This is a genomic window from Novosphingobium sp. NFX11 (genome assembly GCF_057376415.1).
Genome location: NZ_CP080386.1, coordinates 57,672 through 170,999 on the forward strand (window position 1 = coordinate 57,672; position 113,328 = coordinate 170,999).

The 113,328-nt window shown below is 62.2% G+C and carries 102 protein-coding genes and 20 pseudogenes (2 of these 122 running past the window's edge); 52 read left to right on the top strand and 70 right to left on the bottom strand.

The features are described 5' to 3' along the window. Positions 1-127, top strand: the 3' end of a protein-coding gene (locus KZO24_RS26735; RefSeq protein WP_486488128.1) for a hypothetical protein. The gene continues 155 nt to the left of window position 1, outside the view; only the last 127 of its 282 coding nucleotides appear in the window; its start codon lies beyond the left edge, outside the window; its stop codon occupies positions 125-127. 5 nt (positions 128-132) lie between these two features. Here KZO24_RS26735 and KZO24_RS26740 read toward each other — a convergent pair whose 3' ends face one another. Continuing rightward, positions 133-864, bottom strand: a complete 732-nt coding sequence (locus KZO24_RS26740; RefSeq protein ID WP_486488129.1) for a Crp/Fnr family transcriptional regulator — start codon at positions 862-864, stop codon at positions 133-135. Between the two features lie 240 nt (positions 865-1,104). Between KZO24_RS26740 and KZO24_RS26745 the strand changes: the two genes are divergently transcribed. Both KZO24_RS26745 and KZO24_RS26750 read left to right on the top strand, forming a co-directional pair. Then, the gene (locus KZO24_RS26745; protein ID WP_486488130.1) at positions 1,105-1,413 is read left to right on the top strand and encodes a hypothetical protein; all 309 of its coding nucleotides are present in this window, start codon (positions 1,105-1,107) and stop codon (positions 1,411-1,413) included. A gap of 183 nt (positions 1,414-1,596) precedes the next feature. Further along, on the top strand, positions 1,597-2,385 hold the full coding sequence (locus KZO24_RS26750) for a Crp/Fnr family transcriptional regulator (protein WP_486488131.1): 789 nt from the start codon (positions 1,597-1,599) through the stop codon (positions 2,383-2,385). A 138-nt stretch (positions 2,386-2,523) separates the two neighbouring features. On the opposite strand, the gene KZO24_RS26755 is transcribed toward KZO24_RS26750, so the two are convergent. Then, positions 2,524-2,652 carry a hypothetical protein gene (locus KZO24_RS26755; RefSeq protein ID WP_486488132.1) on the bottom strand — a complete coding sequence of 43 codons (129 nt, stop codon included), beginning with the start codon at positions 2,650-2,652 and terminating at the stop codon, positions 2,524-2,526. 110 nt (positions 2,653-2,762) lie between these two features. Between KZO24_RS26755 and KZO24_RS26760 the strand changes: the two genes are divergently transcribed. After that, positions 2,763-3,242 (top strand): Crp/Fnr family transcriptional regulator, encoded by a 480-nt coding sequence (locus KZO24_RS26760; protein ID WP_486488133.1) that lies wholly within the window; start codon positions 2,763-2,765, stop codon positions 3,240-3,242. 103 nt (positions 3,243-3,345) lie between these two features. Here the strand turns inward: KZO24_RS26760 and KZO24_RS26765 are convergent, their stop codons facing one another. Both KZO24_RS26765 and KZO24_RS26770 read right to left on the bottom strand, forming a co-directional pair. Next, positions 3,346-3,567, bottom strand: a complete 222-nt coding sequence (locus KZO24_RS26765) for a hypothetical protein (protein WP_486488134.1) — start codon at positions 3,565-3,567, stop codon at positions 3,346-3,348. A gap of 64 nt (positions 3,568-3,631) precedes the next feature. Continuing rightward, on the bottom strand, positions 3,632-4,063 hold the full coding sequence (locus KZO24_RS26770; RefSeq protein WP_486488135.1) for a DUF6894 family protein: 432 nt from the start codon (positions 4,061-4,063) through the stop codon (positions 3,632-3,634). Positions 4,064-4,216: 153 nt separating this feature from the next. Here KZO24_RS26770 and KZO24_RS26775 point away from each other — a divergent pair. From KZO24_RS26775 to KZO24_RS26790, 4 genes and pseudogenes are all read left to right on the top strand, one after another. Beyond that, a pseudogene (locus KZO24_RS26775) lies at positions 4,217-4,393 on the top strand (chemotaxis protein CheB); the annotation flags it as partial. 109 nt (positions 4,394-4,502) lie between these two features. Further along, positions 4,503-5,966 carry a CheR family methyltransferase gene (locus tag KZO24_RS26780; RefSeq protein WP_486488136.1) on the top strand — a complete coding sequence of 488 codons (1,464 nt, stop codon included), beginning with the start codon at positions 4,503-4,505 and terminating at the stop codon, positions 5,964-5,966. A 173-nt stretch (positions 5,967-6,139) separates the two neighbouring features. After that, positions 6,140-6,760, top strand: a pseudogene (locus tag KZO24_RS26785) (PAS domain-containing protein); the annotation flags it as partial. A 470-nt stretch (positions 6,761-7,230) separates the two neighbouring features. Then, positions 7,231-7,791 (top strand): annotated as a pseudogene (locus KZO24_RS26790) (sensor histidine kinase); the annotation flags it as partial. A 7-nt stretch (positions 7,792-7,798) separates the two neighbouring features. Here KZO24_RS26790 and KZO24_RS26795 read toward each other — a convergent pair. Then, positions 7,799-9,016, bottom strand: a complete 1,218-nt coding sequence (locus tag KZO24_RS26795) for an IS256 family transposase (protein ID WP_486488137.1) — start codon at positions 9,014-9,016, stop codon at positions 7,799-7,801. 519 nt (positions 9,017-9,535) lie between these two features. On the opposite strand from KZO24_RS26795, the gene KZO24_RS26800 reads away from it, so the two are divergent. Then, positions 9,536-9,754 carry a response regulator transcription factor gene (locus tag KZO24_RS26800; RefSeq protein ID WP_486488138.1) on the top strand — a complete coding sequence of 73 codons (219 nt, stop codon included), beginning with the start codon at positions 9,536-9,538 and terminating at the stop codon, positions 9,752-9,754. 434 nt (positions 9,755-10,188) lie between these two features. Here KZO24_RS26800 and KZO24_RS26805 read toward each other — a convergent pair whose 3' ends face one another. From KZO24_RS26805 to KZO24_RS26820, 4 genes are all read right to left on the bottom strand, one after another. Then, positions 10,189-10,950, bottom strand: coding sequence for a Crp/Fnr family transcriptional regulator (locus KZO24_RS26805; RefSeq protein ID WP_486488085.1), 762 nt, complete (start codon positions 10,948-10,950; stop codon positions 10,189-10,191). 92 nt (positions 10,951-11,042) lie between these two features. Beyond that, positions 11,043-11,988 (bottom strand): IS630 family transposase gene (locus KZO24_RS26810; protein WP_486488139.1). Its coding sequence is split into 2 segments (ribosomal slippage): positions 11,043-11,649 and positions 11,648-11,988, totalling 948 coding nucleotides; the frame shifts between segments, so codons are not numbered across the junction. A 162-nt stretch (positions 11,989-12,150) separates the two neighbouring features. Next, positions 12,151-12,390: a DUF6894 family protein gene (locus KZO24_RS26815; protein ID WP_486488140.1), complete on the bottom strand. Its 240-nt coding sequence runs from the start codon at positions 12,388-12,390 to the stop codon at positions 12,151-12,153. Between the two features lie 488 nt (positions 12,391-12,878). After that, positions 12,879-13,862: a Ros/MucR family transcriptional regulator gene (locus KZO24_RS26820; RefSeq protein WP_486488141.1), complete on the bottom strand. Its 984-nt coding sequence runs from the start codon at positions 13,860-13,862 to the stop codon at positions 12,879-12,881. 283 nt (positions 13,863-14,145) lie between these two features. Here KZO24_RS26820 and KZO24_RS26825 point away from each other — a divergent pair, with 283 nt between their 5' ends. The 5 genes and pseudogenes from KZO24_RS26825 to KZO24_RS26845 all read left to right on the top strand — a co-directional run bounded on the left by KZO24_RS26825 (position 14,146) and on the right by KZO24_RS26845 (position 17,854). Further along, positions 14,146-14,397 (top strand): hypothetical protein, encoded by a 252-nt coding sequence (locus tag KZO24_RS26825; protein WP_486488142.1) that lies wholly within the window; start codon positions 14,146-14,148, stop codon positions 14,395-14,397. A 184-nt stretch (positions 14,398-14,581) separates the two neighbouring features. After that, positions 14,582-15,851, top strand: a pseudogene (locus KZO24_RS26830) (cation:proton antiporter); the annotation flags it as partial. Between the two features lie 355 nt (positions 15,852-16,206). Then, positions 16,207-16,377: a hypothetical protein gene (locus KZO24_RS26835; RefSeq protein ID WP_205316206.1), complete on the top strand. Its 171-nt coding sequence runs from the start codon at positions 16,207-16,209 to the stop codon at positions 16,375-16,377. A 98-nt stretch (positions 16,378-16,475) separates the two neighbouring features. Beyond that, entirely contained in the window at positions 16,476-16,760 is a 285-nt protein-coding gene (locus KZO24_RS26840) for a hypothetical protein (protein WP_486488143.1), read from the top strand. 233 nt (positions 16,761-16,993) lie between these two features. Continuing rightward, on the top strand, positions 16,994-17,854 hold the full coding sequence (locus KZO24_RS26845) for a transglutaminase family protein (protein ID WP_486488144.1): 861 nt from the start codon (positions 16,994-16,996) through the stop codon (positions 17,852-17,854). A gap of 279 nt (positions 17,855-18,133) precedes the next feature. Here the strand turns inward: KZO24_RS26845 and istB are convergent, their stop codons facing one another. The 11 genes and pseudogenes from istB to KZO24_RS26900 form a co-directional block, all read right to left on the bottom strand. Further along, a complete protein-coding gene (istB, locus tag KZO24_RS26850) occupies positions 18,134-18,877 on the bottom strand; it encodes an IS21-like element helper ATPase IstB (RefSeq protein ID WP_486488145.1) in 744 nt (247 codons plus the stop codon). A 13-nt stretch (positions 18,878-18,890) separates the two neighbouring features. Beyond that, positions 18,891-20,437 (bottom strand): annotated as a pseudogene (gene istA, locus KZO24_RS26855) (IS21 family transposase). A 370-nt stretch (positions 20,438-20,807) separates the two neighbouring features. Continuing rightward, positions 20,808-21,593 (bottom strand): hypothetical protein, encoded by a 786-nt coding sequence (locus KZO24_RS26860; RefSeq protein WP_486488146.1) that lies wholly within the window; start codon positions 21,591-21,593, stop codon positions 20,808-20,810. Further along, positions 21,590-22,921 carry a hypothetical protein gene (locus KZO24_RS26865; protein WP_486488147.1) on the bottom strand — a complete coding sequence of 444 codons (1,332 nt, stop codon included), beginning with the start codon at positions 22,919-22,921 and terminating at the stop codon, positions 21,590-21,592. Before KZO24_RS26865 ends, KZO24_RS26860 begins: the two co-directional genes overlap by 4 nt. Then, the gene (locus tag KZO24_RS26870) at positions 22,902-23,357 is read right to left on the bottom strand and encodes a hypothetical protein (protein WP_486488148.1); all 456 of its coding nucleotides are present in this window, start codon (positions 23,355-23,357) and stop codon (positions 22,902-22,904) included. Before KZO24_RS26870 ends, KZO24_RS26865 begins: the two co-directional genes overlap by 20 nt. Continuing rightward, positions 23,350-23,877: a hypothetical protein gene (locus tag KZO24_RS26875; RefSeq protein ID WP_486488460.1), complete on the bottom strand. Its 528-nt coding sequence runs from the start codon at positions 23,875-23,877 to the stop codon at positions 23,350-23,352. Before KZO24_RS26875 ends, KZO24_RS26870 begins: the two co-directional genes overlap by 8 nt. Next, positions 23,766-24,311 (bottom strand): DUF6361 family protein, encoded by a 546-nt coding sequence (locus KZO24_RS26880; RefSeq protein ID WP_486488149.1) that lies wholly within the window; start codon positions 24,309-24,311, stop codon positions 23,766-23,768. Before KZO24_RS26880 ends, KZO24_RS26875 begins: the two co-directional genes overlap by 112 nt. A gap of 42 nt (positions 24,312-24,353) precedes the next feature. After that, entirely contained in the window at positions 24,354-25,268 is a 915-nt protein-coding gene (locus tag KZO24_RS26885) for an antitoxin (RefSeq protein ID WP_486488150.1), read from the bottom strand. Next, entirely contained in the window at positions 25,268-25,849 is a 582-nt protein-coding gene (locus KZO24_RS26890) for a hypothetical protein (RefSeq protein ID WP_486488151.1), read from the bottom strand. Before KZO24_RS26890 ends, KZO24_RS26885 begins: the two co-directional genes overlap by 1 nt. Further along, positions 25,764-26,351 carry a hypothetical protein gene (locus KZO24_RS26895; RefSeq protein ID WP_486488152.1) on the bottom strand — a complete coding sequence of 196 codons (588 nt, stop codon included), beginning with the start codon at positions 26,349-26,351 and terminating at the stop codon, positions 25,764-25,766. Before KZO24_RS26895 ends, KZO24_RS26890 begins: the two co-directional genes overlap by 86 nt. A 97-nt stretch (positions 26,352-26,448) precedes the next feature. Further along, positions 26,449-27,068 (bottom strand): annotated as a pseudogene (locus KZO24_RS26900) (hypothetical protein). A 230-nt stretch (positions 27,069-27,298) separates the two neighbouring features. On the opposite strand from KZO24_RS26900, the gene KZO24_RS26905 reads away from it, so the two are divergent. The 4 genes from KZO24_RS26905 to KZO24_RS26920 all read left to right on the top strand — a co-directional run bounded on the left by KZO24_RS26905 (position 27,299) and on the right by KZO24_RS26920 (position 30,524). Further along, positions 27,299-27,721, top strand: a complete 423-nt coding sequence (locus KZO24_RS26905; RefSeq protein WP_486488153.1) for an IS4/Tn5 family transposase DNA-binding protein — start codon at positions 27,299-27,301, stop codon at positions 27,719-27,721. Between the two features lie 28 nt (positions 27,722-27,749). Then, a complete protein-coding gene (locus KZO24_RS26910; RefSeq protein ID WP_486488154.1) occupies positions 27,750-28,931 on the top strand; it encodes an IS256 family transposase in 1,182 nt (393 codons plus the stop codon). A gap of 54 nt (positions 28,932-28,985) precedes the next feature. Next, complete coding sequence (locus tag KZO24_RS26915; RefSeq protein ID WP_486488155.1) at positions 28,986-29,990, top strand: IS4 family transposase; 1,005 nt, start codon at positions 28,986-28,988, stop codon at positions 29,988-29,990. A gap of 162 nt (positions 29,991-30,152) precedes the next feature. After that, positions 30,153-30,524, top strand: a complete 372-nt coding sequence (locus tag KZO24_RS26920; RefSeq protein WP_486488156.1) for a transposase — start codon at positions 30,153-30,155, stop codon at positions 30,522-30,524. A 23-nt stretch (positions 30,525-30,547) separates the two neighbouring features. Here KZO24_RS26920 and KZO24_RS26925 read toward each other — a convergent pair whose 3' ends face one another. From KZO24_RS26925 to KZO24_RS26955, 7 genes are all read right to left on the bottom strand, one after another. Continuing rightward, on the bottom strand, positions 30,548-32,170 hold the full coding sequence (locus KZO24_RS26925) for an integrase catalytic domain-containing protein (RefSeq protein ID WP_486488157.1): 1,623 nt from the start codon (positions 32,168-32,170) through the stop codon (positions 30,548-30,550). Between the two features lie 355 nt (positions 32,171-32,525). Further along, positions 32,526-33,083 (bottom strand): DUF305 domain-containing protein, encoded by a 558-nt coding sequence (locus KZO24_RS26930; protein ID WP_486488411.1) that lies wholly within the window; start codon positions 33,081-33,083, stop codon positions 32,526-32,528. A 243-nt stretch (positions 33,084-33,326) separates the two neighbouring features. After that, positions 33,327-33,794, bottom strand: coding sequence for an FMN-dependent NADH-azoreductase (locus tag KZO24_RS26935; protein ID WP_486488158.1), 468 nt, complete (start codon positions 33,792-33,794; stop codon positions 33,327-33,329). Continuing rightward, complete coding sequence (locus tag KZO24_RS26940) at positions 33,704-33,955, bottom strand: NAD(P)H-dependent oxidoreductase (RefSeq protein ID WP_486488159.1); 252 nt, start codon at positions 33,953-33,955, stop codon at positions 33,704-33,706. Before KZO24_RS26940 ends, KZO24_RS26935 begins: the two co-directional genes overlap by 91 nt. A gap of 81 nt (positions 33,956-34,036) precedes the next feature. Beyond that, positions 34,037-34,450 carry a nuclear transport factor 2 family protein gene (locus KZO24_RS26945; RefSeq protein ID WP_486488160.1) on the bottom strand — a complete coding sequence of 138 codons (414 nt, stop codon included), beginning with the start codon at positions 34,448-34,450 and terminating at the stop codon, positions 34,037-34,039. Positions 34,451-34,498: 48 nt separating this feature from the next. After that, the gene (locus KZO24_RS26950) at positions 34,499-35,089 is read right to left on the bottom strand and encodes an NADPH-dependent F420 reductase (protein WP_486488412.1); all 591 of its coding nucleotides are present in this window, start codon (positions 35,087-35,089) and stop codon (positions 34,499-34,501) included. 101 nt (positions 35,090-35,190) lie between these two features. Further along, entirely contained in the window at positions 35,191-35,856 is a 666-nt protein-coding gene (locus tag KZO24_RS26955; protein WP_486488413.1) for an SDR family NAD(P)-dependent oxidoreductase, read from the bottom strand. 278 nt (positions 35,857-36,134) lie between these two features. Between KZO24_RS26955 and KZO24_RS26960 the strand changes: the two genes are divergently transcribed. The 3 genes and pseudogenes from KZO24_RS26960 to KZO24_RS26970 form a co-directional block, all read left to right on the top strand. After that, positions 36,135-37,028 (top strand): LysR family transcriptional regulator, encoded by an 894-nt coding sequence (locus tag KZO24_RS26960; RefSeq protein ID WP_486488161.1) that lies wholly within the window; start codon positions 36,135-36,137, stop codon positions 37,026-37,028. 185 nt (positions 37,029-37,213) lie between these two features. Next, positions 37,214-37,855 (top strand): DUF998 domain-containing protein, encoded by a 642-nt coding sequence (locus KZO24_RS26965; protein ID WP_486488162.1) that lies wholly within the window; start codon positions 37,214-37,216, stop codon positions 37,853-37,855. Positions 37,856-38,083: 228 nt separating this feature from the next. Beyond that, positions 38,084-38,501, top strand: a pseudogene (locus tag KZO24_RS26970) (phage integrase central domain-containing protein); the annotation flags it as partial. Positions 38,502-38,942: 441 nt separating this feature from the next. Here KZO24_RS26970 and KZO24_RS26975 read toward each other — a convergent pair. Beyond that, on the bottom strand, positions 38,943-40,286 hold the full coding sequence (locus tag KZO24_RS26975) for a sensor histidine kinase (protein WP_486488163.1): 1,344 nt from the start codon (positions 40,284-40,286) through the stop codon (positions 38,943-38,945). Between the two features lie 3 nt (positions 40,287-40,289). Further along, the gene (locus KZO24_RS26980; RefSeq protein ID WP_486488164.1) at positions 40,290-41,015 is read right to left on the bottom strand and encodes a winged helix-turn-helix domain-containing protein; all 726 of its coding nucleotides are present in this window, start codon (positions 41,013-41,015) and stop codon (positions 40,290-40,292) included. A gap of 141 nt (positions 41,016-41,156) precedes the next feature. Here KZO24_RS26980 and KZO24_RS26985 point away from each other — a divergent pair, with 141 nt between their 5' ends. The 8 genes and pseudogenes from KZO24_RS26985 to KZO24_RS27020 all read left to right on the top strand — a co-directional run bounded on the left by KZO24_RS26985 (position 41,157) and on the right by KZO24_RS27020 (position 45,222). Next, entirely contained in the window at positions 41,157-41,726 is a 570-nt protein-coding gene (locus KZO24_RS26985) for a hypothetical protein (RefSeq protein ID WP_486488165.1), read from the top strand. 75 nt (positions 41,727-41,801) lie between these two features. Beyond that, a complete protein-coding gene (locus tag KZO24_RS26990) occupies positions 41,802-42,230 on the top strand; it encodes an EF-hand domain-containing protein (protein ID WP_486488166.1) in 429 nt (142 codons plus the stop codon). Between the two features lie 14 nt (positions 42,231-42,244). Next, positions 42,245-42,616: pseudogene (locus tag KZO24_RS26995) on the top strand (sterol desaturase family protein); the annotation flags it as partial. A gap of 76 nt (positions 42,617-42,692) precedes the next feature. Then, entirely contained in the window at positions 42,693-43,046 is a 354-nt protein-coding gene (locus tag KZO24_RS27000; protein WP_486488414.1) for a sterol desaturase family protein, read from the top strand. A gap of 11 nt (positions 43,047-43,057) precedes the next feature. Continuing rightward, the gene (locus KZO24_RS27005) at positions 43,058-43,543 is read left to right on the top strand and encodes an alpha/beta hydrolase family protein (RefSeq protein WP_486488461.1); all 486 of its coding nucleotides are present in this window, start codon (positions 43,058-43,060) and stop codon (positions 43,541-43,543) included. Between the two features lie 26 nt (positions 43,544-43,569). Further along, a complete protein-coding gene (locus KZO24_RS27010; protein ID WP_486488167.1) occupies positions 43,570-44,067 on the top strand; it encodes an alpha/beta hydrolase family protein in 498 nt (165 codons plus the stop codon). Positions 44,068-44,153: 86 nt separating this feature from the next. After that, positions 44,154-45,023: a serine hydrolase domain-containing protein gene (locus KZO24_RS27015; RefSeq protein WP_486488415.1), complete on the top strand. Its 870-nt coding sequence runs from the start codon at positions 44,154-44,156 to the stop codon at positions 45,021-45,023. Then, a complete protein-coding gene (locus tag KZO24_RS27020; RefSeq protein ID WP_486488168.1) occupies positions 45,007-45,222 on the top strand; it encodes a hypothetical protein in 216 nt (71 codons plus the stop codon). Before KZO24_RS27015 ends, KZO24_RS27020 begins: the two co-directional genes overlap by 17 nt. Positions 45,223-45,226: 4 nt before the next feature. On the opposite strand, the gene KZO24_RS27025 is transcribed toward KZO24_RS27020, so the two are convergent. From KZO24_RS27025 to KZO24_RS27055, 7 genes and pseudogenes are all read right to left on the bottom strand, one after another. Beyond that, on the bottom strand, positions 45,227-45,826 hold the full coding sequence (locus tag KZO24_RS27025) for a hypothetical protein (protein ID WP_486488169.1): 600 nt from the start codon (positions 45,824-45,826) through the stop codon (positions 45,227-45,229). After that, entirely contained in the window at positions 45,826-45,993 is a 168-nt protein-coding gene (locus KZO24_RS27030) for a hypothetical protein (protein WP_486488170.1), read from the bottom strand. The genes KZO24_RS27025 and KZO24_RS27030 overlap by 1 nt, the downstream gene beginning before the upstream one ends. Continuing rightward, the gene (locus KZO24_RS27035; protein WP_486488171.1) at positions 45,990-46,922 is read right to left on the bottom strand and encodes an alpha/beta hydrolase family protein; all 933 of its coding nucleotides are present in this window, start codon (positions 46,920-46,922) and stop codon (positions 45,990-45,992) included. Before KZO24_RS27035 ends, KZO24_RS27030 begins: the two co-directional genes overlap by 4 nt. 337 nt (positions 46,923-47,259) lie before the next feature. Continuing rightward, complete coding sequence (locus tag KZO24_RS27040) at positions 47,260-47,580, bottom strand: MerR family DNA-binding protein (RefSeq protein ID WP_486488416.1); 321 nt, start codon at positions 47,578-47,580, stop codon at positions 47,260-47,262. Positions 47,581-47,654: 74 nt separating this feature from the next. Next, a pseudogene (locus KZO24_RS27045) lies at positions 47,655-48,988 on the bottom strand (IS5 family transposase). A 189-nt stretch (positions 48,989-49,177) separates the two neighbouring features. After that, a pseudogene (locus tag KZO24_RS27050) lies at positions 49,178-49,261 on the bottom strand (MerR family DNA-binding transcriptional regulator); the annotation flags it as partial. After that, positions 49,258-51,624, bottom strand: a complete 2,367-nt coding sequence (locus tag KZO24_RS27055) for a heavy metal translocating P-type ATPase (protein WP_486488172.1) — start codon at positions 51,622-51,624, stop codon at positions 49,258-49,260. The gene KZO24_RS27055 and the pseudogene KZO24_RS27050, both read right to left, overlap by 4 nt. Positions 51,625-52,085: 461 nt before the next feature. Here KZO24_RS27055 and KZO24_RS27060 point away from each other — a divergent pair. From KZO24_RS27060 to KZO24_RS27080, 5 genes and pseudogenes are all read left to right on the top strand, one after another. Next, a pseudogene (locus KZO24_RS27060) lies at positions 52,086-54,394 on the top strand (FdhF/YdeP family oxidoreductase). 29 nt (positions 54,395-54,423) lie between these two features. Beyond that, on the top strand, positions 54,424-55,296 hold the full coding sequence (locus KZO24_RS27065; RefSeq protein WP_486488173.1) for a cytochrome ubiquinol oxidase subunit II family protein: 873 nt from the start codon (positions 54,424-54,426) through the stop codon (positions 55,294-55,296). Beyond that, on the top strand, positions 55,247-57,331 hold the full coding sequence (locus KZO24_RS27070; RefSeq protein WP_486488174.1) for a cbb3-type cytochrome c oxidase subunit I: 2,085 nt from the start codon (positions 55,247-55,249) through the stop codon (positions 57,329-57,331). Before KZO24_RS27065 ends, KZO24_RS27070 begins: the two co-directional genes overlap by 50 nt. Beyond that, entirely contained in the window at positions 57,328-57,954 is a 627-nt protein-coding gene (locus KZO24_RS27075; RefSeq protein ID WP_486488175.1) for a cytochrome c oxidase subunit 3, read from the top strand. Before KZO24_RS27070 ends, KZO24_RS27075 begins: the two co-directional genes overlap by 4 nt. Then, positions 57,951-58,265, top strand: coding sequence for a cytochrome o ubiquinol oxidase subunit IV (locus tag KZO24_RS27080; protein ID WP_486488176.1), 315 nt, complete (start codon positions 57,951-57,953; stop codon positions 58,263-58,265). Before KZO24_RS27075 ends, KZO24_RS27080 begins: the two co-directional genes overlap by 4 nt. 19 nt (positions 58,266-58,284) lie before the next feature. Here the strand turns inward: KZO24_RS27080 and KZO24_RS27085 are convergent, their stop codons facing one another. Then, entirely contained in the window at positions 58,285-58,983 is a 699-nt protein-coding gene (locus tag KZO24_RS27085) for a DUF4396 domain-containing protein (RefSeq protein ID WP_486488177.1), read from the bottom strand. A 146-nt stretch (positions 58,984-59,129) separates the two neighbouring features. On the opposite strand from KZO24_RS27085, the gene KZO24_RS27090 reads away from it, so the two are divergent. Further along, positions 59,130-60,314 (top strand): cation:proton antiporter, encoded by a 1,185-nt coding sequence (locus KZO24_RS27090; protein WP_486488178.1) that lies wholly within the window; start codon positions 59,130-59,132, stop codon positions 60,312-60,314. 275 nt (positions 60,315-60,589) lie between these two features. Next, the gene (locus KZO24_RS27095) at positions 60,590-62,947 is read left to right on the top strand and encodes a membrane-bound PQQ-dependent dehydrogenase, glucose/quinate/shikimate family (protein ID WP_486488417.1); all 2,358 of its coding nucleotides are present in this window, start codon (positions 60,590-60,592) and stop codon (positions 62,945-62,947) included. Between the two features lie 60 nt (positions 62,948-63,007). On the opposite strand, the pseudogene KZO24_RS27100 reads toward KZO24_RS27095, so the two are convergent. The 4 genes and pseudogenes from KZO24_RS27100 to KZO24_RS27115 all read right to left on the bottom strand — a co-directional run bounded on the left by KZO24_RS27100 (position 63,008) and on the right by KZO24_RS27115 (position 66,521). After that, positions 63,008-64,086, bottom strand: a pseudogene (locus tag KZO24_RS27100) (IS630 family transposase). A gap of 54 nt (positions 64,087-64,140) precedes the next feature. Further along, positions 64,141-65,334 carry an AlbA family DNA-binding domain-containing protein gene (locus KZO24_RS27105; protein WP_486488179.1) on the bottom strand — a complete coding sequence of 398 codons (1,194 nt, stop codon included), beginning with the start codon at positions 65,332-65,334 and terminating at the stop codon, positions 64,141-64,143. 69 nt (positions 65,335-65,403) lie between these two features. Continuing rightward, complete coding sequence (locus KZO24_RS27110; RefSeq protein WP_486488180.1) at positions 65,404-65,982, bottom strand: hypothetical protein; 579 nt, start codon at positions 65,980-65,982, stop codon at positions 65,404-65,406. Beyond that, a complete protein-coding gene (locus tag KZO24_RS27115) occupies positions 65,979-66,521 on the bottom strand; it encodes a hypothetical protein (protein ID WP_486488181.1) in 543 nt (180 codons plus the stop codon). Before KZO24_RS27115 ends, KZO24_RS27110 begins: the two co-directional genes overlap by 4 nt. Before the next feature lie 220 nt (positions 66,522-66,741). Between KZO24_RS27115 and KZO24_RS27120 the strand changes: the two are divergent. The 3 genes and pseudogenes from KZO24_RS27120 to KZO24_RS27130 all read left to right on the top strand — a co-directional run. Next, a pseudogene (locus KZO24_RS27120) lies at positions 66,742-67,750 on the top strand (Tn3 family transposase); the annotation flags it as partial. A 212-nt stretch (positions 67,751-67,962) separates the two neighbouring features. Then, positions 67,963-68,532, top strand: a complete 570-nt coding sequence (locus tag KZO24_RS27125; protein WP_486488182.1) for a recombinase family protein — start codon at positions 67,963-67,965, stop codon at positions 68,530-68,532. Further along, positions 68,533-69,906 (top strand): DUF7986 domain-containing protein, encoded by a 1,374-nt coding sequence (locus tag KZO24_RS27130; protein WP_486488183.1) that lies wholly within the window; start codon positions 68,533-68,535, stop codon positions 69,904-69,906. Positions 69,907-70,196: 290 nt separating this feature from the next. Here KZO24_RS27130 and KZO24_RS27135 read toward each other — a convergent pair whose 3' ends face one another. The 6 genes from KZO24_RS27135 to KZO24_RS27160 all read right to left on the bottom strand — a co-directional run bounded on the left by KZO24_RS27135 (position 70,197) and on the right by KZO24_RS27160 (position 74,643). Then, the gene (locus tag KZO24_RS27135) at positions 70,197-70,568 is read right to left on the bottom strand and encodes a response regulator (RefSeq protein WP_486488184.1); all 372 of its coding nucleotides are present in this window, start codon (positions 70,566-70,568) and stop codon (positions 70,197-70,199) included. Positions 70,569-70,603: 35 nt separating this feature from the next. After that, a complete protein-coding gene (locus tag KZO24_RS27140; protein ID WP_486488185.1) occupies positions 70,604-72,037 on the bottom strand; it encodes an RAD55 family ATPase in 1,434 nt (477 codons plus the stop codon). Positions 72,038-72,228: 191 nt separating this feature from the next. Then, positions 72,229-72,513: a hypothetical protein gene (locus tag KZO24_RS27145; RefSeq protein WP_486488186.1), complete on the bottom strand. Its 285-nt coding sequence runs from the start codon at positions 72,511-72,513 to the stop codon at positions 72,229-72,231. Between the two features lie 560 nt (positions 72,514-73,073). Further along, positions 73,074-73,355 carry a hypothetical protein gene (locus KZO24_RS27150; RefSeq protein WP_486488187.1) on the bottom strand — a complete coding sequence of 94 codons (282 nt, stop codon included), beginning with the start codon at positions 73,353-73,355 and terminating at the stop codon, positions 73,074-73,076. Positions 73,356-73,849: 494 nt separating this feature from the next. Further along, the gene (locus KZO24_RS27155) at positions 73,850-74,302 is read right to left on the bottom strand and encodes a DoxX family protein (RefSeq protein ID WP_486488188.1); all 453 of its coding nucleotides are present in this window, start codon (positions 74,300-74,302) and stop codon (positions 73,850-73,852) included. A gap of 74 nt (positions 74,303-74,376) precedes the next feature. Further along, positions 74,377-74,643, bottom strand: a complete 267-nt coding sequence (locus KZO24_RS27160) for a BufA1 family periplasmic bufferin-type metallophore (protein ID WP_486488189.1) — start codon at positions 74,641-74,643, stop codon at positions 74,377-74,379. Between the two features lie 208 nt (positions 74,644-74,851). Here KZO24_RS27160 and KZO24_RS27165 point away from each other — a divergent pair, with 208 nt between their 5' ends. From KZO24_RS27165 to KZO24_RS27185, 5 genes and pseudogenes are all read left to right on the top strand, one after another. Then, the gene (locus KZO24_RS27165) at positions 74,852-75,391 is read left to right on the top strand and encodes a sigma-70 family RNA polymerase sigma factor (RefSeq protein ID WP_486488190.1); all 540 of its coding nucleotides are present in this window, start codon (positions 74,852-74,854) and stop codon (positions 75,389-75,391) included. After that, a pseudogene (locus KZO24_RS27170) lies at positions 75,388-76,027 on the top strand (DUF1109 domain-containing protein). Before KZO24_RS27165 ends, KZO24_RS27170 begins: the two are co-directional and overlap by 4 nt. A gap of 84 nt (positions 76,028-76,111) precedes the next feature. After that, positions 76,112-76,372 (top strand): BufA2 family periplasmic bufferin-type metallophore, encoded by a 261-nt coding sequence (gene bufA2, locus KZO24_RS27175; RefSeq protein WP_486488191.1) that lies wholly within the window; start codon positions 76,112-76,114, stop codon positions 76,370-76,372. 56 nt (positions 76,373-76,428) lie between these two features. Next, complete coding sequence (bufB, locus tag KZO24_RS27180; protein WP_486488192.1) at positions 76,429-77,268, top strand: MNIO family bufferin maturase; 840 nt, start codon at positions 76,429-76,431, stop codon at positions 77,266-77,268. Further along, positions 77,265-78,035 carry an HvfC/BufC family peptide modification chaperone gene (locus KZO24_RS27185; protein WP_486488193.1) on the top strand — a complete coding sequence of 257 codons (771 nt, stop codon included), beginning with the start codon at positions 77,265-77,267 and terminating at the stop codon, positions 78,033-78,035. The genes bufB and KZO24_RS27185 overlap by 4 nt, the downstream gene beginning before the upstream one ends. Positions 78,036-78,042: 7 nt before the next feature. Here the strand turns inward: KZO24_RS27185 and KZO24_RS27190 are convergent, their stop codons facing one another. Next, complete coding sequence (locus tag KZO24_RS27190) at positions 78,043-78,660, bottom strand: DUF1993 domain-containing protein (RefSeq protein WP_486488194.1); 618 nt, start codon at positions 78,658-78,660, stop codon at positions 78,043-78,045. Positions 78,661-79,148: 488 nt separating this feature from the next. On the opposite strand from KZO24_RS27190, the pseudogene KZO24_RS27195 reads away from it, so the two are divergent. Further along, positions 79,149-80,455: pseudogene (locus KZO24_RS27195) on the top strand (chloride channel protein). Between the two features lie 96 nt (positions 80,456-80,551). Here KZO24_RS27195 and msrB read toward each other — a convergent pair. From msrB to ectA, 11 genes and pseudogenes are all read right to left on the bottom strand, one after another. Beyond that, a pseudogene (gene msrB / locus KZO24_RS27200) lies at positions 80,552-80,987 on the bottom strand (peptide-methionine (R)-S-oxide reductase MsrB). 46 nt (positions 80,988-81,033) lie between these two features. After that, a complete protein-coding gene (locus KZO24_RS27205) occupies positions 81,034-82,563 on the bottom strand; it encodes a DUF389 domain-containing protein (protein ID WP_486488195.1) in 1,530 nt (509 codons plus the stop codon). 135 nt (positions 82,564-82,698) lie between these two features. Continuing rightward, positions 82,699-83,526: a hypothetical protein gene (locus KZO24_RS27210; protein ID WP_486488196.1), complete on the bottom strand. Its 828-nt coding sequence runs from the start codon at positions 83,524-83,526 to the stop codon at positions 82,699-82,701. A gap of 59 nt (positions 83,527-83,585) precedes the next feature. Continuing rightward, positions 83,586-84,845 carry a mechanosensitive ion channel family protein gene (locus KZO24_RS27215; protein WP_486488418.1) on the bottom strand — a complete coding sequence of 420 codons (1,260 nt, stop codon included), beginning with the start codon at positions 84,843-84,845 and terminating at the stop codon, positions 83,586-83,588. Between the two features lie 62 nt (positions 84,846-84,907). Then, a complete protein-coding gene (locus KZO24_RS27220; protein ID WP_486488197.1) occupies positions 84,908-86,236 on the bottom strand; it encodes an MFS transporter in 1,329 nt (442 codons plus the stop codon). Next, on the bottom strand, positions 86,233-87,489 hold the full coding sequence (locus tag KZO24_RS27225; protein WP_486488198.1) for an MFS transporter: 1,257 nt from the start codon (positions 87,487-87,489) through the stop codon (positions 86,233-86,235). Before KZO24_RS27225 ends, KZO24_RS27220 begins: the two co-directional genes overlap by 4 nt. 25 nt (positions 87,490-87,514) lie before the next feature. Then, entirely contained in the window at positions 87,515-88,954 is a 1,440-nt protein-coding gene (locus tag KZO24_RS27230; protein WP_486488199.1) for an aspartate kinase, read from the bottom strand. Beyond that, the gene (gene thpD / locus KZO24_RS27235) at positions 88,951-89,877 is read right to left on the bottom strand and encodes an ectoine hydroxylase (RefSeq protein ID WP_486488200.1); all 927 of its coding nucleotides are present in this window, start codon (positions 89,875-89,877) and stop codon (positions 88,951-88,953) included. The genes KZO24_RS27230 and thpD overlap by 4 nt, the downstream gene beginning before the upstream one ends. 18 nt (positions 89,878-89,895) lie before the next feature. Beyond that, positions 89,896-90,312, bottom strand: a complete 417-nt coding sequence (locus tag KZO24_RS27240; RefSeq protein WP_486488201.1) for an ectoine synthase — start codon at positions 90,310-90,312, stop codon at positions 89,896-89,898. 34 nt (positions 90,313-90,346) lie between these two features. Continuing rightward, a complete protein-coding gene (gene ectB / locus KZO24_RS27245; protein ID WP_486488202.1) occupies positions 90,347-91,663 on the bottom strand; it encodes a diaminobutyrate--2-oxoglutarate transaminase in 1,317 nt (438 codons plus the stop codon). A gap of 19 nt (positions 91,664-91,682) precedes the next feature. After that, positions 91,683-92,169, bottom strand: a pseudogene (gene ectA / locus KZO24_RS27250) (diaminobutyrate acetyltransferase). A gap of 282 nt (positions 92,170-92,451) precedes the next feature. On the opposite strand from ectA, the gene KZO24_RS27255 reads away from it, so the two are divergent. Together KZO24_RS27255 and KZO24_RS27260 are read left to right on the top strand one after the other, a co-directional pair. Beyond that, positions 92,452-92,925: a MarR family winged helix-turn-helix transcriptional regulator gene (locus tag KZO24_RS27255; protein WP_486488203.1), complete on the top strand. Its 474-nt coding sequence runs from the start codon at positions 92,452-92,454 to the stop codon at positions 92,923-92,925. Between the two features lie 171 nt (positions 92,926-93,096). Then, positions 93,097-93,696 carry a DUF305 domain-containing protein gene (locus KZO24_RS27260; RefSeq protein ID WP_486488204.1) on the top strand — a complete coding sequence of 200 codons (600 nt, stop codon included), beginning with the start codon at positions 93,097-93,099 and terminating at the stop codon, positions 93,694-93,696. On the opposite strand, the gene KZO24_RS27265 is transcribed toward KZO24_RS27260, so the two are convergent. The 4 genes and pseudogenes from KZO24_RS27265 to KZO24_RS27280 all read right to left on the bottom strand — a co-directional run bounded on the left by KZO24_RS27265 (position 93,688) and on the right by KZO24_RS27280 (position 99,698). After that, positions 93,688-94,968, bottom strand: coding sequence for a DUF2254 domain-containing protein (locus KZO24_RS27265; RefSeq protein WP_486488205.1), 1,281 nt, complete (start codon positions 94,966-94,968; stop codon positions 93,688-93,690). The genes KZO24_RS27260 and KZO24_RS27265 overlap by 9 nt on opposite strands. A gap of 92 nt (positions 94,969-95,060) precedes the next feature. Beyond that, complete coding sequence (locus KZO24_RS27270) at positions 95,061-96,866, bottom strand: SLC13 family permease (RefSeq protein ID WP_486488206.1); 1,806 nt, start codon at positions 96,864-96,866, stop codon at positions 95,061-95,063. A 62-nt stretch (positions 96,867-96,928) separates the two neighbouring features. Next, positions 96,929-98,121 (bottom strand): annotated as a pseudogene (gene nhaA, locus KZO24_RS27275) (Na+/H+ antiporter NhaA). Between the two features lie 437 nt (positions 98,122-98,558). Further along, positions 98,559-99,698 carry a tyrosine-type recombinase/integrase gene (locus KZO24_RS27280; protein ID WP_486488207.1) on the bottom strand — a complete coding sequence of 380 codons (1,140 nt, stop codon included), beginning with the start codon at positions 99,696-99,698 and terminating at the stop codon, positions 98,559-98,561. A gap of 304 nt (positions 99,699-100,002) precedes the next feature. Here KZO24_RS27280 and KZO24_RS27285 point away from each other — a divergent pair, with 304 nt between their 5' ends. Then, entirely contained in the window at positions 100,003-100,140 is a 138-nt protein-coding gene (locus tag KZO24_RS27285; RefSeq protein ID WP_486488208.1) for a hypothetical protein, read from the top strand. A 605-nt stretch (positions 100,141-100,745) separates the two neighbouring features. Here KZO24_RS27285 and KZO24_RS27290 read toward each other — a convergent pair. Then, positions 100,746-100,997, bottom strand: a pseudogene (locus tag KZO24_RS27290) (IS5/IS1182 family transposase); the annotation flags it as partial. A gap of 54 nt (positions 100,998-101,051) precedes the next feature. Beyond that, complete coding sequence (locus tag KZO24_RS27295; RefSeq protein WP_486488209.1) at positions 101,052-102,467, bottom strand: aldehyde dehydrogenase family protein; 1,416 nt, start codon at positions 102,465-102,467, stop codon at positions 101,052-101,054. Positions 102,468-102,560: 93 nt separating this feature from the next. On the opposite strand from KZO24_RS27295, the gene KZO24_RS27300 reads away from it, so the two are divergent. From KZO24_RS27300 to KZO24_RS27315, 4 genes and pseudogenes are all read left to right on the top strand, one after another. Then, a complete protein-coding gene (locus tag KZO24_RS27300) occupies positions 102,561-103,457 on the top strand; it encodes a LysR family transcriptional regulator (protein ID WP_486488210.1) in 897 nt (298 codons plus the stop codon). Positions 103,458-103,737: 280 nt separating this feature from the next. Then, a pseudogene (locus KZO24_RS27305) lies at positions 103,738-105,143 on the top strand (NAD-dependent succinate-semialdehyde dehydrogenase). Between the two features lie 563 nt (positions 105,144-105,706). Then, entirely contained in the window at positions 105,707-106,612 is a 906-nt protein-coding gene (locus tag KZO24_RS27310) for an alpha/beta fold hydrolase (RefSeq protein ID WP_486488211.1), read from the top strand. Between the two features lie 501 nt (positions 106,613-107,113). Then, positions 107,114-107,998, top strand: coding sequence for an N-acyl homoserine lactonase family protein (locus KZO24_RS27315; RefSeq protein ID WP_486488212.1), 885 nt, complete (start codon positions 107,114-107,116; stop codon positions 107,996-107,998). A 949-nt stretch (positions 107,999-108,947) separates the two neighbouring features. Here KZO24_RS27315 and KZO24_RS27320 read toward each other — a convergent pair. From KZO24_RS27320 to KZO24_RS27340, 5 genes are all read right to left on the bottom strand, one after another. Further along, complete coding sequence (locus tag KZO24_RS27320; protein ID WP_486488213.1) at positions 108,948-109,187, bottom strand: hypothetical protein; 240 nt, start codon at positions 109,185-109,187, stop codon at positions 108,948-108,950. Between the two features lie 5 nt (positions 109,188-109,192). Then, the gene (locus tag KZO24_RS27325; protein ID WP_486488214.1) at positions 109,193-110,641 is read right to left on the bottom strand and encodes a cation:proton antiporter domain-containing protein; all 1,449 of its coding nucleotides are present in this window, start codon (positions 110,639-110,641) and stop codon (positions 109,193-109,195) included. 8 nt (positions 110,642-110,649) lie between these two features. Then, positions 110,650-111,369, bottom strand: a complete 720-nt coding sequence (locus KZO24_RS27330; RefSeq protein WP_486488215.1) for a hypothetical protein — start codon at positions 111,367-111,369, stop codon at positions 110,650-110,652. Positions 111,370-111,557: 188 nt separating this feature from the next. Beyond that, positions 111,558-112,916, bottom strand: coding sequence for an NAD(P)/FAD-dependent oxidoreductase (locus KZO24_RS27335; RefSeq protein ID WP_486488216.1), 1,359 nt, complete (start codon positions 112,914-112,916; stop codon positions 111,558-111,560). A gap of 169 nt (positions 112,917-113,085) precedes the next feature. Continuing rightward, positions 113,086-113,328, bottom strand: partial view of a DUF2255 family protein gene (locus tag KZO24_RS27340; protein ID WP_486488217.1) — the 3' portion only. It continues 129 nt past the right edge of the window; the window shows 243 of its 372 coding nt (coding positions 130-372); its start codon lies beyond the right edge, outside the window; the stop codon is at positions 113,086-113,088.

Consider the following 113,328-nt stretch of genomic DNA (forward strand, 5'->3'; position numbering starts at 1 on the left):
AGAGATCGAGTGGGAGGAATTCTTCCGGATCTTCAATGCCAACGGCTTGGCCTTCGTGCATCAGGACGAAACCGCCGATGGCAAACCCAGCCGTTTCGCCAAGTTCGTGTCCGGTGACGAGGACTGACGCCGTCAGTCCCGGCTTCGAGGCATCGGGGCGATGAGGCGATCATATTCCTCCTCCGCCTTGCCATAGGATTCGCCGGCCAGTCGCTTCAGCCCCGGCCGATCGAGAATGGTCACGCTGCCGCGCTTGCAACGGATCAGGCCTTCGCCTTCCAGCATGTGCAGCGTGAGGGTGACGCCGGAGCGCTGGGCCGCGATCATCACTGCCATGAATTCGTGAGTGAGGCCGATTTCGTGCGTGCCCATGCGATCGTGGCACATCAGCAGCCAGCGGGCGAGCCGGCTTTCCAGCGTATGATGAGCGTTCGCCATCGCACTGAAGCTCACTTGTACCATGAAGCTGTGGCAGAACCGCAGCAGCAGGCTGCGAAGACTGACGCTGGCGGCGAACGCATCGCGCACATGCTCCGTGGGCACGCGCAACGCGGTCCCTTCTGCAACCTGGGTGAACACCTCCATCGGCGTGCTGTCCGAGCCCATCAGGACCGGCACGCCCGACATCCCCTCACGCCCGAAGATGCCCACCTCGGTTTTGGCGCCCTTGTCGTTAGTCGCCACCACCGAAACGATGCCGCCTTCGGGAAAGAACATATGCTCTATCGGCCGGCCGGCCCAGACCAGGCTCTGTCCGCGTTCTTGCTCCACGCGGATCACATGGGGCGCCAGACGCGCCCGGTCCTCGTCGTCCATCATCTGCACGAGCAGGTTGGCGCTTTGATCCATTACCGAGGATGACATGCGCCGCTCCTTGCCCGATCGCACTCAAGCATGACGCCGCAGCTTGGTAAAGCTAATGCCTGAAAACGGTGCAAAGCTTCCTCGTTTGCACAGGGCGAACAGGTTGGCCTCTCGCCCCGCCGCGATGGCTGCACGCTACGGCGCGCGATCGGCGCACACCGGAAACTGCGCCATTGTCGCTCAGGTTATGGGAAGCGTCGTCGTCGCTGTGAGGCAACGCGCGAACCAAGGAGAAAGGTGATGCCCGGCGGAGGAGAATACGAACCCCAGGATTCCCGCAAGGTCACCGGCACCGCCGGCGACAAGGACAAGTCCTGGCGCGAACAGGAGGATGCCCGCGCCGGCCGCGGCGAATACGAACCGCGGGACGTGCGCAACGTAACCGGTCAGCCCGCGAGCGAAACGGATCGCTGGCGCAAGGATGAAGCCGAGCCTCCCAAGGCTGGCGGAGAGCCCGCCGAAGGATCGCGCGAAGCCGTCGAAAGGGCCGCGAAATCAAGGCCAAAAGCTGCGCAAGGTTCTACCGACGCGCGGCAATCGGTGGATTGAGGGGCCGCCATTTTGTTCGATAACGGACAAAAGGACTTAGTGATCTTCCCTTGAAACCCTGCAGCTATATACTGGTAATTACAGGATGCAGGGCAGGAGACCGATGGCTTTATTCGCGCCGAAGTCGTGGAAAATGTGGGGGAATGGTCCGACAGTCCTGATCTTGGCCGCGAGTCCGTTGAAGTGAGCAGTTCTTCCGTCTCCTTAAACCGATTTTCCGCATCGCTGCGGGCGATCGACCGCAAAACTTCCAGGTCGGCAAATGCAGCGCCCGGCATGTCGGGGCGGCTACGGGACCTGTTTTCGCACATCACGCCGAGGCTGAAGGAATTCGACGCAGGCGACTTTTTGCTTCCCGAGCGGCATGTGTGCACCGCCCTGCTGTTCCTTGAAGACGGGTGGGCCTGTCGGTTCGTGACGACGCGCGATGGTAAGCGACATTCAGCGGCGGCCATCGTACCGGGGGACTGCGTGAACCTCGAAGCGATCGTGGCCGACGAGATGGACTGCGGCGTGCAGATGCTGACGCCGGGTAAGCTCCACTCGATCCCGCTTGCAGCCGTGCGTGACGCTTACGGCCATGTAAACGAAGTCGCCCAGCTCGCCTCCTCTCTGGCAATGATGGAAAAGGCGATCCTGGCGCAACATACCTTACGCCTGGGCAGGATGGCGGCGCGCGAACGGCTGATGCATCTGTTGTGCGAATTGGTCTATCGCACTGGTCACGGTGGCCACGGCAGGCCAGGCGATCCGATGGAGGTCCCGCTGACGCAGGAATGGCTTGCGGATTTGCTGGGCTTGACCACAGTTCACGTCAACCGCACCCTCCAGCAGTTGCGCAGCGAAGGCCTGCTCGAATCCCGGTCACACCGTGTAGTGGTTCCCGACGTGGAAGCCCTGCGGCTACTGTGCGATTTCGATCCCCGTTATCTTGCGGCGCACGGGCCGTCGCCGGGGTCGTATCAACGCTGATTCGCTAATAAAACCTCGATCTGTTCGGTATCGAACACAGCGGCTTGGACGCCTCGCAAGCGGGACAAAGAGGTTCTATCGCAGCGCCGGAAAGACCGGGTGATGGCATGGGCCTCCGCGTTCGGTAATTGGGCGATATCAATGCGTAAGCGCGAACTGGACGTCACCGAGAACCGCTTGCTGCGCACCCTGACGTCGACGGACCTCGCCCTTCTCGCTGGCCATCTCGAGCCTGTCCGCCTGCGGCGTGGCACGGTCCTGGTCCATCTCACGAACCGATCGAATCCGCATGGTTCCTGACCTCCGGCCTGAGTTCGATCGTGGCGCCGTGTCCCAACACCTCCGGGGTCGAAGTCGGCATGACCGGGCGGGACGGGATGATCGGCATTTCGCTTCTCCTGGACAGCGACCGCTCGCCGCACAGTGCCTCGATGCAAGCGGACGGCGCCGGCTTTCGGATCGACGCGCCTGTGCTGGCGCGCACGCTTGCCGGCAGCGCTTCCATCCAGCGACATCTGCTGCGCTACGTCCATGCCTTCTGCGTGCAGCAGGGGCATACCGCGCTGTCCAACGCGATCCACTCCGTCGAGCAGCGCCTGGCCCGTTGGCTGTTGATGGCACACGACCGACAGGACGGCGACGGCATCGCCATGACCCACGAATTCATGGCGCTGGCCCTGGGCGTGCGGCGCCCCAGCGTGACGATCGCGCTGCACTCGCTCGAAGGCATAGGACTGCTCAAGGCGACGCGAGGCCTTGTGCTCATTCGTGACCGGCAAGGGATGGAGACATTCGCCCGAACGGCTTACGGCACGCCCGAAGCGGAGTACAATCGGCTGATCGGGCCGAGTCGGTAGCGACCCGATCCCCGAACGGAGACCGCCAGCGGCGAGAGTGCCGCGGCCCACTGCGATGTCTGCGACGACTTGCGCTGCGTCGACGAGAGCCGTTCCTAGGCGGTTATTCGTAGTCCTCTTCCTCGTCGACGACCTCCTCGAGGGACTCGTCGTCATCTTCGGGATCTACATAGTCGAGCGGGTTGAGGCCCAGGTCCGCCGCGATTTCTAGTTCGGACGCGACGACGACGATCTCCTCGCCGTCCTCGAGCTCGATCACCGTGGTTTCTTCTTCCTTGCCGGGCTTGAGGTGGACGACATCGTCGCCTCCTTCGCCGTTCGGCACCTGTCTGACGAACGTGACGGCGCGGGTTCGCGTTCCCGTGCGAAAGGCAATCCTGGAGCCGCGCCTACCAACGGTGGCGCCGGCGTCCGCTGTTCTGGATTACGCTGAGCCTGGAGAGCAGCACGTTCGCCTCCGTCAGCGACGTGCGCACTTGCGCGAGCGAGGTCGCCAGCTCCGCACGCGCAGCGCTGGCCCGCCGATGCGTGTCCGCCAGCGCGGCAAGCAGGACTTGCGGCGGCTGCCTGACCGCGTTGGCAGGGCGGCAATTGTCCAGCAGTTCTGAGAACTCCAGGCGATTGATGATCAGACCCGCACTGTTGGCGATCTCGAAAGCGCAACCAGAAGGGTCGGTCCGACCGTTCAGCAGATCCCCCCACATGGCCGTCGCCGCAGAGAAGGCTTCGAGATAGGCATGATCGGCCGAGGGAAGATCGACCCCCTGTTCGTCGTCAAAATGAACGTTTCCGTCGAAAAAGTGAAAGAAGAACCGAGCCATGCAGTACCCTCTGCGCCTTTCAGGCTTGTCTCTGGATTATCGGGCGGCTGCTACCTATGCCTGATGCAAAGCATGATTGACCGCACGTCGATCCGGCGCAACCTGTGCGGTCACCGACCGCGCCGTCTGGAATAATGAACGCGAGAACTGACGATGACAAGCGTGATTGAAGACGTGGCGGGCATAACCGACGCACTGACGCCGGTCTGCGCGATCGGAGCCTCAGCAGGCGGCATCAAGGCGCTGCAGACGTTCTTCGGCACCATCGAACCCGACCTCGGGCTTGCCTACGTCGTCATCGTGCACCTGGCACCCGACTATCCCAGCCAGCTCGCCGAAATCCTGCGCGCTGCCACCTCGATGTCCGTCAACCAAGTGGAGGATCTCGCCCGAACTGAAGCCCAACTGTGTCTACGTCATCCCGCCCGATCGCGAACTCGTGATCGAGGGCAACCAGATCAAGGCCCGCAACTTCGTGGAACCGCGCGGCAGGCGTGCGCCCATCGACATGTTCTTCCGCTCTATCGCCGATGCGCGCGGCGATGGCTTCGCGGTGGTGCTGACCGGAGCCGGCGCGGACGGCGCGGTGGGTGTGCGGCAAGTCAAGGAAGCGGGCGGCCTGATCCTCGTTCAGGACCCTCGCGACGCGGAATTCCCGATGATGCCGCGCAGTGCAATCGCCACCGGCGTCGCCGATTTCGTCGAGCCGATCCGCGAACTGGTGGTGCGCATCGCCGAAACCACCCGCAGTAAACAGGCCCTCATCGACAACGAGAACGAGGACGCGGAAAACCACATCGCCCGGATCATCACGTTCCTGCGGGTCCGCACCGGGCACGATTTCTCCAGCTACAAGTCCGCCACCGTGCGTCGCCGGATCGGCCGGCGTATGCAGGTGACACGCCAGACCAGCGTGGCGGACTATGCCCGCTATATGACCCAGACTCCGGAAGAAGCGCAGGAACTGTTCGGCGACCTGCTGATCTCGGTTACCTCGTTCTTCCGCGACCGCGCCGCGTTCCTCAACCTTACCCAGACCGTGATCCCGGCGATCTTCGATGCCCATGGCCTGGACGAGACCATCCGCGTCTGGTCAGTCGGCTGCGCCACCGGCGAGGAGCCCTACAGCCTTGCCATGCTCATGCTGGAGGAGGCCGAGCGCCGCGAAGTGCGCCCGCACATCCAGATCTTCGCCAGCGACCTTGACGAAGGCGCTCTCGCGACCGCGCGCGAGGGGCGCTATCCCCGCGCCATCGAGGCAGACATGAGCGAGGAGCGGCTCAACCGCTTCTTCGTCGCCGAAGTAGAGCATTACCGCATCCGCAAGGACGTGCGCGATCTGGTGCTGTTCGCCCATCACAGCGCGCTCAAGGATCCGCCGTTTATGCGGCTCGACCTGGTGATGTGCCGCAACCTGCTGATCTATCTGGAGCGTGACCTGCAGCGCCAGCTCCTCGCTCTATTCCACTACGCGCTGCGACCCGGCGGCCACCTTTTCCTGGGCTCGGCGGAAACCGCGGACGTGCGCCCCGAACTGTTCGCGACTCACAACCGCGATTCACGCATCTACGCGGCCAAGCCGCGCAACACGAATTCGATAGAGCTGCTCAACCAGCTTCCGCGCGATCATCGCCGCGACATACCCGCTCTGCGCGATCCGCCCAGCCACCGCGACCGATCGCCGGGTCTCGCCCATCACGGCGCGCTCGAGAAGACATCGCCGCCCAGCGTCCTGGTCGACGAGGAACACCGCATCATCAACCTGTCGCAGACGGCGGGACGTTTCATCATGCCCCCGAAGGTCCGCTCAGCACCGAGCTGCCCGACATCGTCCGCCCGGAGCTGCGCGCAGAACTGCGCAGCGCCCTGCACCGCGCTTTCACCGCGAATGAAGCAAGCGTGACCCTTCCGCTTAACGTGGCGTTCAATGGCACGTTCCACCGGGTAGCGATATACGTCGCTCCGTCGCCGGAGGAGCCGCAGAGCGCGCCCATGGCGCTGGTCGTCTTCCTCGACGCGGGCGCGATCGACAGCGAGATCACACCGGACGATCTGATCGACGAGGTTGTCGGCGCCCAGGAAATCCGCCGTCTGCGCGAAGAGCTGCGCGGCGCGCAGGAACGCCTGAGCGCAAGCCGCCGCGAACATGAAAGCGCGATCCAGGAACTGCGCATCGCCAACGAGGAACTGCAGTCCGTCAACGAGGAATACCGCTCCACCGCAGAGGAGCTGGAGACCAGCAAGGAGGAACTGCAGTCGATCAACGAGGAACTGCAGACCGTCAACTTCGAGCTGAGGAGCAAGCTCGACAACATCGCCAACGCGCACAGCGACCTGCAGAACCTCATCAACTCGACGGAGATCGGCACGCTTTTCCTTGATGCGGACTTGCGCATCAAGATGCTCACCCCGGCGGTGGAACAGCTGTTCAGCGTCACTGATTCTGACGTCGGCCGGCCGATCACGGATTTCACCCACAAACTGGTGTACGAAGGCGTCGAGGCCGACGCGCGCCATGTCCTGCGCAGCCTCTCCTCGATGGAGGACGAGGTCCAGACCCGCGACGGACGGTGGCTCATGATGCGCCTTCGCCCTTATCGCACTGTTGAAGACCGCATCGAAGGCATCGTCCTGAGCTTCGTCGACATTACCCAGCGGCGAACCGCCGAAGATGCCTTGCGCGAAAGCGAAGAACGCTACCGTTCGATGTTTGAACAGACGGGGGCGCAGGCAAACGAAGACAAGCGGGTGCGCGAACTGCTCGAACAGCAATGCGCACGTCTTACAAATAGGCGCGGCTCCGAATAAAACGAGCTTGCAGCGTAAGAAGGCAGGTACGTCGGCGTTGCCGGACGAGCCGTTTCGAAACACAGGATGCTTTGTCTGGCTCGACTCGTCGCTTTTGCGCATTGCACAATCACATGTGTTAATGCGCCAGTATCGGAAATGCTGTGTCTGGGTTTCACGTTCTCGTCGGGCGGGATTGAGGATGGAGCATTATCTGCTCTTGATGACAGTCTATTATTGCCCGGCATCTGCATCGAGGGAAAGTGCCCGCTGAGCCACCGTTAATTCGTTTCAGGCATTCGGGCCCTTCGTCGATGATGGCGGGAAGGCCGAAAGAAACGTTGCCACACGGCAGCGTGCGGCAATCGAGGAGCAGGTCGATGAGCCATGTGGATTCTGCGGCGCCATCGGAAACCACTCAATTGCTGCTGCGCGAAACCAACCATCGCTGCGCGAACGATCTGCAGTTGGTGGTCAGCCTGCTCGCTTTGCAAAGCCGCCGGGTATCCAGCGATGAGGCGCGTGCTGCCCTTCACGATGCGATGGACCGGGTCGCTGTCCTGGCCCAAGCCCGGGCCGCCATGCTGCACCCGGCAGATGGAAACCTCGAGGCAGCCCTTCGCCAGACGTGTGAAGCCCTCAGCGCCCAAGCCGAACCGCGATCAATCCTCCTGGCTGCGTCTTTCGGCCATTGCCCCGACCGCCTCTCAGCAGACCAGATCACCGCGATCGCCCTGGCGGTGAATGAATTGGCCACCAATGCGATCAAACACGCCTTTCAACAGCGAGAGCAGGGCAAGATCACCATCTCGGTGGACAGCGATGGCGAAAGCATAGTCGTGACCGTCGATGATGACGGTCTTCCCTTGCCCGAACCTGCGGCTTGGCATACAACCGGGCTGGGCCTTGGCCTCGTCGAGCGTCTGCTGGCTTCGATCGGCGGACACCTCAAGCATCCGCAGGCAGAGTCGAAGAGCTTTCGTATCGAAGTGCCCGCGAAAGAAACGACGAGGCCTTCGATTTCTCGTCCGCCCGATCGCGAGCCGGTGGCGCCCCGGTTACACGCACCCTTCCAGGTACTCGATGATTAGCCACCAGTCTCGCCTGGAGGTCAGCAGCCCAGGCCAGTTCCTGCTGGACGGCGCGCTCGATCGGGTTTGAGGTGCGCAGGCGCCGGCGGTGGTGCTCAGGCAGGGCGAAGACAGCCAGGCCTTCGGGGATGGCGTTTTCGAGCCAGTCGGCGAGCTTGGGCGCGGTTTTGCAGTAGCCCGCGACGAGCTCGTCGAGCGCGGCCTGTGCCTTAGCCAGCGAGCCGGCGTTCCAGACGCTGCGCAGTTCTGAGCCGATGCGAGCGCGGATGGCGACGTTGGGGGCGTGATGGATAGCATTGGCGGCGAGGTGGAACTGGGAGCGCTGCCAGGTGGCCGACCCGAGTACCGCCCGGCGAGCGGCGCGCAGGCCTGCATGATCATCCGACACGATGAATTCGACGCCTCGCATGCCGCGGGCGACCAGATCATCGAGGAAGCCGCGCCAGTGGACCTCAGCCTCCGACAGGGCGACGCTGACACCGAGCACCCGGCGGCGCTCGTCAGATCCGATCCCGATCGCAGAGAATACCGCAGCATCGCGCACAACGCCGCCCTGGCGCATTTTCTCGTACCGCGCGTCGAGGATGAGGTAACGGATCTCGCCCAGTGGGCGGGTCCGCCACGCCTCCAGCTCCTCGTCAAGCAGGGCCGCAGCGCGGCTGACCTGCGAAGAGGACATTCCCTCGATGCCAAATTCGCGCAGCACCGCCTCGGTCTGTCGGGTGGAAACACCCTTCACGTACATCTCCGCCACCGCCAGCATGACCGCGCGCACGGAGCGGCACCCACGCTCCAGCGATTGCGGGTAGAAAGGCTGCCCGTCATGACCGGCGGTCTTGGGGACTGCCACATGCACTGTGCCCGCTGGCGTATCGATCCGCTTGGGCTTGTAGCCGTTCGCATAGCCACGCCGGTCGGGCGTTCGCTCATAGCGCTGCGCGCCCAGAAAGCGTTCACGCTCGATCCGCATCGCCATCTCGAAGGTGCGCGCGAACACAGCCGCAATCCCTTCGGGGCCGTGTTCGATCAACTGTTCCAGAACTGCCTCGATCGCTGTATCGTCGCGTTTGTCCATTCGTCTGCTCCATGGTTGGGTAGTGACTCCATGGAATGCTGAAGATGGGCAGCCGGTGCCGGGGCATGCCCCGGCACCGGCTTAACGGTCCCGACCCGAATGAATTTCCATACCTCTGGTTATACAACCCAAAAAAAGCACATTGCCGACCCAGTGTGCGTTTGAAACCCAGTTTAATGCGGCTCGCTACTTCGAAAATCACTGTGGCGACCGGGAGAAAAGGGGTTGCCATATGACATCCGATATTGATCATTGCGAAGAGATGATAGCCCAAGAGGAGCAACTAGCATCGGCGGCGCCCTCTTCCGAAGCGGCGGAGAGCCACCGCCAACTGGCGATGCTATACCGCATCCAATGCAAAGTTCTCCGAAACAAGCTCACCGATCCATCATCGCAGAGGCCGAGCATCGGCATGGCATTCTGGTGGCCGCTTTCGGATTAAGCTTGGATATATAACATACTTTAAGGCGCGTCTCCAGGAAACGCCCATACTGTTCTTCTCAGAAAGCAGGGGATAGTATGTCAGATCATGCAGCGAATTTCAGGTCCATTTATCTGACGTCGCGAGAACGCGAAGTTCTGAAACTCGTCTCATCAGGACATTCTGCTAAAGAGGCTGCTCGCATGTTGGGCATCGCGGCCAGCACCGTGGAGCGTCACGTCGATAACGTTCGACTTAAGACTCGGTCGCGGAATAGAGCGCATATGATTGCGCAAGCCATGGTTCAAAAACTCTAGCCTTTCTGCACGGTGGTATCGTCTCGACTGGGGGCCACTTCCCGCCAATGAAATCGGCCGTTTAACAAAGGGGCGTCCCGTCTGGAAGCGGCCATGTCCGATATCGGCGTTCACTGCGAAAACCAGTCATGCCCTCAGAGCCGCCGTGCTAGTTGTGCCCCTCATCGCGTTTGATGATGACTGATGGTCTGCCGCTACCGTTAGCGCTATGCCTGGTTTCTCCAACATTGCAGATCAACTGCATCGACGCGTCAATCACCAGCTTGGACCTCTCGATACTGTCGTCGGCGATGTTGATCTTTGGCTCACCTTCAAGCTTTGGATCGGACCGATTTCTCAGTAGCATGGCACGGAGGCCTTCGAGGTAGCGATGGGCAGCCGGCACCATAATTCGACACCACGTCGCCGCAAAGAGCTGCTGTTGGCTCGAGGCATCAGGTTCGCACCTTCCGCCATGACGCATTTGCAGACGATGTCTGCTCTAGATGAAGGTAGCGCGGGTCGAAGCCGCCGGCCTCAGCCAGAGCCGCCATGTTAAGGGGCTCGACGTGACGCTGGTCTTTTATCAGCCTTTCTGACCTCATCGACTGGAGGACACGGTTCACATGGACCGTGGTCAAACCGACGGCATCTGCAAGCTGCACCTGGGTGAGCGGCAGTTTCAATCCTTGGGGATTTAGAAATCCAGCAGCTTTCACGCGGGACCAGATTTCACAGACGAGGTGTGCGATCCGAGCACGGGCGTCTCGGCGCGCGACATTGACCACCCATTCGCGGTATATCGACGAGTCGACCAGTGCCTCGATCCACATGGCCCTTGCCACCGCAGGGAACTGCAACACCAATTGTTGTAGGGCAGTCCGTTCGATCCCAATCACCTTCAAACTTGTCAGTGCCTCAACATTATGGTCGGCAGTGTTCAGGAACAAATGTTGAAGGTCGATGAAGTCGCCGCTAAAATGAATGGAGACGATCTGCCGGGAGCCATCCACAGTCATCTTTTGTCGAAAAGCGATGCCATCCAGAATGAAGTCGCAATGTTGGCGTGGCGGCTCTCCATCTCTAATGACATAATCGGTGGCGCTATATGTTCTTAAAACATGAGGAAGGGCGAAAATAGCCTGCCGATCATCCGGAGATAAGCCGACCCTTGTTTCAAGTTTACGCACAACCAGTTCGAGAGCAGAATCAAACATGCTTCCTCCTGCGGGCGGGAGCACACTTAACTCACGGTCGCAAATGCCAAACGTAAGGATGTCGCATTTTGGCACATTAGAGCGTTTTCCGATCACGCTGGATCGTAGCCGCAGGAGCTAAAGTAATTGGCGCACTCGTCGGGCTGGAAGATATCGACGAGTTTGCCGATGAGATCCCACAGGCCTGAGACGGTGCGTTCGGATGCTTTGCGCAGCATGGCCTTGAGGCGTGAGAAGGCCTTTTCGATCGGGTTGAAGTCGGGGCTGTAGGGCGGGAGGAAGCGCAACGCTGCTCCGGCGGCCTCAATTCTCTCGCGGACGGCCACTCGCTTGTGGCTCGAGAGATTGTCCATGATGACCACGTCGCCTGGCTTGAGCTCTGGCACGAGTACCTGGGCGACGTAGGCTTCGAACCAGTCGCCGTTGATCGGCCCGTCCAGCACCATCGGGGCGATCATCCCGGTCATGCGCAGCCCCGCGACGAACGTGGTCGTCTTGCGATGACCATGCGGGAAGCCCATCCGCAGGCGCTCGCCCTTGGGGCAGCGGCCATGGCTGCGGGCCATGTTGGTTGCGGTCCACGTCTCGTCGATGAAGATCAGGCGCTCGGGCTCCAGATCCAGTTGGTAGTCGAACCACGCCCGTCGTTGCTTCAGGACGTCCGGACGATCTTGCTCGATCGCATGACCCGACTTTTTTGCGCGTGATCCTGTGCCGGTCGAAGAAGCGCCACAGCGTACCGATCCCAACGTGGACACCGCGCGCGGCAAGACCCGAGCGGATCTCTTCGAGGGTAATGTCCCCGTTCTCCTCGAGCATGGTCATGATGAGATCGGCATGTGCGTCGGTCTTCGATGATCGCTGATCGCCACCAGGCTTGCCGGCAACGGCTCGTCCATGCGCCAGCGCGATTTGCCGCCAGCGGATCGCCGTCGCTACGCCAACCCCGAAACGCGCCGCCGCTGCCCGGCAGCTCAGGCCTCCTTCGACTGCGGCAACAACACGATCACGCAAATCCTGCGACAATGCTCTGGCCATCCATGCCGGCCTCCATACCCAGCAAGGATTCTGAATCAGAATTTTCAAGCGGAGGGAATCTTTCGCGATTCAGGCGCTGTGGAAAACGCTCTAACATAAGCTATTTTTGCGCCATTTCGACCAACGCGGCCCAAGCGTGTTGGAACCGAGGTCGATTGACAGTCATTCTCGGACTGCGAACGAGTCTTTCAACGGCAATGAGTAAATGACAGTTCCGGCTTCATCTTCCACTTCGATACGGTACCGTAGATCGAGGAAGCCTCCCTTCATTTCCTGACTAAGGGTATCACGAGCCGCTTCCAGCGCCACACGCTCGGCCGCCTGCAGGTCGGGAAGCTCTTGGCCTTCGGGATCGATAACGGAATCAGTGTGATCCCGGAGGTGAAAATAGAATCGGGGCATTGCGCGGCTCCAGCGGGGGGGAGCACGGCGAATCTCTCAGCCACTGGAACCCTAGAATCTCTGCCAGCGGTAACGCGATCATAGAGCAAAACGGGTGGGATTAGCTAGCACCCAATTATGATTGCTGCGCTCAGCCGGACGATTGTCCGCTTCCACCCCTCATAATGGGCGTTCCGGAAGGCAAACTAGCCGTCTGTTCACATAGCCAGGAATGGGCTGTCGAACGGCGGCTATCGGCGACATCAGTCCTTCCGCAAGCCCGTGGGGAACGGCAAATTTGTCCCAACGTCGGACCGTGCCGCTGGTTCTGACCGACATGAATGAACGGCGGCTCAGCCGATATCGGCGCCTGATAGGAGACTTTCCGGAACGTCCCCAGGGCCGGTCATTCCGGATGCACTGCGCATGGCCCCCGATCCCGCGAGTTTACGCAGCGGGACCGTCGCCCGCCACCCCGCCCCTAAGCGACAGGGTGGCTGATGCTTCGATTACTTGGCCTTCGCGGCGGGACGCTGCCACCGCGTCTTGGTGCCAGGAACTGGGGCTGGCGTCTCGGTTCCAGCGCTTGTGTCGGCGGTCTCGTTTCCAAACAGACCCAACTTGCCGCGGCGCTTCGGCTTTTCTGCGGGTGCCGGCGCATCGGTGGTTTCTGCGGGCGAGCTTTCTTCCGACACCGAGGCAGGCGCTTCGGTCTTTGGCGCAGCATTCGGGGTCCGCGCCATGCGCTTCGTGGGTTGCTTCTTGGGCGCTGCGCCGCGAGCCGGAACCTTCACAGCAGTCTTGGTCGCAGTCAGCACCGCGCCGGGAGTTTCGACGGCCTGCGCGGCGACCTGCGGCTCAACTGGGCTGTCCGCTAATTCTGCAACCGGCCCCGTCACCGTTTCCGCTGAAGTGGCGGTGGGTTTCGTGGTCGCTTTCGCTTTGCGAGCAGGCGCCTTGGCGGCCTTTACCGCAGACGTCTTGGGAGCCTGCTTCTTCGGTTTGGCGGCGACGGAGGCAGCAACGTCGGTCGCTTCCGCAGCATCCGCGCCTGCAACTGCATCTGCAGGTATGGCCGGGTCCGTCGCCTTCTTGTTACCAAGTCCGATCCGTTCCGCGATTTCCCGGCGCTTGGCTGCGAAGGACGGGGCCACCATCGGATAGCTTGCCGGAAGGTTGTAGCGCTCCCGATAGGATTCCGGCGTGAGCCCGTTGGCCGAAAGGTGGCGCTTGAGCGTCTTGTACGGCTTGCCGTCGATCATGCTGACGATGTGCTCGGCGGAAGCCAGGCTTTTGCGCGCCGAGACGGCCGGAGTGAAAGTCGGCTTCTCTGCTTCAGGCGCCGCCGGAGCTGCGTCCTGCGTCAGGGCAGCCCTCGTGGACTGAATAAGACCTGCGAGATCCGCCGACGGCACCGCGTTGTTGGCAAGGTACGCACTCAGCAGTTCAACAGTGAGCGAGGCGATGTCAGACTGCTTTTCGTTTTCGGCCATTCTTGTCCGCTTCCCTATCTTCCACGACGCGCCGCGAGTTTCGGCGGTCCGAAGGTTTTTTTGCAGTTCGAGACATTCCGACTGCACATTCCTGAAGCAAATAAACCAGCTAACGATGTTTTCATAGTCTTCGCTGGTTCAACATCCATTCGAATGCACCGCGAGTGCAAAGCAGCACCGCTCGCGGGGCATATTCGATTACCAGTCAGCGGCTTTGACAAAGGTATTCGGGCCGAGGAACGGGGCGACCTAGCAGACCGTTACCTCGTAAAGGAGAGCAATCATGGACGAAATTTCAATAGGCACCGAAGCGAACAACGATCAGCCCGTGCAGCACGGCGTCGATGCCCAATCCGAAACGGAACGCGATACTGAACACGGCCTTGCCGGGGCGGAAGCCAAGCCATTTTCCGAGCCGGCGAAAACAAAGATCTCGGATACGGCGGCGCGGGCTTCTGAAGGTGCTGAAGAGAATTCGTCAGCCGAAGCTCAAGACAGCCTGATCTCCGGCAGGCGAAATTCCGGCCGGGAATAGGACGGCTTGGTGGGCGCGTCGGGCGCGCGACGCGCCTAACATATTCCGTAATAGGGCCCACCGGCGTAATCTCATTCGCGGTGATGACCCTTTGGCAAAGCCCCAGCCAAACACAGCCGTGCGACGCCTCGCCGCGGCCACGGGTTTCAAATGCGTCTTTTTTGGTCTGACACGTTCGCCTGACATGCCTTCATTCGCATCGCCCGAGCCCTACATCGTCATCATGACCGGCGTCGGCGTGCTCATCGCCCTGGTCGCCTGGCTGCCACTTGCGTTGAAACAGTTGCCCCTGTCACTGCCGATCGTCTGCATCGGTATCGGAGCGGCCGTCTTCCTGCTCCCGGCGGTCTCACTGCGGCCTCTTCCGATGCTTCACCCTCACATCACCGAGCGTTTTGCCGAATTTGTCGTCATCATCGCCCTGATGGGCGCCGGCCTGAAAATTGACCGGGTGTTTGGTTGGCGGCGCTGGGCTATTACCTGGCGGCTGCTCGGGATCACGATGCCGCTCGGCATTCTGCTGATCACTGTCATGGCGACCGTGGCGTTGGACGTGTCGTGGGCAGTCGCCCTGCTGCTGGCGGCAAGTCTCGCGCCGACCGACCCGGTTCTGGCCGCTGATGTCCAGGTGGGTCCGCCCAAGACCGGTGACGAGGACGAGGTGCGCTTCGGCCTCACATCGGAGGCCGGACTGAACGATGGCGCGGCCTTTCCGTTTGTGCATCTCGCCATCCTGCTCGCCGCCGCGCTGCCCGCCCGCCAGCCATGGCTCGGAGAATGGATCGGCTACCACGTGCTGTGGGAGGTCGGCGGCGGCATCGTGGGTGGATGGCTGGTTGGGCGCCTGTTCGGGTGGCTCACATTCCGCATCCCCGCTGAGACCAAGCTCGCCAAGACAGGCGATGGCCTCATCGCCCTGTCTGCGACTTTCGTATCCTATGGACTGACGGAGATGGTGCATGTCTATGGCTTCCTGTCGGTTTTCGTGACGGCGCTTACCTTCCGGCATGCTCACCGCGATCACGACTTCCAAAGCGAAATGCACGCCCTCACCGAGCAGATCGAACGGATAGCGATGATGGTGCTGCTCATCCTTTTCGGAGGCGCTTTGGTCAGCGGTCTGCTCGCCCATGTTGGCTGGGCCGACGCGGGCGTTGCCGCGGCAATCTTGCTGGTGATCTCGCCCCCTCACCGGGTGGCTGGGGCTTTGGGGGTATCCGGCTGGTGCCGGCGAGAAAATGACCCTTGCCTTCTTTGGCATCCGCGGTGTGGGTTCGATCTACTATCTCGCATTCGGCATCAACCATATGCCTGTGCCGCAAGCGGAGAGGCTGTGGGGTATCGTCGGGCTCGTCGTGCTGTTCTCGATCCTGCTTCACGGTTTGACAGTGACGCCGATCATGCGGTCGCTGGATCGGCGCCGCGGTGTCGACCCCGAGGCGCAGCAGCTTCCTCCCCGGGGCTGCGAGGCGGGAGCTGAGTACACAGCGAAGCCAAACGAAACACCTGCTCCCCGCTGGAATAGGTCCCCGACAGTACGGCAAGCAACGTCAAGAAGTGCGGCGCGAGCCTGAGGCTCCATACCTTGCGCCTCTCGCTGATTGCACCTGCTGCATCGCAGCGCGCGCTACGCGCACTTGTGCTGCGCCGCAGCATACGACATACAGGTCACGCCTTTCAGGCATCCTCTCCCAAAACTTCCAAAGCCGGCCCATGTGGCCGGCTTTTTTGTCGTCGGCCGTACCTATTTGGAAGATGGGCTTCGTGGCGTATTCGGCGCGCGGCAACATAAAAGAGGGGGCGATAGGAATGAAGGAAACGCTGACCACAACTGTCCTGCAGGTGATCGAGCGGACGCCGCAATGGGTACGCCATGATTTGGAATCCAAAGAGCCGGCAGTCCGCATCCGCGCAGAAGAAACGCTCGCCGCGATGATCGCCGCCGCACTCCACGAGGTTAGTGCGCTCCCGGTAAACTGATCGTCACCCCTTTCACCGAGCAAAGCGAAGCACGCCGCACAGGGAGCTCTTCCAAGCAGTCCGAGTTTCGGTGCGAAGTAGCCTCGAAGGAGACCGCTATGCCCAGAACCCTCAGCGAGCGGGTGGCAGATCTTGAAACCGCCGCCCTCAAGTCAGAAGGCGCGCAGTTCGAAGTGCATGATCTGGTTGCGCGAATGCTCGCCCGGCTGCCCGATGTAAGCAAAATGATCGAAGATCTGATCAAGCATGCAGATGAGCTGGATGGGCAGCTCGGCGCGGACCGTCTGGTCGGTTACAAGGACGAGATGCGTTCCATCAGCGAAGAAATCGAGCACGCCCGGCAACTGCCAAAGGGCGTCTTCGCTCGCCTCCTGCGGGCATAAGCCAAGGTCCGACCAGGCCGGCCTATCCACATCCGGCTTCTTTGAAGCGTCCACTGGGACCGTGCTCCAAGGCCGGATTGCGATTGTCCGTGAGCGGCATACGCGCAACCGCGCTTCCCTGTGCGATCCGCGTTCCCGCAATACGGAAAGCTCTCAACGACGACTTCAGGTGAGCATCTCGATCAACGCAATCTATCGGTTTCCTTCTGGTGCGAAGCGAGGGACAAGCCTCTATGCGCCTCACCATCGAACATCGCACACGCTACCGGTATAGCCGCGAGGTCATGCTGCAACCCCACAAGCTGATTGTCACTCCCCGCGACAGCGGCGGACTGACGACAGTGGAACGATCGCTGGAATGTTCCCCGCCCGCTGAGATCTCTTGGACGATAGACGTTTTTGGAAATCTGGTCGGGACCGCCAGTTTTTTCGAGCCGGCCCGGGAGTTGATGATCGTGGGCAAGGCAGTTGTCGATCACGTCGCCCCTGAATGGCCAATCTACTCGATATCGCCCGAAGCTCACAGCTACCCTTTCACCTATTCCCTGGACGACGTCATCGATCTTGGCGCCCTGGCGCAGCCAGACTGGCTCACGCCGGGCGGGGAGCGTGTCGGCGCATGGGCGCGTGCGTTTGTCATGGGGCTCCAGACCGACAGCCTGTCCCTGCTCAAAGATCTGAATGCAGGCGTTCTTGGCGATATTCATTACCGGGTCCGCGACGAGGAAGGCACGCAGTCGCCAGCGGGCACATTGGAGCTGGGCAGCGGATCGTGCCGCGATATTGCAGCCCTGTTTATTGAAGCTGCGCGGCATCTCGGGTTCGGGGCGCGAGCCGTATCCGGGTATCTGTTCGATCCTGATCAAACAGACGACGATGCCGGCGCCACCCATGCCTGGGCCGAGGTGTACATGCCCGGCGCGGGTTGGATCGCCTTCGACCCGTCTCATCGCCGTATGGGCAACAGCCAGCTCATCCCCGTGGCGTTTGCCCGGTCGAACCGACAGATTATGCCGGTGACCGGCGAGTATATCGGTGCCGCCAAAGATTTCGAAAGTCTGGACGTCACCGTCCATGTACGGCTCGATCCCTGACAGCCAGTATCGGTTTGGCGCCGCCGATTTTTACAACGCTCACTGGGTTGGCCCCGCATTTTCGGCAGGTCGGCAAAACATTCCAGAAGCGGTGAGAACTCGAGCCGCCCAGCACGGCGCAATGCGCTCGATGCGTATTCCGACGAAGCCGGCCACTTATTCCGACACGAAGCCGGCCACCGCACCGATTTGAAGGCGGCCATCATTCCGATCTGATGTCGGCCATTTGGGCAGCTCGTGCGGATCGTTTTTATTGATGTCTTAATCGGTCTTGCGAGGTCAAGCCTCGAGTGAGGAAGCGCGCCTTTTTCGGAGGCTCTCCCCGGTCAGATCGATGCGATAAGCATTGTGAACGACGCGATCCAGGATGGCATCGGCGAGGGTGGGATTTCCGATTATTTCATACCAGCGGTCCACGGGGACTTGGCTTGTAATGAGGATAGATCCGCGATCGTAGCGGTCCTCGACGATTTCGAGCAGGTCCCGGCGGCGGTCGGCACTGAGGGCTTCAGGGCCCCAGTCATCTAAAATGAGCAAAGATGTGCGCGACAGCGCGCGTAGCATCTTGGCGTAGCGGCCGTCGCTCCTGCCAAACGCCAGCATGTCGAACAGTTGGGACGCGCGGTGGTAGGCCACAGGTAAGTCTTCCCGGCATGCCTTCTGGCCAAGGGCACAGGCGAGGTAACTTTTGCCCACACCACACGGCCCTGTGATCAGAAGATTGCGTTTAGAGCGGATCCAGTCGCACGATCCCAGCTTGAGGAACAGGCTGCGGTCCAGACTGCGGGGTGCTTGGTAATCGACGTCCTCGAGACTGGCGTCGTGGCGCAGGCGAGCAGTCTTGGCCCGGCTTTCGAAGCGCTTCTGGCGCCGCACGCTGACCTCTTGGTCGAGCAACAGGCCAAGCCATTCGGCATGGCCGAGGCCGCGGGCTTCGGGTTGGGCATCCAGGTTCTGGAAGCTCTTGGCCATGCCGGTCAGGCCGAGTTCGTTGAGAAGATTGAGCGTAGGGTGAAGCAGCATATTCGATGTCCTTTCAATGGAAGTAGAGCGGACCGCGCACATTGGCGTGGCTATCGATGCTCGCGCCCTCCTCCGCGGGCGCGGCGAGATCGAGGTTGTGGGTCAGAATGGAAGCGACACTTTTTGAGTTCAGCGCGCCGATCGCGAGGGCATAGGCCGACACGCTTTCGGCACGGCTTTTCTCAAGGCCTTTGTAGAGCCTCAGCACGCCCATACAGGTGCGGAAGCCTTGCTCAGGGTGCGGGCGTCGGGCCAGAATGGCGATAATCAGCCCCTTGGTATTCGGGCCGATCTGGGCGGCCCAGCGCTCAAAGCGTTCGGGCGACCACTCGGCATAATGCCGATGGGCTGCTGGCATATGTTCAACCTTGGTCCCGTGGCGCCGGGCCCCACCATATCGCCGTTGATGTGCAGCGATCCGTTGCCCTTTGTGGAAGAGCTCGACCGTGCTCGAGGTGATGCGGGCATCGACCTGCTGGCGGATCAGCGCATGGGGAACGGAGTAGTAGAAGCCTTCGACCTCGACATGATAATCGAGCCCGACGCGGACGAGTTTCCACTCGGCATATTCATAATCTGTCGGCGGTAAGGGTTTGAGCGCAGGCCGATCCAGGGTCTCGAGCAGTTCCGCGCGACTGACGCCGAGCTTGCGCATCGGCCGCGTGTTCATCTGTGTCATCACAATGGCGACCGCCGCGTTCGCTTCGTCCAGGGAGAAGAAGGTCTGATTGCGCAGGCGGCCCAGAATATAAGTCTGGGCAAAGCGCACACCGGCTTCCACGGCCGCCTTGTCGCGGGGCTTTTTCGGCCGCGCCGGGAGTACGCCTACGTCGTAATGCGCCGTCATCCGCCCGTAGCTGCGGTTGATCTCCGGGTCGTAGAAGGAGGCCTTCTTCACCCCGCTTTTGAGATTGTCGGGCACAAGAAGCCGGGGCACGCCCTTGAGGTGAGCAAACAGCCGGATGTGCGAACCGATCCAGTCCGGCAAGGTTTGCGACCAGGTCGCCTCGGCAAAGGTGTAATTCGACGCCCCCAAAACCGCGACGAAGATCTCTGCCATCTGGATTTCGCCGGTCACCGGATCAGTGATCCCCAACCGCTTGCCTGAATAGTCGACGAACAGTTTGTCGCCGGCAACATGATGTTGCCGCATCACCGGCGACAAGCGCTGCTGGAAAGCCCTGAGCAACTCACAGAAGCGCGAATAGCCATACCCGCCCGGAAAGATTTGACGATATTCTTCCCATAAGATCATCATCGTGACCGCCGGTCGCCTCAACTCCCGGACCAACTGCCCCCAGTCAGGCTCGGGCCGCTTGCGTACCCCGCGCCAGCCCCGCCACCTGGGCGTGCGAACAGCCGCGCCTCCAGCACCTCGTCTGTCAGATCATCGGGCAGCGGCCAGAATAGTTGCGCCGCCGCCGCGCGCTTCAGCGCGTCCTGGACCGTACTGCGCGCCGCTCCAACCGCGCGCACAATCTCGCGTGCCGACGCGCCCTCGTGATGCAAGCGCATGATGCGCCTTAACTGTCGCATGGTCAGCATTCTCCTGGCTGGCATCAAGCCTCCTGTCCTCGTTCAAAGGACCAGGCTCATGCCTCAGTTGCTGACCCGCTCGACTGCCCTTTTGCGCCAACCACGGTGGCCGACTTCCCGTTGGAACGGTGGCCGGCTTCGCGTCGGAATCCATGGCCGGCTTCAATTGGAATTCGCACGCTCGAGGCTAGCGTTGAGGGGTTCAGGGGCTGTATGTCGGCGAAGCGCCGTGCCTGCGAACGCAGAATGCGTCATCGGAGCATTCAACGATGGATCAGATCTCGATGCCATAACTGCCGCAACCTCGTCGCCAGCTATGACGCGATCAGCTTCGGTTCGATTCTGCACAAGTGACCTTTCTCTCTTGGCTCAACCGCCGAGCAACTGGATCTTGTTAAGGGAGGCTCGCATATTCTGATGTCCCCGCGATCCACGTCGCCGGCGGCGCGTTAGGCCCTGAAATGTAATTGCTGATGGCCATTTTGAGTGAGGCCGTGGCCATCCCGGCAATCTTACCTTTCGCGATGATCCCATCGAGATATGGGGAGGTGGCGTGCACCCAGTCAATCATGGTCATGCGGTCATCATCTCGCGATACCCGTCGCGGGAATGAAGCTGCGACCCGGGCAGCGTCGCACGTCGCGATCGTCAGAACACCGCCCTTCGTGCGGTTACGGCTATCGAGCTTGTTCGCGTTGATAAGCGCGGTGCCCATCACCGGGAGCAGCGTCATGATTCCGCTACCCAGGCGGGCAACGTCATCGGACTGAAGGTCCGCGAGTTCTTCTCGGATCTCCTTCGGCCAACAACCGGAGTAGTCCGCAAAATCGCCTTCGGCGATGGCGGCCCGTGCGATGCAGCCAGATGTGGTTACGTGGCGCATCAGTGCGACAGCGATCGCGGTGCAGCGATCGAGTGCGGCTTCATGGAAGTCGCCAACGATCACAAAGCCATCACCGAACTGGTGAGCGAACAGGCGATCGCCATCACCCGCATAGACCTTCGTGCCGATCGCGAAGATCCTGCTCATCAGCGTGCGCAGGCCAGCCATCGCGAGATTGCCCTTGCCCCACAGCGTGCTGAACCCCTCGATGTCGATCCAGATCGACCAGCGCGGACCTGCCTCGACATCGATCAAAGTGCCCTCACTGCTATCACTCAAATCCGCCTCGCTACTCATTGTGGGTTCGCCTGCACGATGTTCCAAAGCTCATTGAATGCGGCCACATTGACCAGACCCGGGTCGGCCGCCCTCGCGCGGACCAAAATGGCTCCTAGATCGCCAACGCCCATCGCCAGAAACTGACGGTCAGCCAAGACGTCGATTAAGCGCACGACCGCGCGAGGATGCTGGTCAGGATGTGTTGAGCCAGCGAGGAGATGGAGCTCATAATATGCGTTGGTTCGCACGATGTACGGCGCAATAGCCTCTACCGCATCGGGAAAGGCCGCGTGCGTCGCGATAGCGATCTGCGCGAACTGCTCAGATGTCGCAGTCGATCGAAGAGCTGGCTCAACGGGCCAGACCTGTTGCAGCCAAACAGACACCTTCTCGGTCCAGATCGAATCTGCGGTTCGCGAAGGCGGTTTTCCTGCTGCGTCATCCTCGGGTTCATCAGGCTGAGCGAGGAATGTTGGAATCCAGGACAGAGCCGACGAGCGCAAGCGGTCGGTCATCGCGCGAATGGCATTGCGCACGTCTGCGGTAGCCAGACCGTTGCGATCGATATCGACGCCGATCACGATCAAAAGCTGAGCTAGCGATTTCGCCATGTCGCCGATCCGATTGAGACGATCAGCCTCGAAGCTCGCAAGGAAGTAGGGGCGAAGCGCGGGCCATAGCTTCTCGTCGATGCGCGGCTGCCACGCATAGCCTTGCCACGCAGCTGCAGCCTCACCTTCACTCAAGACCCAATCGAAACTCGGGATTAGGTTCGCTTGCGTCCAGTCCGGATCAACAGCGAAAAGATAGGATAGCCGCGATGCGGCGATAACACGCGCTGGTCGATGCGATTCTAAACCCGGGGAGATCAACCTGTCGGCGCGGGCGCGGAGGTCGCTCGGGATTTTGGAGGACACCTTCAATGCGCGACCGAACAAGAGCGCGAAGAATGCCTGAGCCAGGCGACCTAAAGCGTTGTTGATGGCATGACTAACAGCATCGTGTTCTTCCGGCCCCTGAACATTGTCGAGGTCATCCGCGATCGCTGCAAGCGTGCGGTCGAACAGCGCCCAGATTGCGGGCTCGAACGTCGGCGACGGTCGGCTTGAAGCCGCTGCATCGAGAAAATCGGCACATGCCCGAGACACATCTGGCTCGTCGATCAGCGCGTCTGGAATATGCTCCAGCGCCGCCAGTATCCGCGTCCGGCGCTCGGGCCGTTTTGCGCTCTCACGGAGCCCCCATAGGCCATATTCCCAGATGTCCCCCGGCCCAGAATTGGCCTTCTGGGCGAGCTCCTCAAGCACGCCAATCGCCATCTCAGGATCAGGCGTCCAAGAGGCCATCTCGCCGCTCCTCGGTGCCCTGCAGCGTCGCTACAAGTTCGTCCTGCGGGAGCGTGGCAAGATCATCGACACCGAAATCCGTCTCAGGCCCGTGTCGGTACTCGGACCAAGTCGCGAACGTCGCGCGCTCGCCTTCAGGCGCGTTCCAACTGGGATAGGCAGCCTCAATGCGGTCCAGCTCTGCGCGCAACCTGGCGTCGATCGGCGGTTGGCCAATCCGCTCGATCACCTTCAGTCGATCGAAGATGCGGCGATCCCTCGAACTTTCCCGCTTGTTCTCCTCGACCCGTGTCAGCAGGTCGTCAGGCGGACCCTCAAGAAGAGCTTGGACGATGGGTTCGCGCGCTTCCTCGGAGCCGGATGCCCACATCGTGCCCAGCAGGGCCATCGCTTCCTTGCGCGCTCCGGAAGCCCAGATCATCGGAGTTTCAGCCATTGAGCAAGACCTCCGCCTTCTCGGCGTCGCTAAAATGCGCGCTCCGGTTCACTGCTGCAGCGACGAGCCGTCGGAACGACAGATAAGGTAGAGTGCGCCATCGCGCGACGATCGCTCGACTGCGGCTTCCGTCGTTCGCATCGATACACGCCCAACCCCGCCAGATGAGGTCGAAGAGCAGGGTCCACTGGCGATGGTGGTAATTCTGAGCGTGCGGTTCGACCGACGGGCGCTGCAAGGCACTCGGATCATTGTCTGCATCCGCTTCGTCCGCCACCGCGAAGAGGTGCAGCGCCTGAACCAGAAGGCTGATGAGATCGTCATTGAGAGACGCCCAGAATTCCTCGGCGCCTGGCCTGCCATCGACGGTTTCAATCAGGCCTCTGACATGGTTCCGATCCGTCAACTCTACCTCGGCGTCGGCAAGCTCCGAGATCCTGTCGCCAATGGGATCGCCAGCCTGCTCCGGATGCAGGGCGTCGCGGTAGCCTCGGTAGCTCGAAGTGGTAAACTCAAGCATCGGTCGCAGTCCAGCCAGGATCTCCTGCCGGATCCATTCGTGATCGACACCAACGGTGTAAGCACCTTGCGCGGTCCACAGGGATCCGGCTCTTCCTGCCCCGGCTGATTTCGCAGCCGGCCAGCCAAAACCCGTTCCCTCTCCCGCAAGGCCCGCTGCGCCGCTGGACCTGCCGCTGGCGCCAGGTCTTCGAACAACCACGGAACGAAGAGCAGATAGCGGGCCCGCGTGTGCAGCACCGACGTCCCGGGGAAGAAGCGATCTGCATAGCCTTGGTGGATCGTGAGGAAGCCGATCTCGTCGCGAACCCCCATGGACTCCTCATCCATCTGCGCCTTGGCGCGCGCGAGGGCATCGCGGGACAAGTAGGTCCAACCGAGTGCCGGTTCGACAGAGGGGACAGCACGCGATCGTGCCTTGGTCGCGGATGCCATGGGATCAGGCTATCCGTGGGCGTGAAGGGAGGCTGGCTCGTCTCACCCGCCTGACGCCAGTGCGCCGAGAAACTTGCCCATCAGATCCGCGACCCGCCGTTGGCGCAGGATACGCAGATCCCGCACCTCCTCGTTGTCGCCAGCATCCGCATCGTTATCCTCGAAGCGTGCGACAGCGACCGGCCCATCGCGGCGGTATGATTGATCGGGATCGTCATGAACGAAGCGCGTCTTCAACTTCGCGAGCGCCTCCTGCACCGCATCGGCATGCGGCCCCGCCAAGGCTACCTTGAAGGCGTCGATCGCCCCATCGAGCATGCCCGGATGATGCTCGAGGCAATAGACGAGGTCGTGCGCGTCCTTGCGCGCATTGCGGTGATCGAAGGCAAAGGCCTTGAGGCAGGTGAAGCTGACGATGTTCGCATAGCGCACCGTCTCGGTGGCCAGCCCGCCCTCGCCCAGCAATTCGGCAGTGAGCTCGGTTTTGTCGTGCAGGTCGAACACCATTGACGCATGCGGAATGTTGAGCGCGGAAACGTTGCCCTCGGTCGGGAGCACTTTGACCTTGCCGCCGCCAAGTTCGGGATGCTCGGCGAGGAATTCGAGGATCATGGTCGCGCCCGTCTCCAGGCGCGCCTCCCAGCGCCAGGAGACCTTCACGCCCTTGTCGTTGGTCCCGCGCTCGAACCCCATCGCATGAAGGTTCTCCTCCAGCGTGCTATAGGCTTCGGTGTCGGTCAGGATTGCCACGTCGACGACGACATCCACGTCGCCGGTGCCGGCATGCTGGGGCACCTCCGGTGGCCGCGCGGCAACAAGGTAGCGCGGTGTCAGGCCGCCCACGAGGAAGACGGTGTCCTTCCAGGGCCCGAAGCCCCGAAGGAGTGTGACGAGCACGCGCTCTGCCGCTTCGGTGACGCCGCTGTCGTAGGCGGCAAAGGTATTGGGTTTCGTCATTATCCTGCCAGTCGCTGGGCGCGGAGGTGGTCGGCCATTTCCCTGGCGCGACCGGACCCCTGCAAGAGATCGAGATAGACCTGAACCGGTGGCGCATAGGCAACGCCGTCTATCCGCTCGCCCACAGCAATGTCGCGCTTGCCGGCCTCCTCGATCACGCCGAGGTTCCAACCCTCAGACACGGGCCGGGCATCGAGATGCGAGATGACCTCGCTGTGAAGGCGTCCGCCCTGGATCCGGCACCGGAGCTGGGAGATCGCAGAGAGATAGGGCGCATAGGCCTGCGCGGCCGCCTCAGCCGTTACCGCATATTGGGCACCAACGTCGTGGCATACCGCGTCGAGCCGGCGCGCAATCTCGCCGGCATCTCCGCCGGGGACATAGTAGCGCTCAATCCGGGGCGGCTTCTGATCGCCGATCAGGCGAGCCCACTCATCGAGAACGGGACCTCGCTCGCACAGGCGGCGCATCTTGGCAGGCCCCGCCCCATCCACCTCAAGCCAATCCCGCCGCTCCATCTCGGTCAGGGTCTCCGACGCGGTTGCCGGCGACACGCCGGTCTCCTCCGCCAGATCCTTCACGCTGACCCAATTGGGCGCGGCCTCGACGACCGCCTGGACGATGCGTGCGCGCTGTCCCTGAAAGATCGAACCGAGGGCGCGGCCCGCCTTTTGGGCGGGGGCGGTCGATCAGCACATAGGCACCCGACGACGGGACGAAGAGCGAACCTCCAGGGTCGAAATAACCGACGCCCTCCTGCTGGAGAATATCGCGCGCGCCTTTTGAGATCGCGCCAGCGATCAGCATCGGGACCTTTTCGCCTGATCCGCCCATGTGGTCGAGATAGGCGCGCAGCTGCCAGATCTGCTGCCGAACATCGCGGGGGAAAAGCTCTCGCTTCGCTTCAACCACGAGTTCGAAGCGATGGTGATTGAGGCGCACATCAAGCAGGCCATCCGGGGCATATCGGCCACCGGATCGCTCTTCACAGGGGCGCTCCTGCACCGATGCGCCGGGCAGTGCCGAGACTGCACGGCTCAGCGCGTCGAGCAGCTCGCCTTCTTCAATCTCGAAATTTCTCATATTCGACCACCAGTGAATAACACCCCATTATCGAATATTCGACGAAAAAGCAATATTTGCTGTGCAGCAAATTTGGTCGTAGGATCGTATGAGCCGCTTAGCTGGCCTTGCCAAGGGCTATGTGGACCGAGGGGATGATCGTATAGACGGCCTCGCGCTGGGCACCCCGATTGCGATGGTCTACACAATAGCCCTGGTAATGGCGCTGGAGCAGTCCCGCGCGCACGAGGTCCGATACTGCGCGGCTCACGTTGGTCCGGCCAGAATGCAGCAGCCGCGCACGAACTTCGTCGGCCACGATTTGCTCAGCAGCAGCATAATCGGACGGCAAGCCCCCTTGCACTCGAGATCGCGCCGAACCTGAGCAATTACGGCGCGCCGCCTGCCATCGCGATGCGCCATCGGCAGAAGAGCATCGCTCAGCCAATCCCGGACCGGAACCGCGCGGCCATTGTCCTCGACATAAGGACCGGCACTCGCGGAACGACCGGCAGCCCGCGCGATAAGGTTCAGCACCATGAACGTGTAACGCGGCCAGGAAGACATGCGCGACAGCCGTTCCAGGACGGCCGGGAGATCGAGGTTCTCGTCATTGGCCGGCACGCCCGCAGGCACCGCATCAACCCGTTCGCTGCCGGCGCAAAGCGTGACAATGTCCGCTGCGAGATCGGCTCCCTCAGCTACCGCATCGTTCGTGAAGAGGTCCGGCTGGAACATGGTAGATTCCAAGCACATAGAGAACGAAAAGTGAATCCCCTTTCTTGAGGCAATCGCGCTTTAGTCATCAGTGACACTTGTAAGGTAAGCGTCCGGCCTTCCTTGCTCTTACCCACAAGTGGTCGCGCGCTTGATTCCGCCTGCCGCGCGCCCATTGCCTGGCGGGAATCACCCATGATTCATTCTCCGGCACCTTCGGATAGTGAGGTGCCGGGATGGAACATAGCTGGGTGGACAAGGAAACGGCCGAGACCAATTTGGGTGACGCGCGGCTGAACCGACGACTTGGAGCGATGCTTGAAGCACTTGAAGAGCGCCCCGGGCAATCCCTGCCAACGGCTTTTCAGGACTGGTCAAATACTAAGGCGGCCTACCGCTTCTTCTCGAACGAGAACGTGAGCGAAGACAAAATCCTGGAGGGGCATTTTGCAGCATCCGCCTTGCGCATCCAGGCAACCGAAGGTCCCATTCTCATCTTGCAGGATACCACCGAATTCAATTTCAAGCGCGCGGATCCGGATAAGATCGGATTTACGAAGAGTTCGACTGGTCGGTTGTGTAACGAGAGGTATGGAAATTCATTCGGGTCGGGAGCGTTAAGCCGGTGCCGGGGCATGCCCCGGCACCGGCTGCCCATCTTCAGCATTCCATGAAGTCACTACACAACCATGGAGCAGACGAATGGACAAACGCGACGATACAGCGATCGAAGCGGTTCTGGAACAGCTGATCGAACATGGCCCCGAAGGGATTGCGGCCGTGTTCGCGCGCACCTTCGAGATGGCGATGCGCATCGAGCGTGAACGCTTCCTGGGCGCGCAGCGCTATGAGCGAACGCCCGACCGGCGTGGCTATGCGAACGGCTACAAGCCCAAGCGGATCGATACGCCAGCAGGCACGGTACACGTGGCAGTCCCCAAGACCGCCGGCCATGACGGGCAGCCCTTCTATCCGCAGTCGCTGGAGCGAGGGCGCCGCTCCGTGCGCGCGGTCATGCTGGCGGTCGCCGAGATGTACGTGAAGGGTGTTTCCACCCGTCAGACCGAGGCGGTGCTGCGCGAATTTGGCATCGAAGGCATGTCCTCCTCGCAGGTCAGCCGGGCTGCGGCCCTGCTTGACGAGGAACTGGAGGCGTGGCGGACCCGCCCACTGGGCGAGATCCGTTACCTCATCCTCGACGCGCGGTACGAGAAAATGCGTCAGGGCGGCGTTGTGCGCGATGCTGCGGTGTTCTCTGCAATCGGGATCGGAACTGACGAGCGCCGCCGGGTGCTCGGTGTCAGTGTCGCCCTGTCGGAGGCTGAGGTCCACTGGCGCGGCTTCCCCGATGACCTGGTCGCCCGCGGCATGCGAGGCGTCGAATTCATCGTGTCGGATGATCATGCAGGCCTGCGCGCCGCTCGCCGGGCGGTACTCGGGTCGGCCACCTGGCAGCGCTGCCAGTTCCACCTTGCCGCTAATGCCATCCATCATGCTCCCAACGTCGCCATCCGGGCCCGCATCAGTTCCGAACTGCGCAGCGTCTGGAATGCCAGCTCGCTGGCAAAGGCACAGACCGCGCTCGAAGAGCTCGTCTCTGGCTATAGCGAAACCGCGCCCAAGCTCGCCGCGTGGCTCGAAAACGCCATTCCCGAAGGCCTGGCTGTCTTCACCCTGCCTGAGCCCCATCGCCGGCGACTGCGCACCTCTAACCCGATCGAGCGCGCTCTCCAGCAGGAGCTCAAGCGCCGTACCGTCAAGGTCAGGGTCTTCCCCAACGAACAGGCGCTCCTACGCCTCGTCTCCGCCGTTCTCGTCGAAATCGACGAAACATGGGCCTGCCACGACAAGGCCTATATCAAATGGGAATGCCGGGATGCGTGATCCCCACCCAAAGCAATTTCCATACATGAGGTTGCTCAATCGACTGGTCGCAAGTTGAAGGATGGTCGGTTCCAGAAGTTCACGATCTGCGGGCTTTTGATGCATGTCAGCCTTGCGATTACGCCCGAGGGACTGCCGTTGGGTCTCACAGCCGCGAAATTCTGGTCACGTTCCAAGTTCAAGGGAACAGCAGAGCTCAAGCGCAGGGTCAATTTGACTCGAATTCCCATCGATCAAAAGGAAAGTATCCGTTGGCTTGATAATTTGCGCCGGTCTACCGAATTGGCTGGAGAGGCGGGGCGCTGTGTACATATCGGAGACCGGGAAAGCGATATTTACGAGCTTTATTGCTTGGCTGAAGAGCTCGGTACCAAATTCCTCGTGCGCAGCTGCGTTGACCGCCTGGCGCAAGATGGCAAGACGACCATCGCCCAAGTTATGGAAAGGACGCCGTGCAGCGGGACCCACGAAATCCAATTCCGCAATGCTAAAGGCAAGGAGCAGCGGGCAGTGCTATCGATACGATATGCGACAATGACGGTCCGGCCTCCAATCGGAAAACAGAAGAAATACATAAACCAAGAGCTTCAGGTCATCCATGCCCAAGAAATCAATCCGCCGGAAGATCGCGAACGGATTAACTGGAAGCTTATTACAAATTTACCTGTCAAAAACCACGCCGATGCCGTGCATAAGCTTGGCTGGTACTCCAAGCGCTGGAAGATCGAGACATTCTTCCGAACCCTGAAAACCGGGTGCCGGATCGAAGAACTTCGCCTGACAACGGTCAACCGCTTGGCCAATTGTATCGCCTTGTGCTGCGTCGTTGCCTGGCGCGTGTCGTGGCTGACGATGCTGGCTCGTGAGGCTCCAGAGGCCACGCCTGCTGCCGTCTTCACCGAAACAGAGCGCAACGTTCTCGATAGCTCGACGCCAAAGTTGAGACGCGCGCCAGCCCGCAACCTCGCCTTCTATGTCAGAGCCGTCGCAAGGCTCGGAGGCTACCTTGACCGCGCGTCTGCCCCCCACCCGGCACGACCGTCATATGGAGAGGAATGACGCGACTCGCCGATCTCGTCGAGGGAGCTCGAATCTCGAGGCCCCCAGCAGGCACTTGTGGGTAAGAGCAAGCCGGCCTTCGGCGTGTTGTGTCGTTCGGCCTGGTTGGCGAGGGAGTGATCGATAGGAGTCTCCTTCTGGACTCCATAAGGAGATCAGGAGATGGGCCGGATCGAGGTCATCACCCGCATGGAACGCCGCCGTAAATATTCTCCCGCCGAGCGGGATGCCATCATGCGGGAGGCTGATGCGCCGGATGTCACAGTGCGCGAGGTGGCGAAGCGGCACGATATAGCCGAGAGCCTGATCTATAGCTGGCGGACAGCACGGCGGCAGGCAGAGAAGATCGCCAGCGAGCCGCTGACCTTCATTTCATATGGAGCCGTTCCACAGGGTGCCATCGCCACTGTTCCTGCTGCACAGCCGCCGGTACGTCCCGATCCTGTTCCGACAATGCCGGTGATGGAAGATGTTGCGCGGCGTTCTGGACGAGAAACGTGTTGCCTCATGAAGCGATGTTCCCGAGCGGCATAGCCATTGCCTCACGTAAATGCTCCCTACAGGACATCGCGCTCACTGACTATTCCTTGCGCGACTGGGTGCCGCGCAGTGGAGCCGGAGGCGACGCGGAGCGGTACCCAGTCGCGCGGCAACGAAGAGACGGTCTCTGCCCCCGAGGGCCTGCCAGCGGGCCCAGCTGCCGGGTTCAATACCAAGGCACGCGCCTTTTCTGATCGCCACACCTTCAACCGGCGCTGCACAGTCCGCAGCAGACCATCCGGATAATCGCCAGGTTGCTCAACCTGTAGCTTCTCGAGCAACTCCCGACCGGTGCGCCATGGCTCCTCCTCGAACCACGCCTTCAACTGTTCGGTCACCGTGACAAGCGGATCAGGACGGCGGCGCCAACGCTTCTGCGGGGCCTTTGCGGTTGCAGTGGGCCTCGCCTCGCCTTCGTGCCACAAGGTTCGCAGGCTCGTCATGAACGCATCCAGGGTTGGCGGCGAGGGTTCCGATCGGTTCATTACGGCTGCCCCGTCGGCCAGTCGCACCAACTTTTCTTGCGCCGTCCGGATGTCCCGCAACAGCTGGACCGGATCGAGATCGGCGAACGCCTCGCGGAGGCTCCGGCGCGTCTCCTCAGAGGTCCGTGGGTCGGCCAGCAACCGCTGGAACGGCGTCGCGGGAGCATGGTATCGTTTGTAAACCTTGGCGCCCTCACGTTGCTTCTCGGCAAGCTTGAACGATGGCTGGAAGAAGTTCACAAACAGGCGGGCCGCCGTGTACAATTCGGCTAACGCTCCCGTGGCCTCCAGCCCTTCGAACCGGCGATAGCCCGTCAGGCGCCGAACGACGGAACCGTTCTTCTGCTCAACCCAGGCCTGATCATTCTTGCGATAAGGACGGCAGCGGGTGAACGCGATCCCATGAGCCACGCAATAATCGCGCACCGTCTCGTTGATAAATACGCTGTCATTGTCAGAGTCGAATCCCAACAAGGTGAAGGGCATCAGCCTGCGCAGTTCGGTAAGCACAGCCACCAGCAGCGTCTGTTCGCGCACCAGTAACGGTGCGCATTCAGTCCAGCCTGTCGCGATGTCGGTCAAAGTGAACGTCCAGGCCCAGCTACCTTTCGCTGCCGGTCCGCTGTGCGAGACCAGATCGACCTCCATGTGCCCCGGCGCCGGATCACCCCAGTCGTCGAATGTGCGGATCGGTACGCTGCGCCGGAGCTCGGTTCCAGATACGCCACGCCGCCGCTTCTTCGTCTGGCCTGCCTCCCGTATGGCGCGCAGTGAACGGTCGATAGTCGCCGGGCTCATCTGGAACAGACTGGCCTTGACCTGCGGTGCCAGATCGAGGTGGCCATGACCCTCCATCGCTTCGACAAGGATCGGAATCAGCGGCCTTAGCCGCTTGCCGCATAAACGGTCGCTCGCCTCCCACAACACCACTAGCGCAGTGCGCACAGCCTCATCGTAGATCCTGCGCCCGACACGCCCAGGAGTTCGGTCCAATGCTTCCTGCCGGAGAACCCTCATCGCATGTTTGCGATGGAACCCCGTGACCGCAACGAACTCATCGAGCACCTTGCCCTTACTCGACCGATCGCATGCCCGGTATCGCGCGCCGACCGCCTCGATCAATTCTTTCCGCGTTGCCATGCTCATCTTCCTCATCGTTCCCTCCCGACCGTTGCCGGGAGCATTCTAGATGAGGCAACGGCCTGTCACTCAGGAGCAAAAAGGGTGAGGCAATGCGCACTTTGATATGATTGCCGGCGTCGATAGCCAAGGAGAGCGGCGCACACTGGCGTTGTCGGACACCTTCTCAATCCGCCAGTGATTCTCGGACAGTCCCGGGGGCAAGATGCCCGTGCAACGCCGTGCGCAACGCGATCACCGTGCAAATGCGCTATGACTGGCTGATATTCATGTGATTGGCGCGTTCTTGCAGCGGATGGCGGGTCCTGCCCTTTATCAATCGTCCCGTAAGAACTCACACTATTGTTGGCCATTTCGGATTTGATCTCGTTCAATGGATGGGCGCGACCGTATTTATTCTAGCGTCAGCGTCGGTTTCGGGCGGAGGTGGCGCAACTTGGCGATCACGGTAGGACGGCAGATCAGGTGCATTGCCGCCAATTGGCTTGGCCTCAAGGCGAGCGATCTGCCCCTTCATTTCTGCTATTTCGCGCACCTGCGCATCGATGATGCGGTCAGCCAGAATGCGTACCTCGCGATCCTTGATGTGGGCACGCTCACTGGTCATGATCGCGATGGAATGGTGCGGGATCATTGCCTTCATGTAAGAGACGTCGTCCACCGTCTCCTGACTGCGCACGAGCCACAGCGCCCCGGCGAAAACAATCACCGCAGCCACTACGATGCCGATGTTGGTCCGGCGGTTCGGATACATACCCCACATAAAGCCAATCATGATCAGCGCCATGGTTGCGCCCATCACCACAGCCATCCATGTTCGCGTCTGACTATATTCGACATGCCCGAGCGCATACGTGTTCAGATACATCAGCCCGAACATGATCACGGTAGACGTGACGATCATGGCGGCGAACCTGCCGTAGCTCATGCCGCCGCCGCTATGATGCTCTGCGATCTTGCTGTCCCGGTCCATCTTGCCGTCCTGCTCTATCCGACGTCAACGCGCAGGTGCGGGTGCATTGCATCCCGAAATGCGCAACTGAGTAACGCGAACCTAGCTGTTCGGCTCCCATCCGTTACGAAATCTATGTTCCACAGCAGGTCGTATCTTTGACTGAGATGCCATGGCGGATGCGAGGCTAACTATCACGACGCACGCCAGTGCTTCGTTCTAAGCCGGGATTGAGTGGAAGATCTCACGCGAAGCGGCGGCGCGCACGGTTTCGCCGAGCTGCTCCACAGCCGTCTCACCATAGTCGCCAGCGACCGCACGCGCGGCGAGAGTGATATTGACATCCGTGATCCCGATCCAGGCGAGGAGCTGGCGGAGGTAGCCGCTGGGATGATTATAGCGCTCGATCGGAGAGCCTGGCGAAAAGTCGCCGCCGCTGGCGAGAATGATATCGGCGGATTTGCCTGTCAGGAGACCTTCGTTGTCGGCGCTCACGGTGACGCCGACGCGGACGATGTGGTCGATATATGCCTTGAGAATGGCGGGAATGGTGAAGTTGTACATCGGCGTGCCAATGACGATCCGGTCGGCTGCCTTCAGTTCGGCGATGAGATCGTCGGAGACCTTGATGGCCGCTGCGCTTTCGGGGAATGCGTCTCCGGCGCTGTGAACGCGCCGCCGATCCACGGCAGATCGACGAAGGGAAGGTTCGTTTTCACCAAATCCCTGACGATCACCGATCCATAGGGGTTGTCGGCTTTCCATCTCTCGACGAAGATCGCAGTCAGCTTGCGCGACGTCGAATAATCAAAACGCGGGCTGACTTCGATTACGAGCAATGTGGGCATATTGGGCCTCAGGGATATTTGATTTGAGGAAATGGGGCGTGCCTGAAATCGCGGATGACGCCACGGGCATCATCGTGACGCTCAAACCGCGGGGCTCGAAACGACCTCGGATGCGCGCGCCAGCGCCTGCGTGTCGATATATTCCCGGATGTGCGCCAGCTTGCCGTCTCGGACCGTGATGGCGAAGATGAAATGGTCCTCGAACGGCCGGTTCGTGGCTTTGATCGTTCCCTTGGCGAAGCCGATGACCAGAACCCGATCACCTTGCGCTATGAACTCGCGAGGCTCCGTGGACATTTCTATCGACCTGGCTGCCGTCTCAAGCAGATCGGCCAGACCCGCATGTCCGCGGCGCGTTCCGGCCAGCGGCCAGTCCTCGCCTGGAATAATCCACTCGATGTCGTCGGCGACCAGCGCCAGCAGACCGTCCTTGTCGCCGCGGCTGATCGCGGCGAAGAAGTCCTTCACGGTCTGAATGTTCTTTTCGGTGCTCATGAGAAGCCTCCATTTGGCTTGGCCCTGATAGCGGGCGCCACGTCCGCGTCAGTCGAACTTGACCAGGTCCTTGAAGATGAGCTGACCCCAGCTATTTCCGCGCGCCTGGACCAGCAAGCCGCCCTCAGCGAGCCCACCAAGCTTGATCGGCGCGAAACCGAGCTTTTCGGCAAGCGCTCCAATATCCGCTGCCGCATCTTCATCGTCGCTGGCCAGGAACACGACGCGCCTGCCCCCATGCGTGGCGGGATCCTGCTCGAGGACACCGGCGACCAAATGATTGAAGCCCTTGACGAGCTTGGCGCCAGCGAACGCCTGCTCGACGACCTTGGCGGAGGACTGGCCTCCCAGGTCCACGCCGTAGGCATTGGTCACATCGACGATCGTCTTTCCATGCCAGCTGGAAAGCGCCTTTGCGATATCCGGGTGCGACTCGAAGCGGACAGCCAGAAAGAGGATGTCCGCCTTGACCGCATCCGCCAGCGTCTTTGCGATGACCTTGGGGCCGATCGCGGCCGCTTCGGACGCAAAGCTTTCGGGGTCGCGCGTCGATGCGACGGAAACTTCGATGCCCTTGCGGGCAAACGCCTTGGCGAGGGCCTTGCCGATATTGCCAAAGCCGATGATTGCATAGCTCATAGATTTTCTCCTTGAAGGCGCCCTCTGCGAGGCTCCTGCTAGTGATCGATTGAAGCGCCCGGCGTCGCGCAATGCGCATGCGGCCCATCGGGCGCGGTGGGTCAGATTTGGGCGAGGCCCCCATCGACGGCGACTTCGCTGCCGGTCATGAAGCTGCTGTCCGATGACGCGAGAAATGCCGCCGCCGCGCCCAGCTCCATCGGGTCACCCATGCGCTGGAACCCGGTCATCGAGCCGTAGGCCTTCAAGCCCTCCTCGCCGAGCGCTTCCGCGGCGAGTTCAGTCGCGATCGCACCGGGTGACAGGATGTTCACACGGATGCCGGTGCCCTTCAGGTCCTCCACCCAGGTCCGGGCAAGATTGCGCACGGCCGCCTTGCTGGCGCTGTAGACGGTCATCGCCGGGGCGCCTGTGGTGCCGGCGCTCGATCCGGTCAGGATGACCGAACCACCTTCGCCCATCAGCGGCAGCGCCTTCTGGACCGTGAAGATCGTACCCTTCACATTGGTGTCAAACGTTTCAGCGATGTGCTCGGCGGTGATTTCGCCGAGCTTCAGCATGCTTCCCGTGCCCGCGTTGGCGAGAACGATATCGAGGGTTCCGCGTTCGGCCTTTACTATCGCATAGAGCTGGTCGAGGTCGGCCTCATTGGCCACCGAGCCCTTCACGGCACGGGCATTGGGTCCGAGCTTGGCAAGGGCGGCATCGAGCGCGTCCTGCCGGCGGCCGAAGATGAAAACGAAGGCGCCTTCCTCGATGAAGCGCATTGCTGCGGCAAGGCCGATGCCGGTCGCGCCGCCGGTGATCACGTCTTGTCATGCCGACTATCCTTTGTTTGCCATCGGGCGCTTTTGCTTTCGAGGCAATCTCCTCGAGAGCCGCCAAGATGGGTTTGCTGAAGGCGGTCGGTGAGTGCGGAATTGCGCACATCGGTGGTGCAGAAACGATCCAGTTAGGCGGTTGCGCGCCATGATAGGCGCGCAGAATGCAGCGCAGCGTGATATGATCTCCCAAAGGCCCGCATAATGCGGCGCGGGAATGCACCATGATCGACTGGGATGACGTTCGCTACTTTCTGGCCGCCGCGCGCGGAGGTTCAGTGCGGACGGCTGCCAAGCGCCTCGGAGTGAATCACGCGACCGTGCTGCGCCGCATCGCCCAACTCGAGGAACGCCTCGGGGCGCAGATGTTCGAGAAGTTGCCTTCAGGCTACCGCCTGACGGCAGCAGGCGAAGAGGTTCTTGAGCTTGCGGAACAGATGGAAGCGTCGTCGCTCCAGCTGGAAACGCGCGTCTTGGGCCGTGACCAGAGCGTGCGCGGGCTTCTGCGAGTGACGCTGCCGCCGCCCCTCGCAGCACATCTTCTCATGCCGGATTTCGCCGATTTCGCGCGTCTGCATCCGGAGATCGAATTGGAAATCCTGTCGTCCGGCGAGTTGGCAAATCTGACCAATCGGGAGGCCGACGTGGCGATCCGCGTCGTCTACGACCGCGAAACCCTGCCGCTCAATCTTCACGGCCTGAAGGGGCCGGAGCTGTTCGGCGGCTTTTACATATCTCGCGATCGGCTAGCCGAGTGGCGGGCGGGTCCGCCGGATCCCAGGTGGATCGCCGTAAGTGGCCCTGGAGTACCCGACTGGGCTCGGGAGGGAGAGGTTCGCACGACGGGGGCTCAGTTCATGACGATGGATTTCGAGACACAGATCGCAGCGCTACGGCAAGGTATCGGCATCACGGCGCTACCCTGCTTCGTCGGTGATGCCGATCCCCTGTTGGAGAGAGTGCCGGACACTGGCCTGCATCTGTACGGTCCGGCCTGGCTTCTTACTCAGGGCGAGACACGCAAGACGAAGCGCGTGCGGCTCTTCACCGAGTTCGTATCGCGCAGACTGGTCGCCTACGCTCCACTTCTAGCGGGATTGTCCATACTGCGCGACTGACGCCCCTCGATGATTCAGTCGATATCGACATTTTTTGCGAAATCTCGAATGCCAACAACATGTTTGGCGTCAGATTGGCAGAGGTGCCCGTCTGCAGGAGCCGCCGACGTCGTTGGCCATTCTCGATTGCAGACATTCGTTCGTCATCTAAGCTGGCGGTGAGGCGACATCACAAGGGGCTGACCATGGCAGCGTTGAGACACGATCTGCAACAGCATCGCTCCACGCTGCTACCTACGGGAGCGGCAGGATTCTTCTGCTATTTTGTGGCGGCTCTTTTGCTGATGCATGTGGTCCGGCCCGATTATACGGTCGTCGATCACATGATCAGCGATTACGCGGTGGGGAAGTCCGGTTGGATAATGACGACCGCGTTCTTCTCGCTGTCCCTGGGCTGTCTGTCGCTAGCGATCGGGCTGTTCCGGGCCGGGCCTCCTTCATCGCTGTGCCGGGTCGGCGCGGCGTTGCTGATCGTGGCGTTCGCGGGGCTCATCGTCACCGCTATCTTTCCGACTGATCTCGAAACTGCTCCGACCACGCCAACGGGTAATATTCACACGCTAAGCTTTCTGGTGAACGTCGTCAGCATCCTGGTTTCGACGATCTGTCTGGCATTGAGCTATGGCGGCGACCACCGCTGGCGCCATCGCAGAATTCCCGCATTGATATTTGCCGGGCTCTTGATCGCGGCGTTCGTCGCACAATTCCTGACCCTGCAGCGAGGCGCGCCCTACGGGATCACCAACCGGCTATTTGTTGCGGTTCTGATGGCGTGGCTCATCTCGAACAGCCTTTGGCTCAGTTCGGTCTTGAAACAAAAGGCATGAGATCGAAATTCATCGTCTCAAGGCGCGGATCTGCAATTCCTGCCTAGAAGTTACCCGACCGAGGGCCGTCCAGCTCGTCATTCCCGGTATCTATGCCCGGCAAATAGGCCGTTCCGCCGCCCGCCATGTGATTTCCGTCTGTATTACGGCGAGGGGGCGTACACTCAATGACCTGTCGCCCGGCGGTCCCTCGGTCATGACGAGAGTCTTGCGGTTGAATATTCCGGCAAGGGCGCAGACAAGCCTTCATGGAGCGAAGCGAAGAAGGGGCTCAAGAAGATCGCGGACACGCTGGGTGGAAACCGCCTCGCCCGGGACATCACGCCCCAGGATGTGTCGGCCGTCATTCGTCCAATCTACGATCGTGGCTCTCGCTCGATGGCTGATCATGTCCGCAGCTACATTCGCTCGGCATATTCATGGGGCCTGAAATCGGAGCATGATTATCGCTCCACATCTCCGCGCCGGTTCAGGCTGGCCGCAAACCCCGCTGCCGACATTCCAACGGAACGAAAGGTCGTCGGCACCCGCTGGTTGGGCGAAGAGGAGTTCCTCCAGTGATACAGGTGGCTCAGAATCCCCCGACACTCCGGTGCATCCGCCTTACCTCCGCGCCGTTCAATTTCTGCTGTTACCGGCCAGGCGCAAGCTGCCGAGCTTGGTCGCCCTGCCGCACGAAAGCACACCGGCACGCGATTGGTGGATGCGTTGGCGGGATCGCCGCTTCAGCAGCTTGACCTTGAGCGACCCCGATTTCGGGGCCCGAGCGAGCCGTCATCCTCTGACCCGCCTCGCTTGGAGCGATCGAAAAAATCCTTCCAAGGCTGGTTGGTGCCTTGGGCAGGCGCACGTCATACACGATGCCCCACATTGAGGCGCAATGCGCCGAAGGCTACCGCCATTTCAGCGACCGCGCATCCTTCGATCGCGCGATGCGCCGCAGGGCCGTGATTGCATAGCTGCCAGCGCCACGCTCTGGAGGCCTGCTGGCGCTGCTCGACGCGCTGTAGGCAAAAAGCTGCGGTCTACCACCTGGCAAGCTCGACATTTTTTCTCCATGGTGCGGCATCGGGTGAGCCACCAAATTTCAAGGCACGACCCCTGCTGCCGTCAAGATCACTTCCACTCGGAGGCCTCGCCCAGGATCGGACTGAAACGTCACAGTGCCGCGCATCGCTTCGGCGAGCGCGCGAACGATCGCGAGACCCAGTCCCGAACCACCGGTGTTGCGGTCGCGCGAGGGATCGAGCCTTGCATAAGCGGTTCCGAGATGCCGCAGGTCGGAGGGTGCAACGCCCGGTCCATCATCGTCGAACGTCCAAATGACCTTGTCGTGCCGGCGCACTATCCGGATAGTCATACTGGCCCCATGCCGCAGCCCGTTATCGACCAGATTGCCGAATATGCGCGCCAGCCCCGCCGAATCCGCGAGAACGTGACACTGCGTTCGCACTTCAAGTTGGATGCGCGCTTCATCGGGGCGCAGCTCGTGCAGTTCGTGGGTAAGCCGACATAGGTCCACCGGTTCGAGGTCCCTGACGCCTTTCTGGCCGAGGCTGGCGAACAGCAGGCTGTCGTCGAGCAGTGCAGACATCTGCTCGAGATCGCGAACCGCCCGCTTGCGCTGCTCTTCATCGGCGATGAAATCGGAGCGCAGGTGAAGCCGGGTCAGATAGGTACGCATGTCGTGGGCGATACCGGCCAGGATGAAGGTTCGCTCCTCGACCAGCGCTGCAATGCGGTGCTTCATGTCGTTGAACGCTTCGGCCAGCGTGCGGACCTCCGGGCTGCCCTCGGGACGGACATCGTCGGCGTCGAGCCCATTGCCCAGGGCTCTGACGCCCCGCGTGAGCCGCTGCAGCGGCTTCGTGGCTTGCCGAAGAGCGAACCACAGGACCAGAAGGAGCGCTGCTCCGCCCAGCAGCCCGATCATGCTGCGTTGCGCGAGATAGGCGCGCAGCCCATTGGCCGGGCGACCGGTCAGCACCAGCACGTCGCCATCGCGTAGCCAAACTGTCAGCCGGATAGGGACGAGGAACCGCATGGGCCGTGCGCGGTCTCCCAGCAGCCCGTTCAAACGACCCGGTCCGCCATCGACGACAACATTGTGTTCGGGAAGAGCCTGGCGATAAGCCCTGGCGAGCGGCTCCATGCTCGTGGGCACTTCGCGAAAGTCGGCGGGAGGGGCGCGGCGGATTTCGACCATGAACAACGATCCGTCGAAGTTCTCGATGAGCCGCCGGCTTCCATCCGGTCCAGCCATCTCCACCGAGCGTATGAGCTCGGCCAGCGCAGGCGGCGACGGCAGCCCATAATAGCCCCGATCATCGACGCGACCGGGCAGTTGGAGTGCGATCACGAGCAGGAACTGCAACAGGACGAACCCGATAAGCAGAATCGCGCCAATCCGGAAAGAAAGCGTTCCGCGCATCGCTCAGCTTTTCCGCACCGGTGCCACGAACACATAACCGCCGCCGCGTACCGTCTTGATCAGTCCCTCGCTCTGGGGATGGACGCCAAGCTTGCGGCGCAGGCGCCCCAACTGGACATCGATGGTGCGATCGAACGGTGCCGCCTCGCGCCCGCGTGTCCAGTCGAGCAACTGCTCGCGCGACAGCACCCGCTGCGGATGGGTGACGAGGCAATGAAGCAGGTCGTGCTCGCCGCCGGTCAGCTCCACTGCGGTGCCATCGGGACTGACGAGATTGCGGGCATCGGCATCCCATGCCCAGCCCGCGAAGCTGTACCGATTCCCGCTCGGGCTAGCGATCAAGCTGTCGCTCCCACGCGATCGCCGCAGCAGCGCGCGTACGCGCGCCACCAGTTCCCGCGGGTTGAATGGCTTAGGGAGATAGTCGTCGGCGCCGATCTCGAGGCCGATGATCCGATCGACGTCGTCGCTGCGCGCCGAAACGATCAGCATGAGCAGATCTCCGACCGCGCGCATTCGCCGGCATAGCGACAGGCCGTCCTCGCCAGGCAGCATGATGTCGATGATCGCCAGATCGACCGGCCGGTGAAGGAGCAATGCGTCGAACTCGGCGGTCGTGCGACAAGGGTGGACCGTCATGCCCTCGCGCGACAGCAAGCCGAGCACGAGGTCGCGAATCTCGTCATCATCCTCAATAAGGGCGACGTGCGGGCTGTCGGGCGAGTCCATCGAGCGATCATGCCGATACCCAGCGCGCCCGCAACCGCTGTTACACTTCGTTACTCTTTGATTCCGGCGGTTCTTCGACGCCTTACCTTCGCATTCTACTCCAGATTGCGAGGGGCATGTTTCGAGCCAAGGAGAATGACGATGCAGAAAATCTTGACCGCGGCCGTGATGGGCCTTGCCCTCACCGCAGGCACGTTCGCCATACCCAGCGATGCCGACGCTCGCACCCGGGCACGCAGCGTCAGCGTACAGGGCGCCTATGGCCGTGGGTATGTGAGCCAAGGCAGCGTGACCCGGCAGGCGGGGTATCGCTCCGCCAGCCGCAGCGTGCAGGCAAACAACGGACGGGGCTACAACGCAAACAGCAGCTACAGCCGCGCCGGCGGCGACGTCGCGGCGAACCGCTCGGTCCAGACTAACAGCGGTCGCGGCTACAGCGCCAGCCGCTCGGTCGATCGCGAACCCGGCCAGGTATCGGCCGACCGCAGCGTCCAGACCAATGACGGGCGCGGCGTGACCTCCAGCCGCGATGCGAACTGGGGTGGCGGCAGCTATTCGGGCGGCGCCACCCATACCACCAACAACGGCGCCAGCTTCGGGCGCAGCACCAGCGTCACCAACAATGGCGATGGCAGTTACAGCGGTTCGGTCGTGCGCACCCACGCCGACGGTTCGACGTCGAGCCGGTCGAAGACCGTCGCCCGCGACTGATCCTCACCAGTTCCGATACCCCCGTCCGAGCCGCTGCATCGCGCAGCGGCTCGGTTCAACCGAAGGAAGAGCGCCATGCGCAACATCCCAATCTTCTTCGCGGTGCTGGCCGGCGTTGCCACACCGGCGCTCGCCCGGCGAGGCGGCGGCGAGTGGTTCGCCGCAGCCGACGCCAATAGCGATGGCGCGGTCACCAGGGCAGAGTTCGCCAGCTATCGCGACGCCAATTTCGGCAAGCTCGACCGCAATAGTGATGGTCTCGTCAGCCCTGCCGATTTTCCCCGCCTCGCCAAACGTAAGCCGGAGGTGCTTGCCCGTCTGACGGAAGTGCTGGGCAATGCGGACAGCAATGGAGACGGCGCGATTTCGCGGAGCGAACTGGCGCAGGCCCCGCCAGTCATGTTCGACCGCTCGGACACGAACCGTGATGGCCGGGTGACCAAGCCCGAATATGACGCCGCCCGCGCCAAGATGCGGGCCGCTATCCAGCAGAAGCGGAACTGAGGCGCGCCATGAACATGGTCCACGCTCCGCTGCTGCTTTCGATCGCCCTTATCGCGATCCTTGGAGAACTGGTCTGGCGGCTGCGCACCGGGCGCGGCTATGATCGACGAGCGGCGCTGACCACGCTCGGGATCATCGCCGGCAACGTGATCGGTGCGGTGCCGCGTTCGGTGGTCCTGGGCGGTGTTTATGGCTCGGTATGGGCGCTGGTCCCGCATCGGTTTTCGATCGACGCCTGGCAGAGCTGGGTTATCGGCTTCGTCGCTGTCGAGTTCGCTTACTACTGGTTCCATCGTCTCAGCCACGAGATCCGGTGGCTATGGGCGAGCCACAGCGTCCATCACAGCGCCGAGGAGCTGACGTTTCTGGCGTCGCTGCGGCTGGGCTGGACCAATATCCTGTCGCTCGGCTGGCTGGTCTATCTGCCGCTGATCCTCATCGGATCTCGATCCCCGGCTCGTCGTGACGCTGCTGGCGATCAACCTCAATTACCAGTTCTTCCTGCACAGCGAAGGGGTGCCGCGTCTGGGTCCGCTCGAATGGGTGGCGAACACGCCGCACCATCATCGCGCGCATCATGCCCGCAACACAGAATTTCTCGACCGCAACTATGGCGGGATGCTGATCGTCTGGGACCGGCTCTTCGGCACGATCGCGCCGGAAAGCAATGCGCCCAAGCTCTATGGCGTCGTCGGCAAGGGCCGGGAAAGCAACCCCATCCGCCTCGCCTTCCGCGAATGGGCCGCGATGCTCAGCGATTTCACCGCCGCGCGCGGATGGCGCGCGAAGGCCCGCGCCCTGATCCAGGTTCGATAGGAGATCATCGCATGACATTGCGTAATCGTTTATTCCTCATGACGGCACTGCTCGGGGCCGTCACGCCCGGAGCCGCGATGGCGGCAGGGCCGGTATGCGACGCGGTCTGGCACGATAACGTGCGCAACCGCGACGTTCCGGTCCGCATCCGCATGCCGGATGGCGGAGCCAAGGTGCCGCTCATCCTGTTCAGCCACGGCCTTGGCGGTTCGCTCGACGGCGGTACGCTCTGGGCGCAGGCCTGGGCCGACGCCGGGTTCGTCGTCATCCACCTCCAGCATCCCGGCAGCGACCGCAGCGTACTGCAATCCGGCAGCGGGGGTGGCGGCAAGTTGCGAATGCTTCGGCGCATGCGCAGCGGAGCCGGCGGCGGCGGAGATCTCGGCGGTGCGCTGCGCGCCGCCATGACCCCAGAGCAGCTCGAAGCCCGGGTCGCGGACGTAAAGTTCGTCCTCGATCAGATTCCGGCGCGGGGACCGAAGGACGCTGCGCGCTAAGGCGCATCGACCTCGCCCATATCGGCATGTCCGGCCACAGCTTCGGCGCCCATACCACCCAGGCACTGGCCGGACAAAGCTTTGCCAAGACCATAGCGGCCACCGCCGAGCCAAGAATTAGCGCGTCGATCGCGTTCAGCCCGTCGCCGCCCAGCATGGGTTCCGACGCACAGGCCACAGCGAGGATGGCCAAGCCCTTCTTCACGATCACGGGAACGCAGGACACGACGCCTGTCGCTTCGGCCGTTAGCGCCGCCGACCGCGAGCGCCCGTTCCGCGCGATGCCGCCCGGCGACAAATATCTGCTGGTGCTGAACGGCGCCAACCACGCCGACTTCAGTGGCAATGCCGGTGGCTTCAGGCGGGAGGGACCCAACGAGCACGTCCGGACCGCCGTGATCGATATGTCGATCGCCTTCTGGCGATGGGCGCTAATGGGCGACCGTGCCGCCAAGACAGCGCTCGACGATCCAAAGGCGCTCGAATCACGGCTGGCTCCCGGCGACCGGCTGGAACGCAAATGAATATTGCCCAGCAGACCCGAACCCATAGTCCGGAGAGACGATTCATGTCCCGACGCATGAATATTATCGCGCTTCTGTTGGCGAGTGTGACCCTGTCGGCTTGCGGAGGCGATGATTCCGCAACGACTCAGCCCAGTCCGACACCGATTCCCGCCCCGACGCCGACTCCTTCGCCAACTCCCACGCCAACGCCTGCGCCGAACTTCACCGCCATTCAGGCTGCGATCGACGCGTCTCCAGTCGCCAACGTCTACGTCGCGATCGGAACGCCGAGCGGTACAATCTACCGCTACCAGAAGGGCGGCTTCTCACCGACCGCAGTGACGCCGATCGCGTCGGCGACCAAGATGCTGTCGGGCGTGACCATCATGCGCCTCGTCGAGGCGGGGCGGATGAGCCTGTCGGACAATCCGCAGAAATATCTCAGCTACTGGACCAGCGATCCCGCCGACCCGCGCAGCCGCGTGACGCTCCAGCAATTGCTCAGTTTCACGTCCGGCTTCAATGCGGGCGAGGACGATCGCGATACCTGCATCTTCGACGGCGACACGACGATCGCCGCCTGTGCGCGGTCCTATTACGATGCCGGCCTCCAGTCGGCGCCGGGGAGTGCATTCAGCTATGGTCCGGCGCACGTCCAGATCGCTGGCGCGATGGCCGAGGCGGCGACGGGGCTGTCGTTCCCGCAGATCTTCCGCCAGCAGATCGGTGATGTCGTCGGGATGAGCCGGACGAACTATGTGTTGGCAAGCACGACCAATCCCCGGCTCAGCGGTGGGGCGACCTCGACCGTCGACGACTATGCCGCGTTCCTCGGAGCGATGCTGAACGGCCGCCTGCTTACCGATACGACCACCTATATCGCCGACCGGACCTGCCGGCTTGCCGGTGCTCTATGCGCCCGACGCGGTCATCACCGCGGGCCAATGGCATTATGCGATGTCGTCCTGGCGTGAATGCGACACGCCGACCTTCACCAGCCAATGCGCCGCGCAACGGCTCGTCTCCAGCCCCGGCGCGTTCGGCTGGACCCCATGGATCGATTATGATCGCGGCTATTGGGCGGTGATCGGTATGCTGGACGAGGCCTCGAACGGCGTCACGCTCGAACAGCAGCTACAACCCCTCATCAACACCCATCTGGGGCAGCCGTGACCGGTCAGGGCACAGGCACGCGCCCGTAGCGCGTTGCGGTAAGCCGCGCGGACACGGAACAGGACTTGCTGTCCCGAAATCCACGCGCGCGAAGCCGGGACCGGATCTCACCATCGCTAAAGGCCACCCCGGCCCCCTTCGGATGCACGGCCCAGATCGGAATTGTCGGATTGGCGGCATGAACCGCCAGCGCGGCATCGAGATCGGCTGGGCCGGCAAGGCAGGCGATTATCACGTCCGCATCCGCTCTCGTATCGACCAGCGTGCCCGCTATCGCCTCGTCGAGTGCGGCGTCCTCGAACTGACCGACGCGATATGCCCTCGCGCCACCGGCCAAGCCGAGCTTGGCGCGCAGGCTGGGCGGCGGCGTGGCGATCGCCCTCGCCCATGCCTCCGCGACACCAACACCCAGATGCAGCGCTACGGTTTCGCCGTCGCAGATGAAGCGAAGAACCTCACCGTTCACGCGGACATCGACGATCCGGTCGCGCGGGAGGCGGCGGCGGATGTCACCGCGCAGAATGAGTTCCGTGCTTTCGAGGAGGGCGCGGACATCGGCTGCTTCACCGCCGATCTCCACCCGGGCCATCGCTTCGCGTCCCATTATGTCCCCTCCAGTTGTGCGACGGCGTCGGTCACATCCGGCAGCACGCCGGCGTCGGCGCGATAGAGCCAGAAACGGCCTTGTTTGCTCAGGATCGCCAGCGACAGGTCCGACAACTCGGCCGAGATGTTTAGCAAGGGACGTATCACGCGATCGCTGAGTGTCATCGGCGTTCCGCGCCGCCGGGTACGACAACGGGCCTCACCGCCTCGCAATTCCGATCGAGGAAGGCAAGCACATCAGCCTTCCAGATGTTCACGCCGCGATAGGGAAAAGCGTGGCCATCGCGTGTGGACGTACCGAAAGCGGGATATATGCGGATCTCCGCCGGACGCCCCAGCGCCTTGCGGGCCGCGAACAGTTCATGGCTGGGCGCAGTCGTCACGTCATTCTCGGCCTGAAAGAAGAAGATCGGTCGCAGCGCTTCTCGCGCTGCCCCCATCATCACGTCGCGCAACGCTGGCACCTCTTCCCAGCTTTCCGCGCCACCGGCGGCATCGACCGCGGCGCAATATGCGCCATTCTGTGCGCCGAGGACGGTCTCGATCCCGCCGAAGGAATTGCCCATCGCCGCGATGGCATTCGATCGAATGAACGGCTGCTGTTTCAGCCAGGCCAGCGCGGCACGCTGATCGTTCAGATGATCCGTCGTCAGCAACCGCACCAGGGTTTCCGCCGCAGCGTCTTTGCCGCCGCTGGCGCGGGCCGCCCCGATCTCGTCCATGATATAGGAGCCAGCATCGGCACTCAGGCCCTGCCCACGTCGGTAGGGTGCGAAGAATGCCCAGCCATGTGCCACGAACATCGGTGCTATCGCGTCGAACGCCTGGGTATTGAGATCACCCGACGCGCTGCCGTGATTGTAGAGCATGGTCGGAAAAGGGCCAGGACCGGCGGGCTTGTAGAGATAGCCGTGCAGAATCTTGTCTCCGCTGGGGAAAGCGATCACTTCGGCTTTTCGGGCGTTTTCGTGGGCATTGCTGCAGGACGATAGCAAGACCCCGAGCATCAAAAACAACATCTGAATGGCCAGCATCCCGGATGCAGCTCGGGAACCGCTGAAGTGCTTATCGATGTCCATGTCGAGATCGTGCATAACCCGTATCCAAATTGCTGCTCCTGCGCTCGGAGGATCAATTCTAGATCGGAGAGGTAACCCGCCTGTGTCCGATCGTAATCTTAGCGCAACAAATTGTAACGATGATTTTTCCGTTCGACGTCGAACGACACGACAATTCAACGGAATATCGCAGCCATCACCTTTGGTGTGCTGGCGGGATCGCTTGTCTCCGGGCTGCTCGGCTATGCCATTCTCTTCCATGCCCGGCGCGATCGGATCGCGTCCACTTGAGCGCATTTGTGCACGGGAGCCGGGACCGATCGGCGGCATTGACGGCCCCTCCCGACGATGGGACTGCGGCTACGCTGTCGCGCTACGATAGCCGATCGATGATAGGGCAGTCCGGCCGCTCGTCGCCGTGGCATGCCTCGGCAAGGCCGAGCAAGGTGGCGCGCATCGCTTCGAGCAAAGCGGCCTTGCGTCCGAGCTCGGCGCCACGGGACAGCGCCAGCGCCTTCACATCTCTGCTGGCCCGGCTGCGATCCTGCCAGAGGCTGAGAAGCGAGCGGATTTCCTCGATCGGGAAGCCGAGATCGCGGGCGTTCGCCACAAACTTCAGGCGATGTACGTCGGCGTCTGAATAGTCCCGATAGCCGCTGTCCCGCCGTGCCGGCGCTGGTCGGCCGTGAACAATGCGATGTTCGTTTCGGCAACGGGTAGATTGCGTCCGATGTGCCGTGAGGGATTTATCGAACTGGCACGCTGCTTTCAGGCAGCGCCGATTTTGGGTAGGGCTAGGGATAGCCAGTCGGCGATGAGGGCGCGCAAAAGCGCAGTCAGCCATGCGACGAGCAACCTCAGATTGTGCCCCGCGGCCACCAGGATGGCGTTGATGGCATCGCCGGTGGCGCCAGCAAGGTGGTTACGTTCCAGCAGGCCATCGGACTTGGTGTGACCGATGATCGGTTCGATGGCATTTCGTCGCCTGAGCTCGCGCTTGATCGTGGGTGAGGTGATCCCGCGGGTGTGGGCGATATAGACCCTGGCCTTCCCGCCATGCTTATGGCCCTTGTATCCGCGATCGACATAGGCGCGCTCAACGGCGATACCGGTCAGGCGCTCGACCTGCTCGATTTGCCCGGACAGGGTGTGGCCGTCGTAAGGGTTGCCGGGCAATGCTTGCATGCCAACGATGAACTGGCCGCCGGCGGTGCGGGCGTTGGTCACTGCGATCGAGGTCTTGACGCCGAACTCGTAGCGGGTCCGCGCCTTGCCCTTGGCGACGCATTCCACCTCGGGCGCGTGCAAGGCATAAAGCTTGTCCGTGCCGCCAACCTTTGGGTGAGGATCTTCTCCACCCGCTCGCGAGCGACGGCAAAGGCCGCCTCGAGTTTCTCATTTCCAGCGATCTTGCGGCCAATGTCGCGGTCGAGCCGGCCTAGCCAGGTGCGAAGTTTGCGCACCCAGCGCATTGCCTGCTTGTGTCCGCGGCCATGGATCAGCCGGGAGACATCGCGCCGGGCCTGGCGGCCAACGCGAAGGAAGGACTGGCGCAGCTTGATGCCGTGCTTACGGGCAATCCGGTTCAGCCACTCGATGCCGCGCATCAGCAGGTGGCTGTCAGTGGGATGGGCGATCGCCTTGGTCTGTACAGTCGTGTCCACCGTCACCCGCTCGCAGGCCTGCGGCGGCATTGCTCTGGTTTCCATCGCCACGCGCAACGTCTCGGCGAGCAGCAACTCCAGCTTGTCAGGCCCGATCCGGTTCCGCCAGCGCGTCATGGATGAACGATCCAGTGGCAGCTTGTGGCGGAAGTACTGCTCGCCGCAGAAGAACTGGAAATACGGGTTCTCGACCCAGCGGGCGCAGACCGCCTCGTCCGACAAGCCCTCCATGTGTTTGAGCAAATGCAGCCCCGCCATCAACCGGGTCGACAGGCCAGGCCGACCCTTCTCGTGATAGAACCGGCCGTAGGCCGCATCAAACTGTGACCAGTCCATCAGTCCCGCCAATTTTACCAGCGCGTGTTCCATGTTGATCATGTTGTCGAGCTGGCTGCGGAACAACTCGTCACTGCGCGGCGCGGGCTTCTTCGGCGGCATCGGCAAACCTCATCGTGTCGACCCGAACACTGAATCACGACCCGACTTACGACGAAAGCCCCTACGTGCGCAGGCCCGCGCAATCGCAAGCTTTTCGCGCGATTTCCCCAAAACCTTGCAAATCCGAATACTTAAAATCCGACAAAACCCTCACTCTTCTGCGGGCTTCAGCGTTTTTCACGGCCGACGCGCTGGGATCAGCCCGATCTTTTCATAATGCCGGATCATCCGCTGCGAGACACCGCTCCGATCCGCTGCCTGACCGATGTTCATGTCGTGCGCGCCTCCAGTCGTACGGCGTTCAGACGCAGCGCATTCGCCACCACGGTAAAGGAGGACAGCGCCATCGCCGCGCCGGCGAACATCGGCGAGAGGAGAATGCCGGTAACCGGATACAGCACGCCGGCGGCGATCGGTATTCCGACGCCGTTGAACAGGAAGGAGAAGAACAGGTTCTGACGGATGTTGGCCATCGTAGCGCGGGCGAGACGCCGCGCGCGGACCATCGCGGACAGATCGCCTTTGGTGAGCGTCAGCCCCGCGCTCTCGATCGCGACGTCGGTGCCGGTCCCCATCGCTACCCCGACATCTGCTGCCGCAAGCGCCGGAGCGTCGTTGATGCCGTCGCCCGCCATCGCCACCACCAATCCCGCCGCCTTAAGCTCGCCGACGATCCTGGCCTTGTCCTCCGGCCTGAGATCGGCATGGACCTCGTCGATTCCGCCGATCAGCCTTGCCACAGCCTCGGCCGTGCTGCGGCTGTCGCCGGTGAGCATGACGATACGCAGCCCCTCGGCATGGAGCGACGCGATAGCGTCGCGTGCCGACGCCTTGATCGGATCGGCCACCGCGATCAGCCCTGCGGCGACGCCGTCGATCGCGACGAGCATCACACCGCCGCCATCGGCCCGATATCGCCCCGCTAGCGCTTCCAGCGCGCCGGAATCTGCCCCGATGCGGCGCATCTGCGCGGCGTTGCCGACGACGACGTTGCGGCCGTCGACACGGCCGGTGATGCCCATCCCGGTCTGTGACTGGAAGTCCTCCACCGGTGCGATCGCGAGCCCGCGCTCTCTGGCGCCGGTGATGATCGCGACCGCCAGCGGGTGCTCGGATCGTGCCTCGACTGCGGCTGCCGATGCGAGGACGTGATCTGCGTCGAAGGCGCCCTGCGGCTGGACCGCGACCAGCCTGGGCTTGCCCTCAGTCAGCGTACCCGTCTTGTCGATCACCAGCGTGTCGACCTTGTCGAGGGCCTGGAGCGCCTCGGCGTTCTTGACCAGCACGCCGGCCCGGGCGCCGCGACCGGTGCCGACCATGATCGACATCGGCGTAGCGAGCCCCAGCGCGCAGGGACAGGCGATGATGAGGACGGCGATGGCGTTGAGCAGGGCATGGCCGAAGCGCGGTTCCGGGCCGACAAGGTTCCAGACGATGAACGTCGCAAGCGCGATCAGCACGACCAGGGGCACGAACCAGCCCGAGATGCGGTCCGCCACCGCCTGGATCGGCGCGCGGCTGCGCTGCGCTTCGGCCACCATCGACACGATCCGCGCCAGCATCGTTTCGGCGCCGACCGCCTGCGCCTGCATGACGAGGCTGCCGGTGCCGTTGACGGTCCCGCCGGTGAGCGCCGCTCCGGGCGTTTTCAGCACCGGCGCCGGCTCGCCGGTCAGCATCGATCCGTCGACCGACGAGCGTCCATCCAGCACGGTTCCGTCCACCGGAACGGCTTCGCCGGGACGCACGCGCAGGCGATCGCCCTTCACGACCTCGTCCAGTCCGATCTCACGGTCTTCGCCGTCGGTGCCGATCCGCCATGCCACCTTAGGCGCGAGGTTCAGCAGCGCGCGGATCGCGCGGCCGGTCGCGGCACGCGCGCGCAGCTCCAGAATCTGACCGAGCAGCACCAGCGCAACCACGACCCCGGCCGCCTCGTAATAGACCGGGACCATGGCGCCATGCTCGCGCAAGGTGGCGGGGAATATGCTTGGTGCGACCGTCGCCACCACGCTGTAGAAGAAGGCCGCGCCGACCCCGATCGCGATCAGGGTGAACATGTTGTAGTGGCGGCTCTTGAGCGACGCCCAGCCGCGCTCGAAGAACGGCCAGCCTGCCCACAGCACGATCGGCGCCGTCAGCACGAGTTGCACCCACGGCGACCAGCGCATCGGCACGAGATGCAGGCCCAGCATCTCTCCGCCCATCGAGAGCAGCAGCAGCGGCACGGCCAGCACAACACTCACCCAGAGGCGGCGGGTAAAATCCGTCAATTCTGGATTAGGACCGTCCTCGGCCGCTGGTTCGACCGGCTCCAGCGCCATGCCGCAGATCGGGCAGCTGCCGGGTTCGCTGCGCCGGATCTCCGGATGCATGGGACAGGTCCATGTCGACGCCGAAGACGGCAGCGCGGCGGTTGCCACCGGGGCCTCTCCAGCGGTGAACCTGGCGGGGTCGGCAACGAACCTCGCGCGGCAACCTGCGCTGCAGAAGTGATAGGCCGTGCCGCCATGTTCCGCATGGTGCGCGGTCGCCGCCGGGTCGACCAGCATGCCACAGACAGGGTCCTTCACAGCGGCAGGGGTGGCACTCTTCCCCGAACAACAATGGGCGCCATGGGCCTCGGGATGGTTCATCGCGGTGCTCCTTTGCAACCCAGATAAGGTCTGACACCATGTCAGGGTCAAGGCCTTTGATTGAGATCGCCATCACAGCGGAAGTATCGCCTGACCCTGACACAGCATCATAGCACTGATGCCGGCCCAGCCCTGTAACCACTACTACGCTGGCGTAGTCGCTGCACTTCTTGAGAGAAGATGGCGGCCCACGACGGTGCATGTCGGGGCACACCCGATGATGATGATGATGCTGAGCACTATATCTGCGCTGTAGCGCTACGATAAGACAGGTAACGCTCATTTGTGAATTTAGAGTGTGGGCGGCGCAGGACCGATCGTTTCGATGCAGCCGACAAGTCGGCAACGCACCTTGTTTCCTCCTTGAGCGATGCGATGGACGATACCGAGCATGTGGTTCTGTTTGCAAGTTGTGACATAATCACTCAAAATCGGCGTGGGGGCAAGCGGAGTGACTTGCCATGGCGCATGACGACGACACAGTGCATTACGATGGCCCCTCTGGTGGCTTCGGTTCGCTCAAAGGCGTGGCGCGAATCTTCGGTAGGGAATGGGCGACGCCCATGGCGCTCGAGACGTTGCGCCGTCAAAACAAGCCCCGCGGCTTCATGTGTGTTTCGTGCGCCTGGACCAAGCCTGAGCACCCTCATCCGGCCGAATTTTGTGAGAATGGTGCGAAGGCGACGCTATGGGAACTGACGACGCGCACCTGCGAGCCGTCATTCTTCGCGAACCACACTGTCAGCGAACTCAAAGACTGGAAGGACTATGATCTCGAACAGACCGGGCGACTGACCCACCCGATGCGCTATGACCGGGCGAGCGACAGGTATGTCCCGGTGAGCTGGGAAGAGGCCTTTATCGCGATTGGCGCGGAGCTGAAGGCGCTCGATCCCAAATCAACCGTCTTCTACGCGTCGGGTCGCGCCAGCTTGGAAACGTCGTATCTCTATGCGCTATTCGCGCGACTCTACGGGCACAACAACCTGCCCGACAGTTCGAACATGTGCCACGAGACGACCTCGGTTGGGCTGAAGAAGGTGACGGGATCGCCGGTCGGCACCTGCCAGCTCAGGGATTTCTCCTTGTGCGACGCGATCTTCTTTTTGGCCAAAACACCGGCGCCAACAGCCCGCGCTTCCTTCACACACTCAAGGATGCAGTCGAACGCGGGTGCAAGATTGTTACCTTTAACCCGGTGCGCGAGAAGGGTTTGGTCGAGTTCGTCGATCCGCAAAACCCGTTGCAGATGATCACCCAGAAGCCGACCGAGATCTCGTGCCTCTATTACCAGGTCAGGCCCGGCGGCGACATCGCGGCTATCATGGGGATGATCAAGCACGTCCTGGCAGTCGAGGAGCGGCAATGGGCCGAAACCGAGCATCACCTGCTCGACGTCGATTTCATTGCCCAGCACACGCACGGCTTCGACGAGATGGTCGCCAAGGTGAGGGCGACCTCGTGGGAGGAGATCGAGGCGGAGTCGGGACTCTCCCGCGCCGATCTGGAGGCCGCAGGCCAAGTCTATTGCGACGCGGGCAAGGTCATCGGCATCTATGGCATGGGACTGACGCAGCACGTCCATGGTTCTCAGACGATCGGCATGCTGGTCAACATGCTGCTGCTGCGCGGCAATATCGGCGTCGAGGGTGCCGGCATTTCGCCGGTGCGCGGCCATTCCAACGTGCAAGGACAGCGAACTGTCGGCATCTCCGAGAAGCCCGAACTTGTGCCGTACGACTATCTCAAACGGATTTTCGATTTCGACCCGCCGCCCGAAAAAGGCGTGAACACGGTCGAGGCCTGCGAGGGCATCGCCAACGGCACCATTCGGGCCTTCATCGGCTTGGGTGGTAACTTCGTCCGGGCGATCCCCGAGCGTGAGAAGATGGAGGAGGCCTGGACGCGCATGCGCCTCACCGTCCAGATCGCCACCAAGCTCAATCGCAGCCACCTGATCAATGGTGAAATAGCCTATCTGCTTCCCTGCCTCGGTCGATCGGAAGAGGACGTCCAGGAAAGTGGCCCCCAGAGCGTCACCATGGAGGATTCGCTGTCAATGATCCACGGATCGGTCGGCAAGCGGAAGCCCGCCAGCGAACATCTACTGTCCGAACTGGCGATCGTCGCCAGCATCGCCAAGGCCACGCTGCCACCCAAGCCGACGATCAAGTGGGACGAATGGGTCGGCGACTACGGCAAGGTCCGCGACCTGATCGAGGCGACTTATCCGGACAAGTTCAAGGATTTCAATGCGCGGATGTTTACGCCCGGCGGCTTTTTCAAAGGCAATCAGGCGCGCGAGCGGATCTGGAGGACCGAGAGCGGAAAGGCGGAGTTCACCACACCGACGACGCTGAGCGCGATAGGCGTGCCCGACAAACGGGGACGCTACCGTCTGATCACGATGCGCTCCAACGACCAGTTCAACACGACGATTTATGGCTATTCGGATCGCTTGCGCGGGATCGAGGGTACGCGCGACGTGCTGCTCATGAGCCCTAAGGAAATAGCCGCGGCCGGGCTACAGGAAGGACAGGTCGTCAGTCTCGCTAGCGACGCCGACGACGATGTGCATCGACAGGTGGATGGGCTGACGATTACGCCGTTCGACCTTCCGGATGGTTGCCTTGGCGCATACTACCCGGAGATGAACCCGCTGGTGCCGCTCTGGTATCACGATAAATTGTCGAAGACCCCAGCGGCGAAGGGGGTTCCGGTGCGGATCGTGGCGGAGGTGAGCGTCGGCGGGCCGGCGGGACGGTCGTAGGGCCGATGCCAGGACATCGTCTAATCGCATTGGCGCTCAGTCTGCCTCTGCTGCTCGGCGGTTGCGCCGCACTTCAGCTCGGCGTGGTGAACCACGCCGGGCCGGTCGCGGCAGAGCAGTGGCACTTGTACCTCGTCGTCGGCGCCGTGCTGGTCTTCGTCGCAGGGCCAGTGCTGCTACTTGTGCCGCTGATCGCCTGGCACTACCGGCGATCGAACAAGGGCGATGCCTATCGACCCGATTGGGGCTTCTCCTGGCCGCTGGAGATCCTCGTCTGGGTCCCGCCGATCGGCATCGTCATCGGACTTGCTTTCCTGCTGTGGAGCGCGACCCACCGGCTCGATCCCTATCGCCCGCTCGCAAACCCCCAGCGCCCTCTCGAGGTACAGGTCGTGGCTCTAGATTGGAAATGGCTGTTCATCTACCCCGAAGCAGGAGTCGCGACCGTGAATCGGCTCGTTATACCGGTCGGTCGGCCGGTCCACCTCAGCCTGACGAGCGGAACCGTGATGCAGTCGCTCCTCATTCCGCAACTCGCCGGACAGATTTACGCCATGGCCGGCATGACTACTCACCTCAACTTCGCCGCCAGCCGCCCCGGCGTGTTCCGTGGCGAGAACACGCAGTTCAACGGCCGCGGCTTCCAGGACCAAAAATTCAACGTGGTGGCGACCGATCCCGCCGCTTATGATCGATGGGTCGCCCGCGTGCGGGCTGGCGGGCGACCGCTTGACAGGGCAGCCTTGACGCGGATCACGGCGCGGTCGGTGATGCCGACGCCGCAGCTCTTCTCGCGCGTTCCCCGGGCTTGTTCCGGTCGATCATGGCCACCAGCACGCAGGAGAGCCCCCGTTGAGCACACCCGTTTGGCCAGCGGTCCTGGGCCGCTTCGAATGGCATGACTTGCCCCTCGTGCGGGCCTGGCAGGAGCCGACGATCAACGAACTGATCGGCGCGAGCGCCGGGGCGATGGTGGTGATCGGCGCGCTCGCGGTCGCGGTGCTGCTGACGGTGACGGGACGCTGGCGCTGGCTGTGGTCCGAATGGCTCACCAGCCTCGATCACAAGAAGATCGGCATCATGTACGTCGTGATCGCTTTTGTAATGCTGTCGCGCGCGTTGATCGAGGCCAATCTGATGCGGCTGCAGCAGGCGAGCGCGATCCAGGCGCCCGGGATCGTCGCGCCCGAACATTTCGCCGAACTATTCAGCACGCACGGCTCGATCATGATCTTCTTCATGGCGATGCCGTTCCTGACCGGAGTGATGAACTATCTCGTGCCACTACAGATCGGCGCGCGCGACGTCGCCTTCCCGCTGCTCAACGCGATCGGGCTGTGGCTGACCGGAGCGGGTGCCGCGCTGATGATGATCAGTCTGGTGATCGGTCGCTTTTCGACTGGCGGGTGGAGCGGGTATCCGCCGTACACCGAGACCGGCTTCAATCCCGGCGTCGGACCCGATTACTGGATCTGGGCGGTTACGCTCGGTTCGATCGCCTCGACCATCGCCGGAATCAACATTGCCGCCACCATCTACAAAATGCGGTGCCCCGGCATGCGCCTGATGCGGATGCAGATGTTCTGCTGGACGAGCCTGTGCACAGCGATCCTGATGGTGTTCGCGATGCCGCCGCTAACCGTCGCTACCGCGCTCCTCGCGCTCGATCGCTATTTGGGCTTCCACTTCTTCACCAATGCGCTCGGCGGTAACATGATGAACTATGTTAACCTTTTTTGGATGTTCGGCCATCCGGAGGTGTATATCGTCATCCTGCCCGCGTTCGGGATCTGGTCGGAGGTCGTATCGACCTTTTCCTCCAAAGAGCTGTACGGCTATGTCTCGCTCGTGATCGCCACCATGGCGATCGCGGTGCTGTCGTTCACGGTATGGCTGCACCATTTCTTTACCATGGGGCAAAGCCCCAGCATCAACGCCGCCTTCGGAATCGCGACGATGATGATTGGCGTGCCGACCGGCGTGAAAATCTACAACTGGATCTGGACGATGTTCCGCGGGGAGGTGCGCTTCACCGTGCCGATGCTTTACGCGCTTGCTTTCATGATGACCTTCGTCCTGGGCGGCCTCACCGGCATTATTCTGGCCTTTCCGCCGCTCGACTATCTGGTCCATAATACGACTTTTCTTGTCGCTCACTTTCATAATATGCTGGTCCCCGGCACGCTCTACGGCCTGATCGCGGCATATACTTTCTGGTTCCCCAAGGCGTTCGGATTTCGGTTGGACGAGCGCTGGGGGCGCGTTGCATGCGGGTGCTGGGTCGTCGGTTTCTATCTCGCCTTTATGCCGCTTTACGTGCTCGGCGCGGCGGGTCTGGCGCGGCGCACGCAAGCGGTGATGGAGCCTTCCTATCGCCCGTGGCTCTACGCCGCCGAATTAGGGGCGGTCATCCTGTTCTGCGGCATGATCGCGCTGGTGGTGCAGCTGTGGGTGAGCATCCGCGACCGCGCTGCCAATCGGGTGGCCGTGGGCGACCCGTGGGACGGGCGCGGGCTAGAATGGTCTATCCCAGCGCCGCCCCCGGAGTATAATTTCGCGCATGTGCCGCACGTCGAGCAGCGCTACGCTTTTTACGACGACAAGCGCAAGCATGCCCCCTATGCGCGGCCGCCGCACTATCATGCGATCACGATGCCGAAGAACAGCGCGGTCGCACCGATCCTCGGCGTCGCCGGCACCGCCACGGGTTTCGCGCTCGTCTGGTACATGTGGTGGCTGGCGATCCTCGGGTTCTTGATCGTCGTCGCCACGGTCATCGCGCGCAGCTTCGCCCGCAACACTGAGCGCCTGATCCCCGCGGACGAGGTTGCACGTATGAACGAAGCCTGGCTCGGGGCGATTGCGCGGGCACGTCCAGTCCTGCGCGAACTCGAGACCAGTCCCGCGAACCAGGGGCTCGCCAAGGTGCGTGCATGAGCGCCAGCGATGCCGTCCATGCCGGGCTCAACCTCGGCGATACCGATCGCGAGACGCACGCGTCCGCAGGCACCGACCTGTTCGGATTCTGGATGTTCCTCATGAGTGACGCGGTGGTCTTCGCGCTGCTCTTCGCAACCTACGGCGTCATGCTGCCCGCAACCGCTGGCGGCCCGACGCCGGCCAGCGTGTACAAGATGGGGCCTACCTTCCTCGAGACGCTGCTCTTGCTCACCAGCAGCCTGACCTATGGGATGGCGTCCGTGGCGATGAAGTATGGCGCATCGAAGGTGCGTATCGGCGCTTGGCTAGCGGCAACGCTAGTCCTGGGGTTAATGTTCCTCGGCCTCGAAATGCACGATTTCGCCGACATGTTCGCGCACGGCGCCTATCCAGCGCGTAGCGGCTATCTCTCCGCCTTGTTCGGTCTTGTCCCGCTACACGGCCTACACGTGTTGACGGGCAGCCTTTGGCTGGCGGTAATGATGGCGCAACTGCTCATCTTCGGCGTCGATGCTCGAGTGAAAATCAACCTGCTTCGCCTCGGGCTCTTCTGGCACTTCCTCGATGTCGTCTGGATCGCAATCTTCTCGACGGTCTACCTGCCGGGGCTGACCCGATGAGCACGCGCCACGATGAGCGGCGACGTGAGGTCCGCACCTATCTGGTCGGTTACGCTGCCGCGCTGGGGCTGACTGGGGCCGCTTTCGCCGCTGTGCACTGGCGGGTAGCGGAAGCGCCGAAAGTGATCGCGCTTGTTCTGGCGCTGGGACTGCTGCAGATAGTGGTGCAATTCCGCTGCTTCCTCCACATCAGCCTAGCCCGTTCGTCGCGGGACGACCTTCAGCTCATTCTGTTCTCGGCGCTGATCGTTGCACTGATGGTCGGCGGCACGGTCGTGATCCTGTTCAACCTGCACGGCAGGATGATGTGACCTCGCGTTTGAACCGAAATCACATTCGTTCCTTGATCCTGCTGCGCACCAGCCACCAGTTCACCGGAAAGCTGGTGGCGAAGCCAGCGATCATTGCAACCTGCATCACGAACCAGAAGACGACGCTGTCGACCGGCGCGAGCCCGCCGTAGCCCGGCCGTAACCAGGCGAACTGGGCGAGCGCCATCGCGCCATACATGCCGACCTGCCACGCTGAGATCGAGAGCACGTCGGCCTTGGTCGCTTGCAGGATGCCTTCTCGCACCGACAAATCGCGCATCGGCTTGATCGTGAAATACTGGAACGCGATCCCCAGCAGGAAGGCGAGGATATAGTCGAAGAGCCAGACCGCGAAGGTCTTCTCGGCGAACAGGCTGCCCCAGCCGAACAGCGCCGCTACCGAAGGTATTGCGAAGGCGAGCCACTCGGCAATGAGGTCGCCGATCGTGCAGCCTGCGCCGCAATGACTTGCCCCTTTCGCGACGCTCACCGCCATCGGTGGCTGGTGGCCTTCGCGACCAGCGCGCCCGTAGCGACGGTAGAACCAGAGCCACACGAGGCTGCCGAACAACATGGTCACGGGCCAGACCAAGTTCATGATCCACATCTTCTGCGGGCGTCGCAGCACGTCGACCGCGACGATTAGGCAGCAGGCCGCGCCGACCAGCAGCGAGACGCTCGCGAGTGATGTCAGCCAAGTCGGAAAGGAAGCGGTCACGGCAACCTCCTTTTGTGCGTTGGTCGTCATCGCTGTAATGGACAAGCCATTGCCGACGACGAAGTTTCATGTCGCGAGTCGAATTCGTTAGGAAGCGGCTCCGGTGGCGCGCTGCGCCGATCTGGTCGAGCACATGGAGAGATAAGATGCTCGAGACGAACCTCGCCAGTCTGGGACTGCTGTTGATCGTCGCGTCGCTGGTCGCGATGGTGTCCCGCCGGATCGGCCTGCCCTATACCGCAGGTCTCGTACTTGCCGGCGTGGCGTTAGCCTATCTGCCGATCGGCAACGAACTGCCGCTTTCCCGCGAGTTGATCTTCAACATCTTTCTGCCACCTCTCATTTTCGAGGCCGCGCTGCAGTTGAGATGGACACAATTTCGTGAGCAGATGCCGTTGACGATCACCCTGGCGTTCCTGGGCGTCGCCATCGCCGCCACGTTGGTCGCTGCCGGCATGCATTGGCTGTTGGGCTGGAGCTGGCTCGGGGCGAGTTTCTTCGGCGTACTGATCGCTGCAACCGATCCGGTTTCGGTGATCGCAGCGTTCAAGGAAATGAAGGCGGAGCCCCGGCTGGGCATTGTGGTAGAGGCTGAGAGCCTGCTCAACGACGGGGTCGCCGCGGTTGGGTTCGGCATTCTGATGGGGCTGGCGGGAGGCGAACCGTTCGCGCCAGCGCAGGCGCTCGGGACGCTGGCCTGGACCGTCATTGGCGGCGTCGCCATCGGCGCGGTAATCGGCTTGGCAGTCCTGCGTGTCGCGGGGCGTACCAGTGATCATTTGGTCGAAATCACGCTGACCACGGTCATCGCGTGGGGCGGCTTCCTGGTCGCCGAAGAGCTGCATGCCTCAGGTGTGTTCGCCGCGCTTGCCGCCGGCCTGATCGTGGGTGGATATGGATGGTGCCGGGCGATCTCGGAGGATGGGCAGTCGCATGTTCTGGGCTTTTGGGAATATGCGGCCTTCCTCGCGAACTCCTGTTTGTTCCTGCTCATCGGCAGTCACGAGGCGCACCAACCAATCACGTTCTTTTCCGGAGCGCTGGTGGTGGCGATCGCGCTGACGTTGCTGGGGCGCATGGCCGCCGTCTATCCACTCGCCGTCTTATTTGCGCGTACATCCTTGAAATTGCCAGAGACTTATCAGCACGTGCTCGTCTGGGGCGGCCTGCGCGGCGCGGTCGGCCTGGCACTTGCCCTTTCCGTACCGGAGGCGGTCGCGGAACAGCAGGAAATCGTCGTACTGACGTTCGGAGTTGTCGCTTTTTCGATCTTCGTGCAGGGACTCACGATGCCCCCGCTGCTCCGACGTTGGAAATTGACCGAAGGTTGATCATTCCGCCGACGATCGGACGATCCATGACCGGTGCTTGCCGCCGGCTTGGTATGGCGTCTTTCGCGTCCGTGAATCCAATTGATCAATTAACTGGCATCCCTCGAATGGGCTAACATAAGATGGTTCAATCTTTTTTCCTGAACCAACAAGCCGGCGTCGGGTTATTACACGACGACACATTCGAGCGGAGACGGCGATTGGCCTCCACCACCGAGAACGGCAATAGCGCTGATACGTCAAGGCCGGGGCGATCCTCCCACAGTGTCGCCGCCATGATCGTCGGCGGCGTGACCGCGCTGCTCGGGCTGGTGCTGACGATCGGCGGCGGATGGTTGATAGCGGTCGGCGGGTCGCCTTACTACCTCGTCACCGGCGTTGCCATGGTCGCCTCGGGCTGGCTGATAATTCGGCAGCGCCTGCTCGGCGTCTGGCTCTATGCTGCGATCGTCGCGGTGACGATCGTTTGGGCGTTCTGGGAGGTCGGTACGAATGGTTGGGCGCTCGTGCCCCGGGTCGTCGCGCCGCTCGTACTGCTGATGGCGGTGTTGTTGGTGGCGCCGCTACTGTCCACCGCGCGGTGGCGCTGGCCGTTAGCGCTCGGCGCGATTGCCCTCGTCATCGGCGTCACCGCGCTCACCGGTGTCATCCTCGGGAACATCAATCGTCATCAGATCCTTGCGGCGCTGCCGGTGGTCGGCGCGGGGATGGCGGATTCTGCGGGGATGGAAGCAGGGTCGGACTGGCCCGCATATGGAGGCTCCTATAGCGCGCGCCGCTTCACCCCGCTCAGCCAGATCACGCCCAGCAATGTCGGCAAGTTGGAGCGGGCATGGATGTTCCACACCGGCGATCTGCCCTCCGCCGAGGCAAAGAACACCTACGGCGCGGAGAATACGCCGCTAAAGGTCGGCGACACCTTGTACGTATGCACGCCCAAGAGCATGGTCATCGCGCTTGAGCCGTCCACGGGTCGGCAACGATGGCGGTTTGACCCACACGTTCCCGACACCGCCATTCCTTACACCGCCGCCTGTCGCGGCGTGAGCTACTATGAGGTGCCCGGCGCGACTGCTGGGCAGCCGTGCGGGGCTCGGATCATCTGGGGCACGCTCGACGCGCGTATCTTCGCGATCGATGCGCAGACGGGGCGCCTTTGCCAGAATTTCGGCAGTAATGGTCGCGTCGATGCCAAGATCGGCATGGGAAAAACGCCGCCGGGCTTCGTTTCGATCAACTCGCCGCCCACGATCGTGCGCGGCGTGGTAGTAACCGGGCATCAGGTGCTCGATGGGCAGGATCGCTGGGCGCCCTCGGGTGTCATCCAGGGATTTGACGCCGTGACCGGTCGGCTTCGCTGGGCGTGGGACATGATGCATCCCGACTGGCACGCATACCCGCCCGCCGGGCAGATCTGGGCACGCGGCACTCCGAACATGTGGACCATCGCCAGTGGCGACGAATACCTCGGCCTAGTGTATCTGCCGATGGGAAATGCGGCGGCCGATTATTATAGCTCGCTTCGCCGTCCACCGGAAAATGAGTTCGCCACTTCGCTGGTCGCGCTAGACGTAACCACCGGCAAGCCGCGCTGGCACTTCCAGGCGGTGCGCAAGGACGTCTGGGATTATGATTTCGGCGCGCAGGCCACGCTTGTCGACTATCGCGGCACGCCCGCGCTGGTCCTGCCTAGCAAGCAGGGAGACATTTACATCCTCGACCGACGGACTGGTCGTGCGCTGACCCCGATCGGCACGATCCGCGCACCCGGTGGCGGCGTGGAGCCGCAGGAGCGGGCACCGACCCAGATCGTCTCGCGCTGGCATACTCTGCGCAAGCCCGCGCTTACCGAGCGCGACATGTGGGGTATGTCGCCGATCGACCAGATGATCTGCCGCATCCAGTTCAGAAAGGCGAGCTACAAAGGCTTCTTCACGCCGCCCGAAAGTGACCGGCGCTCGATAACCTACCCCGGCTATAATGGCGGGACAGACTGGGGTGGGATCGCGATAGACCCGCGGCGCGGGGTCATCGTCGCCAACTATAACGACATGCCAAACTATACCCGTCTAGTGCCAAGAGCGAAGGCGAACAAGCTGGGTTGGGCACCACGAAATCAGGCTCGCGGCGACATCGGCGGCGCGGAAGGGGCCGGCGATCCGCAGGCGCATACGCCATATGCGGTGGACGTGAATGCCGGGTGGCGGATGAAGTTCACTGGCATGCTGTGCAAGCAGCCGCCCTATGGGGGCATTCGTGCGATCGACATGGCGACGGGTAAGACGATCTGGGATCGCCCCTTCGGCACCGCTCGGACGAATGGTCCGTTCGGCATTCCCTCGATGCTGCCGCTGACCATCGGAACGCCGAACAATGGTGGTTCGGTGGTCACAGCAAGCGGGCTGATCTTCATCGCGGCGGCCACCGACAATCTCATTCGTGCCATCGATCTTCGCTCGGGCGAAACGCTTTGGACGAAGAAACTGCCTGGCGGCGGGCAGGCAACACCGATGGTGTATGAGGCGGGAGGGCGTGAATATCTGGCCATCTATGCTGGCGGGCATCACTTCATGGAAACGCCGGTCAGCGATCAAGTAATTGCTTATGCGCTTCCTTCAAGCGGAACCAATTAGTGGTCTGAGCTCGCGATGCGCCACAGGGCCGGTGGTGGTGACACCCGGCACCGCGAAGTACTAGTGGGAGGAATCTAACACTTGATGCCCGCGCCTGACGGCGGCGATGATCTTATCTGGGTCTGCGGTCCAGACGAATGGCTTTGGGCTTTCATTGTGCTCGACAAGGAAGCGGTTGATGGCCGCCTGGAGGTCGATGAGCGAGTGGAAGACGCCGCGTTTGAGACGGCGGTTGGTCAGCTTGGCGAAGAAGCCCTCAACGGCATTCAGCCATGAGCATGAGGTTGGCGTAAAGTGGAAGGTAAAGCGCGGGTGGCGGCCGAGCCACTCGCGCACTTTGGGATGCTTGTGGGCAGCGTAGTTATCGAGGATGACGTGGATCGCCTTTCCTGCGGGCACCTGTGCTTCGATCAGGTTCAGAAAACGGATGAATTCCTGATGACGGTGCCGCTGCATGTTGCGGCCGATTACGGTGCCATCGAGCACGTTGAGCGCAGCAAAGAGCGTGGTTGTGCCATTGCGCTTGTAATCGTGGGTCATGGTTCCGGCCCGTCCCTTCTTGAGCGGGAGGCCAGGCTGCGAGCGATCGAGCGCTTGGATTTGGCTTTTTCGTCGAATGACAGCACGATCGCGTGCGCGGGCGGCGAGACATATAGCCCGACGACATCGCGAAGCTTTTCGACAAACTTCGGATCATTCGATAGCTTGAATTGGCGAACGCGGTGGGGTTGCAGGCCATGAGATCGCCAGATCCGCTGCACCGAACTGACGCTGATCCCAACCTCGCTCGCCATCATCAGCGCCGTCCAATGGGTGGTCTCGCCGGGCGGATCTTCGAGCGTCCGAGCAACGACCCGGTCGGTCACCTCGGGAGCCAAGGGCGGGATCCGCGACGGACGGGTCTTGTCGCGAAGCAGTCCTTCGACTCCTTCTTGCATGAAGCGCTCTTGCCATCGCCATACGCAGGTCTTCGAAGTCCCAGTTCGCCGCATGATCTCGTTGGTGCCGACACCCTCGCTCGTCAGGACCACGATCTCGGCGCGCCATGAATGCTTCTGCGCCGAGTTGCGGTCCTTGATGATCCGATCGAGCCGGTCTCGGTCGCATGGGGAAAGGCTGATTGAGATACCGCTGCGCATCCACCCTCATCGCACAACCGGCAAGCTTCGGGAATCCACTTCAGGACTCTTCTGTCAGACCTTGACCACTAGTGCGCGCGCGATCGGTCGCTGTTCGGAAAACAGCAGCCAGAAGCGCCGCGCGAAAACCATCAATGAATCCGGCGTCGCCTCCTCCATCGCAAGTTCGCCCAGATACGCGCTCTTGCGTGATGCCGGCATCGACCGAGCATCAGCGTCAAGGGCGAGCCGTGCGTGCTCGAGACCTTTCACCGTCACGAACGCAAGCCACGGTCCCTCTCGGCCGAGTTCCCTGAGCTTGACGATGCCGGGTCTGATCATTCCCAATAAGCCCTGCTCGAAGGCTTCGGGAGACACCATGCCATAATGGTCCGATCGCCATGGGCCCTTCGTTTCAAGGCGATCCACAGCTGACTGCGGCGGTGTGCCGATGGTCCAACCGATGTCGAGATGGCCTCCCCAATGATTGAGCACATAGGAATCGACGACAGTGTCGAATAAATTACCGTCCTTGCCGTCTTTGAGCGGCGAGTGCGCGATGAGACCTTCAAGGCTGGGAATGAAATCGTAGCCACGGGTCCGGAACGGTATGAGCGCATTCTTCCGAGTGATCGGAAGGTCGACACGCTCAACGAAATAGCTGCGCGGGACGAGCGAGACGATACAGCGCGGCGATGCATTGAGACGGAACGGCATGTCGCGCCCCTTCGATCTTCGGATCGCGGCCTGATGCAGGCGCCGAAGCCTTGGGAAGAGCTGCTCATTGGCGTTAAAGGCGTCGCGCAACTCGCCTGCGTCCATCTCGTACTTCCCGGCGCTGTTACGATTGTAATAATATCGGTGCGTGTCGTTCCGAACGGCATGCGGAGCAGCCAGACTGGGCCGGACGCGAAAATGGATGACGTGGCGACCCGCGGCCAACGCGATGAACGCAATCTGGAAAGCGTTCAGTCGCGGTTCTGTTCGATCGCGGATGGCGTTCTCGAAATCGAGACGCCTTGCGTCGAGATCAGCTATTTCGACACCGACGACGGCTTCCGCGACACCCTTTTTATCTGACACTCCGATTAGGAGATCGCCACCTTGTCCGTTGGCAAGCGCGGTCAAATCCCGGACGAGTTCGACCATCGGCCCCTTACCGACGCCAAGTTCGCGCTTGAACTCGAGCGTTCGATGCTCGCTAACGCCCCCGTCGACCAATGCCTGAAGATCGGACGCGTCGATGCGCTCGAACATCTTGTTGATCACGGTCTCATGCTCCCTGCTCGTTTGCGCCGGTGACATCGGCTTGCGGCACGGGCGCAACTATGCATCGACTTATCTCGGTCGGTCGAGACGATATTCAGCGTCGGGCACATCGACCTTCCAGCAAGCCTTGGGCACGGCGATGAATTCTTCTTCGTTTCGATCGAGGCGACAGTAGATCTCATCAAGGCCGACGGTCGCCGCGTAGACCGCCAAATTCGTCTGATCGTAAAAGGCAGCCTTGTGCGCTGCGTAGTAGATCGCTTTATCCAGCGATGGGGTCCACGACATGCCCATGCTGTGCGACGGCCCGGCGCATCCGCGAAACAGACTGACCCGCCCGGATTTCTTGATGTTTACGCTGTCGTCTACGGGCTTCAGCGCACGCAACTTCCCCGTGTCACACAGATCGAAGATGGTTTTCACGATCGCAAACCCGTGATCGGCGAAATGGCTCTTGGAAATATAGGCATCGATCCAGGCCTCTTCGAGGAGTCCGATCGCGGCGAGCATCATGTGATTGCGCACGATGAAATCGAAGCCCTGCGAGGGAATATATCCGTGAAAATTCTCCCTCCGGTCTATGGCGGCGGACACACGCTCGATGTCCGCAGGCTCGAGGCCGGCATAGTCCAGGCCGCTGTGGCTCAATGCCTGCCCGCCAGTGCCCCGGCTGCTGACGCGGTGATGGTCCAGACCGTCTCTCGCTGGGCTCCGCGATTATGATGATCGACGCGGAAGCCCGGATAGTGGCGCCGTATCAACCCGGCGCGCACGAGGTTGGAGACCGCGCGACTGACGTTGCAGCGACCGGACCGGCGTACCCGTTCGCGCACCTCATCTTCAATCATCCGCTCAGCGGCCTTCGCGTCGCTCGGCAGCATTTTCATCCTAACGAGCGCCGATCGGACCTCTTCGACGATCGCGATGCGTCGTGCATCCCGCTTCGCCATCGGCTCAAGGGAATCGCACAGCCTATGCCGCAGTGGGATGCGTCGCTCCTGGTCTAGGACATAGGGGCGGGGACTCCCGCTGTTGCTGTTCGCCCCCTTTGCGATAAGGTTGAGGACCATGAACGTGTAGCGAGGGCGCGGCGAAACATCGGCGATCAGCTCGGGCAGATCGAAGCCTTCCCGAAGGTCGGGTCCTGCCGGCTCCGCGGTATCGAAAAGATCAGCCTGAAGGATCATATGCGGAATCTACGCGCGCCCGCGCGCGATGTGAATCCTAGATCTCGATCAGGCTGCAGTTTTTTCACCTGTGACACTTCACCGGGGCCGGCCGCATCGGGGCGGAGGCACCCTTCCATTACGATCGCTGCGCCAGTCGGCACCACAATTCGGCGAATTCGGTGGGGACGTCCTGCCTGTTTGATACCGCTGCCTCGCTCCTCCTTTATATGTTGCGGGTGTTCGGGCGCTTCACCGCCTACCATTCGCGCGCAATTGGGGCGAAGGCCTGACCGCATCGGCCGACGGTCAGTTCTTCCGCACTGGCCGGATCCGCTCGGGCGCGGCCGAAATCAACGCCAAGTACGGCCATGAGCCCGGCGTTAAAATCTACTAGCACTTGTCCGACCATTTTGCCTCTTTCAGTTCGCGCATCATGTCAGCCACCGCCAGCGAAGCAGCCTATGTGCTCGACGGCTTGATGCTTGGCGCGCGCGAATTGCCGTTGCAGGAGCTGTACACCGACACCGGAGGCGCAACGGATCACGTATTCGGTTTATGCCACTTGCTTGGATTCCGCTTTGTCCCGCGAATGCGCGACCTTGCGGACCGGCGCCTCGGTGCTGTTGCCGCCAGCTCGACCTACAAAGGCATTGAGTGCCTGTTTGGCCAGTCCATCAGGGTCGGCGCGATCGAGGCAGAATGGGACGATCTGGTTCGCATGGCGGCATCGATCCGGGAAGGGACGGTCGCGCCATCGGTCATACTGCGCAAACTTTCCGCTTATCGCCGGCAGAACAAACTTGACCTCGCCCTTCGCGAACTCGGCCGGATCGAACGGACGCTATTCACACTCGACTGGCTGGAACAGCCCAACTTGCGCCGCGCCTGCCAAGCTGGATTGAACAAAGGGGAAGCGCGGCACGCCTTGGCTGACGCCATCTACACTAACCGCCAAGGCCGGTTCACCGACCGCACGCTCGAAAACCAGCAATACCGAACCTCGGGTCTCAACCTGCTCATCGCCGCCATTGCATACTGGAACACCCTCTATCTTGGCCAGGCTGCAAATCACCTCCGCTACGCGGGTTTGGAGGTCGACGAGATCACTACTCGCGCACGTTTCTCCCTTGAGCTGGTCGCACATCGGTCTGACGGGTGACTACCTTTGGGAGGATGCCTCGTTCAGCACTGTCAGCGGGTACCGACCACTCTACGACCCCAGTGGCCGGCTGCGGCTAGTCGCATAGAGTGTTCATCATATGTCCGGCTTAGCGTTGTCTGGCGAACAAATCTTGAGGTGGGCCCTTGCGCTTCGTCATGCCGGTTCCCGTCCACAAAAGGTCATCTGCGCCTATGGACAGCCATGAGTAAAGAGACATAGTATGTGGACGGATGTCGATGCGGCCAAGCGGCTGCCCTCCATAGCGTCCACAGAACGACCGTTTGGGAGACGCACGGCATGGGCAGAATATTGGGCTACGCCCGGGTCAGCACCGGCGATCAGGACGTGGCGGGCCAGACCATGCGACTGGAGAAGGCTTGCGCCATCAAGGTGTTCACCGACGTCATGTCGGGCAAGAGCATGGAGCGCCCCGGTCTGGCCGAGTTGATCGCTTATGCTCGCAAGGGCGACACGCTGGCGGTGGTCCGCCTCGATCGGCTTGGGCGATCGCTGGCCGAACTGCTCGCCACGGTCGAGACGCTTCGCGCCCAAGGCATTGCGCTCTTGAGCCTTGAAGAAAAGATCGACACATCGTCGGCCGCCGGCGAACTCATCTTCCATGTGTTCGGGGCAATTGCCCATTTCGAGCGGCGGCTCATCTCCGAGCGGACAAGGGACGGCATCGCGGCCGCACGCGCCAAGGGCAAGCAGCCTGGCCGTCAGCCGCTCGACATGTCCAAGGTGGATGCGGCCATCAAACTGGTTGAAGCCCGCATCTCACCGACTGAAGCAGCGCGGCAACTCGGCATCGGCCGATCGACCATCTATCGTGAAATGCGCCGTCTTGGCGTGGAAAGGCCTGCCTGAATGTCCAGATTGAAATCCGCTCACGATCTCTCCGGACTGATGAAGTATATGGGACGTGCGCCCTGGGACGAGATGATGGACGAGATGCTGTTCGCGCATCTTGGCCCGGCATGCGAGGCAACGGATCTTGAGCCTGATGATATCTTCGACGTCATCGGCGACCATTGGCAAGGCCAGCTGTGGGGCTGTGCTTTCGAAGACTTGCTCACACAGGAACTCGAGCCTGAAGGTCTCAATCTCGTCGACGAGTATCTCAAGCGCCGGGGCTGGAACGAGAAAGCGCCGAACAAGGCCTACATGCGCGCATTGCGCGATACGGTGATGTCGCTCTATGAAGTCAGCGAGGTCGTTCCCGGCCAGTCAATGACTTTGCGGGATCTGTTGCGGGATGTTGCGCCAGTCACAGTGCGCGAGCACAGCGCTACACAGACCCTTGTTAATTGGGACAAGATCGCTGCACGGGTGATCGATGTGAACGGGCGCCATGGGATTTCCGGCGCACTGCTGCCGTTCAGCGCGGATGGAGCAGGAAAAGTGCTGGAGGCTTTTTCCCAACTTGAAAACGATGGGCCAGGTACTGGCAGACTGTCCCCTTCCGAAAGGGACGGCCTCCTGAAAGCGTCAGGCCCGATTTTCACGAATATCTGGCTTCTGGACAGTTTGGGCAAGGCCATACCCGGCAGCGTGCCTGATATGGTCAATGCCGATGGCGATGATCTTGTGTTCCACCGTATCGTGTTCCCCCTGACGAAGGGCGTGATCGGCAAAAGCGTGGTTCGCAGGCTGAACGCGGCGCAATGGCTGGAACCTGCGAGCGACACATTCTGGAACTGGCTGGCGCCAGTGACGAAAAACAGGAAACCACGAACGACCAAAGGCGGGCAGGCTTTTGTGACAACCATGGAGGACGGCACACCTGTTTTTGCCAATGTCGAACTGTTGGGTCGCAAACTGATCGTTGAGGTCAATAGCGCCGCCCGCGCAGAGCAAGCGATCACGCAGATGCGCGAATGGCTCGGTGATTGCGTGAGCACACCTATGACCGAAATTCGGACCATGGCCCAGTTCATGGCCGATGACGCCGCCCGCGCTCCGCAGGAAGAGGCACTCGATATCCCGCCGGACGAAATGGAGCATATCGTTCATGCGATGCTGACACGCGAATATACCAAAACGCTTGATGAAGCGGTGCCCTCCCTTGGCAACAAGACACCGCGCGCTTTGGCTCGCACGAAGGCGGGCCGGGCGAAAGTTGCTGACTGGCTGAAATATATAGAGAATGGTGCGGCAAAATCCGGAGTTGGCGAGCCAATGGCCACCTATGATTTTACATGGATGTGGCAAGAGCTGGGCCTCATAGACCTCCGGCGTTGACCGCAATCACACCGCCGTTCTGGTATTGTTCGCCCTTAGCGTTGTCTGGCGTACCATCCACGCTATGCCCTCAAGCTGTTGGAAGTGAGTTGCTCTTCCTATCCATGAAAACCCTGAGCCAGCTGCGAGCGCCTCCTGAGAGGCTCAGCCGTCATGGGTCCCATGAACTTGCGAAAGCTTATGCCAGCCGCATCCTCTGGGCCGGTGGGAGGGTAGGGTCGCAGGCGGCAACTTGTGCGCGACGGCTATGATCGACCAAGCCAGATCCTCGGCGCATGCCGGCACTGCATTCACGGGCAGCGACATCCGGGTAGCAGCCGTTCGACGGCTGCTACCAGGTCGGCCTGGCGGTAGGGCTTGTCGAGAACCTCAGCGAACAGATCTCCATGCTGCCGCGCGATGTCGCCTTGCGCGCCGCTGACCAGGATGATCGGGATGTCTGAAATTTCCTGGTCGGCCTTGATCGCCTGGGCGAGTTCAAGGCCGGTCATGATTGGCATCATGAAATCGGTAATCAGTAAGGCCGGACGGCGCGTGCGGATTCGTTCGAGCGCTTCCTGGCCATGAGACGCCAGTGTTGTCTCGTGCCCTTCATCCTCGAGGATGTCGGCAAGCATTGCTGCCAACAGATACTCATCATCCGCAACGACTATCAGTGCCATGGTTGTGTGCCTCTGCCCAGCGCTATCATGGCGGGTTAACTGGCGGCTGCGGCGGAAGCGGCGGACCCCTTCGGTTTCAAGCGCCCCGCCTCCTCGATCTTAAAACCGTCAGGGGCAAAGGCGTATTGCCGCGGCGCAAAATCGAACACGCTTTCGCGCATTTTCTGGATCGAGATGGAGCGCCGTAATTCATGGTTCTCTTCAAATTGTCGCAGGAGAACAAGGTTGTCGAGCACCGCAGACACTTGCCCGAACGGGGCATGGACCTCTGGCGCGAGAATCTCCCGGGTTTCCCAAGTCGCCATTGTCGTAACCCCTAGCGAACGAAGTTTGTTCGTGAGGGTTGCAAAAAATTCGAGCAATCTGTCGCGATGCACCGCAGCCCGCTCAAACCCCCCGAGTCCGTCGATGAAGAGGCGCTTCACCTGCCGCTCCTGGACCTCGTCGATCAACTCATGCGCAAGCCGGTCGATCAGCTGTTCCCCGAGCGCCCGGTTGCGTATGGTCAGACTGGAGCTGTCCGGCTCCGGCAGAGGAATGCCCAAGCTGGCTGCCTTCGTTCGGAGCCGCTGTTCATTTTCGAAAAACCCGAAATGAAGAGCAGGTTCATCGGCTGTTCCCTTGGCGAGGAAATGCAGACCCAGCGTGGTCTTGCCACTACCTGTCGGTCCCGCAACCAGCGTGATCGATCCCGCAGGAAGCCCTCCTTCCATCAGATCGTCGAGAAACACCAGGCCGGTGCTCATTCGTGCGGAGGGCAACTCACAGGCGGCCGGCGCCTCGGCAAACACCGTCTCGATCCTGGGGTAGACGGTGATTCCGCGTCGATCGATCTCGAACTTGTGCAGCCCGCCGAGCGCCTTGCTGCCGCGGGACTTGCGCACCTGCAACTGGCGGACCGTCCTTACGCCGGCCAGCATGTCACCCATTTCGATTACGCCATCGACCATCGTGTGCTCGGGACTGGTTTCCTCCAGACTGGCACTCGTCAGGAACAGCACCGTGCAACCCACGAATGCGGCCTGCCCCTGCACTTCGGCCACGAAGGTCTTGACGTCGAAATCGGTGTCAGCGCGATCGCGCGCGTTCAATAGGCCGTCAAAAACCAGCAGCGTGGCTTTCCGGCGCTTGGTTTCCCGGCGAAGCAGTTGAACCACCGCATCGAGGCCTTCCTCTCGCATGGTCTGGAACACGCTCACGTACGATATGTCTTTTCCGAGCCGCTGGGCATCGAAAAAGTCCAGCGTTCCCAACGCCTGAAACAACCGGTCATGGCTTTCCGACAGCAGCGTGACGAACAGCACGCTGCCGCCGCCGGCCGCATGATGGAACGCGATCTGGTTCGACAGGATGGTCTTGCCGGCACCGGGACGGCCCTGGACAATGTACGACGCACCTTTGATGAGCCCCCCATCGAGGATCTGGTCGAGACCCTTGATTCCGCTCGCAATCCGCGAGAACTCCTCCACTGCCGACACTCCTGCCTGAACGCCTAAATCTGATCCGGACCCGTCATATCGCTGCGCGTGCGATGGGGAAGCCCAAAAACACCAGAGCCGTATCTGATTACGCCGCCGAGCTGGACAGGAATGCCCGCATCTGCGGCAGGCATCGCAAGGGGCGGGGGCTTTCCCCACGCCCTCCGGCGTTTGGGACGAGCCTAGGGGCGTTCTTCACGAGAAGCAAAACGCAGGCCCTGAGCATCACCTACCTTCGCTTCGCCGTCGAATAATCTGTCAAGACGCGCATGGATGTCGTGACGGTACTGCTGCACGGTCATTGACCTCGGCGCATTGACCTCGAGCTCATCAGCAATCGATGCCTTGATGCGGCCAATCGCGTCGTCTGGAAGCAGGCCTGCACTGCGCAGTTCGCGACAAAGCTGGACGACGCCGACCGCGGTGGCCTGCGCGCGCAGACCCACGTTGGTGAGGTCATCGTGCATCTTCTCTTTTCCGGATCTTGCCTTCACTGTTCGTTCTCCCAGCTTCCGGCGGCACACACGCGCGTTTGATGGCGCTGGGCTACCGCCTCCATCGACGAAGGTTTGACGGCCCGCTCAAGCCGCTTTGAGCGGCTCCCGAGGGACCGACGGCTTCTCACCAATCTCTACTTCGAATCTCGCGCAATGCGCCAGTACGAAGCCGGTTACTTGCCGTTCACACCGTCGAGCGGCAAATCCACGATAACGAGGCCTCGGATGGGATCCCGGTGTTCGGGTTGAGATCACTGCTTTTTGAGGGTAGGCGCAGCCCACAGGCGTTCAACGAGCCGATCCTCATGATGGCTCGGGATTTCCAGGTACCCACTACGCGAGCGTAGTCGCCGGTGCGAACAGAGGTCCAGTCAAACCCCGGAAAGGTGACCATGTTTCGACGGATTATCAGATACCTCCGCAAAGCATTGGCCACGCCTTGGTTCTGTAACGCCAGAAGCGCTGAGTGCTCATTTCATCGACGGTGCGCCGACTGCCGCCGCGAGCAATCCTCGTAATAGGCCGCCCCGTCAGGTCTCTCCAAACAGCGCACGCTGCGAGGCTTCGATCTCCTCGAAATAGCGCCGGCGCGCGTGCCGTTCCGTCCCCACCCCAAGGACCCGCCCGACGCCGTCCACGACCGCCAGTTCGTCCGCCGCGGCAAGGTCGAACGCCTTGAGGGTCGCACGGATGTCCGTCGTCGGTGCCAGCACGTTAGCGAAAGCACCTGCCGTTGCGGCCAGGACAATGGCTATGGCAGCTAACGGGACCGGGTGTCGGCGCAGCAGGGTCCAGGTGGACGTGTCACGCATGGTTGCAGGTCGATTGGGTCGCGCGATGGAAATCTCCGCAGGTCCTGCGATCATGTCGCCGAAGGATACTCATTGCGCGCATGAAGGCCTACCTGGCAAGCCTGCGCTATGCAGCTACGCATGCGGTGTGGACGTCTGCAGGAACCGCTGGGACAGCCCGTGATAGAACCTTTCCTTGCAGACCATCTGGGCCGCGAAATCACCGATCAGGGCTGCACCGAGGGAGCGGCATCATCAGGCCGCGACTTGCGGTCATTTCCGAGATGATCACGGTGCAGAGCCAATTGCGATTTTCATTGCGGGATATGGTAGCCGGTCCGAGCGGATCGTTCTCCGGGTACATGCACACCAGTACCCGGTTTTCCCGACAAGCGGCGTATCAAGCGCAACGTGAACGGTCAGGTGTGCCGGCATCGCGAAACCATTAAGAATCAGCCAAGTGGGTATCACCCGCCATTTGTTGCCGTCCGGCCACAGCGGAATATTGAGTTCGGCTATTTCACTAGCGACCGCCGCACGAACAGCAGCCGGTCGAGCGACCACGCGCCAGCGCCTTGTGCGACCAACGGCAGCAGGATCGCCGCCCAACTGAGATGCGTCGGCCAGGCGTCGGGATAGACGAAGATTTCGATGACCGCCGTCATGCCGAGCAAGGTCAGCGCCGCTGGCCGGGTAAAAAGACCAAGGCCCAAGAGGATCGGGAACAGGTGTTCGCTGTAGGTCGCGGCGTGGGCCGCGATTTCTGGCGGAACGAGCGGCAGCGCATACTCGCTGCGGAACAGCTCATAGGTCCCAGGGGTGATGGTGAGCAACCCCTCTACTTTTGTCCGGCCGGACATGAAGAAGACGGCGGCGATCCCCATCCGCGCGACGAGCAGCAGTAGCGGTTCGGGCAACAGCCGCGTGAGCAGGTCAGAAAGACGGCGGTGCAAGGTGGCGAGCGACATGGGAACTCCGGCTGATGAAGAAGTCCGCGTCCGAGCGGCATCGGCATCGGACGCGGGGGAGAAGACGGCCAAGGTCAGCCTTTGGGCGTCAGCGAACCAACGCCCTTGGGAGTCTTCGTCTTCATGCACGTGCCCGCCTTGACCAGCTTCCAGGCATTGCCCTGGTAATCGAGCTTCGAAGTGCCGGCGCAGCTGGTCCCGGCTCCTGCCTTGCAGTCGTTCTTGCCGGCGAGCGAGACGCCGTAGCACTTCTCCATCGGCTTGTCGGCAGGGGCGGCGGAAGCGCTACCGGCAATGGAAACGGCAAGAGCGGCGGCAAGGGCGGCGTGGGTTCTGGTCATGCGGAAATGTCCTTGATCCGGTGCCTCCCGGCGGCGGGCCATTGGCGCGCGCCGCCGGCAACCCGGTGGAAGCGTTGTTGGCCCGGGTCGCAAAAGGCCATTCGGACGGACGCGGCGGAAAGTTACAGTGGGCCCATTCCGCAATTTCGCTATGAGACTCGTTGTAACCTTTTCCGCCGTCGCCCCGAACAAGGGGTCAGGAGCGTGAATGCGGGCAAGCGAAGACCAGCTCAGGGCGATGATGATCGGCGGCCTCGAAGGCGACGCCGTGGCCCATGCCGCGCTGTTGTACGCTCTCGTGCCCCTGCTTCAGGCCTTCTACCGCCGCCGCATGCGCGATGGCGGCGATGATATCGAGGACCTCGTGCAGGAAACGCTGATTGCCGTTCATACCCGCCGCGCGACTTACGACCGCGACCGCATGTTCACCGCCTGGCTGTTCGCGATCGCGCGCTACAAGATGGTCGACCATTTCCGCAGCAACCGCCGCCTGTGCCCGATCGAGGGTCTTGAAGACATTCTCGTTGCGGAGGGCTTCGAGGCTTCCAGCAACGCCCGCATGGACATGGAGCGTCTCCTGGGGGACTTGCCCGAAAAGCAGGCTTGCGCCATCCGCGCCACGAAGATCGATGGCCTCAGCGTCAGCGAGGCGGCGAGCCGGGGTGGGCTCAGCGAGGCCGATGTGAAAGTCTCGGTCCATCGCGGGCTCAAGGCTCTGGCATCGCGGATCATGGGGGAGCGGCGATGAACACCGACGACCTCATCCGTTCGCTCGCGCAGGACGTGCCGACGGTGCCGCGCGGCGCGGTAGGTCGCAGGATCGGCCTCGGTATCCTGGCTGGGGCGCTGGTGACGATCGTGCTGATCGTCGCGGGGCTGGGCTTGCGTCCTGATCTGGGCCTTGCGATGCGAGGCTATTCGTTCTGGATGAAGTGGATCTACACAGCCTCGCTGGGTGTAGGTGCGCTGGCGATGGTGGCGCGCCTGGCGCGACCCGACACGGTGCGGCTGCGCTGGCTATGGGTGATCGCGGTGCCAGTCCTTCTGCTGGCTGCAATCAGCATGACCGAGATGGCCCATGCCCCCCGGCGACTGGCTGGCAATGTGGCTGGGGCAAAGCTGGAAGGTCTGCCCCTGGATTGTGCTGCTGCTTTCGGCGCCGATCTTCATCGGCCTGCTGTGGTCGTTCCGGCGCCTGGCCCCGACCCGGCTGCGCGCTGCCGGAGCTACGGCGGGCCTGGCCTCGGGCGCTTGCGCGGCCACGCTGTATTGCCTGCACTGCCCCGAAGTCTCGGCAATCTTCGTGCTGACCTGGTACACGCTGGGTATCACCCTCGCCGCGGCCGTCGGCGCCCTGTTGGGGCCGCGCCTGCTGCGCTGGTGAAAAGAAACTTGGCGCAGGTGTAACCGATGCCCGCATGCCGCCGAACTGGTGAGGCCAACCCGGCACGACAATTCGGAGAGTTTCATGACCAGCATCAAGTCAGGCGTCAGCTTCGCCGCCGCCGCCGCCATCCTCGCCCTCAGCGCCGCCACCCCGGTCATCGCCAAGGAAGCCAAGGCCGAGACCGTCCACTGCTTCGGCGTCAACAGCTGCAAGGGCACGTCGGACTGCAAGACCTCGGCCAACGATTGCAAGGGCATGAACGTGTGCAAGGGCCACGGCTTCAAGGAAATGACCTCGCAGGCCTGCACCGCCGCCGGCGGCACGCTGACCGAAGCCAAGTAAGCCTGCCTGCCCGGCCGATCCCTACGGCCGGGCACTTTCCTTCCGAGGAGCCCATCATGTCCCTGACCGAACCGCCTTTTTCCGGCTATGGCCTCGGCCTGCGTAAGGAGCATTATCGCGACTTCCTGCAAACGCAGGTCCCCGTCGATTTCGTCGAGGTCATCTCGGAAAACTTCATGGTCGATGGCGGGCGCCCGCGCGATACCCTGCGGCGGGTGCGTGAGCGGTATCCCGTGGCCCTGCACGGCGTGTCCATGTCGGTCGGCTCGGTCGATGGCCTGGACCGAGCCTACTTGCTGCGCCTGCGGGAATTGGTCGACGAGGTTGAGCCGCTGTTCGTCTCCGACCACCTGAGCTGGTCGCGGTTCGCAGGGTTCAACTCCCACGATCTGCTGCCGCTGCCCTATACCGAAGAAGCGCTCGACGTGGTCTGCGCCAATGTTGCGATGGCGCAGGACGTGCTGCAACGTGCTATGCTGATCGAGAACCCGTCCAGCTACATCGCCTTCGATGCTTCGATGATGACCGAATGGGAATTCATCGATGCGCTGTGTAGCAGAACCGGTTGCCACCTCCTGCTCGACGTCAACAACATCTTCGTCAGCGCCTCCAACCATGGTTTCGACGCGCTCGCCTATGTCGCCGGGATCCCGGCAGACCGCGTGCGCCAGGTCCACCTGGCCGGACACAGCCGGGGCTCGCAGATGCTGATCGACACGCACGACCAGCCCGTGCCGCCGTCGGTATGGAGGCTGTACGAAGCGGTCATGGCCCGCCTCGGCCCGGTGGCAACGATGATCGAGCGGGACGACGCCATCCCTCCGCTGGGCGACCTGCTCGCCGAACTGGACATCGCGCGCGCCATCGGCGGCGAGATGAGTCGGAGGGCGGCATGAGCCTCGCCGCGATGCAGGCAAATTTCCGTAGCTGGCTTGTGGACGGCTCGGACGATGCGGCTGCCCGCTTCGAGCGGTCGGCACGGCCGGGCCTGCTGGTCTACCAGAACAACTACCGCGCCCAACTGGTAGCTTGCCTCGCCGAAGCGTTCGAGCGAGTGCATTCCTGGCTCGGCGACGAGGCGTTCCTGGCGGCTGCGATCAGCCATATCGACGCGAAACCGCCTTGGCACTGGACACTCGACGCCTATTCGACAGGGTTCGCCGAGACACTGGAGGGACTATATCCCGACGACCCCGAGATAGCGGAACTCGCCCGGATCGAATGGGCATTGGCGCAGGCCTTCACGGCGTGCGATATCGCTCCCTTGACGCCGGCAGCGATTGCCCAGGTCGATTGGGATTTGGCCGGAATCGAATTCGCGCCTTCCCTGGCGATGCTGGACGTCTGCACGAATGCTGCGGCGATCTGGGCTGCCCTGATTGCGGGGGATACGCCCCCGCCGGCGCAGCGACTGCCCGAACGGGCCGCGCTGATGGTCTGGCGGAAGGACTTCACGCCGCGCTTTCGGACCGTTGACATGGTGGAGCGCAGCGCCATCGCGCAGATGCTGGCGGGAAATTCTTTCGCGACACTGTGCGCCGCCCTGGTTGAGCGCTCCGGGGAAACCGCAGGCGTCGCTCGTGCGGGAGCCCTGCTGGGCCAGTGGGTTGCCGATGGGCTGATTGTCGGCACACATGCTCATTCGCCCGAGTGTCCCACCTAGCCGATGGTCATGCTTTCTTGCGGACCCGTCCGTTGAAATCGCGCTTGCCGATCTGCATACCCCTCATCCGCAGGATGTCGTACGCGGTCGTCGCGTGAAAATAGAAGTTGGGCTGCGAGAACGACAGCAGGAAATCCTCGGCTAGAAAGTCGATATGGCTTTCGCCGAAAGTGAAGCGGATGTCCCGCCCGATGAAGTTCTCGACCTCGTCGGGCTCGATGGCTTGCAGGTTGTCTATCGCCTCGCCCACCCGCTGGCGCAGCGCCTCGAACGTGGTCGGCAGCGGCGAGTTGTCGGGCGCAAAACCACCCCTGCGAACGCCCTCGATCGCGCCTATGGAATGGACCGCCGTGGACTTTACCTGATAGGCGAAAGGCTGCATGTCGTTGGCAAGCCGCGCATCGATGAGAGCTTCCGGAGACCACCCTTTTTCATCGCAATAGGCCTCTGCCTTGCCAACAAGCCGCTCGACCGAACCGAGAATTTGCAGATACGAGGAATCGTCGCGGCATAGAGGGTCAACGGCACGTCTATCTCCCATGATCTTCAGCCATGGATAGCAAGCTCGAGCTGTATGGACCAGTGCTGCCGCACCGCTTCCGCTTGTTCGGGAATGTCGCTGCACCCGAAAGTCCCTTTACCGGCACGGGAAAGGCTTGGATAACTCGCTTCCTCCACCGAACGTGTTTCCCACATCGACTACCCAAGGCTCAGCCACGAGATCGACGTGGCCGCGCCCTCGATCCTACACCACGCAATGGGACACGATCGACTGCGGCGATAGCACCCGCGCCAACGCCTTAAACATATCGTGGCGAATGATTGGGCACGGGCGAGCTGGACGCGGTGCCATTATTTGGTGGTTATCCCGGAGCCCGAAGTCTTCTCCTGCTCGTCGATCCGGCGGACTACCATACGGTTGCGCAAAGGGCTCAAATGCATGGCCAAACCTCCAGATTCAAAACATGATAGGGCAAGCCTGTCGTGCTGTCCGCACTCGCCAAAATTGCGGCGAGTGGGGTGGACATGCCGGTCGAAGAGACCCATGAGACCGTGAGAAGTCAGCCGTCGTATCGAGCGACCTGCATGCCAAACCGAAGGTTTAGAGCCATAATGTCGTTAAAGCGCCTCCTGCCGCGCCGCGTTCGGATAGCGCTGCGAAGGCACGGACCAGAAGCACTGGTGTGGCGGCGGCGGGTGGCCATTTTGGGAGGTGCCGTTCTCGTCGGCATTGTCGCATTGCTGTTCGCAGATGTCGCGGACAGGGCAAACGGCCTATTTCATGCGTTCTCCGCACGGTGGTGGTGGGCTCCTCTATTCGCCACCCCTTTAGGTTTTGCGGGGATAGCGTGGTTTACGAACCGCTATGCACCTCTCGCAAAGGGTTCGGGCATTCCGCAGGTCATGGCCGCGACAAAAAACCCCGAAGACGCGCTTTCGACCTTGGTGGCGGGCCGCACAGCGATTGCCAAGTTCATTCTTACTGCGGGCGGTCTGCTAGTCGGTGCCTCGGTTGGGCGTGAAGGCCCGACGGTCCAAATTGCTGCCGCCATAATGGGGCGAATGCATCGCCTGCTGCGCATACCTATACGATCATCAGTCTACATTGCGGGGGCGCGGCGGGTGTCGCGGCGGCATTCAACACGCCGCTGGCCGGGGTTGCTTTCGCTATCGAGGAACTGGCGGCCGCGTACGAGCAGCGGATGACTTTACTGGTCATGGCGGCGGTCCTGATCGCCGGCATGATCAGCTTGGGCATCGCTGGCGATTACATTTATTTTGGGGCGATGCGGCAGACGCTTGGCGTCACACAAGCGATCGTCGCCGCACCGGTCGCCGGTATTGCTGGAGGTCTCGCAGGAGGGCTATTTTCTCGGTTGATGCTTGCAGCCGGAACTTCCCCGATCCGCCCAATGCTGTGGTTGCGCGCGCACCCGATAGCTTTTGCGGCTGCGTGCGGCTGTGTGGTTGCCATTCTTGGAGCCTCCACGGCCCTGACGTGGGGCACTGGGTACGAGACCGCCAATGGCATCATCACCGGCAACCGCGTCCCCTTGTGGTTCGCGCCCGCAAAGTTCGCTACGACATTGGCTACGGCCGTCTCCGGATTACCGGGCGGGATTTTCGCGCCATCGCTCTCGATTGGCGCGGGTATCGGTGATCTGCTTCGCGGCATATTCCCCGACTACCCGGCAGGAGCAGTCGTGCTGCTTGGGATGGTCGCCTATTTTACGGGCGTTGTACGCGCACCGCTAACTGCAGTCATCATTATCTCGGAAACGACTGCAAGCCGCGGCTTGATGATGCCTCTGCTCGCAGCAGCGCTCATTGGTGAGTTTGCTGCGCAACTGATCTGCAAGGAAAAGCTTTATCATGGCCTGTCGCAGCGGTTCCTGAAGTTAACACCCTCAGCCGCGTAGATCCATGAGCATCAACGCCGGCACGTCAGCCTGACTTGAGCAGGGCGGCTGCGCAAGACGGCCTGACCAAATCGGCGCGCCGGAAACGGCTGGAACTCATTCCACCTGCGCGAGATAGTGCCCGTAGCCTTGCGCTTCCATGTCTTCGCGGTGGACAAACCGTAGTGAGGCCGAGTTGATGCAGTAACGCAGTCCGCCGCGATCGCGCGGACCGTCGTCGAAGACGTGGCCGAGGTGGCTGTCGCCATGGGCTGACCGCACTTCGACCCGCATCATGCCGTGGGAAGTGTCGGTCAGCTGCGCGACGTTGGCAGGCTCGATCGGCTTGGTGAAGCTGGGCCACCCGCAACCGGACTCGTATTTGTCCGCGCTGGCGAAAAGGGGTTCACCCGAAACTATGTCCACATAGATGCCGGGCTCCTTGTGCTGATCGTAGGTGCCGGTACCCGGCCGTTCGGTGCTGCTGGGTCACACGAAACTGCTCGGGCGTGAGCCCGGCGATGGCTTCATCGGTCTTGCGGTAGTCCGCCATGATCATCTCCGTTTGCCGGATATATGGTGCTTTGATGCAGCCGGAATCAAGGGATGTCGCTGGCAGTGACCGCGCGCAGGCTGAAACTTTGCCCGGCACGAGGCGCAGGAACGAGCGTGATCCCGCTGTTCTGGAGAACCCCGGCGATCGCGAGGGCGCGGCGCTGGGCAAGCGTGGGCAGCTCGGGCGCGGCTTGCGCCAGGCCGGGCACGGCCAGTGTCTGGACGTTCCAGCGTTCAGCCGCCCAAGCCGTTGTCAGCACGGCCTCGCGGGCGATGGGATCGAGTTCGCTTTCGTTGGACGCAAAGCGAACGAGAGGCATCGTCATCTGCGGCGGGGTCAACACCACATCCCATCCATCGGCCTGGGCGGCTGTCCGCCGCTCGAGGGTCCGGTAGGTGACCAAGGTAGCACCCGGCAACGGAACCGCCGTTGCCATGGCGCGATGATGCTCGCGGTCGATCGTCACACTATCGGGGGCGATGCCGGCGGTGAGCGCAAGAACTTGCGACAGCGAGGCGATACGCGTGGTTTCGAGGCTGGCCGCATCACTCGCCTGGCGCATTTCCTCGCGCTGCGCCTCGATCGCGCCCGCGCCGGGCTCCAGCACGACTTGGTCGAGCCGCAGGCGCAAAGGCTGGCCCAGGCGTTTCGCCAGCGCGGTCTGCAGGGCGCCGGTGCTCTGCATGCGGTCGCGCGGGGTGATGACGACGGAACGCACGACGATCGGGGCGGCGTCAAAATCAATATCCAGTTGGGTCACCCGCGCATCGGATCCAAAGCTCGTCCCCAGGTAGGAGCGCGCGCTGTTCACGGTTACCGCCTCCGACGCGATGCGCTTGAGCGAGATACCCAGCGGGATCGCCATGCCCACGAACACGAACAGCAGCACAAAGGTCTGCGTCCAGCTCTGCTGGCTACTGAGGTGGTGGCCGAAGCCGTAGAAGCGAGCCATCACCGTGGCCGAAAGCGCTATGGTGACGAAGTTGGTCACGAACAGCGCGAAGGCGCCGCCGAGCACCGGCATGTTCCAGGTGGCAAGGCCATACCCCACGACCGCGAGTGGCGGCATCAGCGCGGTGGCGATGGCCACGCCGACGATAGTGTCGCCCCGGCCACGGATGATCGCGAAGGTGCCCGCCAGCGCCGCGAATAGTGCGACGGCAAGGTCGAACAGGTTGGGCCGGGTGCGCGCGATGATCTCGCTGGTCGGCGCCTGCAGGGGTGAGAAAGCAACGAGCATGGCGGTAAACAGGACGGCGGCGATAGCGCCTACCGCAAGCGCCGTCAGAGAGCGCCGCATCTCTGCAAAATCGAACAGGGCAAGGCTGAAACCAAGGCCCAGGATCGGGCTCATGAGCGGCGAGATCAGCATTGCGCCGATAACGACGGCCGGCGACGACAGCAGCAGGCCGAGCACCGCGATCCCGGCCGACATCATCACCATGAATGCATAGCGCGGCGACCATCCGCTATCCTCGACGATGCGGCCCATCACGGCCTGGTGATCGACCTGGCCCACGATCGAGCGGCGCCACCAACGGTAGAGCGCGATATGCTCTAGCCGTTCATGCATCGCGTTAGGTAGCTCCGATACGGCCTGCGTTGCTGAAGTCACGAGCGCCTCTTTCCTTGCAATTGACCCGGGCCCCGAGAGTTCATGAAGAGGCGGCTTAGATTGGGCAATCGGAACTGATGTTCAGACCGCGCATCACGGCGCCGTCCGATTGCACGGTCCCAAAGCATTTCGCACCATTTGGTAATCCGAAAGCGCCTGCTGCTGGTCAGCGTAGCTCGACGAAACGTTGGCGCTAGCGGGCGTGCTCCTTGGAAGGAAGCAGGCGAGGCTGTACCACTCCAGCGTTTCGAGGGCGGGCGGCGTCCCGGCTCGGGCGGCAATGTTCGAGAACGATACCCCCCATGTCGGCGCCTGCCCCGGCTGATGACGGACCGCAATGGAAGCCGATTTCCCGCCCTTGGTGTCGAGGAATATCTGCGTGCGTCCTTGCCCGGCAAGATTGCCCGGAACGTAGAGAAGCTCGCGTACCCTCGTCACCGGGGCGGGCGGATTGGAGGATACGAGCCCTCGCAAGATCGACCGGACACGGGCCTCGTCGGCCGGCGACCATGATATCTGTGCGTTCGGGGCCACTAGCTTGAGGTCCTTTGGCTTCCCGGTAACGGGCCACGCGAACAAAAGTACCTCGCGCCCGGCGAAGCTCTGGGCGCCGCCTGGCCCATTGACCGGGAGGTCGACAAGATAGCGAAGGGAGGGGCCGATCCCGGTTTTGCCATAGAGCAGTGCGAGGGTTCTGGCTTCCACGTAAAAACGGCCCAGGCCCGGCGTCGGATTGCGGACCTGCACTGCATCCAGCGGCGACACCGAGGAGACGTGAGCTTTCACCACCAGGCCGGCACGCTTCGCGAGTTCGACCAGTTCTGGATACGAAGGGACGCGCTGCGCGCTGGCGGTGATCGGCAGCGCGGCAAGCGACAGGCCAAGGAGGCAGGAAAGGGACTTTTGCGATCGGGAAAGCATTGGTGGGCGGCTCCGGAACCGGGAGGTTGGAGGAAAATTCGAGGGTTCCATCACACGGATCACCCCGTCCGCATCATCTGCGGCGCGGACCCGAGGGTCGTCAGGTCGAGCCCGGTCGGGCGCTGGAACAGCCGTAGGTCGAACTGCGGCAGGACCGCGATCAGGTGATCGAAGATGTCGGCCTGAATCCCTTCGTACTGCGACCATACGGTCGTTGAGGCGAAGGCATAGATCTGCAGCGGCAACCCATGCTCGCCAGGTTCAAGCTGGCGGACCAGCAGCGTCTTGTCGGCGGCGATGTCGGGGCGCATTTCGAGATAAGCCAGGACGTAGGCCCGAAACGTTCCGATGTTGGTGAGCCGGCGCGAGTTGAGGACCTCGCCCATGGCGTGCCGCTGGTTCCATCGGCTGACTTCGTCCTGCCTCTCTGCGAGATAATCGCGCAGCAGTCCGAACCGCGACAGTCGTGCGATGTCCGCTTCGCTCAGGAACCCCACGCTGTTCTGGTCAACGATCAGCGAGCGCATGATCCGTCGGCCGCCAGATTCCGCCATGCCGCGCCAGTTGCGGAAGCTCTCGGTGATGAGCCGGTGCGTCGGGATGTTGGTAATGGTCTTGTCGAAATTCTGCACTTTCACGGTGTGAAGCGCGATGTCGACCACGTCGCCATTGGCATCGAGCTTGGGCATCTCGATCCAGTCTCCAACGCGCACCATGTCGTTGGAGGTGATCTGCACCGAGGCGACCAGAGACAGGATGGTGTCCTTGAAAACGAGGAGGAGCACCGCCGCCATCGCGCCCAGGCCGGAAAGGAGAAGCAATGGGGACTGATCCATCAGCGCTGCAATCACAAGTATAGCTGCCGCCGCGTAGACGACCAGCTTCACGACCTGGACATAGCCTTTGATTGGCCGGTTGCGGGCCTCGGGACGCCGTTGATACAGGTCGTTGGCCACGGTCAGCGTTGCTGTGATCGCCAGCGCCAGCGTGGTGATGATGACGGCTGCGCACAGGGTTTGGACGAAGCTCACCAGGGCGGGCGGCAGGGCGGGGACGGTACTTATACCCGCTTGCACGATAAGCGTCGGCAGGATGTTCGCGAGACGCGCGACGATCGCGCCTATGTGCGGGGCTTCGATATCTAACGGGGAACGCTCGAGCAGCCTGACGATGGCCTTAAGCACGATACGCTTGGCGATCCAGTTCGCGAGCCAGGCGCTCGTTACGAGTAGCAAAAGTGCAAGGCTCGCCTGAACCCAGACATTCTCAAGCCAGGGGAGGTTCAGGCTTGCAGGATCGATATGCGCGGTGGACACGATTGTTCTTTCGGGGGAAAATCAGAAATTGGAAATCCGGGCAGCCTGGGAGATAGCCACCTCGCTCAGGCGCGGCTCAAGGGCCGGCCCGCGCTTTCCTCGGTGAAATGCAGCGCCGCCAGCCCCGCGAGGCACGCGGCCATCATGACGTAGGCGGGCACCAGCGGATCGCCGGTCACGTCGATCAGCCACGAGTTGAACATCGGGGCGGTGCCGCCAAACAGCGAGGTCGACAGATTGTAGGCGATCGCAAAGCCGGCAAAGCGCACCGGAGTCGGAAAGAACGCCGGGAATGTGGCCGAAATCGTCGCCAGCTGAGGCACGTAGAGCAGGCCGAGCAGCGCGAAGCCGAGCACCGCACCCGTCGGGCCGGTGCCGACCAGAAGATAGAGCGGAATTACCGCCAGCAGCAGCCCGATCAGTGAGAAGCGCCACAGGGGCTTGCGGCCGATCCGGTCCGAAAGGTGCCCGGCGCAGGGCAGCAGCACCATCATGAACAGCATGCCGGCAATCGGAACCACCAGCGCGGTGTCGGTGGACAGTCCGAGGCGGCGCTCCAGATAGGTCGGCATGTAGCTGAGCAGGGTGTAGTTGACGACGTTGAGCGCCACGACCAGCCCACCCATCGCCAGCAGCGGTGTGCGGTAGTGCGTTAGCAGCAGGCGGAGCGGCGTGGGAGAGGAGGCTTCGGCCGCGTTATGCTCGGCTTCGAGGAACAGCGGCGTCTCGGCCATGCGCGAGCGCAGGTAAACGCCCACTAGTCCGAGTGGCCCCGCTAACAAGAACGGCAGGCGCCAGCCCCAGTCGCGCATCGCACCGTCGCCCAGCACCAGCGAGAAGCCGAGCATCAGCAGGGCGCCTGCACAAAAGCCGGCGAGCGTCCCCACCTCCAGGAAGCTGCCGTAGAACCCGCGCCTAGCGTCGGGCGCATATTCAGCCATGAATATCGCCGCGCCGCCATATTCGCCGCCCGTCGAAAACCCCTGCACCATACGCAGGATCACCAGCAGCGCCGGTGCCCACAGGCCGATTGAGGCATAGGAGGGGATCAGCCCGACGCCGACCGTCGCTGCGGCCATCATGACGATGGTGATACCCAGCACCGCCTTGCGTCCGTACAGATCGCCCAGCGGCCCCCAGAAGAAACCGCCTAGCGGCCGTACTAGAAACGAGATCGCGAACGTCGCCAGCGCGAACAGCGTGGCGTTTGCCGCCTCGCCAGGAAACAGCGCTGTAGAGATATAGGTCACGCCATAAGCGTAGATGCCGTAATCGAACCATTCGGTGGCGTTGCCAATCGCCGAGGCGGCGATGGCGCGATGGAGCACGGCGGACGGGGTATCCGGCGCATGTCCGGCGGGCCTGTCGCCGCCGGCGGCTTCGATGAAGGTCATGGCGTGCTCCGGTATTGTTCGGATGGGTCCTCGGTCGCGACAGGATCGAGCGAGGCGGACATGGGCGTGGTGCGCGGCAGCGCGATGTAATTTTCCTGAAGGTGCCCGGGCACGGGCTGCGAGCGGCTCTGGCGCCACAGGCCGAAGCCGAGCGCGCTTCCGGCGCACGCCGCGATGAAAAGGAACAGGCCAGGAGTTCCGGCGAGCGTCATCGCGAGCGCGCCAGCGGATGGACCGAGCGCTGCGCCCAGTGAATAGAGCAGGACCAGCCCGCCGCTGGCGGCCACGCGCTCGTGCGGGTCAAGGTGGTCATTGGTGTGCGCGACGCACAGCGGGTAAAGCGCGAAGCTAAGCCCGCCGAACAGCGCGCCCAGCCCCAGCAGCAGCGCCCCCGGCTTGCCGACCAGCGCCGTCGCTAGGGCAGCGGCGAGCGCACCGGCGAAGCTCAGGACTATCACCTTGCGCCGGTCCATGCGGTCCGACAGGCGGCCGAGCGGCCATTGCAGCGCCACCCCGCCCAGGATCACCATGCTCATGAACAGCGCGGTCGCCGACAGGTTCATTCCAAGGCGGCGCGCATAAACCGCACCCATGCCGTAGAACGCGCCGAGCATCACCCCGGTCAGGCAGGCGCCGACTATACCCAGCGGCGACACCGTATAGAGCCTGCGGAACGACAGCGGTTCGGCGTCGTCGAGCGCAGGCGCGGCGATGCGGGTGAGGACCACCGGAATCGCCGCCAGCGAGACGAGGATCGAGGCGACGAGGAACGGCATCGAGGGCTTGGCCCCCTCGCCTAGGTTCAACAGGAACTGGCCCACCGCCTGCCCGCCGTAGAGCGCGATCATGTAGCCGGCCAGCACGCTCCCGCGCAACGCGGGCTGCGCGCGTTCGTTCAACCAGCTTTCGAGGCAGACGTAGACCCCGGCCAGGCACAGCCCGTCGGCAAAGCGCAGCGCGCCCCACAACAGGACGTCGCGGTGGATCGCGTAGACCAGCGTGCTGGCGCTCAGGAAAGCGACGAAGGCGGCGAAGGCGCGGATATGGCCGACGCGCCGCACCAGTGCTGGTACCCGCAACGAACCAACCACCAGCCCGGCGAAGTACGCGGTGCCGATCAGTCCGATCGCCATGGCGCTGCTTCCCGCCCGTTCCAGGCGCACGCCGACCAGCGTGTTCATGAAGCCGCCGCCCGCCATCAGGATGAAGATGGCAAGCAGCAGGCTGCGGACGGGAAGGATGGCCTGGATCACGGCGGCGGCTTGGGCATCGTGCGCGTCAGGCCGCGGCGCGGTCGGGGCGCGCGGCACCTTCGACGAGCGCGGCGTGCAGCGCCCGGATCGCGGCGTCGAAATCTTGCGGAGCCACGATGAACTGAACGTCAACGTTCCGGATCTGATGCTGCATGGCGATCATCTCGATCCCAGCCTTGCCCAGCGCTATCAGCGCACGGGGGACCAGTCCGGGCTCGGACAGGTCGCTGCCGATGACCGACACCATCGCCACCGGATGCGTCGTCACCGCAGCGCCCGGATAGGCGGCTTCCAGGTCGGCGACGATGCGCTTGGTCGCACTGGCATCCGTGCCGCTCAGGTAGTGAGTGATGGTGTTCGCGTTGGAGCTTTTGCTGACGATCCAGGCGCCGTGCCGTGTCAGCACGTCGAGGATCGCGGCGTCGTAACCCTTCTCGCCCACCATGTCCTGTTCGAAGAACTGCAGCGCCTGCACCGAGCCGAGCCCCGTCACGATTTCCACGCGTGGCCGGTCTGACAGGTAGTCGCCCCGGATCAGGGTGCCGTCGTCGTGACGGTCGAAGGTGTTGCGCACCCGCAGTGGAATGCCCGACTGGCGCAGTCCGCGCCCGGCGCGGGGATGAATTGCCTCCATGCCCAGGTTCGCCAGCTGATCGGCCACATCGTAATTGGTGCGGCCGATCTTGCGCGCGTTCTCCTGCCCCACCAGTCGCGGGTCGGCGCTGGAGAGATGGAACTCCTTGTGGATGATCGCCTCGCGAGCCTGGGTCAGCACGGCGATGCGCGAGAAGGTCATCTCCGAATAGCCGCGCGCATACCGGCGCACCATGCCGCCCTCGCAACCGGCATAACCGGTGACGATGGGCATCTGCGTGGCGAGGTCGATCGGCGCGAAGGCCGCCTCGATGCGATCGTCGAGGCTGACCAGATCCTCGTGGTTCCACATAGTCAGGTCCAGGAAGACCGCGTTCACGCCCCGGTCCCGCAGCATCAGCGCGGTCGAATGTGCCGAATGCGCCTCGCCCAGCCCCGCGAGCATTTCGCGCACAGTGATCATCTGCTCCTTGAGGCAGAAGCGGCCGTATCCGCGCACCCGGTCGAGATCGTCGAGGCATGCCTCCAGGGCGGCGATGCGCCCCGCTACGAAGCGGTCGGCTTCGTCCCGGCTTTCGGCGCGCGCGAACATCTCCGCGTTGCGTGCCTGCATCGCGGCGAGCACTTTCGCGAGCGCGTCGCGCCAGGCGCCGGGGGCGGCGTTGCGGGCGAAGTGCGCGTAGACACCGGGCTCACCGCTTTTCTTGTGCTCCAGCAGCAGGTCGGTCATCCCGGCATAGGCAGAGACGACGAAGATGCGGTTGTACAGCGCAGCACCCTTCCGTCCGGCGATCAGGACATTGTCGAAGACGGTCGAGGTGGCGGCCATCGAAGTGCCGCCGATCTTTTCCACGGAGTGGGTTCGGGTCATGCAGGCACTCCTTGCACGGTCTCGGCCAGGCTGCCGCTGAACGGGGTGATCGGGTGGACGGTGCGGGCTGCGACGAATTCCGGCCGGGGCTTGGCGGCCGCGAAAGGATCGACCAGACGGTTGCTCACCGCGTTGTAGACGAGGAACGCATTGGCGCGCGGGAACGGTGTGATGTTGCCGTTGGACCCGTGCATCGTGTTGCAGTCGAACACGATTACAGTGCCAGGCTTGCCAATGGGCGCGACGATGCCCTGCCGGTGGGCCAGTTCGGCCAGCGTCTGTTCGTCTGGCACGCCGTATTCCTGCTTGCGCAGTGAATGGCGGTAATGGTCATCGGGCGTCTCGCCCACACAACTCACGTAGACCAGATGCGATCCCGGGATCACCATTAAGGGTCCGTTATTAGGCGTGTTCTCGGCCAGCAGTACCGACATCGACAGCGCGCGCATACTTGGCATGCCGTCCTCGGCGTGCCAGGTCTCGAAATCGGAGTGCCAGTAGAATTCCTTGCCCCGGAAGCCGGGTTTGTAGTTCAGCCGCGACTGGTGGATGTAGACCTCGTCGTCGAGCAGGAATCCGGCGACGCCCGCCAACCGCTCGTCGGAAGCCAGCCGTGCCATCAGTGCGCTCTGGTCGTGAATGTCGAAGATCGAGCGGATTTCGCGGCTGCCCGGCTCGGCAATCACGGTCTCGTCCTTGAGACCGTCTGGGGCACCGAGGAGGCGGCCGGTTTCAGACTGGAGGGCCGCCAGTTCCTGTTCGGAAAAGACGTCCTCCAGCACAAGATAGCCGTCGCGGTCGAACTGGGCGATCTGCTCCTCGGTCAGCGGCGCGCCGGGCTCCCAGGCGCGGCGGGCGACCGGATCAGTGCGGGCCAAGAACTGCGGCTCGGCCGCGCGGCGGGTCGGATAATGGTCCTGCATGGTTGGCCCCCTTTCCCTTCAGTCCGAAAGTGCGGGCTGGCGCAGGTCTTCGCTTGTGTCGGCGGGGTAGGCGCCGCTTTCGTCGTGGACCTCGCGGCCGGTGACGGGCGGGTTGAACACGCAGGCGCACAGGATGTCCTCAACCGGGCGAACAATGTGCTTGTCGTGGTCGTTGAGGGCATACATCACCCCGGCCTTCAATTCGTGGGTCAGTCCGGTCCCGAGGTCTTCGATCGTTCCCGACCCTTTGAGGACGAGCACGGCTTCCAGGTGGTTCTGGTAATGCATGTGCAGTTCCTCGCCGGCGTACATCGTGGTGACGTGGAACGAGAAGCCCATGCCATCGTCCTTGAGGACGAGGCGGTCGCTATGCCAGCCCTTGGACTCGACATGACGGTCGGACTTGCGGATTTCGTTGAGCTTGCGGACGAACATGTTTCTGGTTTCCTTGAATGTGTGCGGGATGGGCTCAGGCGGCGACGCCGAGCCTGCGGTCGTTCACGACCGGCGCGATCGCCTCGGCGACCGCTTCTTCGAGAATGTCCAGACCGGCCTCCAGGGTGGCATCCTCGATAACGAGCGGGGCCAGCACCTTGACGATCTCATCGTGGGCGCCGCTGGTCTCGATGATCAGGCCCTCGTTGAAGCAGGCGCCGGTGATCTTCGAGGCGATCTCGCCGGTGCCTACGTTGATGCCCCGCATCATGCCCCGGCCGCGCGTGGTCAGGCCGTGGCGCGCGGCGATGCGTTCGAGCCGGCGCTCCAGGATGCCGCCGCGCCGGGCGATGTCGTCGGCGAAGGCCGGATCGGCCCAGAATTCGCGTAGCGCGGCGGTGGCGGTGACGAAGGCGTGGTTGTTGCCCCGGAACGTGCCGTTGTGCTCACCCGGCGTGAATACATCCAGGTCCGGGCGCATGAGCGTCAGCGCGAAAGGCAGTCCCATGCCCGAGAGCGACTTGGCCAAGGTGACGATATCGGGCGTAAAGCCCAGCCCCTCGAAGCTGAAGAAGCCGCCGGTACGCCCGCAACCGGCCTGGATGTCGTCAACGATGAGCAGCGCGCCGTGACGCTTGGCCAGCGCCGCGATCTTGCGCAGCCACTGCGGTGAGGCGGCGTTGAGCCCGCCTTCGCCCTGCACAGTCTCGAACAGGAAGGCGGCCGGCGCGTCGAGCCCGCTCGACGGGTCGGCCAGGCGCTGTTCGAGCAGGTCAGCGGTGTCCACCTCCTCGCCGTAATAGCCGTCGTAAGGCTCGTGGCTGACGTGGCTGAGCGGAACACCCGCACCGCCGCGCTTACCGGCATTGCCGGTGCAGGCCAGCGCGCCCAGCGTCATGCCGTGGAAGCCGTTGGTGAAGGCGATCACCATCTCGCGCCCCGTGACCTTGCGCGCCAGCTTGATCGCCGCCTCGACCGCGTTGGTACCGGTGGGGCCTGTGAACATCGCGCGGTAGTCGAGCCCGCGCGGCTCGAGGATCACGTCCTCGAAGGCGCGCAGGAAATCGGCTTTGGCGTCAGTGTGCAGGTCGAGCGCATGGGTCACGCCGTCGGATGCGATGTAGTCCATCAGCGCGCCCTTGAGGACGGGATGGTTGTGCCCGTAGTTCAGCGAAGAGCAGCCTGAGAGGAAGTCGAGATAGCGCCCGCCTTCGTTGTCGTACATCCACACACCCTGCGCGCGGTTGAACTGGCGCGGCATCGAGCGCGAATAGCTGCGCACGGCTGATTCCCGGCGGTCGTAAATGGCGGTGTCGGGCGCAAGCGCGCTCGGCCTTGGAAGCTTCATCATGTCGGAAAATCCCTGTTTGTCAGGCTTTGAAGGTCGGCAGCGGCGTGATGCTCGCCTGCCATTCGGTTTCGTGAGCGCCGGCGAAGTGCTCGGCGCGCGTAAAGCGCTCTGCCCTGGAAAGCGTGGCGTCGTGGCGGCGCGCGAACCCGGCGAACAGGCCCCAGGAGGCATTGTTCGCTTCGGTGATTGTGGTCGTCAGCGTGGTGGCACCGCAGACGGCGGGAAGCGAAATCAGTTCGTCGAGCATACGCCCGGCCAGGCCCTCTCCGCGCGCGGAGCCGTCGACGGCGACCTGCCACACGAAAATCCGCTCCGGGTGCGAGGGGGCGGTAGCCGGAAATCCAGCCGACGATCTGCCCGCCTCTGGCCGCGACCACGCATGTCCCGGCAAAGTCGCTGCACTGCAGGAGATTGCAGTAGGCGGAATTGAGATCGAGCGGCGGGGAAGCCGCGATCAGAGCCGTGATGGCGGGACCATCTTCGGCAGTGGGGCGGCGCAGGACCAGTCGCTCGCTTTCGGCCACGGATTCGAGACCCTCGGGATTACCCCGGGGGCCAGCTTCGCTCACTTCGCATTCAAATATTACTTCACCCTCCGAAGCACGTCCGCGCGCTTGGCTGTTGCACTTTTATGGATTACTCACGAAGCAACATAGACATTTCAGGGGTTGGCGCAACCCTAGCACCCCTTGGCACTGCTAGAGGCAGCTCTGAGACCGCGCATATTCTTCGTACTGCGAAACATCTTCCGGCTTGGCGCAACCCCGCACAAACGCTAGCCGTTTGGCATGGAAACAGACCTCACTTCCCCGGCCCTTCTGGCCTTGCGAAAAATTCTTGATGCGGCCGAACTTGAAAACCGGAACATGGCTGCCGCCACGGGACTGACGCCTTCGCAGGCGCTTGTGCTGCGCCAGATCGGCGCGCACGAGACCATAACGCCAGGGGCAGTCGCCGCCGCACTTCGCTTCGGCCAGGCGACGATTACCAATATCGTCGATCGCCTCTCCGCCGCCGGACTGGTATCGCGCAGCCGGGGTGAAATCGATAAGCGGCAGGTCATCCTTCAGGCCACGCCGCTCGGCCGCGAGAAGCTGGCGCAGTCTCCTTTCCCGTTGCAACTGCGTTTCAGCCAAGGGTTTGCGCAATTGCCCGCTTGGGAGCAGGCGATGATCCTCGCGGGGCTGGAACGGTTGAACGATCTGTTGACGCCGTCGCCGCCTGAAGGGCAATCCCACGGTGCGACCGCCCAGCAAGGCTGAGGTCCGTTAACTGGACCGCACGGCGAGGCCTCGCGCCTGCTATGGACCGGAAGCATGCAGACCTCAGGTTTTGTCGGCTCCGGGTCAATGCGTGACATCGATTAGCTTACGCAAAACGACTTTCGCAACTCCCCACCGGCTCAGTCGTTGGGCGCGCAAAGGAGATGGCCAATGAGCTACGCGCGCTTTGCCCTCATGATCGCTGTCTCAACGATCGTGATGTTCGCGCTGATGTATTTCAACACCTACGCGCTCGGCCATGTGCTTTTCAGTCAGACCCGGATGTGGATGGCCCTGCTAATGGGCGCCGTCATGGCCTTGGTGATGATCTGCTTCATGTGGAGGATGTACGACAATCGGCGTCTCAACACAGCGATCGTAGCCGGCTCGGTGGTCATCGCAGCAGGTGCGCTCTGGCTGGTCCGAAGCCAGGAAACCGTCGATGACCTGGCGTGGATGAAGGCGATGATCCCTCATCACTCGATCGCGATCATGACCAGCGAACGCGCCCATATCAGAGATCCGCGCGTCCGTCTCATGGCCGACCGCATCATCGACGCCCAAGCGCGCGAGATCGCCGAAATGGAACGCGAGATCGCGCGCCTCAAAGCGAAGCCGGTGCCGCCAGGGACACCTGACATCCCTTCCTACCGCGATCGGCACGAGCCTTCACCGGCGGGGAGACCGACGCGGGGGCAGGCGTCGACACCCTTCATCCGATCCGCTGAGACCGCGACGTTCGATCGCCGCGCTGCGTCGAGGCTATTCTGATCGGGGGACAGGCGGCGATGCACCGAAGCCAGAAGGTTCCCGTATTCGCAGATGAACATCGCGCAGCGCCTGCGCATCCTTTGGGCTCGCCAATAGGGATTGCGCCCGCGCCAGAGCGTCTTCAGCTTCCAGCAAGCAATCCCTATGCGCACGAAGTTCGATGGCCGCAAGCGCGGCCAAGGACTTTTGCAGGCGAATACCCAGTTCGACGGTGCCCGCCCCATCACGTGAAAGGGGTCTATAGAGATCCTCCAGCAAGTCCCGGAATGCGAACGCCGGAACAAGGACCCCGGGGTACGGATCGTCTCTCTCTTCGGGCTCGTGGCGCAGGATCGCTGCCAGCACTCGCGTACCTGCTTCCAGCACCGCGATCGCCGTTCCCGGGTCGTTGACGGCGGACGACAAGGCCCGTGAGCCTATCTCGGAAAGAACTACGAGACCGAAGCGCGGATCATGATCAAACGCTCGGTTGTTGGAAACGGTGAAGGCGTCCCGAATGCGCTGGACCTGACGGTCGTCGAGTCTGACGGTCGTCCAGGCGATGAGGCGCGCAGGATCCACAAGTGTGCCGGGGAGAGCGGATAGGGCTATTTCGCCATCGATCTCCTTGGCGATTGCTGCCAGCTGCGGCGTGTCCACATGCGTGATCCTTCCGATCATGTCGTGATGGATGCGCGTTGCGCCGGATGGGACAGCGAGGCGCTCCTTCTCACCGAATCGAGGCCGCTGCAGCATCCCCCGCACGGCCAGCGTGGCAGCGCGCTCCACGCGCTCAATGGTATCGCCGACCCGGCCAAAGCGGGTGATGTGCTCGATCCAACGCAGGAATGTCACGATGATCAAAGCAATCACCAGGATAGTGCCGGCTAAAAGAATCACGCGGCCGGTTTCGCCATAAAGACCGGTCGATAGGGCAATGATCCCGACCACGGCGAAAAGGAAGCTGCCGAGAAACGTGGCGAGTGCATTCTGGGCGGTCGTATCGTCGACCAGGAGCTGGACAGCCCGCGGCGTAATGTTGCTTGTCGCTCCCGCATAGGCAGAAACCATCGCGGTCAACGAGAACGTCGTGACGGCCAGCATGCTCGAGGCAAGGACATTGAGGATATTGTCGACCGACTTCGCGCCGACCTTGGCCGCGAAATCGTAGGAAATCATGTGGCCCAGCAGGGCTCCGACCATGGCAAGGCCAACAGCGAACAGGCAGAACAAGGCGGCCCGGAACCACATGCGCCTTGTGAGCAAGCGCACCGCCCACTGCCATCGTTTCATTCGCTCATTCCTGCCGTCTGAAGGTCAAACCGGAAGCGACGGCAGGGCCTGATGTTCCATCGGTTGTCCGGCGGCGGAGGAGATCGGCCGGATCAGGTAAGCAGGAAAATCGCAGCGCAGGTCGCCACGCCGACGATGATGTTCATGGGCAGGCCGATCTTGACGAAATCGGCGAAGCGGTAGTCGGCGGCGGCATAGACCATAGTGTTGGTCTGGTATCCGATCGGTGTCGCAAAGCTGGCGGAGGCAGCGAACATCACGGCGATCACGAGCGGGCGCGCATCGACGCCGCTTTGCCCGGCGATGCCGATCGCGATCGGGGTCATGATGACGGCGACCGCGTTGTTGGTGACCGTCTCGGTCAGGGCGGAGGTAGCGGCGTAGATGGCAAGGATCAGTGCCAGAGGCGGTAGGCCGTCCATCCAGGGCGAAAGGGTATCCACGATCAGCTTGACGCTTCCGGCTTTCTCAAGTCCGAGCCCAAATGCCAGCATCGCGAAAATCAGGACAATCACGTTGCCGTCGATGGCCGCCCACGCCTCTTCGGCATCCAGGCATCTGGTCGCGAGCACGATGGCCACACCGAGCAGCGCGAGGGCGTAGACCGGCATCACGTTGAACGCGGCGCCAAGGATGACAAGGGCCAGGGTCAGCGCGGCGATGGGCGCCCGGTGGCGGCGGTAGCGCCGCACCCCGCTGGTATCCTCGGCGATGAAATTGGCATTTTCCCGCAACTCCAAAGCCGCCTGGTCGTCCGCGGCGACCAGCAGGCTGTCGCCAGCCCGCAAGCGCGCGTTCGCAAGGTCCGGCCCGGCAAGATGGCGCGGACGGCTGAGCCCGAGAACGCGTACGCCCAAGTTCGAGAGGAAAGGTATCTCCCGCAGCCGGCGACCAATCGCCGGGTGAGTTGGCGCCAGCGTGATCCCCACCATTCTTACCGCTTCGTCGCGTTCGTCATGGGCAAGCCTGATCGGCCGGCCGACATTCTGCAGCCCGATCATAAAGTCGTGTGAACGCGCCAGCGCATCAAGTTCGTGCGCGCTCGTCGCGACGATGATCCGGTCGGACGATAGAATCTCCTCGTCTGCCGGCACGTTGCGAACGACCTGCGAGCCGCGCTTGATCCCGACGACCTTCACGGCGCTGCGCCGCAGAGCACCGAATTCGCTGAGCGGGCGGCCCGCCGAGCCGCGGAACGTAGGAAGGAGTTCAGTGATGTACTGGCGATCGCTATCCACATCGAGTTCGTCGTCGGGGCGGTTGGGCAGGAGTTTGGGTCCAAGCACCAGAAGTGTGAGACCGCCGCTCAGAAGGGCGACCGCACCCACGGCGGTTATTTCGAAGATGCCGAAAGCCGCAAGACCGTTCTCCTGGGCAACGCCGTCCACCAGCAGGTTGGTGGAGGTACCGACGAGGGTCAGAGTCCCGCTCAGGATCGCCAGGTAAGACAGCGGGATCAGCAACCGGGTTGCGGCGATGCCCACGGTGCGGCCCAGCTTCTTGACCAGCGGGATCAGGACCATGACAACTGGCGTGTTGTTGATGAATGCCGGCGCGAGCATGGCCGTGCCCATCAGTTCGGCCACCGTGCGTCGCGGTCGCTCTCGCGCGCGGGCTATCATGAGGCTGGCTAGTGCTTCGATCGCGCCCGTCCTGATCAAGGCGCCAGACAGGATGAAGAAGGCGGCGATCGTGATCGGCGCTGGATTGGAGAAGACGGTGAGAACGTCCGCTGGAACCAAGATTCCGGTCCCGAGCATCAGTGCGGCGCCGATCAGGGCGATCACGACAGGCGGGAAGCGCTCGAGGGCGAAGGACACGAACAGCAGCACGACCATGATCAAGCCGACAAACGGCTTGGCGGCGTGCCAGATAGACATCAAACCGTCGGAGGACATCTTTGCTCCTGATAACCGTTGGGCGAGATCAACGCACGATCCGCGAGCGCGGCTTCAGGCCATCACCATGTGCTTGCCGCGGCGTTAGACTTTTCCCGGTCCGCCAGGCGCAACACGGCATAGCCCAGAAGCCCCGAGAGCAGGGAGCCTGCCAGGATCCCGATTTTTGCCTCGGACTGGAGGATGAGGTCCCCGGGAAAGCAAGAAGCGCAATGAACAGGCTCATCGTGAAGCCGATCCCGCATAGCAAAGCGACGCCAAACATCTGCATGCGGCTCGCATGGGCAGGCGCATCCGCCAGCCCGAACCGAACCGCAAGCACAGACATCCCGAAGACGCCCACCGGCTTGCCAAGCAGCAGGCCGAGTGCCACGCCAAGCGTTACTGGCGCGGCCAGCGCCTCGGCGGGCAACTGCAGCACGGGCACGCCGGCATTGGCGAGCGCAAAGAGCGGCACGATCAGGAAGCCGACCGGCAGGTGGAGGAAATGCTCGAGCCGGTGAAGCGGGCTGGTCGCATCGACGTCGGACCGGCTCGGCGTAATCTCCATCGGGATCGTCAGCGCCAACACGACGCCGGCCAGGGTCGCGTGGATGCCGGAGCGGAACACGAATACCCAAAGCATTGCGCCCAGCAGGAGATAGGGCGTCAGGCTCCTCACTCGGAAGCGATTGAGCGCGACAAGCGCCGCCACCACTCCTCCTGCGCAGGCAAGGTCGACCACCGAAAGATCGGCGGTGTAGAACAATGCGATGATGATCACCGCGCCTAGGTCGTCGATGATGGCGAGTGCGGCCAGGAAGATGCGTAGGGACGCCGGAACTCTGTTCCCCAACAGTGAGATGACCCCTAGCGCGAAAGCGATGTCGGTGGCGGCCGGGATCGCCCATCCGCGCGCCGTCGCGCCGGTATTGAAGGCATAGAACAGCAGCGCCGGCACCGCCATGCCTCCTGCGGCGGCGATCCCGGGGAGGATCCGACGCGACCACGTGGACAACTGCCCGTCGAGCATCTCGCGCTTGATCTCCAGCCCGACCAGCAGGAAGAAAACTGCCATCAGACCATCGTTGATCCAGTGGGCCAGCGAAAGCGGCCCCAGATAGACGTGCAGAACCGCCTCGTATGTGCTCGCGAGCGGAGAGTTGGCGAGCACTAGCGCCACTGCTGCCGTAGCCATGAGAACGAGACCGGCGGAAGACTGGCTATGCAAAAAGCGACGGATAGCGCTGATACGGATGCGTGGGGTGATGGCCATTGGTGCTCCGGGCGAAGTTCATCATGCGCTGGCGGCCCGACCAACGCTACGATACCTGCCCGTCTCTGAAACGGGCACCCGTGTACCCTATCGCAGCGGCGCGAGCGTGTCGCAACCTGCGCATCGGCATACTGGTGGGTAGGATTTGGAGTGTGTAACGCTTGACGACTACGATTCGTGGCCGCAGCGTTATTCTCCACGAAGAATGGCGCGCTCGGTCCTTGAATCAAACCACTGTATGAGACTGCCAGCGAGCGAGGTACTGATCTGCCCAACAGTCTGGACCGTCGCGCATCACTTCCCGTCCGGCGCCCGGATCAGATACAAGCGGTGCTGTGAATAAGGAAAGAAGCATTTACGCCCGGTATGCGCCAAAACGAGGCTTCAATCGCCCAGCTTGCAAGATAGAGACGCGCCGATCCTTGCCGAATGAGCTGCTATCCCAGCTTTTTCATGAGGCGCCCTGCGGCCCCGTGCTCTGCGGCCAGGTTGCGGTTATAGGCGAGCGGCATCCGCGGGCTCTTCCAGCGCAGGGCGTCCATGATCCCGGCGAGGTCCTCGCCGCTCGCGAACAGGTCCTGGTTGAGCCCAACCCGCGTCGAATGGCCGCTGACCCGCTTTAGCAGGTGCTCCAGGTCGTCCTTCGTCAGATCCGGCAAAGCTCCCTGGTCGAAAGCCCGCCGGATGATCGCCCGCCAGATCGGCCCGATAGAGCCCGGATGCAGAGCGGTATCGCCGAAGCTATATTCGGTGCGCGCCGGAACTGCGGGCTTGGGCAACGTCTTGCGCAGGTCCCAAATCTCCCGCCCCGATATCGTCGACAAGTCACGCCCGGGCACGCGGGCCCGCGCCTTGTAGTGCCGAACGATCACCCGCCGGAATAACGGGCCGGTAACGATGCCGGCCGCTTCCGCCCACGCTTCCACCGCACGCACGGACCGTGGACTAAGGAATGCGGTGGTCCCCTCCCCTTCGTTGTCGCCCTTGCTACGCGCGATGGCCAGCAGCCGCGCGTCGAGATCCGTTGCCGGCATGATGTGCTCCAACGTAACCGCGACGAGTTCGCTCGCCCGCAAACCCGTGTCGTACGCAAGACTGAGCAGCGCACGGTCGCGCAGCCCCATGGGATCCGCGCCGCAGCTCTCCAGCAGCGCGCGCAGATTGAGCCCCCGCGCCGGGTCGCGCTCGACATCGGAAACCGGCCCCTTGAAACGCAGCGGCGCCGCCTGGCGCTGCGCCACGCCTTTGTCGCGGCGGATCGCTGCCAGGGTAAGCTTGACCAGCGGCGCGGTGGTTGGATCGACAAGACCGAGCAACTGGTGCAGCCGGGCGATCGAGGCCTTGTAGCGCGCCAGCGAGGCGGGCTTGGCCCCCTGCCCTGCCCGGCTCTTCAAATATTCGGCCACATCCTGCGCGCGCGCCGGCAGCGTGATCCGGCGATGCTGGCGGCACCACAGATCGAAAGCGGTGAGGTCCGAGCGCAGTGCCAGCAGGGTGTGGCGCGAGGCGGCGGCCTGGAAGGCCTCGAGCAGGGGCGCGTCGATTACCACCCGCTCGGCCGTGCGCAAGGTCGTCACCAGCGGGAGCAGTGCCTGGCGGTCAGGGCTTGTCTTCCGAGGTGTCGGCGCGGCTTCAGGGCCAATACGGCCGTCGTCCGGCGGTACTACAGGGGAAAACGAGTCCGGCGGTTTAGGCACGTGTTTCCTCCCAAGCTTCTTAAAATACGCGGAAATTCGCCGTTGTCGGTTTCAGAATAAGACCGGACTGGAAAATGGCGCATTTCGTTCATTCATATTTCTAAATGCCAGCGGACTCTCGCTGTCTGAAGCATTCTTTGATAGAATAACAGTGGACTGCGCTGAGCGAGTCTCCAGCGCTTTCGTGGGCAAGGTGATGGCCGATACAGGTACTACCCTGACGCGCGCCGATGCCGGCGCATGGCGCATCGCTTGCGATCGCGAGCCGGTAATTCGTGCGCTCGTCGCGATGCCAACCCTCACCCGTTCTGCCCACCTGTGACGAAATCGTGGTGCAACGCCTTGTTGCGGGTTTTCAGCGGCTGCGGCGGAGTCCGGATTATTCTGAAAAAAGTCCGGGGTTATTCTGACACTCCGATGGGCTGCGGCGTGGAAGGCCCATGAGTCCAGCCATATTCTGATACCGACATTTCGGCGTTCTTGTCAGTTTCACCAAACCACCGGACTCGAAGCTGCTGATTTCATGTTCTTCACGTTTCCCTATACCTCCGGACCCGCGCGCAATGCCCAGGTCTTTGCAACAATACCTCCGGACTGGCCATCCAGGTTTTCGGCCCATCGGGGGATACGGCAAAACAGTTGCCCCTCAGGCAGGCGAGCAGGCGCGTATCGCTCTCCCCCAGTGAATTGGACTCGTTACCGGGGCAACCCCTTTGCGCAGCCGCGCTCGAGAAGGCCGCGCGCGTACTGGTAGAGCCCAACGAGTCCGGCGGTTTACGGACATTTCGACCGCCTAAATGGCGGCCCCGCACGGAATCCGGAGGTTTGGGGAAAACGACACCGCCACTTTAGCGCGGAAAATATGGTTATGCAATAACTGTGAACTTACGACGCCAAAGCAGTTCATTTGGCCCATACCTTGGTATTGGTCATATCGCTGACCTGGCCTGCGGTCATGAAGAAGCTGAGCAGGCGACCATTCGCATCCGTCACGGCATGAAGCTTGGTGTTCACGCCGCCTTCGTGTGCCGACCAGGCGGCCCACATCCCTTTTTTACCGCCAGGCTCGATGCCGTGCGACGCGCCTTGAGATAGGTCGCGTCGATCATCACCATCTGGCTCGGAAGCCTGGGGCGCAGCCAACCCTTCCATCATCGGTAGGAACATGCCCTTATCGCTTCACCGCTGCCTACCAACCGAAGGCTTCGGCAACGGGTTCCTAACTCAGCCAATTCAACCCATTACGGCTTTAGGCTCCAGATAGGCTTCCAAACCGAACACCCCATTTTCCCGCCCTATCCCTGACTGCTTGAAGCCGCCGAACGGAGCGTTCATTTCCATGGGCGCCGCGTTGATTATTACGCGCCCCGCGACGATCCGGTCCGCAACGGCTCGAGCGCGGCCTTCGTCGGAACCAGCAACGTACGCGTGAAGGCCATAATCTGTGTCATTGGCGATCTCTATGGCTTGGTCATCGATATCGTAGGGAATTATGCACAACACCGGACCAAAAATCTCGTCACGCGCGATTGCCATGTCGTTCCGGGCATCCGTGAAGATGGTCGGCTTGACGAACCAGCCATCTGCCGTGTTGTCGGGCCGTCCTTCGCCGCCAGCGAGCAACGTGGCGCCTTCCTTTTGGCCTTTGCGGATATAGGATTGCACTCGATCCCATTGGCGTTGGCTGACCATCGGGCCGATCGCAGTTGCAGGATCCCGAGGGTCGCCAGACTTGATCTCAGCTACCGCCGCCTTGATGCCTTCCTCAAATTCAGCAAGCCTGCTGGAGGGCACAAGGACGCGTGTGCCTGCGATGCAGGCTTGTCCATTGTTGTTGAACCCGGAACTGAGAACGAACGGGATCGCCTTAGCAAAATCGGCATCGTCCAAAATCACCATGGGTGATTTGCCACCTAATTCCAGCGTGACGCGTTTGAATGTCTCGGCGCTTGCGCGCACGATGGCACGGCCTGTCGCCGTCGAGCCAGTGAACGAGATTTTTGCGACATCAGGATTGCTGATGATTTCCGCGCCGACCACGTCGCCTCGACCATTGACGATGTTAAACACGCCAGGCGGAACACCTGCTTCATGGAAGGCTTCGATCACTATCTGGGTCTGGATGGCGCTCATCTCGCTGGGCTTGATGACGCATGTGGAACCTGACGCGATGACCATCGCCAGCTTATTCGCGATGAATCCTGCGTTGGCATTCCAGGGTGTTATCAATCCGACCACACCCAGGGGTTCCATCGATACGCGCGCGGTGCCGATCTGGCGCGTGAATTCATAAGCGGTCAGTGTCTCTGCGGCGAGCCGGAATGCGCCTACTGCGTAGTCCGCCATCCATGCGGAGCGGGTCAACGGAGCGCCATATTCCTCTATCGCTGCCTCCGTCAGGTCGGCTGTGCGGGCCTCCAGCGCATCCGCGAGTCGATGTAGAATAGCGATCCGCTCCTCCTTGTTGCTCCGTGAAAAGGCAGGGAAAGCCCGCTTTGCTGCGGCTATCGCCAGACGAGTGTCCGTCTCGTCACCGAGACGAACCCGTCCGATGACCTGCGCCGTAGACGGGTTGTGGAGATCGAACATTTCGGTGCCATGCGGGGTGGCGAATGCACCGTCGATATAGACTGTGTCGATGATCTTCATGAGATGGCTCCTTTTGTCCTCCCTGATCTAGGCTCCTTGGTTTGATTGGATAAGCGGGATAGAATGGCATGAAGTGATGCAGGATTTAGGATAATGGCAAAAACGGGATTGACTGAATATGAGGCCGCCGTAGCCGTCGGCCGTCTGGGCAGCTTCCGTGCTGCGGCGACTGACCTTGGCATGTCCGCGTCGGCGCTTAGCCACGCCATAGCGACGCTGGAGGCACGGTTGGGCATCCGCCTATTCAATCGCACCACACGGAGTGTCTCACCAACGGATGCGGGAGAGCAGTTCATCGCCCGGATCGCACCCGCGTTAGGAGACATTGTCGGTGCGATAGAGGGGATCAATGTACACAGAGACACTCCTGCGGGAACATTGCGCATCAATACGTCCGCTGGAGCCGCAAGGATGGTGCTGACGCCCATCATCCTCGAGTATCTCCGTCTCTACCCTGACATGAAGGTGGTTCTGGTGACGGAGGGGCGTCTGGTGGATATCGTGGGGCAGGGTTTTGATGCGGGAATTCGTCTGGCGGAAGCCGTTCCGCAGGATATGATAGCGGTTCCCATCGGTGGTGACGTACGCATGCTGGTGGTCGCAGCGCCATGCTATTTCAAAAATCGGACGAAGCCACAGGTTCCTGCCGACCTGCTGCATCACGAGTGCATTCGTGCGCGTATGGCTAGCGGCGCGATCTGGAGCTGGGAATTCGAACAACGAGGGGAGGCAGTCGAGATTGACGTGCCGGGCGCACTGACGTTGGACGAGATGACGCTGATGCTTGAAGCGGCGCTTGCCGGAGCGGGACTGGCCTATCTCAACGAGTGGTCAGTGCGGGAGCATGTCGCATCCGGTCGGCTGGTGCCTGTGCTTGAGGACTGGTGCCAGCCATATCCGGGGCTATGCCTATATTATCCTGGACGTCGGCATGTTCCGGCAGGCTTGCGCGCACTAATCGACCTCATCCGCCAAAAAAGACATGTTTAGGAGATATGCGAATAAACTATTGTAACGCAGCAACGATCGAGAACTTAATTAGGTTTGGAGCGCGAGTCGAAGCGCTATAGCTTCGGAAAGCAAGTCTACTGGCCGGGAGCCCGCTGCGGATGGTGGCGGGGCACCCGGTATCACTGAACCCCTACCAAAGTAGGCCAGGAAGTAACCAAGGTCGCGTGCAGACAATACGCCGGAAGAATGGCTGCGTCCCGCAAACAGCTAGATGATCCGAGCCGATGCCGCGACCCGCGGCGGTGTTCGGGAGCTTTCCATGGCCTATCTGACGACCAACCCCGCGACCGGAAAAGTCGAACGCGAATTCGACACCATTACGGAGAGACAACTCGCCGAAATCATCAATGAGAGCGCAGCCTGCTTCCATAAGGACTGGTCGAAGCGTTCCATCGAAGTCCGCGCCGGCGCCATCCGCCGCGCTGCGGAGATCATCCGCAATGAGCAGGACGAACTCGCCGCCACGATGACGCGCGAAATGGGCAAGCTAGTCGGCCAGGCGGTGGGCGAGCTGCAGCTATCCGCCGCAATCCTTGACTATTATGCCGAAACAGCGGCCGAGTTCCTTAATCCAAGGCCGCTGCCCGGGGCGCCCGGCGCAACCCTACATGCCCAGCCGCTCGGCATCCTACTAGCGGTCGAACCCTGGAATTTCCCCTTTTTCCAGTTGGCCCGCGTCGTCGGCCCCCAGTTGATGGCCGGCAATGTCGTAATTGCGAAGCATGCCAGCAATGTACCCCAATGCGCTCTCGCATTTGAATCCGTCATGCGGCGCGCGGGCATTCCCGCCGGTGCGTATGCGAACCTCTTCGTAACCACCGACCAGATAGGGTCGATCATCGACGATCCGCGCGTCCGAGGCGTCACGCTCACGGGCAGCGAGAAGGCTGGCGCCGCCGTCGCCGAACGTGCCGCACGCAACCTCAAGAAGTCCGTTCTAGAACTTGGTGGCTCCGACGCCCTGATCGTCTTGGAAGATGCACCTTTCGAAGCTACCGTGATGAACGCGATGGTCGGCAAGATGAACAACGCGGGCCAGAGCTGCGTCGCCACCAAACGCATGATCGTTGTGGGCGAGGAGCGCGGTGCCCAATTCCTACAGGCGATGATTGCGGCGATGGCGTCTCTGAAGGCCGGCGATCCACTTGACCCTGCCACCACCCTCGCCCCCTATCCTCGGAGGGAGCGCTCCAAGGACTGCTCGAGCAGATCGAGGCCGCACGCTCGAGCGGCGCGTCCGTCGTCCTTGGGGGCCACCGGGTCGACCGTGCTGGCAGCTATCTGGAACCCACGATCCTAACCGACGTGGCTCCCGACAACCCGGTCTACCGCCAGGAATTATTCGGTCCGGTGCTCATGTTCCACGTTGTCCCCGACGAGGCCTCTGCAATCGCGCTTGCAAACGACGTGCCCTTCGGCCTGGGTGGATCGGTTTTCACCGCAAATCTCGAACGCGGCGAGCGGGTCGCCTTGGCTATCGAGAGCGGCATGGCCTTCGTAAACGGACCGACCTGGTCCACGCCACAGATGCCCTTCGGCGGGATCAAGAATTCCGGCTACGGTCGGGAGCTCAGTCAACTTGGCTTCGGCGAATTTGTGAACTGGAAGTTGGTGGCGGTCGCCCCTGCCGGCTCGCTCCCTCCCGGCGCAGACGCAGCCGGTTAAGCCAGCGCCCGGTGGCGATTTTGTGGCGGCCTGGATTAGCCGGGGTGACGGCAAGCAGGATAAAGCCGTTCTAAATCGACGATCGTCTGTGATCTGAAGGTGAGAGGTCAAGCCTGACTATCGGTCAATCCGCAGTCGCAACCTTGACCGAGCCTGAAATCAGGAACTGTGGGCGAAGCTACCGGTGGCGCCAATAGGCCAGAGACAAGCGTTCGCAGATTGGCGAGGGTCACAGAAGATGGGACAAGTCTTTGGACTCGACACGGGGGATGTCCCAGCTCCTGCAGGCCATGATGTCATCCTGACCCCGCCTTAATGTTACATCAGCCTGTGGCGTACGTATGTGCGGCGCGCAGACAACTACCGTACATGACTAGCATAGACAGCCGCCTTTTCATCCTTCATTTGAGGACGATAGAGTCTTTAGATCGTAAAAGGCTGCAATGGTTCTCAAAATGACCAAGCCCGCAAGAGCGTAAACCTATACCGGTGTACAGCTAGAGGAGAACTGATGATCGGCGCTACTGATCATTTCTCAAATTGGTCATCAGGACGGTAGCTTAATGAGCCTGCTCAACTTCGCGAAAACGTCTGCGACGGACGTGGACGGCGTGCGCATACATTTCTGTACAGCGGGTTGTGAAGGCGGTCCCGTACTTCTACTGATCCACGGCTACCCCGAAATGTCGATCGCATGGCGGCGGATGGTAGCGCCGCTGACGGCGCAGGGCTATCACTTGGTCATGCCCGACCTTCGCGGCGCCGGCGGTTCAGCGCGACCGCTTACCGGATATGACAAGGGAACGATGGCAGGCGATCTGGCGGGCGTGTTGGACAGCCTGAGCATCACCGAGCCGGTGAATGTCGTAGGTCACGACATCGGCGCGATGGTGGCCTATGCGTTCGCCCGTCGCTTCCCGGAACGAACGGAGCGGCTGGCGATCCTCGCTTCGCCGGTGCCCGGGACCGACACATTCGATCACGCGTCGCGCGACGGGACAAAGGTCTGGCATTATTATTTCCACCAGGCACCAGATATTCCCGAGGCGCTAACGCAAGGTCGAGAGGCACTTTACCTCGAACGCTACTATCACGACATGGCGGTGGATCCGTATGCGATCGAGAACGAAGTTTTCGAAACCTACGTCCGCTTCTACTCGCAACCAGGCGGCATGCGAGCCGGATTCGAATTCTATCGCAACTTTCCGAAAGACGCGGCCGACAACCGGCGTTGGCACGCCGAGCAGGGACCGCTGAAGATGCCGGTCCTTGCGCTGGCTGGCGCGAGCAGCCGTTATGCCAGTTTATTGGGCCCGATGATGGAAGAAGTCGCTGAGGACGTGACCGTCGTCCCCGTACCGGGTGCCGGCCACTGGCTGCCAGAAGAAAATCCAGAGGCGATCACCGCCGCACTTATTGCCTTTATCAGTGGTCCAGCCACGATTGAAAGCAAGCCAAGAAGCCAGTGATAATAGGTTCGCCGTCGTCGCCGGTTCCCCAGTCGACATAACAGCGACTTTGCTTCCACGGCGAACCTATCATGCATAATGACGCCCGTGCTGATTAACTTCTGCACGCTGCCGCATCAGACCGCCTCGATCGTCCATGCCGCCAAACGTCGTCATCCTCTCATATTTTGAGAAGCTCCTTCTTGAAAGCATCTGATTATTGCGGTCGCTGTAGTCAATTATCTCCATCTGCAAGCGAGGCGCCGCCACGCTTAACGAAATATAAGAGAAAACAGATGGCCCCTGGGCCGACTTATTAGCGCAGTCGTGCAATGACCTAATCAAAGTTCTAATAAATTATCACCGGATGTATAGCAAAGTCACTACTTTCGTACGCGTATCGATAACTTTGATAAAAGCTATTCTGAATTGGATCGCTATCCATCCTGGGCGGGTACGCGATGTCACGCTCGGTTTGTACTTTCGTTTCCCTACCTCAACTGCATTCTTTACTGGAGACGCATGATGTCCCTCAAGATCCATCAAATCAATTTTGGAAACATGGAATTCGAGTCAAGCGGCCTTGTGATGTTCCGTTCGCCGGGCACCATGGTCACGATTCCGATTACGGGCTTCTTAATAACCGGCGGTCAGGAGCCTATTCTGGTCGACAGTGGACCGCGGAGCACTGAGCTGATCGATAAGCTGGGCTACCCGTTCGTGGTGACCGAGGAAAACTCGATTGACTACCATCTTGAGCAACATGGTTTGAAGCGGAAGGACATTCGCCACATTGTGCACACCCATGCTCATGTTGATCACGCCGGCGGTAGCTTCAACTTCCCGATGTCGACGCAGGTCACCCTCTCGCGCCAAGAGATGCAGTTCATGGCGTCTGGCATCATGGGGCCGGGCATGTACACTGACATCGACACCAAACACTTCATCGATCGTCTCCACACTAAAGGCGCGCTGCGACTCCTCGATGTCGATGGGACTTTCGAAGAGGAGATTATCCCAGGCGTTGCGGTGCGTCTCTCGGGTGGTCACACCCCGGGCTCGATCTCGATCATGGTAGAGACCGACGAAGGCATGGCGAACATCTGCGGCGACATCGCTTACAACTTGCAGGATCAGCTGATCGACCCAATCATTGAGCGGGCCGCCCATGAGCCCAATATCACCGGTAACAGGGCGATGACGACGCTAGAGGAGAAGCGGGCGATCAAACGCGCCCTCGCCGACAGCCGCTTTCTGCTGCCGAGCCACGACATCCCTGCGTTGATCGAAGGCGGCAAGGTGGTGGGCCTTGCCCACGGTTCTATTTCAGATCCGTTGATCGATGTAACTAAGGCGAGCAGCTATACCCTGTTACCGATCACCGCCGACTTCGAATCCGTGGCTTGATCTGCGCGGGTGCGACGATAAAGGCGAACCAATCCGATGGGACGCACCACGCCGCGACCGGGCTTCGCCGCACTTGCCCGTCAGCGGGATTACCTGCGCTGTCGACGTCGCCAACAACCTCTAGAGCCAACCGTATTCCATCGATGGCACCCGAGATCTGGGTAAGTCCCGGGTGACCGTTCCCACTCGGCCTGTCATCGCGAGGGGAGGATCGTTCTTCGACCGCTCGCCGTTCGCCTCCGTAGTCGCTGGAACCGCGCAGTCCGGTGCGGTCCTGGTCATGTTGCAGACCGGCGATGTCGGGGTGTTGCCGCGCCGAGCCCGGATCTGCCGTATCGTGACGTAGCCCCCGGCCAGCATATCTTGCGCACGGGCAACGCTCGGCATCCTCGTGGACCGTCCGTAGGGGTGGTGTCCGGCTAGCCCTTAGATGGAACATTCCCTTTCCCGTTGCAGCGTGCATGACGCTACTTACGGGCGCGGTGATGCGTCGACGCTGCCGCGCGCCCTGCGGCTCTCTTCTTCGCGCCTCTTGCGCTCTGCGCATGTGCAGGGATCTGCCGCACGCGTACTCATAGAGACCAGAAGATGTGCAATCCGGTGCTTGCCGGGGAAGCACGGGTTCGCTGAACAGGTGTAGCGCCCCGCCCACAAGCAGCCGTCCATTGGACGCGCCCGTGGGCAGCAAGTCGGGGTTCAGCATATGGAAGCAATCATCAGGGTCTCGACAAATGCATCGCCGATTTTAGCACCAGATAGGCTCGCAGCGGAGAGATTCTCCCTTGTGCACAAAAGTCGAGCAAAGGAGTCGCGCCGCTTAGGCTTCCTGCACCGGAGCGAAGATTGCTCCGCCCAAATCGCAACAAGAGCTAGATGCCTAGTGGATCAATGCGTGACGCTGCCTCATCCAGGTCGCATTTGCGGCCGGCTCACGTCAGGAGCAGAGACCCTATGCGCTCGACAGCATTGCGCCCGGATGCTCCAAGCGCTTTCTATACGATGTGGCCCAGATCTCGATATCGTCCCCGCCGATCCCCACCCGGTCTAGAACAGCCCGAGCCGCATCGAGCCCAAGTGGCATGGCGTTGTCGATGACCGGCGACAAGCCGACTGCCGCGAATTTCTCGGCTTCCGCCACGGTGTCGACGATTGCAATCCGGGTGAGGTCAGGGAAGAAGCGGCGAGCCATCGGCGTCAGCCCGGTGGATTGGTCCAGCGACGGCGTGGTGAGGATGCTGAGCTGTCTCCCGCCCATCGCGGCGGGCCCCAGAACCTGGGATCTTCAAGACTACCGAACATCACATGATATCCGTCTGCGACGGCTTCGCGCAGACGTTGCGGATCGTCCTCGATGGCGGAATAGCCGATTCCGAAGGCGTCCAAGGCGTCGGCGATGGACCGGCCCCGTTCGTCGAGCCCGACGATGAGCACAGGCTCGACGACCTCGAGCGGAATAAGCTCGGCCTGCGCGCGCGAAGTCGCGCGGCGTCTGAGCTGCCCAGCGAGGATCCGCCCCGCAGTGGCCAGATTTGGAGCAATAGCGAGCGTGAGCGCAACCGCAGCGATGATGACCGCGCTACGCGCCTCACCGACCAGTGCGCGCACCTGCGGCAGGCTCAGGATGACGAAGGCGAACTCGGAGCCCTGCGCCAGCAGGAAGCCCAACTGAGCCGATCCGGGAATAGACCAGCGGAAGACTAGGCTCGCGCAGGCGTTCAGCACGATCTTCGTACAAACGATGATGCCGGCGACGACCAGAACCTCCGGCCAGACCCGACCCAGCGAGACGACGTCGAGCGACAGGCCGACAGATATGAAGAAGAAGCCGAGAAGAAGCCCACGGAACGGCTTGATCTCGGACTGGATGATTGCCCGGTACGGCGTCTCAGACACCATCATCCCACCCAGAAATGCGCCTAGCGTCAGCGAAAGGCCGATCGATCCTGTCGTCCAGCCGGTAGCGAGGGCTATCAGGAGTGCGACCGCGGTGAAGACCTCCTCGTTGCGATTGCGGGCAACAAGTTCAAACAGCGGTAGGACAAGGTACCGAGCACACACCACCGACACCGCGAAGGCTGCAACCGCCTTCGCGAGCGCCAACAGCACGGCGGGCCCGACCGCATCCCCGGTCCCAAGCGCGGTGGCGAAAATAAGAAGGAAGATCGCCGCGATGTCCTGAAAGACGAGGATCGCGGTCGTAGTCACTCCGACCGGACAGCCCTGCTGGTGCCGCTCGACGATGATCCGCACGACCACCGCCGTCGATGACAAGGAGAGCGTGGCCCCGACAATGAACGCTGCCAACGGGGGCAGACCGAATAGCACAGCCATCGCCCCCAACCCGGCAGATGCGAAAATCACCTGCGCCGGGCCGAGGCCGAAGACGTCGGTCGCCCTCTCCTTCAGATGGCTGAGCGAGAAGTGAAGGCCGATGTCGAAGAGCAGGAGCACGACCCCGAGTTCGGCCAGTAGACGGATCGGCTCAGTCGACTTTGCCAGACCGGTTGCCGCCAGCACGATACCGATCGCCAAGTATCCGACGATGGCGTTCAGTCCCACCATTCGCGTGACAATCGCGGCGACGACCCCGAGCGCAAGCAGCAGGACAACGGGCGCGAGCGCCGCAAGAAGCGCGTGCTCCACAGCGGTGCCTAGTCGAACTTGTATTCGGACAATCCGATCGTGACGAGTTCGGGCTCGCTCATCGGGATATTGCTTGGGGTGTTTGGGACGATGCGCATCTCAGAGTAGAGCGTGATGCCCTCCACCTCGACGGGGCCGGTGAGATAATGCGCGGCCGAGTTGTTGCCCTGAATCTCGACGTCGTAGTCGTGGCGACGAAGCAGGCCATCGGTGTCGAAATAGTAGTGCTGGACGCGGCTGTGGGTGGCGATGCTTGAAGGGAACTCGACCCTGACGCGACGCCACATCTCGCCATTCTCACTCCATGGATCGACTTCGGTGCACACCACGCCCGGCCGCGCGAGGATAAAGGGCGCAGTCAGATAGGTCCACATCGCGTAGCCGGCGAAATAGCCAAGCTGCGGCCGGCTCCACGGCGTCTCCATCTCGAACCCGGCGAACGACGGCCGGGGATCGGCCAGTTCCTCGACGACCGCTCCGGCATCGTTCTCGATCACCACCTGGTCCGGCGTGAAGACGGAGTGATCGGTGGTCGGGGCGAAGGGCCAATGCGTCGCCCACTCCCTGTGGAGATCGATCTTTACATGCGCGTCGGCCAGCGTCTCGCCCTGACCCTTCAGGCCCCAGAGGAGGCCGCCCTGCTTTAGGCGTGCGGTGAGGAAGTGAAACTTGCTCAAGCGGTCGAGGCCGCCATGCGCCTTGATGGCGAAATCGACGAGATCGGACATGGAAGACTCCCGGTTCGAAGGAAAAAGCCGGCGCCTCACGTCTCGGACGACGGCGGGATGGATCCGTCCAGCCGACCACCAACACTCGCCGCCGCTACAAACGGGGTGCCATCGGGACACCGTCCAAGCGACCCATACGCTGGTATGGCCACGGTCGAACTAGGTCCGGTTGCCGTGCGTGCGGCGCATCACCAGCGCACTTTGATCCTCGGCATGACCCTGCGGCGGAATGCATTCGAAAAGGAGATGATCATGGTCCTGCACCGGCCGATGCAGATCGCCAAGTGGCTGCGACACGAGGCTGCGTAGGCACTACTGGCGACAAAGCCTGAAATCCCGAAGCCTCGTCCGCCCGAGATCGGGACGTCGCCGATCGCTGCGTGGCCGAGCGACGCGATTGTCCCGCGATATGTGTAGCGGAATGGTTGGAGTTCGGCCCCGGCGAGATGGCGGGTCAGCGAGCGCGCGAGATGGGTCGCCTGCTGATGCGCCGCCTGCGCTGTCGCCGGCGTCGGCTTGGCCGCGCCCTCCTCGTAGCACGCGGCGCAGTCGCCGATCGCGAACAACCCATCGATGCTGCGACCGCTCGCTCCCGTGACGCCGAGCGTCGCCTTAACCCGGACACGATTGCCAAAATCGATCTTGATGCCCGGAATGGCGAGCAGAATGCTCGGTCCCTGTATCCCCGACACCCAGACGATCATGTCAGCCGGAATGTCGGAGCCGTTGCCGAGGACGACTTTCTCCGCCTCGACGCTTCTCACCTTGGCGCCGAGGCGCACCTGCACTCCATAAGCCTGGAGCATGCGTCGCGCGTATATTGACATGGTTTCCGGGCTTCCGGGCAAGGGACGATCCGCCATGTCGAGGAGCGTGACCTCCATCTGCTCGGGGCGCATAAGACTGGCCAGATCCGGATCGCGACGCCACGAGTTGCGCAGTTCGGCCGCGAACTCCACCCCGGTCAGGCCGGCACCCACGATAACGACACGCACACTGTTGGCGCGTCTGGCAGCCACCCTGGCGGACAAGGCGCGCAGACCGTCGTAGATCTGGTCCGCGCCTCGCGCTGGATCGAGCGTGTGACAGAACTCCCTAACGCCCGGCGTTCCGAAATCGTTCGAGGTGCTACCGACGGCAAGGACCGCGGCATCGTAGTCGACGGTGCGCTCCGGCAGGAGTATCCCGCCCTCCGAGGTGATACGATCATATTGCGCCGTAACCTCGGCGACCGTGATCCGCTTCGCGGACGGGTCGAGGCCTGACAGCCCGCCGAGCACGAATTCGAACCCGTGGCGGGCCGCCAGTTCGAAGAAGCTCAGTCTCTCATCGACGGCGATCATCACGCCGGTCGCTATCTCGTGGAGGCGCGGCTTCCACAGGTGGGTCGGACTGCAATCGATCAGGGTGACGCGCGCACCGCCATCGCGTTCGGCGGTCTTCGACAGCCGGATCGCGAGTCCGAGACCACCTGCCCCGCCACCGACTATGACGACGTGGGGAGCCTTCCCACAGCTCCGCCCTATCTGGCCGGCTGCGCGGGTCATCCTACCCACCCTGGTGGGAGTTTAAGCTGTCACTAAGGCAGCACATCACCTTCCTCCTTCAGGTCGTGGCTCGTGACCAACCGCGCCGTTGACCCCATAGCCAGCGGCTACTGCAGTGACTGCAATTGCCGTTCAGAGGCGCCGAGGCACACTTTCCTATCGTTCTACGCTATTCTTTTGGGCTGATGCGGACGCCGGCGGAGCGCGGGCCGTTGCCGATCATGTCCGGCAGATACCGCTTCCCGGGATACTTCGCTCGATATGCGTCGTCGATTACCCCTTCGAGGGGCGGATTGGCCGCGTGGAACTCCACCTGGAAAGTCTCACCTGCCACGACGATGCGTCCCTCGCTGCGGGCCATGGCGGCGCGATACCAGCGCGAGTTCGCCCCGTTCCACGGACGCACATAGAG

What these genes read in the sequence shown, in the direction of transcription:
- KZO24_RS26740 (WP_486488129.1), bottom strand. Translation starts at nt 864, where the DNA reads ATGTCATCCTCGGTAATGGATCAAAGCGCCAACCTGCTCGTGCAGATG.
- KZO24_RS26745 (WP_486488130.1), top strand. Translation starts at nt 1,105, where the DNA reads ATGCCCGGCGGAGGAGAATACGAACCCCAGGATTCCCGCAAGGTCACC.
- KZO24_RS26755 (WP_486488132.1), bottom strand. Translation starts at nt 2,652, where the DNA reads ATGGACCAGGACCGTGCCACGCCGCAGGCGGACAGGCTCGAGATGGCC.
- KZO24_RS26760 (WP_486488133.1), top strand. Translation starts at nt 2,763, where the DNA reads ATGATCGGCATTTCGCTTCTCCTGGACAGCGACCGCTCGCCGCACAGT.
- KZO24_RS26770 (WP_486488135.1), bottom strand. Translation starts at nt 4,063, where the DNA reads ATGGCTCGGTTCTTCTTTCACTTTTTCGACGGAAACGTTCATTTTGAC.
- KZO24_RS26795 (WP_486488137.1), bottom strand. Translation starts at nt 9,016, where the DNA reads ATGGACAAACGCGACGATACAGCGATCGAGGCAGTTCTGGAACAGTTG.
- KZO24_RS26800 (WP_486488138.1), top strand. Translation starts at nt 9,536, where the DNA reads ATGTCAGATCATGCAGCGAATTTCAGGTCCATTTATCTGACGTCGCGA.
- KZO24_RS26805 (WP_486488085.1), bottom strand. Translation starts at nt 10,950, where the DNA reads ATGTTTGATTCTGCTCTCGAACTGGTTGTGCGTAAACTTGAAACAAGG.
- KZO24_RS26815 (WP_486488140.1), bottom strand. Translation starts at nt 12,390, where the DNA reads ATGCCCCGATTCTATTTTCACCTCCGGGATCACACTGATTCCGTTATC.
- KZO24_RS26820 (WP_486488141.1), bottom strand. Translation starts at nt 13,862, where the DNA reads ATGGCCGAAAACGAAAAGCAGTCTGACATCGCCTCGCTCACTGTTGAA.
- KZO24_RS26825 (WP_486488142.1), top strand. Translation starts at nt 14,146, where the DNA reads ATGGACGAAATTTCAATAGGCACCGAAGCGAACAACGATCAGCCCGTG.
- KZO24_RS26835 (WP_205316206.1), top strand. Translation starts at nt 16,207, where the DNA reads ATGAAGGAAACGCTGACCACAACTGTCCTGCAGGTGATCGAGCGGACG.
- KZO24_RS26840 (WP_486488143.1), top strand. Translation starts at nt 16,476, where the DNA reads ATGCCCAGAACCCTCAGCGAGCGGGTGGCAGATCTTGAAACCGCCGCC.
- KZO24_RS26845 (WP_486488144.1), top strand. Translation starts at nt 16,994, where the DNA reads ATGCGCCTCACCATCGAACATCGCACACGCTACCGGTATAGCCGCGAG.
- istB (WP_486488145.1), bottom strand. Translation starts at nt 18,877, where the DNA reads ATGCTGCTTCACCCTACGCTCAATCTTCTCAACGAACTCGGCCTGACC.
- KZO24_RS26860 (WP_486488146.1), bottom strand. Translation starts at nt 21,593, where the DNA reads ATGAGTAGCGAGGCGGATTTGAGTGATAGCAGTGAGGGCACTTTGATC.
- KZO24_RS26865 (WP_486488147.1), bottom strand. Translation starts at nt 22,921, where the DNA reads ATGGCCTCTTGGACGCCTGATCCTGAGATGGCGATTGGCGTGCTTGAG.
- KZO24_RS26870 (WP_486488148.1), bottom strand. Translation starts at nt 23,357, where the DNA reads ATGGCTGAAACTCCGATGATCTGGGCTTCCGGAGCGCGCAAGGAAGCG.
- KZO24_RS26875 (WP_486488460.1), bottom strand. Translation starts at nt 23,877, where the DNA reads ATGCTTGAGTTTACCACTTCGAGCTACCGAGGCTACCGCGACGCCCTG.
- KZO24_RS26880 (WP_486488149.1), bottom strand. Translation starts at nt 24,311, where the DNA reads ATGGCATCCGCGACCAAGGCACGATCGCGTGCTGTCCCCTCTGTCGAA.
- KZO24_RS26885 (WP_486488150.1), bottom strand. Translation starts at nt 25,268, where the DNA reads ATGACGAAACCCAATACCTTTGCCGCCTACGACAGCGGCGTCACCGAA.
- KZO24_RS26895 (WP_486488152.1), bottom strand. Translation starts at nt 26,351, where the DNA reads ATGAGAAATTTCGAGATTGAAGAAGGCGAGCTGCTCGACGCGCTGAGC.
- KZO24_RS26910 (WP_486488154.1), top strand. Translation starts at nt 27,750, where the DNA reads ATGGACAAACGCGACGATACAGCGATCGAAGCGGTTCTGGAACAGCTG.
- KZO24_RS26920 (WP_486488156.1), top strand. Translation starts at nt 30,153, where the DNA reads ATGGGCCGGATCGAGGTCATCACCCGCATGGAACGCCGCCGTAAATAT.
- KZO24_RS26925 (WP_486488157.1), bottom strand. Translation starts at nt 32,170, where the DNA reads ATGAGGAAGATGAGCATGGCAACGCGGAAAGAATTGATCGAGGCGGTC.
- KZO24_RS26930 (WP_486488411.1), bottom strand. Translation starts at nt 33,083, where the DNA reads ATGAGCTACGGCAGGTTCGCCGCCATGATCGTCACGTCTACCGTGATC.
- KZO24_RS26940 (WP_486488159.1), bottom strand. Translation starts at nt 33,955, where the DNA reads ATGCCCACATTGCTCGTAATCGAAGTCAGCCCGCGTTTTGATTATTCG.
- KZO24_RS26945 (WP_486488160.1), bottom strand. Translation starts at nt 34,450, where the DNA reads ATGAGCACCGAAAAGAACATTCAGACCGTGAAGGACTTCTTCGCCGCG.
- KZO24_RS26950 (WP_486488412.1), bottom strand. Translation starts at nt 35,089, where the DNA reads ATGAGCTATGCAATCATCGGCTTTGGCAATATCGGCAAGGCCCTCGCC.
- KZO24_RS26955 (WP_486488413.1), bottom strand. Translation starts at nt 35,856, where the DNA reads ATGCGCTTCATCGAGGAAGGCGCCTTCGTTTTCATCTTCGGCCGCCGG.
- KZO24_RS26960 (WP_486488161.1), top strand. Translation starts at nt 36,135, where the DNA reads ATGATCGACTGGGATGACGTTCGCTACTTTCTGGCCGCCGCGCGCGGA.
- KZO24_RS26965 (WP_486488162.1), top strand. Translation starts at nt 37,214, where the DNA reads ATGGCAGCGTTGAGACACGATCTGCAACAGCATCGCTCCACGCTGCTA.
- KZO24_RS26975 (WP_486488163.1), bottom strand. Translation starts at nt 40,286, where the DNA reads ATGCGCGGAACGCTTTCTTTCCGGATTGGCGCGATTCTGCTTATCGGG.
- KZO24_RS26980 (WP_486488164.1), bottom strand. Translation starts at nt 41,015, where the DNA reads ATGGACTCGCCCGACAGCCCGCACGTCGCCCTTATTGAGGATGATGAC.
- KZO24_RS26985 (WP_486488165.1), top strand. Translation starts at nt 41,157, where the DNA reads ATGCAGAAAATCTTGACCGCGGCCGTGATGGGCCTTGCCCTCACCGCA.
- KZO24_RS26990 (WP_486488166.1), top strand. Translation starts at nt 41,802, where the DNA reads ATGCGCAACATCCCAATCTTCTTCGCGGTGCTGGCCGGCGTTGCCACA.
- KZO24_RS27005 (WP_486488461.1), top strand. Translation starts at nt 43,058, where the DNA reads ATGACATTGCGTAATCGTTTATTCCTCATGACGGCACTGCTCGGGGCC.
- KZO24_RS27010 (WP_486488167.1), top strand. Translation starts at nt 43,570, where the DNA reads ATGTCCGGCCACAGCTTCGGCGCCCATACCACCCAGGCACTGGCCGGA.
- KZO24_RS27020 (WP_486488168.1), top strand. Translation starts at nt 45,007, where the DNA reads ATGTCGTCCTGGCGTGAATGCGACACGCCGACCTTCACCAGCCAATGC.
- KZO24_RS27025 (WP_486488169.1), bottom strand. Translation starts at nt 45,826, where the DNA reads ATGGGACGCGAAGCGATGGCCCGGGTGGAGATCGGCGGTGAAGCAGCC.
- KZO24_RS27030 (WP_486488170.1), bottom strand. Translation starts at nt 45,993, where the DNA reads ATGACACTCAGCGATCGCGTGATACGTCCCTTGCTAAACATCTCGGCC.
- KZO24_RS27035 (WP_486488171.1), bottom strand. Translation starts at nt 46,922, where the DNA reads ATGCACGATCTCGACATGGACATCGATAAGCACTTCAGCGGTTCCCGA.
- KZO24_RS27055 (WP_486488172.1), bottom strand. Translation starts at nt 51,624, where the DNA reads ATGAACCATCCCGAGGCCCATGGCGCCCATTGTTGTTCGGGGAAGAGT.
- KZO24_RS27075 (WP_486488175.1), top strand. Translation starts at nt 57,328, where the DNA reads ATGAGCGCCAGCGATGCCGTCCATGCCGGGCTCAACCTCGGCGATACC.
- KZO24_RS27080 (WP_486488176.1), top strand. Translation starts at nt 57,951, where the DNA reads ATGAGCACGCGCCACGATGAGCGGCGACGTGAGGTCCGCACCTATCTG.
- KZO24_RS27090 (WP_486488178.1), top strand. Translation starts at nt 59,130, where the DNA reads ATGCTCGAGACGAACCTCGCCAGTCTGGGACTGCTGTTGATCGTCGCG.
- KZO24_RS27095 (WP_486488417.1), top strand. Translation starts at nt 60,590, where the DNA reads ATGATCGTCGGCGGCGTGACCGCGCTGCTCGGGCTGGTGCTGACGATC.
- KZO24_RS27115 (WP_486488181.1), bottom strand. Translation starts at nt 66,521, where the DNA reads ATGATCCTTCAGGCTGATCTTTTCGATACCGCGGAGCCGGCAGGACCC.
- KZO24_RS27125 (WP_486488182.1), top strand. Translation starts at nt 67,963, where the DNA reads ATGGGCAGAATATTGGGCTACGCCCGGGTCAGCACCGGCGATCAGGAC.
- KZO24_RS27130 (WP_486488183.1), top strand. Translation starts at nt 68,533, where the DNA reads ATGTCCAGATTGAAATCCGCTCACGATCTCTCCGGACTGATGAAGTAT.
- KZO24_RS27135 (WP_486488184.1), bottom strand. Translation starts at nt 70,568, where the DNA reads ATGGCACTGATAGTCGTTGCGGATGATGAGTATCTGTTGGCAGCAATG.
- KZO24_RS27145 (WP_486488186.1), bottom strand. Translation starts at nt 72,513, where the DNA reads ATGCACGATGACCTCACCAACGTGGGTCTGCGCGCGCAGGCCACCGCG.
- KZO24_RS27150 (WP_486488187.1), bottom strand. Translation starts at nt 73,355, where the DNA reads ATGCGTGACACGTCCACCTGGACCCTGCTGCGCCGACACCCGGTCCCG.
- KZO24_RS27155 (WP_486488188.1), bottom strand. Translation starts at nt 74,302, where the DNA reads ATGTCGCTCGCCACCTTGCACCGCCGTCTTTCTGACCTGCTCACGCGG.
- KZO24_RS27160 (WP_486488189.1), bottom strand. Translation starts at nt 74,643, where the DNA reads ATGACCAGAACCCACGCCGCCCTTGCCGCCGCTCTTGCCGTTTCCATT.
- KZO24_RS27165 (WP_486488190.1), top strand. Translation starts at nt 74,852, where the DNA reads ATGCGGGCAAGCGAAGACCAGCTCAGGGCGATGATGATCGGCGGCCTC.
- bufA2 (WP_486488191.1), top strand. Translation starts at nt 76,112, where the DNA reads ATGACCAGCATCAAGTCAGGCGTCAGCTTCGCCGCCGCCGCCGCCATC.
- bufB (WP_486488192.1), top strand. Translation starts at nt 76,429, where the DNA reads ATGTCCCTGACCGAACCGCCTTTTTCCGGCTATGGCCTCGGCCTGCGT.
- KZO24_RS27185 (WP_486488193.1), top strand. Translation starts at nt 77,265, where the DNA reads ATGAGCCTCGCCGCGATGCAGGCAAATTTCCGTAGCTGGCTTGTGGAC.
- KZO24_RS27205 (WP_486488195.1), bottom strand. Translation starts at nt 82,563, where the DNA reads ATGCATGAACGGCTAGAGCATATCGCGCTCTACCGTTGGTGGCGCCGC.
- KZO24_RS27210 (WP_486488196.1), bottom strand. Translation starts at nt 83,526, where the DNA reads ATGCTTTCCCGATCGCAAAAGTCCCTTTCCTGCCTCCTTGGCCTGTCG.
- KZO24_RS27220 (WP_486488197.1), bottom strand. Translation starts at nt 86,236, where the DNA reads ATGACCTTCATCGAAGCCGCCGGCGGCGACAGGCCCGCCGGACATGCG.
- KZO24_RS27230 (WP_486488199.1), bottom strand. Translation starts at nt 88,954, where the DNA reads ATGACCCGAACCCACTCCGTGGAAAAGATCGGCGGCACTTCGATGGCC.
- thpD (WP_486488200.1), bottom strand. Translation starts at nt 89,877, where the DNA reads ATGCAGGACCATTATCCGACCCGCCGCGCGGCCGAGCCGCAGTTCTTG.
- KZO24_RS27240 (WP_486488201.1), bottom strand. Translation starts at nt 90,312, where the DNA reads ATGTTCGTCCGCAAGCTCAACGAAATCCGCAAGTCCGACCGTCATGTC.
- ectB (WP_486488202.1), bottom strand. Translation starts at nt 91,663, where the DNA reads ATGATGAAGCTTCCAAGGCCGAGCGCGCTTGCGCCCGACACCGCCATT.
- KZO24_RS27255 (WP_486488203.1), top strand. Translation starts at nt 92,452, where the DNA reads ATGGAAACAGACCTCACTTCCCCGGCCCTTCTGGCCTTGCGAAAAATT.
- KZO24_RS27260 (WP_486488204.1), top strand. Translation starts at nt 93,097, where the DNA reads ATGAGCTACGCGCGCTTTGCCCTCATGATCGCTGTCTCAACGATCGTG.
- KZO24_RS27265 (WP_486488205.1), bottom strand. Translation starts at nt 94,968, where the DNA reads ATGAAACGATGGCAGTGGGCGGTGCGCTTGCTCACAAGGCGCATGTGG.
- KZO24_RS27270 (WP_486488206.1), bottom strand. Translation starts at nt 96,866, where the DNA reads ATGTCCTCCGACGGTTTGATGTCTATCTGGCACGCCGCCAAGCCGTTT.
- KZO24_RS27295 (WP_486488209.1), bottom strand. Translation starts at nt 102,467, where the DNA reads ATGAAGATCATCGACACAGTCTATATCGACGGTGCATTCGCCACCCCG.
- KZO24_RS27300 (WP_486488210.1), top strand. Translation starts at nt 102,561, where the DNA reads ATGGCAAAAACGGGATTGACTGAATATGAGGCCGCCGTAGCCGTCGGC.
- KZO24_RS27310 (WP_486488211.1), top strand. Translation starts at nt 105,707, where the DNA reads ATGAGCCTGCTCAACTTCGCGAAAACGTCTGCGACGGACGTGGACGGC.
- KZO24_RS27315 (WP_486488212.1), top strand. Translation starts at nt 107,114, where the DNA reads ATGATGTCCCTCAAGATCCATCAAATCAATTTTGGAAACATGGAATTC.
- KZO24_RS27320 (WP_486488213.1), bottom strand. Translation starts at nt 109,187, where the DNA reads ATGGCTCGCCGCTTCTTCCCTGACCTCACCCGGATTGCAATCGTCGAC.
- KZO24_RS27330 (WP_486488215.1), bottom strand. Translation starts at nt 111,369, where the DNA reads ATGTCCGATCTCGTCGATTTCGCCATCAAGGCGCATGGCGGCCTCGAC.
- KZO24_RS27335 (WP_486488216.1), bottom strand. Translation starts at nt 112,916, where the DNA reads ATGACCCGCGCAGCCGGCCAGATAGGGCGGAGCTGTGGGAAGGCTCCC.